Source organism: Azospirillum sp. P4_B5 (genome assembly GCF_056402275.1).
On the sequence record NZ_JBFUHT010000013.1, the window covers coordinates 1 to 100,700 of the forward strand.

Genomic DNA, 100,700 nt, shown 5'->3' on the forward strand with positions numbered 1-100,700 from the left:
TGGTACCGGGCCGACGACAGCAACGGCACCAACGCCGCCTCGATCAGCGGGGCGACCAGCGCCAGCTACACGCTGACCACCTCGGACGCCCACAAGTACCTGCGTGTCGTGGTGACCGCCAACGACGGCCGCGGCGGCACGCCGACGGCAACCTCCGCCTACACGGCGATCCTCAACAGCGCGCCGGTGCTGAGCACGGACGCGCGCAGCCTGACCGCCATCGACGAGGACGCCACCGGCAACAACGGCGACAGCGTGGCGGCCATCCTGGCCTCCGCCGGTTCGGCCACCGACGCCGATGGCAACGTGCTTGGCATCGCGATCACCGCGATCGACAGCAGCAACGGCACTTGGGAGTACAAGACCGGGGCCGGAACCTGGACCACCATAACCGGCGTCTCTGGTGCGTCGGCCCTGCTGCTCGCCAGCACCGACCGTGTGCGCTTCGTGCCGAACGCCGATTACAACGGGCCGGTCGCCAACGGCATCACCTTCAAGGCGTGGGATCAGACCACCGGCACGGCGGGCACCACGGTCGGCAACGACACCACCGCGAACGGTGGACAGGGGGCCGGCGGACAGTTCAGCGTTGCCAGCGCGACAGCGGGGATCGCCGTGACCGCGGTGAACGATGCCCCGGTGCTGACCGACACCGTCCTCACACTGCCCAGCGTCGCCCAGGCCGCAGGCGCGCCGAACGGTGCCGTCGGCGTTACCGTGTCGTCCCTGGTGGCGTTCGGCACGAACGTATCGGATGTGGACAGCGGCGCCGTCACGGGCATCGCACTGGTCGGCGTGGACACGTCGGAAGGCGGCACCTGGTTCTACAGCACCGACGGCGGCACCACCTGGAGCGCGGTCGGCACGGTGAACGACAGCGGAAACGCGCTGCTGCTGCGCACGACGGACCGGCTCTACTACCAGCCAACGGGCGCGAACGCGGGCATTCTCAACGCGGCGATCACGTTCCGTGCCTGGGACCAGACCAGCGGCACCGCCGGGAGCAAGATGGCGACCGCGGGCGGTGGCGGGGTCTCCGCCTTCTCCGCGGCGACGGACACGGCCAGCCTCTCGATCACCCCGGCTGCCCTGGGAAGCGCCGTGACCCTCGCGCCCGCGTCGGACACGGGCAACAGCAACTCGGACAACATCACCAAGGCGAGCAGCGTCACCTTCGACGGCAGCGGCGCCAACGCCAACGCCAACACGACGGTGCGGCTCTACGCCAACGGCTCGCTCGTGGCGACGACCACCGCCGACGCGTCGGGCGCCTTCAGCTTCAGCGGGGTCGACGTCTCCGGCCTCAGCGGTGCGGTCGACTTCACCGTCCGTCAGGTCATCGCCGGGATGGAAAGCGCCGATTCCGCGGTCCGGACCGTCACCTTCGACCGCGCGGCGCCGACCGTCGCCATCACCACGGTGAGCGGCGACAATGTGCTGAACGCGGCGGAAAGCGGCGTGCCCCAGACGGTGGCCGGCACCACCACGGGTGTCGAGGACGGCCAGACGGTCACCGTGACGCTGAACGGCAAGACCTACAGCGCGACGGTGACCAACAACGCCTGGAGCCTTGCCATCCCCTCCACCGACCTGCTGGGGCTGATGGACGGCGGCACCTATGCCATCACCGCCGACCTGGCGGACGTGGCGGGCAACGCCGCGGTCCAGGCAACGCGCAGCGTCTCGGTCGACCGCACCCCGCCGATCCTCGCCATCGCCACCGTGGCGGGCGACAATGTGCTGAACGCGTCGGACAGCGCCGTCGGGCAGACGGTGTCGGGCGTCACCAACGGTGTCGAGGACGGCCAGACGGTCACGGTGACGCTGAACGGCAAGACCTACAGCACCACGGTGACCAACAACCGCTGGAGCCTGACCGTCCCGTCCACCGACCTGCTGGCCCTGACCGACGGTGCCAACTACACCGTCACCGCCAGCCTCACCGACGCGGCGGGCAACCCGAACCAGGCGACGCGCAGCGTGTCGGTGGACCGCACGCCGCCGTCGGTGGTCAGCGTCACGCCTCCCGCGGCGCGGACCTATCTCCCCGGCGAGACGGTCAGCTTCTTCGTCCAACTCAGCGAGACGGTCGTCATCAACGGCGGCAATCCGGTTCTGGAACTGGCGGTGGGCAGCGACATCCGGAACGCCTCCTACAACGCGGCGGGCAGCACCGGCACGCTGCTGCGGTTCGACTATGTCGTTCCGGTCGGCGACCGGGCGCCGCAGGGCATTTCCGTCCTCGGGCTGGCGTTGAACGGTTCGGTCGTCACGGACCTCGCCCAGGGGCCGTTGGTGACCGCGCTGGCGGGCATCGGCGACACCAGCCAGGTGCGCATCGACACCCCGATTCCGGCGAAGCCGGTCGGGACCGCGCTGAGCGGCCTGTCCGACTCCGGCGCGTCGGCGACGGACCGGCTGACCAACGTGACGAGGCCGACGCTGTCCGGCACCGCCGAGGCGAACGCCACGGTGACCGTGCTGGTGGACGGCAAGGCGGTGGGAACCACCGTGGCCGACGAGAACGGCTTCTGGGTCCATCGCCTCCAGACGCCTCTGACCGACGGGACGCACAGCATCACGACCACGGCGACCAACCGGTTCGGCATCGTCAGCGACCCGTCGGACGCGCTGTCCGTGGTGATCGACACCGCGGTGCCGGTGGCGCCCGCTCCGTCGGTGACCAGCGCCACTGTCGCCGGCGCGGCGGGAGAACGGATTTCGGGCATTGCCGCGCCGTCCCTCGCCGGGACGACGGAAGCCGGCAGCACGGTGAACCTGCTGGTCGACGGCAAGATTGCCGGAACGGCACTCGCCGACGCCAACGGTGCCTGGACCTTCCAGTTCACGGCGGCGCTGGCCGACGGCACGCACAGCCTTCAGGTGCAGGCCACCGACAAGGCCGGCAACGTCAGCAGCCTGTCGGCGGTCACCACCCTGACCATCGACACCACGCCGCCGGTCGCCCCGACCGTGGCGCTGAACACCACCGCCGGCAGCACGCCGATCGTGCAGGGAATCGCCGAGGCGAACAGCTTGGTCAGCGTGACGGTCAACGGGCAGGCGGTCGGCACGGCGCGGGCCAGCGCGGCGGGCGTTTGGCAACTGGCCCTGGCCGCCGACCTGAGCGTCGGCAGCTACGTGATCGCGGCCAAGGCGAGCGATGCGGTGGGCAACACCGGCAACGCCGGCACGACCACCTACACGGTGGCTCCGCCACCGCCGCCGCCGGTCGTGGCGGCAGCGGCCTCCACTGGGAACACGACGACGGCGGCGTCCTCGTCCAACTCCGCGGTCGGGACGGCCGCCGGTACCGGGACGACGCAGACCGTCGGGCCGACGCTGGGCACAGCGCCGACCCTGCCCAGCCTGCAGATGAGCAGCGACGCGGGCCGCGTCATCACCAGTTCGTCGATCGGAAACGGGAACGGGAACGGGAACGGGAACAGCAGCACGGACGCCGGACGCTCGATCACCATCGGCAACCTCGGCAACTCGTCCAGCAGCGATGCCGGGCGCTCGATCACGATCTCCGCCATGGGCGGTGCCCCCTCCAGCGGCGGCACGGCGAGTTCGTCCAGCGGGGTTCTGGGGGGCGGCGCCGGCGGGTCCGGTGGATCCGGGTTGAGCGGCGTCGTCAGCGGCGGCAGCGGCTTGGCCGGTGGCGGGCTGGGCAGCGGTGGTCTGGGCAATGGTGGTCTGGGGGGGGGCATCGGTGGCGGTTCGTTCGGTGGAGCCCCGGCGGGCGCTGGACCGGGTGCGGGCCTCGGCACGGGAGGACCGGCGACAGGTGGTCCCGCGGCTGGGGGCACGACGACCGGCACCGGGACGGGCAATGGCGGCTTGAACGGCGGCGTTGGCGGCCCGGTCGGCACGCCCGGAACGACGTCCAGCGGCACGCCGGGCGGCGGCACGGCTCCCGGCGGCCCCGGCTCCGCTCCCGGCGGGCTCAGTGGCGCACCGGGCAACCGGCCCGGCGGCCAGTCGGGGCCCGGTTCCACGATCGAGAACGCGCCGGCCAACCGGCCCGCGGGCCAGGGTGGACCGCAGGGTCAGCCTCAGGGGCAAGGGCAGCCGCCGGCCGGCGATGCACCGGCGGGCGGCGATCCGGAAAATGCTCCGGCCGGCGCGGATGGTTCGGGGCAGGTTTCTGGACCGCGCGCCGACCTCGACGGATCTCCGCTGGCTCGCCCTGCCTTCTCCCGGCAGGTGGCTCAGATCCATGGCGCCGCTGACGCCCAGAGCGCGGCGTTGCTCGCCGCGCTCACCTCCCATGTCCCTCCGGGAAGCCGGGCGGCCTAGCGTCGCCCATGCCCCCGCAGCCTTCTTCCCCGCTTAAGCTTTTCTTTCCAAATGGATTGCCGACGAGAATGACCCGGTTCCCCTCCTCCCTCCGGCCGCGGGGCCACAAGGCCCGCGCGTCCTTCGCCCTGGTTGCTGCAGCCCTGCTTGCCAGCGGATGTTCCGTCAGCCCGAAACCTCTGAGCGATGATGAGAACGTGTCCCGCCTGCGTGAGGACATGTCGGTCATCATGGCACCGCAGGAGCCGATCAACGGCCCGGTGTCGATGCATGAGGCGATGGCGCGGGCCATCAAGTACAACCTCGACGAACGCGTGAAGCTGATGGAGATGGCGGTCGCCAACCAGCAGCTCGACCTGTCGCGGTTCGACATGCTGCCGCGCCTCGTGGCGGGGGCCGGCTACACCGGGCGCAACAACGAATCCGGGTCGGAAAGCCTCAACCTCGCCACCGGCCGTCGCACGGGTGAAAGCACCACGGCCACGGACCGGCACCGCCGGACCGCCGACCTGGGCTTCACCTGGAACATTCTCGATTTCGGTGTCAGCTACCTGCGCGCCCGCCAGAACTCCAACCTCGTCCTGATCGCCGACGAGCGCCGCCGCCGCGTCGTCCAGGGCATCCTGCAGGACGTGCGCACCTCCTATTGGCGCGCGGTCGCGGCGGAGCGGCTGCTGAAGCGGATTGAGCCGCTGGAAAAGCGCATCGAGGCGGCACGCAAGAACGCCAACGCCCTGGAGGCCCAGCGCGTCCAGGCCCCGCTGCAGACCCTGTCCTACCAGCGCGCGCTGGTCGACACCCTGCGCCAGCTCCAGACGCTGCGGCGCGAACTGGTGGCCGCCAAGTCGCAGCTCGGCGCGCTGATGGGGCTTCCGCCGGGTGAGAACTTCACCATCCAGATGCCGCCGGACGTCACCGGCAAGGACGTGCCGGCAATCACGGCGTCGGTCGAATCCCTGGAAACCTACGCGCTCCTGAACCGTCCGGAGCTGCTGGAGGAGTCCTACAACGCCCGCATCACCGCCGACGAGACGCACCGCGCCCTGCTGAAGCTGCTGCCGGGCATCGACCTGAACGCCGGCCTGCATTTCGACAGCAACAGCTTCCTGCTGAACCAGCGCTGGGCCGATTACGGGGCGCGGGTGTCGTGGAACATCCTGTCCCTGGCCTCGGCGCCGGACACCCACGCCTTCTCCAAGGCTCAGGAAGAGCTGGTCGCTTTCCGCCGTCAGGCGCTCAGTGTGGCGGTGCTGAGCCAGGTGCGGGTGGCGATGGTGCAGTTCCGCGAGCTGTCGCAGGAGTTCTCGCTCAACGCCGATCAGGCGTCGATCGACCGTCGCATCCGACAGCAGTACGTCAACAGCAGCACGGTCGGCCAGCAGGGCGACATGAGCGTCATCCAGGCCGAGGTATCGGAACTCGTCTCCGACCTGCGGCGCGATCTCGTCTACGCCGACCTGCAGAACGCCTACGCCCGCGTCATGGTGTCGGCGGGCGTCGATCCGATGCCGGAGGCCGTCCCGTCCCAGGATCTCGCGACCCTGCGTCAGGCCGTGTCCGACGGGCTGGGCGCTTGGCAGCAGAAGGCCGGCGGCACGGCGCGCCTCCAGGATCTTCTGGTTCCCGCCGCCACGACGTCGGAGAAGGCTCCAGGGGAGAATGCCCCGGTTGAAAAGGCGGCCGAGCCGAAGGATGAACCGAAGACCGTCCCGGTCGCCGCGCGCGGCGAGGAACCGGCGGAGCGCAAGGCCGCCGTGCCGGAGCGCGTGACGGTGGCCGAACTGCCGCAGCAACCGGCTTCCTCCATGACCGCTCCGATGACGGTGTCCTACAGCCCGTCCACCCGGGCGGAGCCGGCCAAGGTCTACTCGGTTCCGCTGAGCGCGCTGACCCCGATGGGGCGTGCCTCGGCGCGTTGATGCCGACGGGGCGGCGCAGCGGCGTTGCCCCCTTTCGGCTGTGCCGGTGCGCCGGTGCTGAAACAAATAAGCGTACAGGACCGCTCATAGATCCTGGATCGTTGCGCTTCCGGAGTAAAGGGTGCAGAAAATCTCTGCCATGATGTGCCGCTTTCGCCCCTCACGCTTCCTTGCAGCGCTGTCTATCGCGCTGCTTCCTCTGCCGCTTGCCGCCGCCGACCCGGCGCCGGCCCCCGAAGGCGGGGTGCGCGCGCTGATCGAGGCGCGGCAGCACGCCGTCCTGTCCAGCGAGATCGCCGGTCGCATCGGGCGGATCACCGTGGAGGCGGGCCAGTCCTTCAAGGCGGGGCAGACGCTCATCGCCTTCGATTGCAGCCATTATCAGGCGGCGGTCGATGCGGCCCGCGCCAACCTGCGCGCCGCCGACGTCACGGTGCGGCAGAGCCGCCGGCTGGAGCAGCTGAAGTCCATCGGCGGGGCCGAGGTCGAGATGGCCGAGGTCAAGGCCGAGGCCGCCCGCGCCGATCTGCGCAAGGCGGAGATTGAGGTCCGCCGCTGCGACGTGAAGGCGCCCTTCGACGGCAAGGTGGTGGAGCAGCGGATCCGCGAGCATGAGTCGGTGCCCGCCGGCACGGCTCTGCTGGAAGTCCTCTCCGACCGCGATCTGCGGGTGGAACTGATCGTCCCGTCCTCCTGGCTGGTTTGGCTGAAACCCGGCCAGCGGTTTGAGCTGCGCATCGACGAGACGGGCGAGGTTCTGGACGGGGAGGTGGCCCTGGTCGGTGCCCGCGTCGACCCGGTCAGCCAATCGTTGAAGGTGACGGGCAAGCTGCTCGCCGACAAGCAGGGCAACGCCCCGAACCTTGTCGCCGGCATGAGCGGAACCGCCCGCTTCGCCCCGTCGGAGGAGGCCAAAGGTGCCCGATGACGTCACATCCGTCCGGATGGAAGCGGCCAACCCGCTGAACAGCCTTCTGCTCCTCCTGAACCTGCAGCAGGAGGCCCGGCAGGCTCAGAACCCGGAAGCGCTGCGCTTCCTCATGGTGAACCAGACGCGGCGGATGATCGCCTACCAGCAGGCGGTCTTCCTGACCGTCGCGCCGTCGGGCAAGGCACGGCTGGAAGCCGTGTCCAACGTCGCCGTCCCCGAACGCGACGCTCCCTTCACCCGCTGGCTGGAGGGCGCGGCGTCGGCCATCGCCGCGGGGGCGGAGGCGCGCAACCTGCACGGCGTCGCCCCCACGGAGGTGCCGCCGCCGCTGGCCCGCGACTGGGGGCAGTGGGGACCGGCGCAGGCGCTGTGGGTGCCCTTGCCGGAGCCGGACGGCACCGTCACGGCGGTGTTGTGGCTCGCCCGTGACGACGCGTGGACGGATGGGGAGAAGGTGCTGCTCGCGCAACTCTCCGGCGGCTATGGGCACGCCTGGTGGGCGCTGACCCAGGCCGGACGCCGGTCGGGTGCTCGGGCGCGCAAGGGGGTGTGGGCGCTGGCGGTGGTGGCGGCCCTGGCGGCGGTCCTGGCCATCCCGGTGCCGCAATCGACGCTGGCCCCGGCGGAGGTGGCGCCGCGCGACCCGCTGATCGTCAGCGCGCCGCTGGAAGGCGTGATCGAACGCTTCCATGTTCAGCCGAACGAGCCGGTGACCACCGGCCAGCCGCTGTTCACCTTCGAAGCGACGGTTCTGAAAAGCCGCCTGGAGGTCGCGCGCAAGGCGCTTGCCTCGGCGGAGGCGGAGCTGCTGACCGCCTCCCAGGGGGCCTTTACCGATCCGCTGAGCAAGGCGCGCATCGCCCAGTTGAAGACCCAGGTGGAGTTGCGCCGGGCGGAGATGGATTTCGCCCGCGACCTGATGGACCGCGTCACCGTGAAGGCGGAGCGGACGGGCATCGCCGTCTTCACCGACGCCAACGACTGGCTGGGCAAGCCGGTGGCGGTGGGCGAGCGCATCCTGACGCTGGCCGATCCGCAGGTTGCGGAGGTGGATGTGCATGTGCCGGTCAACGACGCGATCGTGCTCCAGGAGGGAGCCGAGGTCAGCCTCTATTTGAACGTCGATCCGCTGCGTCCGCTGCGCGCCACGGTGTCCCACGCCAGTTATGAACCGGGGCTGACCCCGGGCGGCATCCTGGCCTACCGCGTCCGTGCCGATCTGGCGCCGGACCAGCCGACGCCGCGCATCGGGCTGCGCGGCACCGCCAAGATCCAGGGCGAGCGGGTGCCGCTGGCCTTCTACCTGTTCCGCCGCCCTTTGGCGGCGCTGCGCCAGACCGTAGGGCTCTGAGCCATGGGCGCCGCCGCCATCGGCATGACGACGGGGACGGCGGCGGCGACGGCGGCGGTCACGCCGGTGGATCCGCTGGACAGCGTGCGGCTGCCGCCGCTGCGCGAGGAGCTGCAACTGCTGCCGGCCCCGCCGGCGGTGGACGGGTCGCCCTGCTGGACGATCCACGATCCGGTGCGCAACCGCTATTTCCGCATCGGCCACGGCGCCTTCGAGGTGATCGCCCGCTGGCATCACGGATCGCCCCGCGCCATTGCCGGCGCGGTGGCCGCCGAAACGGTCCTGGAGCCGGAGGCGGAGGATGTCGTCGGCCTCTATAAGTTCCTGGCCGGCAGCAACCTGACCCAGGGCGCCGACGTCGATTTCCTGGCGAAGCAGACCGCGGCGCGGCGAACGTCCTGGTGGATGTGGCTGCTGCACAACTACCTGTTCTTCCGCATCCCGCTGGTCCGGCCCGACGCCTTCCTGAACGCCACGGTGCGTTACGTGGCGCCCTTCTACAGCCGGGGCTGGTTGTGGACGGTGATCGGCGCGGGGGTTTTGGGTCTCATCCTGGCGATGCGCCAATGGGACAGCTTCGCCCACACCTTCCTGCACTTCTTCACGCTGGAGGGCATGGCGCTCTACGGCCTGACCCTGCTGGTGACGAAGACTCTGCACGAGCTGGGGCACGCCTACACCGCGAAACGCTTCGGCTGCCGCGTGCCGACCATGGGGGCGGCCTTCCTGGTGATGTGGCCGGTGCTCTACACCGACACCAGCGACGCGTGGCGGCTCGTCTCCCGCCGCGCCCGGCTGCACATCGCCGCGGCGGGCATACTGACGGAGCTGGCTCTGGCCGCCTTCGCCACGCTGGCCTGGAGCTTCCTGCCCGACGGGCCGTTGCGCAGCGCCGCCTTCTTCGTGGCGACGGTGAGCTGGGTGACGACCCTGACCATCAACCTCAGCCCCTTCATGCGCTTCGACGGCTATTACCTGCTGGCCGACGCGCTGGACGTGCCGAACCTGCAGGACCGCGCCTTCGCCCTGGCCCGCTGGCGGCTGCGGGAATGGCTGTTCGGGCTGGGCGACGAGATGCCGGAGCGGTTCGATCCGTGGCTGCACCGGGTGATGCTGGCCTACGCCTTCGCCACCTGGGTCTACCGGCTGGTGCTGTTCATCGGCATCGCGGTGCTGGTCTATCACGTTTTCATCAAGGTGCTGGGAATTGTGCTGTTCGCGGTGGAAGTCGGCTGGTTCATCCTTCGCCCCCTGGTCAACGAAGTGAAGGAATGGTGGGAACGGCGGGGCAGCCTGCGGCCCAACCGGAACCTCCTGATGACCCTGGGCGGCTTGACCGCGCTGGTCTGGCTGGCTTTCGTGCCGGTCACCGGCACCATCGCCGTGCCGTCGGTGTGGCGGGCGGAGGGCTTCTCAACCCTGTTCGCCCCGGCTCCGTCGCGCATCGTCGAGGTGCTGGTCCAGCCCGGCCGGCGCGTGGCGGCGGGCGACCTGCTGTTCCGCCTGGAAGCGCCGGAACTGACGAGCAAGCTGGAGCAGTCGGAGCTGCGCATCGCGCTGGCCCAGGACCGCATCGACCGCATGCTGGCCGCGCGCGACGGGCTGGATCGGGTGCGCGTGATGGAGGAGGACTTGGCCGCCGGGCTGGCCGACCGGCAGGGCCTGCTCGACAGTCTGGCGCGGCTGGAGATTCGCGCGCCCATCGCCGGAACGGTGGTGGATGTGGCCGACGCGCTGCGTCCCGGCCGCTGGGTGGGGCCGTCTCTGGCGCTGGGCCAGATCGTGGCCGACGGCAGGGGGGAACTGGTCGGCTATGTGGCCGAGAACGACCTTACGCGCGTCATGGTGGGAGCCGGTGCGGTGTTCCACGCCGACGACCCGCTGCGCCCCCGCATGGAGGCGCGGGTGACGGCGGTGGACCGTGTCGGCGTGAAGGGGCTGGACGTTCCCGCCCTGGCCTCGATCCATGGCGGCCCGATCGCGGTGGAGAGCCAGACCGGACCGTCGATGGGGCGGACGAACGCCGAGGCCGCGCGTTCCAACCTGAAGCCGGTGGAGGCCGTCTATCGGGTGACCCTGGCGCCGCTGGACCGGACGCAGGCGGGACCCGCCCACCAGATGCGCGGCGTGGCCCGCGTGGACGGCGAGGCGCGCAGTCTGGCCGACCGCTTCTGGCGCACCGCGCTGGCCGTGCTGATCCGCGAAACCGGGTTCTGACGAGAAAGAATGCCCATCAGGGCGCGATCGCCCATCGCCCGTTGGCCATCTTGCAGAAGGTCAGCCTGTAGGGTTGGACGGTCCGCCGGATGAAATTGGCCTGAACGTCCCCGCAGGGGGCACCGTCGCGCTCGTGGACCTTCTCCACGACCACATCGCCGCGCACCCCGGTCTTCGGGTTGTTCCATTCGGTGCGTCGTCCCGCCTCCATAGGGGTCAGGGCGTCGGCGAGCGCCTTGCGGAACAGGTCCCAATCCTCGTCCGTCAGATCCACCCCGCCGCGCCCACCGAGAAACAGGCCGAACTGGGCCTGCGCGGGGGTCGCGATGGCCAGCGTCGCGATCAACGTGGCGGCGTGAAGCCCAAGGGGCGCGATGGATAACAGGCGCATGCGGCGGTTCCTTATGACCGTTGACTGAATGACCGTTGACTGAATCCGGGCATTTTAGGAACGATTGAGGAAGTCCGCTCGTGAAGGCAGGTCACGAACCGTCGTCTTACCGTAACATACGTCCTCTGCAACATACGCTGCACGCAAGAGAGAAGAGCCCCACGCGCTCCGGGCGCCGCTCGGCCCGGTAGGCAACCGTAACGTACTGGCCTCATGGCAGGGGGGAGGACGAGCGTCCAAAGCCATGGGCGTGGCCTTATCAACCCAATGGGCCGCCGCTCCGTCGCACTCCGGCTGGATGGCCCCAATGGAAGACGATCCGGGGAGGTGCCGCTCCCGTCTCCGTAGGACGGCCCTTCCGCTGCTCGCCACTTTGCTTCTCGCGGCCCTGCTGTTCGGTCTGCCGTCTGGAAGCGCATTGGGGCAGACACCGGATGTGCAAACCCCCACGGCAGGCGGAACGGCGACCGCGCTGGAAGTGTATGCGGCACGGCTTGAGGCGGTCGCCGCCACTTATCCGCAGCTTCCCTCCATCCTGTCGGACGCCTTCGCGCGTCCCAACGGGCGGGAGGCGGCGGTGCACCCGTTGCGCCTGCTCCGCGGCCTGCTGATCCTCTTCACGGCGGGAACGGTGGCGTTGCTGCTGACCAGGCGGGTCCTGGCGGAGCCGCTTCGGAAGCTGGAGTCGGAAGGCGGGGCGCCGCTGCTGACGGGCGCGCTGCGCTTCGTGCTCGGGCTGGTTCCGGTGGGTGCCTTCGCGGTCGGGGTACTGGTGGTCTATGCGATCGTGCGCCCGCCGCATCCCGCGGCTCCGGCGGTTCTGCTGGCGGTGCTCCAGGCGGCTATGACCGTGCTTCTAAGCGATCGGCTGATCCGATTCCTCTGCGCGCCGGGGCGCACGGCGCTGCGCCTGATCCCGCTGGAGGACGCGGACGCGCGCGCCCTGCACCACACGGGCGTGATCACCGTGACACTGGCCGCGACGGTGCTCGGGCTGGTCGATCTTCTGCTGGCGCTGGGGGTCGCCGGAAACGCCATCGTCGCCATCGGCCTGCCGCTGAGCACCGTGCCCTTCCTCTATCTGCTCTTCCGCGTGTGGCGCGGGCGCACGGCGGTGGCGCGGGCCGTCGCCCATCCGCTGGGCATCGAGGCGAAGGACCACCCCACGTTGGGGCTGTGGGCTGTGGCGGCCTCGGTCTATCTGGTCGCCTTGTGGCTGGTCGTCGCGGCGGCCGCGGTGCGGCTGGAACCGGCGACCGGGCCTCGGATGCTCGCCAGCTTGGTGGTTGCGCTGGCGGTGCCGACCATCGCCCTGATGGCCCAGCGCCCGCTCGCGCGCTTCTACCGGGGAGAGGAGACGGCGGCGGGGAAGGCCGCGGTGGCGCGGGTGATGCGGGCGCTGTGGTCGGCCCTGTTCGTCGTCGGGGTCTTCGCCACCGCGGCCATCTGGGGGTTCCGGGTGGAGCAGGCCTCCGGAGGGATCGGCATCGTCCTGCGGCTGCTGTTCAATGTGACGGTCGTGCTTCTGCTGGGCTACGTCGCTTGGACGATGGTGGTGCGGGCCATCGACCGCGCTCTGGAGGGCGCGCGGCACGATGGCGTTTCCTCCCGCGGGCAAAGGCTGGCGACCTTGCTGCCGCTGCTGCGGAAGTTCCTTCAGGTCGTCCTGGTCGTCATCCTGGTCATGATCGTGCTGTCCTCGCTGGGCATCGAGATCGGGCCGTTGCTGGCCGGGGCGGGGGTGGTCGGCATCGCCATCGGTCTCGGCGCGCAGTCGACCATCGCCGACATCCTGGCCGGCGTCTTCTTCCTGCTGGAGGACGCCTTCCACATGGGCGACTATGTGGAGGTCGGGCAGCTGCGTGGCACGGTGGAGGGCATCTCCCTGCGCTCGCTGAAGCTTCGCCATCACCGCGGCGCGGTGCACACGCTGCCCTTCGGCCAGATCAAGGCGCTGACCAACTACAGCCGCGATTGGGCGTTGATGCGGCTGGAGTTCCGCGTTCCGCCGGAAACCGACATGGGGTTGGTCAAGAAGCTGGTGAAGGAGGTCGGCAAGGAGCTGTCCGCCGACCCGGAGATGGGGCCGAGCTTCATCGAGCCGCTGAAGTCGCAGGGGGTGCGGCGGGTGGAGGACGACGCGGCCATCATCGGCGTCAAGTTCATCACCAAGCCCAACGAGCAGTTCGTCATTCGGCGCGAGGCCTATCACCGCCTGATCCGGGCCTTCCAGGCTCACGGCATCCACCTGGTCGGGCGCGGCGTGGTGGTGCGGGTGGACGATCCGGACGCCGCCAACCGGGTTATCGGGTTCGCCGCCGCCCAGGCCATGAACAGCTCCCGCAAGGAGAGCGGAGCGGCGGAGTGACGTCCGTCATGCCGCCGGTTTCACGGACAGCCACGCCGCGATGACGAAGGCGGGCAGGCGGACGAGCGCCGCGTCGTCCCGCCCGGACTCCTCCTGCCATGCCCGGTGGCGGTCCAGCGCGGTTCGCAGGGCAATCGAGCGCTCCGCCGCGGGGACGGCGGACAGGGCGGTGTCCAGGCTGGTCAGATAGGGCGGAAACTCCGCGTTGGGACCGGCGAGGCCGCGTTCCGTCCCCTCCGGGTCGAACCACGCCTCCGCGGCGGCAGTGTCGGCGCTGGGCGGGACGACCATGCCGCCGACATAGCCGGTGGGCTGGACCACCTTCCACCCCTTGCGGCTCGGCCCCGTGGTCCAGCCAAGCGCACGGGCGACCTCCATCGTCGCGGCGCGGGTCGGCGCCTGCCGGGTGATGCGGTCCAGAAGGTCAGTGAGGTCGGCGACGGGCATCGGTGCGCTCCTTCGATGAACCATTCGGTGATGAACCAACCGGATGGTCCTCAACGTACAACATCGGTGGCGGGCGGGGCGATGACAGCCTATCTGGGAAACGGCTCATCAGGCGAGAGGGAGCGGTGCGGAAAAGAATGTCGGCCAGCATCCTGGTAATTTTAATGACACTGGTCCTGCTGCTGGCCGGTCCGGCCTTCGTGATCGCGTCGGGAACGGCGACGCTGGGCGTGGACTGGAGCCGGGCGGACCGCAAGCCCGTCGGCCTCGCCCCCGAACCCGCCACGACACCGGAGGCGGTGGTGCAGGTCTACGCCGCCCGCGCCCTGTCCTGGCGCGGCGCCTTCGGCACGCACCCATGGTTCGCGGTGAAGCCGGCGGGGGCATCGGCCTACACCGTCTATGAAGTGGTCGGCTGGCGGGTCTACCGCGGCCTGCCGGCGGTGGCGGTCAGCAACCGCGACCCCGATGGGCGCTGGTTCGGCTCCGCCCCCGCGGTGCTGGCCGAACTGCGCGGCCCCGCCGCCGAGGCCGCCATCCCCAAGATCGCCGAGGCCGCCCGGAGCTACCCCTACGCCGGGGAATACCGCATCTGGCCCGGCCCCAACAGCAACACCTTCGCCGCCTGGGTGGGGCGGGCAGTGCCGGATCTGCGGCTCGACCTGCCCTCCACAGCGCTGGGCAAGGACTATCTGGGCACCGGCCTGATCGCGCGTGCGCCCAGCGGCACCGGTTGGCAGGTCAGCCTGTTCGGCCTCGCCGGCCTGCTCCTGGCCAAGGAGGAGGGGTTCGAGGTGAACCTGCTGGGAATGACCTTCGGGGTCGATCCCTTCGATCTCGCGGTCAAGATCCCAGGCGTCGGGCGGGTGGCGCTGAACGCCCCCGCCTCGACCGTTCCGGCCGCCGCCGACAGCCCGCCGCCGGGCTGAGCCTCAGTTCTCCTCATCGGCGGCTGACATGCCGGTGCCGGCGGGACCCAGCGGCGGGTTGCCGCGCTTGAGGCCGAGCCGGGTCATGCAGTCCCACGCCTCCTCCGCCGTGTCGGCGATGTCGAACAGTTCCAGATCGCCGGCGCTGATCATGCCATGGTCGGCCAGGGCGCGGAAGTTCACCACCTCGTTCCAGTAGTCGCGCCCGACGAAGACGATGGGCAGGCGGGAGGCCTTGTTGGTGTTGCGCAGGTTCAGGATCTCGAACGCCTCGTCGAAGGTGCCGAAACCGCCGGGGAAGATCGCCAGCCCGTTGGCGCGCATCGCCAGATGCATTTTCCGGATGGCGAAATAATGGAAGCGGAAGGTCAGCTCCGGCGTGCTGTAGGGGTTGGGGTGCGGTTCCTGCGGCAGGCTGATGTTGAAGCCGATGCTCGGCGCCCCGGCCTCCTGCGCGCCGCGGTTGGCGGCCTCCATCAGGCCGGGACCGCCGCCGGTGGCGATCACGTTGTCGCGCTGCCCGTCCTCGGTGGGCGCCAGGGCGCCGCCGCGCTCCGACACGATGCGCCCGAAGGTCCGCGCCTCCTCGTACCAAGCCGCCTGCTTGGCCCGCCGCTCGGCCAGTTGCCGCTCCTCCGAAGTCCGGGCGTCGCGGAGAAGCTGTTCCGCCCGCTCGGGCGAGGGCACCCGCGCGCTGCCATAGACCACGATGGTGGACCGGATGCCCCAGGCCTTCAGCTCCGCTTCCGGCTTGGCGTATTCGAGCATGAAGCGCACCCCGCGCATCGGCTCGCTCAACAGGAAATCGCGGTCCTCGAAAGCGATGCGGTAGGCGGCGGATTCGTGGTTCGGCCTGCTGTCCTTCATGCTGTGCTCCGATTGGGGGCGGGAGACGGATTCTGGTCATGTGGGGGCGCGGGAGGCACTTTGCCCGGACCCAAAGGGTTTGCGTTGAAAGGAATTGTGCCGTGGACCGAAGGGTGGCGGAAGGGAAACCGGCAGCGCGTCTTTCCATAGGCCTTGGCTCTGCCCACATGATGGTTACGGGCACGTTCGCGCCTGAACCGTCAGCGTCTTGTTCGCGTCTTGCTTCGACTCCTGTCTGTAAGGGGCCACGTTGACAAGCATCGAGCCGCCATGGCCATCGGATGAGCACGCCCGGCTCGACCGGCTGAAGGGCTACGGCGTGCTGGACACGCCGCCGGAAGCGGCCTTCGACCGGCTGGCCCGGCTGGGCGCCCGCCATTTCCGCATGCCCATCGTCATGGTCAACCTGGTGGACGAGACGCGGCAATGGTCCAAGGCCGGCTATGGCCTGGAAACGATGGTCGTCGAGCGGCGGCTGTCCTTCTGCGCCCACACCATTCTCGACGACGCGGTGCTGGTCGTGCACGACACGCAGGAGGACGACCGCTTTGCCGACAACGAATTGGTGGCCGGGCCGCCGCATTTGCGCTTCTACGCCGGCGCGCCGCTGATCGCGCCGGATGGGCTGCGGATCGGAACCTTCTCCCTGCTCGACCACCGGCCCCATCCGGAGTTCAGCGCGGAGGACGAGCGGGATCTGGAGGAGTTCGCCCGTCTCGCCATGCACGAGATGGAAACCCAGGCCGCCCACCGTGCCGCCCAGGCGGCGGAGACGCTGCTGCGGGACAAGAACGCCCTGCTGGAAAGCCTTCTGGAGAGCGTCACCGACCCGATCTTCGCCAAGGACCGCGAGCGCCGCTTCACCTTGGTCAACTCCGCGACCGCGCGCCTGTTCGGACGGACGCGGGAGGCGGTGGTCGGCCTGACCGACGAGGATCTGTTCCCGCCGGAAGAGGCCGAGCGGCTCGACGACCTGTGCGGGCGGGTGGTCGTCACCGGGCGGGAGGAGACGGTCGAGGAGGAACTGCCTTTCCCCATCGAGGATGGCAAGCGCGTCCTGATGATCAGCGTGATGCCCCTGCGCGACGCCTGGGGGGCGGCCATCGGCGTCGTCGGGGTCGCCCGCGACATCACCGCCCGCAAGCGGGCGGAGGAGGCGCTGCGGTCGAGCGAGGCGCGGTTCCGCACGCTGGTGGACAACACGCCGTTGCTGATGTGGATCAACCGTCCGGACGGCACTCCCGAATACTACAATGAGGAATTGCGAGCCTACACCGGCCAGGACGTGGAGGCCATGTCCGCCTGGAAGGGGTTCCATCCGGACGACCGCCCCGCCTATCTCGAGCTGAGGACGCGCTCGATCGCCGCCGGAACGCCTTACCAGAGCAACATCCGGATGCGGCGCGCCGACGGGGCGTGGCGCTGGCACCAGTGCCGCGTGGTGCCGGTGCGGGAAAGGGGCGCCATCGTCTCCTGGATCGGCACCGCCGTGGACATCCACGACATCCGGCGCGCCCAGCAGGCGGCGGAGGAGGCCGACCGCTCGAAAGGCCGCTTCCTGGCGGCGGCCAGCCACGACCTGCGCCAACCCATGCAGTCGATCCTGCTGTTCGCCGGGGCGTTGGCGCCGCATGTCGCCGGCGAGGCCGGGCAGCGGGCGCTGGACCGGCTTCAGCAGGGGCTGGACACGCTGAAGGATCTCCTGGATAGCCTGCTCGACGTGTCGCGCCTCGACGCCGGGGTGGTGGCGCCACAGATCGAGGAATTCCCCGTCGCCGACCTGCTCGGCCCGCTGTCCGCCGCCTATACTCCGCTGGCCGAAGCCAAGGGGCTGGACTGGCGGGTCGTTCCCTTCACCGGCACGGTGCGCAGCGACCGGGTTTTGTTGGGCCGGATGCTGCGCAATCTGGTCGACAACGCCATCCGCTACACCGACCGGGGCCGCGTCATGGTCGATTGCCGCCCCCAGGGAACGCGCCTGTGCGTGGAGGTGCACGACACCGGCCTGGGCATCCCGCCCGAACAGCGGGAGCGCATCTTTGAGGAGTTCCACCAGATCGGCAACCCGGAACGCGACCGCGACCAGGGCCTTGGCCTCGGGCTCGCCATCGTGCGCCGGCTGTCGCGGCTGCTCGACCATCCGGTGGATCTGGTGTCGCGGCCGGGGCGCGGTTCAATCTTCTCGGTCAGCGTCCCCTTGATCCGTCAGGACGCCCCGCGCCCTCCGGTGACCGCCATGCGAACGGGCCGGGCCGATGCCATGACCGCGACCGGGGACGGGCGGCTGGCGGTGGTCGTGGAGGACGACGCCATCGTTCTGTTGGGGCTGGCGGCGATGCTGGGCGAGTGGGGATTCGAGGTGCTGTCCGCCGGGAGCACCGGTGAAGCGCTGGAGCGTCTGCGCACCGGCGGGCGGCGGCCCGACGTCGTGCTGGCCGACTACCGGCTGCGCCAGGGGCGGGTCGGCACCGAGGCCATCCTGCGCATCCGCGACCTGTTCGGCGCCGACGTGCCGGGTCTCATCGTCACCGGGGAGATCGGGCCGGAGCCGCAGCGCGATGCCGCCCGGCACGGTCTCGGCCTGATGCACAAGCCGGTGACCCCGCGCCTTCTCGAAGCCGCGCTGGCCAGCCATCTTGGAGCCATCGGGCCGGCTTGAGCGTTGCTACCACCAGCGGTGCCGCCGGTGCCGCGCCGTGCGAGGGTTATGGAGGAGACAACAGAGTGCCATCCCTGTCGAAAGGCCTTGCCATGGTCGCCGTCGCGGCGGCGCTGGCCGGGTGCCAATTCCCTGGGTTTTCGCCGCCGCAGCAGACGGCCACCCTGCCGCCGCCGACCGTGCCGAAGCCGCCGCCCGAGGAGCGCGGGGTTTGGATCGTCGGCAGCCCGTCCATGCGGGGGGCGGTCAGCAGCGCGGCCAGCCGCTTCAACAGCACGCCCGACACCCAGCCGCGCCTCGTCGCCGAGGGCACCAACAGCGGATTCCGCAGCTTCTGCGCCGGGGTCGGGCTGGAGCACCCCGACATGGTGGTCTCCGACCGCCGCATCGGGGCCGAGGAGCAGAAGCGCTGCCGGGCCAAGGGCATCACCATGATGGAGTACGAGCTTGGCCCCAAGCAGTTCGTGTACGTCAAGGACGCCCACATGATGACCATCCCCGGCGTGCGCGACTTCACGGACAGCTGGGGCGTGAAGGGCAAGCCGGTGCGCGGGGCCTGATCAGCGAGCAACGCCAGCGTCGGCGGCGGCCTGCTTGCGGAAGAAATCCACCCCCATCTGGATGCTGCGCCCGATGTTGGCCGCGCGGTCCTCGAAGAAGGCGGCGGCCTCGGGCGTGCAGACCTCGGCCGTCGTCTCGCGGAACAGCTCCAGCCAGCGCTCGAAATGCGCCGGCCCGATGTCGAAGCGGACATGGGCGGGCAGGGGGCGCCCGTCGTAGCGGTGGGTCAGCAGGGCGACCGAGGACCAGAAGTCGATCATCTTCAGAAGATGGGGCTCCCAGTCGGTGATCGCCGCGCCGAAGACCGGGCCGAGCAGGGCGTCGTCGCGGATCTTGCCGTAGAAGGTGCGGACGAGGGCTTCGATCATCGCCTCGTCGATGCCGGTCTTGGCGACGCGTTCGGCGATGGTGGCGGACTGGGGGGTGGGAACGGCGGTCGGGTCCAAGGCGGTCGGGTCCTAAAAACTGAGGCGAACAAGACCCCGCACTATACCCGTCCCGGCGGCACTCCGCCACCCGTGCAGGGCTTTAAATTCCCTCTCCCCTCCGGGGAGAGGGTTAGGGTGAGGGGGTGGGCGTGGCGGAGCCTCCGGCAAATGCACATCCCCCTCACCGGCGCTCAGCGGATGCCTCTGGCATCCGCCTGCCGCCGTCAGTGCTGGCCTTCGGCCAGCGCGAGAGGCCCCTTCGGGCCACCCTCTCCCCAGGGGGGAGAGGGTTATGAACGTCAAACGCGCTCTCCGCGCCCTTACCGGACGATAACCACCACCAGCCGCTTCGGCCCGTGGACGCCGTAAGCCAGCGTCTGTTCGATGTCCGCCGTCTTCGACGGTCCGGAGATGAGCAGGGCGTTGGTCGGCATGCCGTCGGCCCAGCGGTTCTCGGTCATCGCCTGCCAGAAGGTGTCGTACAGCGCGTCGGCGCGCAGCAGCGCCAGATGCATGTGCGGCACCAGCGACATCAGCCGCGGCTCCTCCGGCGTCGGCCAGACGATCAGGCTGCCGGTGTCGGCGATGGCCCCCAACGTCGTGGTGATGCCGGCGTCGATGCCGTCGAACAGCCGCTCCTTGAAAGTCTCGACCCGGTCGGCGTAGGGGATCAGCTCCGGACCGCCTTCCGCCCATTCGGCCGACAGGCGCGCCCCGGCTTCGGTCGCCGGGCCGAACAGCAGGTTGCGGGTGCCCTGCGCCGTGAGGAATGCCTGGACGTCGGCGGGCCAGTCGGCCTCCGTCGTCTCCAGGAATTCTGTGTGCACGGCCTCCATCATGCGCTTGATGCGCTCCAGCCGTTCCGCGCCGTCCCAGCGCTTGTTGCGCAGGACGGCGAAGTCGGACTCTGGCGGGGTCAGCGGGTGGGCGTCGCGCCCGGCGCGCAGCTTGCCCAGGATCGCGTTTCTGGACTCAGACATCGGGAATCCCCTTCTCGCGGGCGAGGGCGTGGAGCGTGCGGTTGGCGAAGCGCGGCTTGGACCGCACGTTCGTCCACTCCTTCAGCAGCGGCAGGCTGGCGGGCGCGGCGTTGCCCAGCTTCGCCAGAAGCGCCGTCGCGAACTGGTAGGCGAGCGGCGAGGCGTAGGTCATCGACCAGCCCTTCCACACCATCGCCTCCGCCTTGCTGGCGTGCGAGCCGGCGCCCCGCACCGCGTCGCCGGGGTGCACGGCCTCGGACCGCAGGCGGCCCATGATCTCGACGATGGGGATCTTGACCGGGCAGATCTCGACGCAGGCGTTGCACATGGTGCAGGCGTGCGGCAGCTCGCCCCGCGTCTCCAGCCCTTCCACCTGCGGCATCAGGATCGAGCCGATCGGGCCGGGGTAGGGCGCCTGATAGGCGTGGCCGCCGACCTTGGTGTAGACCGGGCAATGGTTCATGCAGGCGCCGCAGCGGATGCAGCGCAGCGTATTGCGCAGCTCCTCGTCGGCGTAGATGCCCGACCGTCCGTTGTCGAGGATCACCAGATGGATCTCGTTCGGGCCGTCCTTCTCGCCCTCCTTGCGGGGGCTGGAAATCATGTTGACGTAGGTGGTGATCGGCTGGGCGGTGGCCGAGCGGGTCAGCAGGCTGATGACCGGCGGCACGTCCTCAAGCTTTTCCACGACCTTTTCCAGGCCCATGACGGCGATGTGGACGGGCGGCACCGTGGTGCTCATGCGCCCGTTGCCCTCGTTCTCCACCAGGCAGAGCGTGCCCGTCTCCGCCACCGCCATGTTGACGCCGGAGATGCCGACGTCGGCGGTCGCGAACTTCTTGCGCAGGACGCGGCGGGCGAGGTCGGTGAGCTGGGCCACGTCCTCGGTGTATTCCGCCTCCTTGATCTTCTGCTTGAACAGATGGGCGATCTGCTTGGTGTTCATGTGGATCGCCGGCATGATGATGTGCGAGGGCATCGCCTCATCAAGCTGCACGATGTATTCGCCGAGGTCGCTTTCCAGGCTCTCGATGCCGTGCTTTTCCAGGAAGGCGTTGAGGTGCATCTCCTCCGACACCATCGACTTTCCCTTGACCACCAGCTTGGCGTTCACGCGCTGCATGATGGAGAGGACGATGGCGTTGGCCTCGTCGGTGGTCGAGGCCCAATGGACCTGGATGCCGTTCTTCGTGCAGTTGGCTTCCAGCTTTTCCAGCAGTTCCGGCAGCTTGGACAGGGCGCGCAGGCGGACCGAGGCGCCGAGCGTCCGCACCCCGTTCCACTCGGCGGTGTCGGCGAACTGCACCGCGCGTTTGGACATCAGCCCGTCCATGGCGCGGCGGAAGTTGCCGCGAAGCTGCTGGTCCTGAAGGGCTGCGCTGGAGGCCTTGGCGAAATTGATGCTGGTCTCACCCATGGGTGCGCTCCTTCAGGAACTGGGCGATGTGGACGCCGCGGACCGGCTTCAGGCCAGCCTCCAGCGCGCCGGAGATGTTCATCAGGCAGCCGCAGTCGCCGGACACCACGGCCTTGGCCCCGGTGTTCTCGATGTCCGCCACCTTGTCGCCGACCATGGCGGCGGAAATCTCCGGATGGCGCACGGCGAAGGTGCCGCCGAAGCCGCAGCATTCCTTCTCCCGCTGCAACTCGACCAGTTCGACGTTGGCGAGCTGTCGCAGCAGGGACTTCGGCTCGTCAGTCACCCCCATTTCGCGCTGGGCGTGGCAGGAGGCGTGCCAGGTGATCTTCACCGGCGGCCCCTGGTCCTCGAACTTCACCTTCAGGACCTGGACGAGGAACTGGGTCAGCTCCCACACGCGGGACGCCACCTGACGGGCGCGGGCCTCGTCCGGCTCGCCCTTGAACAGGTCGGGCCAGTGCTTGCTCATCATGCCGGCGCAGGACCCCGACGGCACGACGATGGGCCAGTCGCCGGGGAAATAGTCGAGCTGCGCGCGGGCGACCTTCAACGCCTCCTCACGGTAGCCGGAGTTGTAGGCGGGCTGGCCGCAGCAGCTCTGCCCCTGCGGGAAGACGACGCGGACGCCCTGCGCCTTCAGCAGTTCCATGCCGGCCATGCCGGCTTCCGGGTAGAACAGGTCGACCAGACAGGTGCCGAAGAAATAAACGCTTTCCGGCCGCTCGATGTCGGGGCGGCTTATGGTGCCGTCGTGGCTCATGATTTTCCTCCCTCCCGCCTCAAAACGCGGGTTCCGACGCGCGCGTGGAAGCCGTGGCGGGAGCCTTCGGCGTCGAGCAGGCATCGACCAGATAGACAATGGAACGGTACGGCAAGCCGGAGTGGTCGGACAGGCCGATCTCGCAGGTCCGGCTGTTCGAATAGCCGGCCTTGGCCCCGGCGGGGATGTCCTTGGACAGGTGGCGCAGGGCGTGGGCATTCAGCTCCGGCGTGGTGAAACCCTTGTCGCCGGCGAAGCCGCAGCAGCCGACATCCTCCGGCACCACCACCTGGGTGGCGCAGGCGGCGGCCACCGCCTTCATCTTGGCATCCAACCCCATCCGCCGGGTGGAGCAGGTCAGGTGCAGCACCACCGGCTCCGTCTGCTTGGTGAAGGTCAGCCGATGCAACAGGTGGTCGTGGATGAACTCAACCAGATCCAGGACCTGGAGCCCGGCATCCTTCAGATGCTTCTTCAACCGGAAGGAACAAGGGCTGGTGTCGAGGACCACCGGGGCGGTGCCGTTGGTGCTGGCCGCCCAGATGGCGCGGACCATCTCCTCCGCCTTGGCGTCGGCCTGAGCCGCCAGCCCCTTGCTCTCCAACGGCATGCCGCAGCACAGCGAGGACAGCTGCTCCGGATAGGCGACGCGGTAGCCGGCCTTCTGGAACAGCGCTTCCACCTTCACCGGCAGCGGGGTCTTCTCCGGATCGTTGGCGGCGGGACCCATGCTGCGGCTGGTGCAGCTCGGCACATAGACGACGGTCGGTGCGTCGGCGGACGCCTTGGCCTGAGGCAGCGGCGTGAAGTTGGTCGGTGTGGGCAGCGAACGGGGGAGGTGCGGCAGGCGCTGGCCCGTCACGGTGCGCAGCTTCTCGAACAGCCCGTTCGCCGTGTCGTCGCCCAGCGTCCGCTTCGCCAGATCGGCCAGCTTCAGGCCGGTGCGGGCGATCGACAAGGCCCCGGCGGTGTGGCCAGCGACGTAGTTGCCGAAACCCTGGGCCATCGCCCCGCGACGGTCGCCCCGGATCGCCTTGATGAGCAGCCCCGTCTCGATCCCCACCGGGCAGGCGGTGGAGCAGAGGCCGCAAGCCGCGCAGGTGTCGATGCCCTGATAGTCGTAAGCCTCGTGCAGGGCGCCGAGCCGCGCCGCGTCCGCCCCCGTGGACTCAAGACGCGAAATCTCGCGCCAGCCGACGATGCGCTGCCGGGGGGACAGCGTCATCTTGTGCGACGGGCAGGTCGGCTCGCAGAAGCCGCACTCGATGCAGGTGTCCACCAGAGGATGGGCGGCGGGCATCGCTTTGAGATTCTTGAGATGCGCCTCCGGATCGTCGTTCAGGATGACGCCGGGGTTCAGCAGGCCCTGCGGGTCGAGCAGCGCCTTGATCTCCTTCATCAGGCCATAGGCCTGCGGACCCCACTCCATCTCCACGAAGGGCGCCATGTTGCGGCCCGTGCCGTGCTCCGCCTTCAGCGAGCCGTCGTACTTGCGCACCACCTGATCGCACACCGCGTCCATGAAGCGGCGGTAGCGGTCCACCTCCTCGTCGGTGTCGAAGGCCTGGGTGAAGACGAAGTGCAGGTTCCCTTCCAGCGCGTGGCCGAAGATGATCGCCTCGGTGTAGCCGAATTTCAGGAACATGGCCTGAAGCTCGACCGTCGCCTCGGCCAGCCGGTCGAGCGGGTAGGCCACGTCCTCGATGATGACCGTGGTGCCGACCTTGCGCATGGCGCCGACCGCCGGGAACAGGCCCTTGCGGATCTTCCAGTAGCTTTCGCCCAGCTTGGCGTCGGTGGTGAAGGTCGGCTCGAACAGGGTCTGGGTCTGGGCGATCACCGCGCTGACCGCGGCGATGTTGGCGTCCAGCGCCGCCGCATCCTCGCCGCGGATCTCCACGAGCAGGGCGGAGGCGTCCGGCCCCAGCCCGCCGATGAAGTCCGGCATGCCCGGCTTGCCCTCGACCGAGCGCAGCGAGGCGCGGTCCATCAGCTCCACCGCCGAGACCGGCGTCGGCTTCATCAGCGCGACGGCGCGGCAGGCCTCCCCAATGTCCGGGTACATCAGCAGGGCGTTCGCCTTGTGGGCGTGTTCCGGCACCGTGTTGTAGGTGATCTCGGACAGGAAGCCGAGCGTGCCCTCCGACCCGATCATCAGGTGCTGGAGGATCTCGACCGGCTCCTCGAAGTCCACCAGGGCGTTCAGGCTGTAGCCGGTGGTGTTCTTGATGCGGAACTTGTTGCGGATGCGCTCCGCCAGTTTCTCGTCGGCGCGGGTGCGGGCGGCCAGATCGGACAGGCCGGCCAGCAGGGCGCCGTGGCTGACGGCGAAGGCGGCGCGGCTGGCGGCGTCGCCGGTGTCGAGCAGCGTGCCGTCGGCCAGCACCAGCCGCATGGAGGCCAGCGTGCGGTAGCTGTTCTGCGCGGTGCCGCAGCACATGCCGCTGGCGTTGTTGGCCGCGATGCCGCCGATCTTGGCAGTGGCGATGGAGGCCGGGTCCGGACCGATCTTGCGCCCGAAGGGAGCCAGCTTGCGGTTCGCCTCCGCCCCGATGACGCCGGGCTGGAGGGTCACCGTCGCGGCACCCGGCGGAATGGTGCAGCCGCGCCAGCTGTCGCCCAGCAGGACCAGGACGGAATCGGTAACCGCCTGGCCCGACAGGCTGGTGCCGGCGGCGCGGAAGGTCACCGGGGTCTTCAACTCCCGGCAGAGGTTGAGCAGCCGCACCACCTCGCCCTCGGCCTCGACGATCGCGACGATCTTCGGGATCAGGCGGTAGAAGCTGCCGTCGGTCCCGTAGGCCAGCGTGCGCAGCGGGTCGGTGACGAGGCGTTCGTCCGGCATGAACTCCCGGAGGGCCGCGTGCAGGCGGTCATAGGGCGCGGGCAGCATCGGTTCTCGGGGCCTCCGGATCTGGGACCGCGCGACGACTCCTCCGTGATCGCCGGTCCGGGTTGCGGGTGCTGGGGCGACGTTTGTTTCCGCCCGTCGGACGGACGGCTTGTTGTGTGCCACAGTCAGTAGGTCGGATAATAGATTTGCTGGGGATAATCGATTTGCTGGGTGGCCGCAATGGTAAAATGAATTGACCAAACGCAGCGCTGTGATGCTGCAATGCGTAAGAAATAAGGCGCACAAAGAAAGCGGCGCCTCCCGACCGGATGGAAGGCCGAGCGGCGCCGTATGGAATAAAGCTCGGCAGTGGATGACGCCCCTTCTCCCCGAGGGGAGGAGAAGGGGGTTCGGACGTCGACGCTTACGGGATCATCCAGGGCAGGATGTAGGCCTGGATCATGGTGATGACGCCGATGATCGCGACGAAGAACAGGCTGTGCTTCACGGTGAAGCGGAACAGCTCGGACTCGCGGCCGACCAGACCCACCGCGGCGCAGGCCACGGCGATCGACTGCGGGGAGATCATCTTGCCGGTGACGCCGCCGGTCGTGTTGGCTGCGACCATCAGCACGTCGGACACGCCCACCTGCTGCGCCGTGGTGGCCTGCAGGCCGCAGAACAGCGCGTTGCTCGACGTGTCGGACCCGGTCAGGAACACGCCCAGCCAGCCCAGGATCGGCGAGAAGAACGGGAACAGGAAGCCCGTGCCGGCCAGCAGCAGCGCCAGGGTCGAGGACAGACCCGAGTAGTTGGCGATGAAGGCGAAGGCCAGGACCATGCCGATCGAGTAGATCGGGCGCTTCAGCTCGCTGACCGTCTCGACGAAGGTCTTGACGCCGTCGGCCGGACGCATCTTCAGCATGACCATCGTGATGATCGCGGAGATCAGGATGGCCGTGCCGGTGGCCGCCAGCAGATCGAGCTTGTAGACGGCGTCGATGGGCTTCGGCGAGGCGACGATCGGGGCGGCCTTCAGCACCAGCTTGTCCAGCCCGGCGATCGGGAAGTACAGCACCGTGTCGGCCAGCGCGCCGCCCTTGGCGAACAGCGCCTTGAAGGGCTTCAGGCTCCAGATCGTGACGATCACGGTCAGGATCAGGAAGGGCGACCAGGCCTTGGCGATCTCACCGGCGCTGTAACCGCGCTGGGCGTTGAACTCGCTCGACGCCATGGCGCCGACCGACTGCGGCACCGGACCCGACGCCAGCGGGGAATTGGCGAAGCGGAAGATCGCCTTCGGCTTCCAGAACTTCAGGAAGACGGTGATGCTGACGAGGCTGACCAGAGCGGAGGTGATGTCCGGCAGCTCAGGCCCGATGAAGTTGGCGGTGAAGTACTGGGTGACGGCGAAGGTGCCGCCGGCGACCAGGATGGCGGGCCAAGTCTCGCGCACGCCCTTCCAGCCGTCCATGATCATGATGATCCAGAAGGGCACGAAGACGGACAGCAGCGGAAGCTGGCGGCCGGCCATGGCGCCGATCTTGAACGGGTCGAGCGAGGTGACCTGACCGGCGACGATGATCGGAATGCCCATGGCGCCGAAGGCCACCGGGGCGGTGTTGGCGATCAGGCAGAGACCGGCGGCATAGAGCGGGTTGAACCCCAGCCCGACCAGCAGCGCCGCGGTGATGGCGACCGGCGCGCCGAAGCCCGCCGCCCCTTCCAGGAAGGCGCCGAAGGAGAAGCCGACCATCAGCATCTGAAGCCGCTGGTCCTCGGTGATCGACACCACCGACGAGCGGATGATCTCGAACTGGCCGGTCTTGACCGTGATCTTGTAGAGGAACACGGCGGCCACGATGATCCAGGCGATGGGCCACAGGCCGTAAAGGAAGCCGTATCCGGCGGACGCCAGCGCCATGCCGACCGGCATCTTGTAGAACAGGATGGCGACGGCCAGCGAAATGGCGACGGTGATGGTGCCCGCGATGTGGCCCTTCATGCGCAGAACGGTCAGCGCGATGAAGAAGAAAATGATCGGCAACGCGGCCACAAGTGCCGAAAGCCAAAGGTTACCCGCGGGATCGTAGACTTGTGTCCAGGGCTGCATGTTTCCTACCTATGCCGCAGATTCTCGGTTCTGCGCTTTGGCCTGCGACCGTGAATGGAGCCCGGACCCGCGCGTCTTATCCGGACGCGCGCCGCCTGTCATTCCATGGTCATTTGACCATGGAGATCAGTTTTTTCTTGGGTTGGGCTCCGGTCAAAAATTATGACCAAAGGCTCAGAACGGATACATTGGGTCGCAATGGTTGGCAATAGGGAAAATTCAATTTACCGTGAGCGTCGCGAGAGACTTTTTCTTGTCCATGGTATTACCACTGGACCCATTCGATGGCGGGGCGGCCGGGAAACGGTGTCATGGGTGCGGCAGGGCTGGACGAGCGACCGCCATGACGATATCTAACCTTCTGGATAAGGCGGGGTTTCTGCGGATGCAGGGCAAGGGGCAGGGCAAGGGAATGATAAAGCCGGCCAAATTGGCGGACGCCATCGCCGACCATCTGGAGGCGTTGATCCGGGAGGGCGTCCTGCGTCCGGGAGAGAAGCTGCTGCCGGAGAGGGATCTGGCGCTGAAGCTGGACGTCTCGCGCCCGTCGCTGCGCGATGCCCTGGAGAAGCTGGAGGAGCGCGGGCTGCTCGTCTCCGGGCGCAACGGCACGCACATCGCGCAGTTCCTGGCGCCCATCGCCGCCCCGCTGGCGGCGCTGCTGCAATCCGATCCGGACGCGCCCTTCCATTATCTCGAGTTCCGCAGCTCCATCGAGGCGGCCGCCGCCAAGCTGGCCGCGCAACGGGCGACCGATCTCGACCGCGAGGCGATCCGCGCTCTGGCCCAGCGCATGCGCGACGCCCATGGGAAGGACGACCCGTCGGAAGAGGCCGATGTGGATGCCCAGCTTCACCTTGCCTTCTACGAGGCGGCGCACAACACGGTGATGCTGCACATCATGGGCGCGCTGTCGGAGATGCTGCGCAACGACGTGTTCTACAACCGCGACCGGCTCTACACCCGGCCCGGCGTGCGCAACCTGCTGCTGGATCAGCATCTGGCCATCGCCGACGCGGTGCTGGCCGGCGACGCCGAGGCCGCCCATGCGGCCGCTGAGGCGCATGTGATGTTCACGCTGCACACGCTGCGCGAAATCCGCGAGGACGACACGCGGCTGGAGGCTTCGCTGCGCCGCATCGGGCGCACTGACCTGATCGAAACCGCCGAACGGGCCTGAGCTGCGTTCGGTCGTCATTCGGGAACCCAAGGGCCTTTCGCGGTTTTACACGGCTGTAGGCCAAGGGAGGTCCAGCCGTGCCCGCCGCAACGCCACTTGCCGAAACGCTGCCGTCCATCATTCCCTATTGCGGCGCCCCGCCAGTGCCGGAGGGGTTCTGGAGCGCCTGGAACGGCGATCCGGTCCTTCTGTCCGTCTTCGCCCTGGCCGCCGCGGGATACGCGATGGTGGTGCGGCGGCATGGGGCGGCCATGGCGCCACATCAGCCCTGGTGCTTCGCCGCCGGGTGGCTGGTGCTGTTCGCCGCTTTCGTGTCGCCGCTGTGCAACCTGACATCCGCCCTGTTCTCGGCGCGGGTGGTCCAGCATCTTTTGACCATCCAGGTGGCGGCGCCCCTGCTGGTCCTGTCCTGGCCGATGGGCGCGGTGCGCTGGCCCAACTGGATGCGGACCCTGGCGTCACCCCTGGCGGTACCGGAGATTGCCTGGGGTCTGTTCGGGCTGTTCCTCTGGGTGTGGCACCTGCCGGGACCCTACATGGCGGCGCTGCGCTTCGACGCGGTGTTGTGGGCCATGCACGCCAGCCTGCTCACCGGCGCGGTCGCGGCGTGGCGGACGGTGCTGGCCCCGGACGGGCCGGCGATGCGGGGGAGGGGGCTGCTGTCCGCCTTCGGCACCTCGGTCCATCTCGCCATCCTGGCGGCCCTGCTGATTTTCGCTCCGCAGCCGCTGTTCGTCTACCATCTGGAGACGACGGCGCACTGGGGCCTGTCCGCTCTGGCCGACCAGCAGCTCGGCGGCCTCATCATGGGGGTGGTCGGGGCGGCGGTCTATGTAGCGCTCAACCTCTACGCCCTGGCGCGCTGGCTGGTGGTGCCGGAGCGGCAGCGCTCGTAAGGAAAAACCCCGGCCCTTGCAGGCCGGGGTTTTTGTTACGCATCACGATCAGTGGACAGCCGCGCTGCGTCCACCGCCGCCGGTCAGGGCGAAGCCCAGCGGCGGGCGTTCCGGGGCCTTGAAGCCCGTGGCCCGGTCCTCCTCGACCGGCACCCCGTCCAGGGTCAGGCAGCCGTCCCGCGCCGACAGGTGCAGGGTCGAGCGCTCGTCCACCTCGCCGTCGAGCAGACGCTCGGCGATCGGGTCCTCCACTAGATTCTGCACCGCCCGCTTCAATGGACGGGCGCCGAAGGCCGGATCCCAGCCGAGGTCGGCGAGCCGGGCGCGGGCCGCGTCGTCGGCGGTCAGCGACAGGCCGCGCTCCGCCAGACGGTCGGCGACGCGGGCAAGCTGGATGTCCACGATGTGGGCCATCTGCTCGCGCCCCAGCCGGCGGAAGATCAGCACGTCGTCCAGCCGGTTCAGGAACTCCGGCCGGAAGGCGCGGCGCACCGCGTCCATCACCTCGACCCTGGCACCCTCCAGGCTGTCGTCCTCGCCGAGCGCCGTCAGGGCGTCCGCCCCAAGGTTCGACGTCATGATCAGGATCGCGTGGCGGAAGTCCGCCGTGCGGCCCTGCCCATCGGTCAGCCGCCCGTCGTCGAGCGCCTGGAGCAGCACGTTCAGCACGTCCGGATGGGCCTTCTCCACCTCGTCCAGCAGGACGACCTGATAGGGCCGGCGCCGGATCTTCTCGGCCAGCGTGCCGCCGTCGTCATACCCGACATAACCCGGAGGCGAGCCGATCATGCGGGCGACGGAGTGCTTCTCCATATATTCCGACATGTCGACGCGGGTGACCGCGGTCTCGTCATCGAACAGGAAGGCGGCCAGCGCCTTGGCCAGTTCCGTCTTGCCGACGCCGGTCGGGCCGAGGAACAGGAAGGAGCCGGTGGGACGGTTCGGGTCCTTCAACCCGGCCCGCGCCCGGCGCACCGCCTTGGACACGGCGCGCACCGCCTCCGCCTGACCGACGACGCGCTCGGCCAGCCGGTCCTCCATGCCCTTCAGCCGCTGCCGCTCGCTGTCCAGCATGCGGTCCACCGGGATGCCGGTCCAGCGGGTGACCACGGCGGCGATGTCCTTCGCCGTGACCTCCTCCCGCTCGGCGTTGGCGCGGGATTCGGCCTCGGCCAGACGCTTCTCCAGGTCGGGAACGACGCCGTAGGCCAGCTCGCCGGCCTTCGCCCAGTCGCCGTCGCGCTGCGCGTGCTCCAGCTTGGTGCGGGCCTGGTCCAGCTCCTCCTTCAGGCGGCGGCCCTCGGTGCGGCGGGACTGGCCGACGCGCCATTCCTCTTCCATGGCGGTCAGCTTCGCCTCGTCCACCGCGAGTTCGGACTCCAGCTTGTGCAGCCGTTCCTGGGACGCGGCGTCCGGCTCCGACTTCAGGGCCTCGCGCTCGATCTTCAGCTGGGCGACGCGGCGGCCGACGGCGTCCAGCGCCTCCGGCTTGCTGTCGATGGCCATGCGCAGGCGGCTGGCCGCCTCGTCGACGAGGTCGATGGCCTTATCGGGCAGGCGGCGGTCGGCGATGTAGCGGGCGGAGAGCTGCACCGCCGCGACCACCGCCGCGTCGGCGATGCGCACGCCGTGGTGCACCTCGTACTTTCCCTTGATGCCGCGCAGGATCGACACGGCGTCCTCGTCGGACGGTTCGTCGACGTTCACCGGCTGGAAGCGGCGGGCGAGCGCCGCGTCCTTCTCGATGTACTTGCGGTACTCGTCCGGCGTGGTGGCGCCGACGCAGCGCAGCTCACCGCGCGCCAGCGCAGGCTTCAGCATGTTCGCCGCGTCCATCGCGCCGTCGGTGCGGCCGGCGCCGATCAGCGAGTGCAGCTCGTCGATGAACAGGATGATGCGGCCCGCCGCCTGCTGCACCTCCGACAGAACGGCCTTCAGCCGCTCCTCGAAGTCGCCGCGGAACTTGGCGCCGGCCAGCAGGGCGGTGAGGTCGAGCGCGAGCACGCGCCGGTCCTTCAGCCCCTCCGGAACGTCGCCGGAGGCCAGCCGCTGGGCCAGACCCTCCACCACGGCGGTCTTGCCGACGCCGGGCTCGCCGATCAGGACGGGGTTGTTCTTGGTGCGCCGGGCCAGGACCTGGATGGTCCGCCGGATCTCGTCGTCGCGCCCGATCACCGGGTCGAGACGGCCCTGCCGCGCCTCTTCCGTCAGGTCGCGGGCGTACTTGGCGAGCGCCTCGCCCATCTGGGCATCCTCCTGCCGGTCGGCGGGGCGGTTCCTGCTCAGCGACTCGACGCCTTCGACCAGCACCGCGGGATCGACACCGGCGCGGTGGAACAGCGCGCGGGTGCTGCCGCCCTGGGCGGCCAGCGATTCGAGAAGCCGTTCAGGGGAGACGAACTTGTCGCCGGCACCGCGCGCCGTTTCGACGGCGTTCTGGAGCACGCCGGCGAGTGCCGGGGACATGAAGATCGGGTGCGGCCCTTCGCCATCCACACGGGTCTGGCGGTTCAGGGTTTCCTCGGCGGCGGTCTTCAGAAGCTCGGGGTCGCCGCCGGCATCGCGGATCAGCTTGGCGGGCACGCCGTCGGCGTCCTCGACCAGGGCCTTCACGAGATGTTCGGGGACGAGCTGTTGGTGGCGTCCGGCGAGAGCCGCCAGTTGCGCAGCCTGGATGACGCCGCGCGCACGGTCGGTGAACAGACCGAAGTCCATCAGGCACTCCGTATCGTTATGGTTCCCGCCCTTTGCGAAGGCGCGGGAAGACGGCCTGTGTGGCCCGCACCATGCGCGGCCCCGGTCGCCTCAAGGGAACAGATGGGCAGGGGTAACGCCGCGATCAAGACGATCGCTCCGGCGGCAGGGCAAGGCTGTTCTGCGCTTGCAATGTCTCACTATATGGACGATGATTTATTTATTTGACACACTCCGTACGCCTTCATAAAGTGGTGGAAACTGATATGCCAGATATCGAACAAGAACGCGGGAGGGGGAAATGGCCGGCATCGGAGCAAATCCGCTCGATGCACAAGCGTCGCCGGAGAAGCCGCAGGCGTCCGGAACCCAGACGCTGATGCGCGGCCTCGCCCTCCTGGAATGCGTGGCGGCGGGCATCGGTGACGTGAAGGGCATCGCCGCCCGGCTGGGCACGCCGCGCAGCACCACGCACCGGATGCTCAACAGCCTGACCCAGGACGGCTATCTGCACCACGTGCCCTACAAGGGCTATCTGCTGGGGCCGAAGCTGATCGCGCTCGGCATGCGCGCGCTGGAGCAGCGCCCGCTGGTCGCCATCGCCCGCCCGCACATCGAGGAGCTGGCCCGCCAGACCGGCGACACCGTCCATCTCGGCGTCGTCGAAGGGGCGGAGGTCTTCTACCTCGACAAGATTCCGAACACGCGCGGGCTGGAGATGCGGTCGCGCATCGGCCTGCGCATGCCGCTGGCCTCCACGGGGCTGGGCAAGGCGCTTCTCCTCGGCCTGCCGCGCGAGCGCTGGCCGGAGCTTTACGACCACGCGCTCCGCCTGACCGCGGCGGCGCCGGAACGGCCCCCGCTGGCGCCCTGGCCGGAGTTCGAATCCCGGCTGGCCGCCTATGTGGACCGCGGCTGGTCCTTCGACCTTGAAGAAAACGAAATCGGCATCCGCTGCGTCGGCGCGCCGATCCGTGACGTCCGCAATCAGGTCGTCGCCGCCATCAGCGTGGCGAGCGCCGTACCGTACATGCCGGATGAACGGATGGAGGAGCTTGGACCCGTGGTCCGGGCGGTCGCCGACGCGATTTCAAAGGATTTGGGATGGAAACGGGACGAACGGGCGTCGGGGCATCGCTGATCGCCCTCGATTGGGGAACGTCGAGCCTGCGCGGCTTCCTGATGGACCGCGACGGGCGGGTGCTGGACCAGCGCGCCAACGCGCACGGCATCCAGAACCTGCCGATGCCGGGCATCACCGGTTTCGAGCAGGCCTTCACCGACTTGTGCGGCGATTGGCTGGCCGCCTATCCGGGGCTGCCGGTGGTGGCCGGCGGCATGGTCGGCAGCGCCCAGGGCTGGCGTGAGGCCCCCTATGTCCGCTGCCCCGCCGACACGACCACCCTGGCCTCGCAGGCCATCCCGGTGGAAAGCGCGTCGGGCTCCCGCATCCTGATCGCGCCGGGCGTCCTCTATGACCCGCCGAGCGGCCCGCCCGACATCCTGCGCGGCGAGGAGATCCAGATCGCCGGCGTGCTGGCCGACCGTTCCGACTGGGGCCGCGACGCCTGCATGGTGCTGCCGGGCACCCATTCCAAATGGGTGGAGATCGTGGGCGGGCGCATGATCCGCTTCTCCACCTACATGACCGGCGAGACCTTCGCCGTGCTGTGCAAGCATTCGATCCTCGGCCGGCTGATGCCGGTGGACGCCGCCCCGGCGGAGGCCGAGTCCGACGCCGCCTTCGCAGAGGGCGTGCGGGCGGCGCAGGCCAGCGGGCCGGGCGATTTCACACACCAGATCTTCGCCGCGCGCACGCTGGGCATCACCCGCCGCATGACGGCGGAGCTTCTGAAGGATTACCTGTCCGGGCTGCTGATCGGTCACGAGCTGGTCTCCGGCCTCGGCCACATGCGCAATGAGCTGCATGAAGGCCGCCCGCTGCTGCTGATCGGCGAGGGCGCGCTCTGCCGCCGCTACGTGCGCGGCCTGGAGCTGCTGGGCGTCGAGCCCACCGACCGGCTTGAGAACACCGCCCCGCGTGGGCTTTTCCAGTTTGCCGTTGCCGCCGGCCTGATCGCGCCGGCGGGGGAGTAACGAACATGTCGGATGAATCCCTGAAGGCCCGCTTCGACGCCGCCTTTTCCGCCCTGCCGCTGGTCGCCATCCTGCGCGGGCTGACCCCCGCGGAGGCGGAGGGCGTCGCGCAAACGCTCTACGACAGCGGTTTCCGCATGATCGAGGTGCCGCTGAATTCGCCCGATCCGTTCGACAGCATCGCCGCCATCCGCCGGCTGCTGCCGCGCGACGCGCTGGTCGGCGCCGGCACGGTCCTGGCGGTGGAGCAGGTGGCCCGGCTCAAGGAGATCGGCGCCGATCTGGTCGTCATGCCGCACGCCGACACGGCGGTGATCCGCGCCGCCAAGGCCGCGGGGCTGGTCAGCCTGCCCGGAATCGCCACACCGACGGAAGCTTTCGCAGCGCTGTCAGCCGGGGCCGACGCCCTGAAGATCTTCCCGGCGGAGCTGGTCGGTCCGCGCATCATCAAGGCGATGCGCGCCATCCTGCCCGCCGGCACCCGCCTGCTGCCCGTGGGCGGCATCGCCCCGGACACCATGGCGCCGTTCCTGGAGGCCGGTGTGGCCGGCTTCGGGCTGGGTTCCGCGCTGTATGCGCCGGGCCTGCCCGCCGCCGAGGTCGGCGTCCGGGCGGACGCCTTCGTCGCCGCGTGGCGGCGCCTCAACCCGCGCTGATCGCCCCACGGCAACAACGTGTTCATTCCTTTTCTCTCCTCCTCACCACCACAAGCAATGTTCCAGGGAGAACGCTCATGAAAGGCTATCGTTTCGTCACCGGCGCCGTCGTCGGCGCGCTGACCTCCGCCACGATGATGGTGGCCGTGCAGGCCGCCGAGTATCCGACCAAGGCGATCGAGCTGATCGTTCCCTACGCGGCCGGCGGCGGCACCGATCTGGTGGCCCGCGCCTACGCGGACGCCGTGAACCGCCACCTGCCGCAGTCGGTCGGCGTGGTGAACAAGACCGGTGGCGGCGGCGCCGTCGGCCTGTCGGAGATCATGGCCGCCCGTCCGGACGGCTACCGCATTGGCATGGGCACCGTGGAGATCACCACCCTGCCGAACCTCGGCGTCGCCCGCTTCACGGCCGATGATTTCACGCCGATCGCCCGCCTGAACGCGGAGCCGAGCGCCATCACGGTCAACGCCGGCGCGCCGTGGAAGACCATCGAGGAGTTCCTGGCCTACGCCAAGGAGAATCCGGGCAAGGTCCGCATCGGCAACTCCGGCACCGGCGCCATCTGGCACCTCGCCGCCGAGGCCCTGGCGACCAAGTCCGGCCTGAAGTTCAGCCACATCCCCTATGACGGCGCCAACCCGGCGGTCACGGCACTTCTCGGCAACCACATCGAGGCTGTCAGCGTCAGCCCGGCCGAGGTGTCCAGCCACGTCGCCGCCGGCACGCTGCGCATCCTGGCCGTGATGGACGACCAGCGCTCCAAGGCGTTCCCGGACGCTCCGACGCTGAAGGAGAAGGGCATCGACGTGACGGTCGCCACCTGGCGCGGCATCGTCGTTCCGAAGAAGACCCCGGCCAACATCGTCGAGACTCTGCGCACGGCCTCCAAGAAGGCGGTCGAGGAGCAGGGCTTCCGCGACCAGCTCGCCAAGATGAACCTCAGCTACGCCTATCTCGACGGCCCGGAGTACAAGGTGGCCATGGAGAAGGACGCCGAGATGTTCAAGGTGCTGATGAAGCAGATCGGCCTGTCCAAGTAAGGCTTGCCGTTCACGCAAGCCGCATCCCCGGCGTGTCCCCGGCGGCCTTCGGGCCGCSGGGCGTCCGAAGGAGATTCACTCATGAGCAACGCTCCCGCTCCGGGCGGCAAGGTCGGCCTGCGCCCGCAGGACCGCCTTGCCACGCTGGTCATCGCCGTCCTGGTCATGGCCGTCGCTGTCGCCGCCATCATCGTCGCGGGTGACTTCCCGCCGACCATGCTGGAAACCGACGTCGGCCCCGCTCGTTTCCCGATCATCTTCGCCATGGCCCTGCTGGTGCTGTGCGCGATCCTGGTCTTCAACACGCTGCGGGCGCCCGCCGCCCCCCCGGACGATCCGGCGGAAGTCGGGCCGAAGGTCAGTTACGGCACCGTGGCCATCGGCATCGCCCTGACCGCGCTGTGCCTGTTCGCCATGGAGCATGTCGGCTACATGGTCGCGACGGTGCCCTACCTGTTCGCCCTGATGTGGCTGATGGGCCGGCGAAACCTGATCATGAACGCCGTTCTGGCCGTCGGGCTGACCGTCCTGATCGACGTCGCCTTCGTCTACGCGCTGAACGTGCCGCTGCCGACCGGGAGCCTGTTCGAATGATCCCGACCGTCCCGGCCCGCCGCAACACCCCGCCAGCGGAGGTGTGAGATGTACGAACTCGATATGCTTCTCAAGGGCGCGCAGACGCTGCTCGCCCAACCGATGGCCCTGCTGCTGGCGCTTGTGGGCGTCGCGCTCGGCATCGTGATCGGTGCGCTGCCCGGCCTCACCGCCACCATGGGCGTCGCCATCCTGCTGCCCTTTACCTTCGGCATGGACCCGCTGTCGGGCCTGCTGATGATCTCCGGCGTCTTCTTCGGCGGCATCTACGGCGGGTCGGTCACGGCCATCCTGCTCAAGATTCCCGGCACCCCGGCCGCCGCGGCGACCGCCATCGACGGGTACGAACTGACCAAGAAGGGCCAGGCCGGCATCGCGCTGGGCACCGCCACCTTCTCGTCCTTCCTGGGCGGCACGGCCAGCGTCTTCGTGCTGATCTTCCTCGCCCCGGTGCTGGCGCGCTTCGCGCTGGAATTCAGCGCGTCGGAGTCCTTCGCGCTCGCCGTCTTCGGCCTGTCGATCATCGCCAGCATCTCCGGCGTGTCGGTCATCAAGGGCCTGATCTCCGGTTTCCTCGGCCTGTTGCTGGCAACCGTCGGGCTCGACCCGATGGGCGGCTTCCCGCGCTACACCGGCGGCTACACCGAGCTGTTCAACGTGCCCTTCATCCCGGTGATGATCGGCCTGTTCGCCGCCGCCGAAGCCTTCAAGTCGCTGGAGGACCCGCAGGTCCGCGCCGGCATGGCCGCGGCGCTCGACCGCATCATTCCGCCCTGGCACATGTTCCGCCGCCAGCTGGGCACCATCGCGCGCTCTTCGGGCCTCGGCATCGTCATCGGCATGATCCCCGGAGCCGGCGCCGACATCGCCGCCTTCGTCGCCTACAACGAGGCCAAGCGCTTCAGCAAGACGCCGGAGAATTACGGCAAGGGCGAACTGGGCGCCGTCGCCGCCTGCGAATCCGGCGCCAACGGCTGCACGGGCGGCGCGCTGCTGACCATGCTGACGCTGGGCATTCCCGGCGACGCGGTGACCGCCGTGATGCTGGGCGCCCTGACCCTCCAGGGGCTGCAGCCCGGTCCGCTGCTGTTCAAGGACCACGCCGATCTGGTCTTCACGCTGTTCGCCGGCATGCTGGTCTGCTACGTCTTCATGCTGGTGGTCGGCCTCGGCTCGCTGCGCTTCATGGGGCGCATCCTGCAGATGCCGAAGTCGGTGCTGACGCCGTTCATCCTGGCGCTGTGCATCGTCGGCACCTACGCCATCAACAACAGCATGTTCGACATCTGGATCATGCTGGCCGCCGGCGTCGTCGGCTACTTCATGCAGAAGTGGGACTTCCCGGCCTCGCCCGTCGTGCTCGCCCTCATCATGGGACCGATGGCCGAGGCGAACTTCCGCCGCGCGCTGTCGCTGTCCGGCGGCAGCTACGACTTCCTCTACACCCGCCCGATCACCGCGGTTCTGCTGACCATCGCGATCCTGACGCTGATGCTCCCGCTGCTGCGCCGCCTGTGGGCGCAACGCTCGCCCGGTGGACCGACGACGATCAATCCGGCCGCTGGGAGCAGCCGCATGGGGACCCCGGAATGACGACCTCGACCAGCATCGGCCTGGAGGCCGTCTTCGATCCCGACCTGCGCAACGGCACCGGCGAGAATCCGGTCTGGGACGCCGAGCGGGGGCTGTGGACCTGGATCGACATCCCGGCGCGGACCATCCATCGGCTCGACCCCTCCAGCGGCGGCCACCGCCGCTGGACCCTGCCCGAGATGATCGGCAGCCTCGTGCTGCGTGCGGACGGTGGCGTGGTCTGCGCCTGCGAGACCGGCGTCTTCGACGTCGATCTGCCGGGCGAGGGCGGGGAGGCGGTGGTCACTGCCCTCGCCACCCACCGCTTCCCCAAGGAGGGCATGCGCTTCAACGACGGGCGCTGCGACCGGCAGGGGCGGTTCTGGTTGTCCAGCATGGTCATGGACATCAGCAAGGGCGACGCCTCCGGCCTGTGGCACCGCTTCACGCGGGCCGACGGGCTGACCGAGACGGGGACCGGCGGCTACATCATCCCCAACGGCTCGGCCTTCAGCCCGGACGGGCGCACGCTCTATGCGTCCGACAGCCACCGCGACGTGCGGATGGTCTGGGCCTGGGACTACGACACGGACACCGGCAGTGCCAGCAACCGCCGCCCCTTCGTCGACATGCGGGCGATGGTCGGGCGTCCCGACGGCGCCGCGGTGGACGTGGACGGCTGCTATTGGATCTGCTGCCTGGACGAGGGCTGCATCAAGCGCTTCACCCCGAACGGCGACCTCGACCGCCGCATCGAGGTGCCGATGCGCAAGCCGACCATGTGCGCCTTCGGCGGGCCGGACCTGCGGACGATGCTGGTCACCTCGCTCAGCCGCGGCCCGGCGGACCTCGCCGAGGACCCGCATGGCGGGCGCGTCCTGATGTTCGATCCCGGCGCCCAGGGCCTGCCGGAACCCCGCCTGGCCGATTGAGCCGGGCCAAAACGACACCAAGACACGAGAGGCAAGGAATGTTTGACGATCTGAAGGGCAAGCGCGTTCTGATCACCGGCTCCACGCAGGGCATCGGCCTGGCGGCGGTGGAGGCGTTCGCCCGCGCCGGCGCCAAGGTCGCCATGAACGGCCGCCGCATCCCGGCGGACCTGGAGGCCACGCTGGCCCGTCTGAACGGGCTGGGCGGCGAGGTCGTCTTCCTCCAGGCGGACGTGTCGGACAGCGCGGCGTGCGGCACGCTCGTCGAGGCCTTCGTGGAGCGCTTCGGCGGCATCGACGTGCTCATCAACAACGCGGGCGGTCTGGTCGCGCGCAAGCCGCTGCCGGAGATCGACGACGACTTCTTCGACGCGGTGACCGACCTGAACTCCCGCTCCGCGCTGATGGTGACCAAGCACGCCCTGCCGCACCTGAAGGCCGCGGCGGCGCAGAACGGCACCACCTCTTCGGTGATCTCGGTCGGTTCGGTCGCCGGCTACACCGGCGGCGGTCCGGGTGCCGGCCTGTATGGGGCGGCCAAGGCGTGGCTGCACAACATCCAGAAGAACTGGGTGGCCTTTCACACGAAGGACGGCATCCGCTTCAACATGGTGTCGCCGGGCACCTTCGACACGGCCTTCCACGCCGACAAGGACGAGGACACCAAAGCCCGCATCGGCTCCGGCTTCCCGATGGGCCGCTTCGGCCGTCCGGAGGAATGCGCGCCGACCTTCCTGTTCTTTGCGTCGCACGCCTGCAGCGGCTACATCACCGGGCAGGTTCTCGACGTCAACGGCGGCCAATACATGCCGTAAAGGGCACATGCCGTAACGATTGGTGGTTCCGTCCGCGTCCGCTTGGTCAGAGCGGGCGCGGCGGGATCGCGGCGGTGAAAGCCGCCGTTTTGGCGGCGATGGCCGGCAGGGTGGGGAAGGGCACGCCATCCTCGCACCGCAGCTGGCGGGCCACCGCGTGCAGGGTGCCATGATGGCGGCGGCAGAGGATGCCGTCGGCGTCACGGTCGTACAGCCGGACGAACTGGACGGGAGCCGCCCCGTCCTCGGCATGGACCTCCACCTCCACCAGATGGGTGCAGAAGGAGCAGGCGGTCAGCGGGTCCGTCGAATCGAAGGCCACGCCGGCCTCCAGACAGCGCCGGGCGAAGGCCTCCAGAAGCACCGACGCGCTGTCCACCGTTTCCAGCCCGCGCAGGGCGCGCACGACGTCGCGCATATGGCCGACCTCCGGCAGGATCAGCCCGGCGGCGGAATGGCGGTCGTGGATCACCAGCTTCATCATGATGCGCAGGCCGTCTTGAACCGGGCGTCCCGGTGGTTAACCGTCCGGTGGTTTGTCGGGCCGCTCGTGGCGTAGCCGGGCCGGTTCGACCACACCCGCTGGCGGATGCGGATCTGCGTCCGGCAGTCGGCCGAGCAGTAGAGCGGGGCGGGGCCGCGGCCGGATGCGCGGGTGAACGGACGCCCGCAGCAGGCGCAATGCAGCTTGGGCGTGGGAAGAGGTGGTGTCGTACGGGCGTGTGTCGGCGTCGGCATGGCTGGATTCACGAAGCATTTCCAAAGTTGGACGGACTATACGGGTGGTCTGTGACAGTTTGACGGGTGGGGGCGGGCTACCACTTTTTCGCGTCCCGGCCGCCGCTCGCGGACACGGAAACGCCATCGAGCACCGGCCGGTTCCCATGACAGGACGTGGCGTTTGGTAATTTCGGGCGATGCTTAAAATGCAGTTGTTTTTCCGGCAGAACATAATCTGAAACGGTCGTTGCTGGAGCGAATGGCACTGATAAATTGTCTTTGACGATAAAAAATCGCGTTGTAATGTCCCTTTGGCGGACGAGGGTGTTTCTGCGGACCGGTGATGCACTGGTTGTGGCCGGCGCCCCTGATCGGGGGCAGTGCCGGATCGTCCCTTTCCGCCGCAAGAGGAAGGGGCGGATATGGGAGCACCGACGAAGGCGACGATTCTCATCGTGGATGACACCGCCGACAACCTGTCGCTGCTGAGCAGCCACCTGAAATCTATTTATACGGTCAAGACCGTGAACAACGGCGATGCGGCGTTGCGCGTCGCCTTTTCCGACCATCCGCCGGATCTGATCCTGCTCGACGTCATGATGCCGAGCATGGATGGATACGAGGTGTGCCGCCGCCTGAAGGCCGATCCGCGGACCTGCGACGTTCCGGTGATCTTCCTCACCGCCAGAACGTCCGTCGAGGACGAAAAATTCGGGCTGGACCTGGGGGCGGTCGATTACATCAGCAAACCGATCAGCCCCCCGATCGTCCTGGCGCGGGTGAAAAACCACCTGTCATTGAAGGCCACCGCCGATTCGCTGCGGGCGACCGTGGAGGAGGTGCGCGCCGCCCACAGCCGGTTGGAGGAAACGCAGCAACATCTGATCCAGACGGAGAAGATGGCGGCGCTGGGCCTGCTGGTGTCCGGCGTCGCGCATGAGATCAACACGCCGATCGGCGTGGCCCTGACCGCGGTGTCCCATCTCTCCGGGCTCGTCGAATCGCTGGCCTCGCAGTTCCAGAGCGGGGCGATCCGCAAGTCCGACCTTGCCCGGTTTCTGGAGAACGCGCGGGAAGGGACGCTGCTGGTCACCACCAACATCGTGCGTACCGCCAATCTGATCCAGAGCTTCAAGCAGGTGGTGGTCGACCGCGCCGGCTCGGAACGGCGGGTGTTCGACCTCAAGGACTATCTGTCCGACGCGCTGTTCGGGCTGGACCCGCACCTGCGCGAGGCAGGGCACAGCCTCTCCATTTCCTGCCCCGCCGGGCTGACCATCGACAGCCATCCCGGCCCGCTGTCGGAGGTGCTGTCCATCCTGATCCGCAACGCTGTTGCCCATGCCTTTCGGCCGGGCCAGAGCGGACGCGTCACCCTGGCGGTCACGCCGCTGGAGGAGGATTGGGTGGAACTGCGCCTGTCCGACGACGGCAAGGGGATCGACCCGGACCACCTGTCCAAGCTGTTCGATCCTTTCTTCACCACCCGCCGGGGCATCGAATTTCCGGGGCTGGGGCTCTACATCGCCTTCAACCTCGTCCATCAGGTGCTTCAGGGGACCATCGATGTGGAAAGCCTGCCCGGCGGCGGAGCCAGCTTCGTCGTCCGCATGCCGCGGCGCGTCTCCGCCTTGGCCGAAGCGCCGGCCTGACGCCGGCGCGCAACGCCGCGCCTCGCATGGGAACCGGACGTCAGGATGCCGGAATGCGGGCGGCAACCCGCTGCAGCACTGCCGGAGGATCGACCGGCTTGGCGATGTAATCCACCGCCCCCATGGCGAAGCCGTGCTCCCGATCGGCCTCGTCGGCCCGTCCCGTCAGGAAGATCACCGGGATGTCGCGGGTTGCCGGCGCATTCTTCAGGGCGGCGCAGACCTCGTAGCCGTCCATCTCCGGCATCACCACGTCCAGCAGGATCAAATCGGGCGCCGGGATGGAGGCGGCAATCTCCAACGCCTTGCGCCCGTTGTTGGCGACCTTCACCCTGTAGCTCTCCTTCAGCAGTCCGCTCAGCAGCTTCAGGTTGTCCGGCGTGTCGTCCACGATGAGGATCATGGCTTTCGACTCAGCGGGAGCCGATGCGGGCGATGCAATGTCCATGGGATCGTTCCGATTTGGGGAGGCGGCAAGGCCGACGGCTGGTCAGGCTTGGACAGTCGCGCTGCGCTCGGTCAACGCTGAGTCCAGAGTGGTGGCGGCCTCGTCGAAGTCGAAATTGCGGATCTGGCCGGCGATGGCCTCGAACCGGTCGGGGAAGGCGGCTTGCAGAAGGTGGGCATTCGCCGTCAGCACCTCCTCGGCGTCCGGGTCGCTGTCGAGCAGAAGCTGGCGGAGCTGGCCGCACAGGGTGTGAAGCTCGTCCGCATCCACCGTGGCAGTCCGGGCTCCGGACGGTGCGGCGGTGCCCGCCGGTGTCAACGCCGCTTCAAGATGGGCGAGAAGAGCGCCCAACGGCGGTTCCAATTCGGCCAGCCGCGCGTCGATTTCCGGGCGGGGCCGGGAGTCGCGGATGACGGCCTCCAGACCGGCGGCGGCGTCCTGGACGGGGTGGGCGCCGATGTTGCCGGCGGTGCCCTTCAGCGTGTGGGCGAGGCGCTCCGCCGCGGCGAGGTCGCCCGCGTCCAGCGCCGTGCGGACGGCGGTCGCCACCCCGTGCTGTCCGGCGGTGAACTTGCGCAGCAGGTCGAGGTAGAGGCGCTTCTTGCCGAGCACCCGCGACAGCCCGGTGGCGGTGTCCAACCCTGGAACATCGACGGGTAGGTCACCCGCATCCTCTGCAACCGGGGCCAGGAGGGAAGCGGGCGCCTCGGCGCCCAGCCCCGGCCGGGGCGTCACCCAGTCCAGCAGGGTGGCCCACAGCGCGTCGGGGTCGATGGGCTTGGCCAGATAGTCGTTCATGCCCGCATCCAGGCAACGCTCGCGGTCGGTCTGCATGGCGTTGGCGGTCATCGCGACGATGGGCAAATCGGCAAATCCCAACCGGCGGATTTCCAGGGTCGCGGCGACGCCGTCCATGACCGGCATCTGCATGTCCATCAGCACGAGGTCGTAGTGGGCCGCCTGCACCATGTCCACGGCGATGGCGCCGTTCTCCGCGACCTCCACCACCAGTCCGGCGTCGCCCAGCAACTCGCAGGCCACCTGCTGGTTCAGGTCGTTGTCCTCAGCCAGCAGGATGCGGGCGCCGCGCAGGCGCGGCAGGTCGGCGGTGGACGCGGCGGCCGGCACCGGGAGGGCGTCCGCGGCCTCATCGTCGGCGCCCAGCACCCGCATGATGCCGTCGAACAGGGCGGACGGGTTGACTGGCTTGAACAGCACCTCTTCGATCGCCGTGTTCTCGGCGCCCCTCAGCACCTCTTCCCGGCCATAGGAGGTGACCATGATGTGGTGGGGCGCTTGGTCCAACTCCAGCGCGGCGAGGCCGGCGGAGGTTTCCAGCCCGTCCATGCCCGGCATCTGCCAGTCGAGCAGCACGACGCGGAAGGGACGGCCCTCGCGTGCCGCGAATCGCGCCGCCTGGATGGCCGCCGGACCGGAGTCCACAGCCTCGGCGGTGAAGGACATGGCCGACAGCATGTCGGTCAGCACGACGCGTGCGTTCTCGTTGTCATCCACCACCAGACAGCGCAGTCCGCGCAGGTCGGGTCGCGGCAGCAGCACGCGGCGCGGCTTGTCGCGGCCCAGCCGCGCGGTGAACCAGAAACAGGAACCGCGCCCCCGTTGGCTCTCCACCCCGACCGTGCCGCCCATCAGCTCGGCCAGCCGCTTGGAGATCGCCAACCCCAGGCCGGTGCCGCCGTACTTGCGGGTGGTCGAGGCGTCGGCCTGCTGAAAGCTCTGGAAAAGCTGGCCTTTCTGCTCATCGCACAGGCCGATTCCGGTGTCGCGCACCTCGAAGCGGACCAGCAGTTCGCTGCCGACCTCCTCCTCCAGCCGGACGATGATGGCGATTTCGCCGCGCTCGGTGAACTTGACCGCATTGTTGGCGTAGTTGACCAGGATCTGCCCGATGCGCAGCGGATCGCCGATCAGGTCGCTGGGCACGGTCTGGGCGACGTCGAAGATCAGCTCCAGGCCCTTGGCCGCAGCCTTCTCCGCGATCAGATCGGCCAGGGTGCCCAGCACCTTGTCCAGGTGGAAGCCGGTGCGCTCGACGCTCAGCTTTCCGGCCTCGATCTTGGAGAAATCCAGGATGTCGTTGATGATGCCCAGCAGATGCTGGCCGGACTGGCTGATCTTGAGGACGTAGTCGCGCTGGCGCGGCGTCAGGTCGGTCTTCAGCGCCAGATGCGACAGGCCGATCACCGCGTTCATCGGGGTGCGGATCTCGTGGCTCATGTTGGCCAGGAAGCTGGCCTTCGCCTGGGATGCCGCCTCCGCCCGGTCGCGGGTCAGGCGCAGTTCCTCGGCCTGGGTGCCCAACCGGACGACGGCGTTCAGGATGCTGTCCAGTTCCTGCGTGCGGGCGCCGGGCAGCCGGATGTCGCGCTCGCCCTCGCCGATGCGGCGCAGGCCGTCGGCCGCAAACAGCAGCGGCCGCACCACATGGCGGCGGATCAGAAGACCGGCGGCGATGAAGATCGCCAGCACCGCTACGAAAGCGAATTGAATGACCTGCGACACCAGACGGGTTCGCTCCTGGATCTGGCCCAGGCGGCCCGCCGTCAGTTCGGTCACGTCGACCAGCAGCCGGTCGCCGACCGTGTTCAGCTCCACAAGCGTCTGCGCCCATGTCTCGGCGAGGCGCTCCTCCTCGGCGGTCGGGGGGGTGTCGCCTGCGGGAGCGCCCTCCGACCGTCGGGCTTTCGCCGAGGAAATCCGCCGGATGACCGAATAGGCGTCCGTCACCTGCCGCTTCAGCGTGGGATCGAACTGGAAGGTCGGGTGGAAGGCCAGCGCCTGAGCGGCCAGCAGGGACTCGCGGCGGCGGCGGGGGTCCTCCGTGAAGAGGACGATCGCCCCCGACTGCTTCAGCCGCTCCAGATTCACGACGGCACGCTGACGTTCCAGGATCAGCGGCACCATGCGGTCCTGGCTGTCGGCGGCCAGCCGCTCCATCTTGCCCTGCTCCGCCACGATGCCGACGAAGAGCATGCCGATCAGCGCGAGCAGGATCGCGCCGCCGGTGAGAATTGCCGGCTGCAGCCGTACGCGGGGATGCCTGCGGTCACGGGCGGACGTCATGGCCGGTACCGGGTCAGTAGATGTCGAAGGGGAAGTAGCTGCGGTTGATCCGCTGGTAGGTGCCGTCGTTGCGCAAGGCCGTCAAAGCCCGGTCCACCGATGCCTTCAACTCGTGCTGGCCGGGCGGGAAGACGATGTGCACGGTCCCCCCCAGCCCGTCCTCGGACATCGGGGTGCCGATGGTCTCGAATCCGTCTCCTGAGTCGGACAGCAGGAAATGCACCACGTTCAGCGTCGGACCAATGGCCATGTCGCTCTGTCCGCTGCGCATGGCTTCCCACAGGTCGTCGAGCGTGGACACGGGGATCAGATTGGATTGCAGCGTCGGATCGGCGTCGGCCAGACGGACCAGAGCCGCGTGCTGCCGCGAACCGCGGATGGCGGCGATGCGCCGGCTGCGGACCGCCTCCTCCAGGCTCAGTTCCGGCATGCCCCGGTGCCCGACCAGGCTGGTGCTCGACCGCCAGTAGGGAATCGAGAACAGGAGCCGCTGCTCCCGGTCCGGCGTGCGCAGCACGTTGCCGAATCCGATGTCGAAACGGCCCGCGGCGACGTCGTCGATGATCTGCTTGAAGGGGGCCGCGTCAAAGCTGCACACGGCGCCCAGCGAGCGACACAGTTCCCGTCCGAAATCGACGTTGAAGCCAACCAAACCCCCTCCGGCGTCGCGGTCGCTGAAAGGCGGAGAATGGTCGATGACCACGACACGCAGGACCGGCCGGCCGGTCGGCGGAGGCGCATCAGCCTGGACCGGTTGCGGCAGCGCAAGGCCGGCCAGCAGGACCGCGACGGTCAGTACGGCGTATGCGGTGGGAAAGCGCATGCGTGAGCCCATCGGCGCCTCAGTACATCCGGAAGGGCAGGAAACGGGAGCTGATGGTGTCATACCGCCCATCCGCAAGGATCGCGCGCAGGGCCATGTTGACGCGGTCGCGCAGTTCCTCGCGCCCCAGCGGCAGGGCGATGGCGGATTCGCCGCCCAGCCCGCTCTCGGTCAGCGGATCGCCCACCACCTCCAGCGCCTCCCCTTCCGCGCTGGTCAGCAGGTGGACGGTGACGGCGGTCGGGGCCAGCGCCAGATCGACCCGTCCGTCCAGAACGGCGCGCAACGCCTCCGCCTGATCGTCGTAGATCACGACCGTGCCGCCGACGTTCTTCGCGGTCAGGTAGTCGTACTGCTTCGATCCGCGGGTAACGGAGATGCGCTTCCCCGCCAGATCCGGCGCCGCGCCCAAACTCCATTCGCCGGCCCGCCCGATGTAGCTGGAGCTGGACCGCTTGTGACGGTCGGTGAAAAGGTACTTCTTCATCCGCTCCGGAGTCTTCAGGATGCTGGCGACCGCGAAGTCGGCGGCGTTGCGGTCGAGCAGATCCAGGACTTCCGGAAACTGCAGGGCGGTGATCTCGCAGCGGATGCCCAACGTGTCGCAAAGCGCGCGGGCGATCTCCACCTCGAAGCCGGTCAACTTTCCCTGATCGTCCACCATCGCGTAGGGCGCCATCTTCCAGGTCAGCACCCGGTAGACCTCATCCGCCTGGGCGGACACCGCCGCCGAGGCGCAGAGCAGGACGGAAAGCCACAAGGTCACGACGGTGCGGAACGGCATCAGGCGGTGCATGGACTGACTCGATAAAGCGGGAAGATGGAGCGTTGCGCTCGCCCAGCGTTTCGGCGCCGTGCACACGCAGCCCACTGATTGAATTTCGGCGCTTGTTGCGGACCGCAGTCCGGCTCCCATGAGACAATATCATCGCGAACGGATCGGTCAAGACGATACGTAAACTTATAAGTTGTTTCAGTCCCGGAACATATCACCGCGGCGGTGTCGAACAGATCATGTTCCTTGCCAATCTCTATTTCCGGTTTCATCCGCCATGGCGAGCATCAGGCCGCCAGGGTGCGCGACGGCGCCTCGACCTTGCCGGTCGACTCCCCGACATCCTCAGTTGCGCGGGGGATGCCGGCCACGAAGTTGACAAGGAAACCGTCTCATGACAGTTTCCTAGGAAACTGAAGGAGGGCATTCTGGTCGAATCGAACATCAGCCCGCTCGATGCGCATCTCGGCTATTGGCTGCGCTTCGTGTCGAATCATGTGTCCCACGCCTTTGCCGCAAAACTGGCGGGGAGGGGGGTGACCGTCGCCGAATGGGTGGTTCTGCGCGACCTCCACGGTTGCGACGGCGCGGCCCCCAGCCTGCTGGCCGACCGGTTGGGCTTGACACGCGGGGCGATTTCGAAACTGGCCGACCGCCTCGCCGCCAAGGGGTTGCTCACCCAATCCGCCGACCCGGCCAATCGGCGTTGCCAGACGCTGATGCTCACCCCGGAAGGACGGGCTCTGGTGCCGGATCTGTCCGCCTTGGCCGACCTCAACGATCTCGACTTCTTCGGCCACCTGGATCCCGCCGAGCGGGCACGGATCGAGGAAACGCTGAAGGGCATCGTCCGCCGGATGGGGCTGCGCTCCATTCCCGTCGATTGACCGCACATCCGACTCTGCACGGAGGGACCCATGACCGCCGGAACCACAGCCATCCTGCTGGAGTGCAGCCGGGCTTCGGAAGAGGAGCGCATCACCTTCCCCGAGGTCGTCGCGGCGCTGGCCGCCGCGGGGGTGGAGCGCTACCACACGGATCTCGTGCGGGCGGAGACGACCTACTATTTCCCGGACGGGACGACGAAGCGGGTGGAGGCCCGGCCTTCCGCCTTGCCGCCGGCCATGGACTTCGCGGCCGACGGCGTGGAATCCGCCGTTCGCGCCATCCAGGCCGGAGCGATCCGCTACCGCGGTTTCTGTGAGCGGGTGCTTCGGGCCGGCTGCGCCGGTTGGACGGTCAGCATCCTGGGCCGGCGGGTCGTCTATTACGGCCGCAACGGCGACAGCCACACCGAGTGGTTCCCCGGCGCGCGCTGACGCCGCTCGGCCGTCACCGGTCCGGGGCCGTCACCACCCCAGGCGGCGGGACAGCACTGGGCCGAGGTCGCCACGCCACTCCTTCAATTCGGCCTCCGCCCGCTCGACCGCGCGCTGGTCGCGGTAGCGCTTGAGCGCGCGGTTCGCGTCGCCGCGCGCCTCCATGGCAGCCAGCCGCTTCGCCACCTCCGGCTCCGACGCCACGGCCTGGCGCCAACGCTCCAGCCGCACCTCCGCCACCGCGTCCACGATGGGTTGCAGCGCCGGCATGCGGCCCAGCTTCTTCACGCCGGGCGCCAAGCGGGCGGCGGCGGCGGCGGCGGCCTCCTTGGGGATGCGGGGGAAAGCCCGCTGCACCGCCTTGGTCAGCGCGTCCTTGATGTCGTCGCCGCGCTGCTTCGCCTCGGCACCCCGGCTCAGCCGCGCGACAGCGCGAGCCTGCTTCTTGGCGTGCCAGGACAGGATGCCGTCGGCGATCTCGCGCGCATCGGCGTCGAGCCAGACGACGCTCTCCGCCCCGTCCGCAAGCAGGACCTTCACATCCTCGGAAAGCTCCGGATCGACAGCGGAGGCCACGCTGGCGAGATGCAGCGCCTTCAGCGACCGCAGCGAGCGCGCCCGCCCGTCATCGCCGGCCAGCAGTGTGGCCTCCACCAGCGTTCCGCCATCCAGCAGGCTCTGCAGAAGGTCCAAGTCGCCGTGCGTCCAGCGGCGGGCGGCGGTCAGCCGCTCCACCCGCAGGCGCAGCAGGTCGCGCACGGCCGGACGTGGCGCGGCCGGCACACAGCGTTCCACACGCCACACGCCACCCTCGAACCGCGCCACCGCCCATTGAACACCGTTCTCGACGGGCCGGTCGGTGGGGAAGACGCCATCCAGATTCCAACGGTCGCTGGCCCGCAGGCAACCCTCCGGCGGCGTCTGCCACGGCGTTCCCGGCTTGGAATAGAAGCTGGGTGTCACCGGGCTGCGCAAAATGAAGCGCCAGCCTGCAACTTCCGCGGCGAGGCCATCGGGCATGGCGGCCGGGCGAGGCGCTTCACCCAGCTTCAATAGAGGTTCGGGGGCATCCTGGCTGGGCTGAGAGGCTTCGGACAACGGGTGTTCAGACGACATGACGGCTCCTTCCGGCGGCACTGTAGCACAGGGCGGGGCGGTGCTTTGCAACTTTAGCCGCCTGTCGGCGTGCCGTTTCGAAAAGCCGTATGGAAATTTCATGAAAACAGATCCGCAATACCTGTAGTCAATTCCTGAATTTTCTTCGGAACGCGATCGCGATCCGGCGTTTTGATGTCCTTTGACCGAAGTCAAGGAAAGGCGTCGCGACCCGCGTTTGAGTCGATGAATGCTATCCGTTTTTTTGAGGGTAAATCCATGCGATTATTGTCCATCAATGTCATTCTACCAGTAATTGTCGGTGGACTTGCTCTCCTGGGAAATTTCATGGCGGGCAACGCCGCGTTCGTGGCTTTTCGCGGCGTCGAAGCGGCTTCGGCCTACCGGAACGTCAATCAGGTGGCCGGCGGCTTGGTCGTCGCCGCCGGCGAGTTCGCTCTTGAGCGGGGCGCCACCAACGGTGCGTTGAACGGTGCGAGCCCGCTTTCCGCCGATCGGCTCGCCCGGTTGCGCCAGCGCCGGGACGCCGCCGACGCCGCCCTGCGCCCTGCGCTGGAGGACCTGCGTGCCATGCCCGAAATGATCCCGCACGGACTGCGCCTGGGCGCGGTGGAGGAATCGTCGGCCAGCTTCCGGGACTATCGGCGCGGGGTGGACGAGGCGTTGGCCCGCGACGCCGACGAGCGGTCGCCGGACGTGGTGTCGGGCTTCAGCGGCACGATCACCGCTCATATCGAACGGATCGGCGCCCTGCGCCTGCTTCTGGAGGCGGTCGCTCCCCCGCCGAAACCGGCGACGCTGCAACTTGTCCAGCTGCGCGGCTACGCGGCGGACATGGCCGAACACGCCGGGCGGGAGCGCGCGCTGTTCAGCGCCCTCGTCGCCGGCAGCCGGCCGGTCTCTCCCGGACAGGCCGAAGCCCTGGCGAAGTCCCGCGGGCGGCTGGAACAGGCGTGGGATGGCATCCGTGCGCTGCGCACCCGGCCGGACATCACGCCCGATCTGGCGCGGGCCATCGACGGGGTCGAGGTCGCGTACTTCCAAGCTTTCGCCGAGACCCGGCAGGCGGTGCTGAAGGGCGGTGCGGATGGCCGTTACCCGCTGACTCCCGACGACTGGATGAGCCAGGCGACGGCGGGCATCGATTCCATCCTCACGCTGGCCGGCACGGTGGGCGCGGCGATCGACGCCGCGGTCGCTGGGACCGCTGAGGAGGCGCGATCCGACCTGCTCGTCAGCCTCGCCGTCTTCACGCTCAGCCTGCTTCTGGGTTTGGGGGGCTCGCTGCTGGTGATCCGGCGGATCGTCCGGCCGCTGACGGCGATGACCGGGGCCATGCGACAACTGGCCGACGGCGATCTGGCGGTCGCCATTCCCGGCACCGGGCGCCGCGACGAGATCGGCGCCATGGCGCAGGCCGTCCAGGTCTTCCAGGAACATGCCGTCGCGCGCGAGCGGCTGGAGGCGGAGCAGCTGCGCGAGCGGAAAATCCGCGAACGCCGGGCGGCCACGCTGGAACAGCTGACCCGCGGCTTCGAAGCGAAGGTGAGCGGGCTGGTCGGCACTTTGTCATCCGCCGCGACGGACATGAAGGCGACCGCGGGGTCGATGTCCGCGGCGGCTCAGCAGACCAACCACCAATCCTTTGCCGTGGCGGCGGCATCGGAACAGGCGTCCACGAACGTGCAGACCGTAGCGGCGGCGACCGAACAGCTCACCGCGTCCATTCAGGAGATCGGCAACCGCGCCGCCCAATCGCAGGCCATCGCGACACGGGCCGTCCAGGACACGCGGCGGACCGATGAGACGGTGAGGCTGATGGCCGGCTGCGCCCAACGCATCGGCGAGGTGGTTGGGCTGATCCAGGCGATCTCCAGCCAGACCAATCTGCTGGCGCTCAACGCCACCATCGAGGCTGCCCGCGCCGGAGACGCCGGCAAGGGCTTCGCCGTCGTGGCTCACGAAGTGAAGATGCTGGCGAGCCAGACCGCCCAGGCGACCGACGACATCGCGGTCCAGATTGCCGAGATTCAGACCGTCACGCGCGACGCCGTCTCGGCGATCCGCGCCATCGGCTCCGTGATCGGCGAGGTGAACGAGATCGCCACCGCCATCGCCGCCGCGGTGGAGGAGCAGGGCGCGGCCACCCAGGAGATCACACGCAACGTCCAGCAAGCGGCCGTCGGCACGCAGGAGGTCGCCTCCAACATCGCCGGCGTGCGGCAGGCGGCCAACGACACCGGGGCGGCGGCCACCCATGTGCTGAGCGCGGCGCAGGAGCTATCGCAGCAGGCGGAGCGGCTGAGCGGCGAGGTCGATGACTTTCTCGGCGGCATCCGCAGTGCCTGACCGCCGCAGTGCCTTGACCGCGCCGGGAGATCGGCCCGCGCTCAGTGTTGGGCGGGCTCCTCCCCGGCGCCGTCCTGGCCGAAACTGTGCAGGATGCGGGCGAAGCTGGTGGCTCCGGCGCTGCGCATGGGAACGAAGGGCTTGCCCATGCGGCGGCACAGCCCCTTCACCCGCAGGCAGGCGTCGTGGCTGACGCAATCGACGGGACAGACCACCACGTCGGCGCGTTCCACCAGCCCTTCCAGACAGCGGGTTGTCTGCTCGAACCCGCCGTCATGGTGAAGCAGACAGCCGTTGCGCGTCTCCACCGCCGCCCGCAGGTGGGGCAGGCTCTTGGTCCGCCCCCCCACATAGAGGATGGCCCGCCCGCCCAGGTCGGTCGGGGCCGCCGCGTCTTCCGCGGACCGACGGCGGGTTTGCGCGACCGGGGCGTCGAGCAGGCGGCGCAGCCGCTCCACCTCGGCCTCCGCATGGCGCGCGCGCATGCGCTCACTGGCGACGCGACGGTGCAGGGCGTCCATGGTGCGCAGCAGCCGCGCGTGGCCCGGCGCCCGGCCTGACGCGGCTTTCGGGGGAGTGGACGCCTTGGCGATTGGAGGAGCGGCCCGCTGTGCGGCGAGTTGCGCTTCCAATTCCCGGATGCGGGCGTCCTTCTCGGCGACGCGTTCGGCGGCGGCGCGTTCCTGCTTCGCCAGCCGGGCGGTCATCTCGTCGCAGCGCCGGACCAGATCGCGGTTCTCGCGCAGTTGGCGGCGGTTCTCGCCCCCCATCAGGTGGGAGAGCATGTGCACGTCGGCGAAGGCGCGCACCCGCACCGCGTCGGGCATGGCGCCGTGGCTCAGCACGCCCCAGTAGGCGGCGGCCACCTCGCCCGAGGCCACCGCGGCGGTCCACAGCGTCATCCAGCCCTCTTCGGTCGTCTCGCGCGCGAATCGCTTCACCGCGGCGGCGAAGGCCTCGTCCAACCGCTTGTGCATCAGCCGGGCTTCCGGACCGTCCTCCGCCGCCTTCTCCACGAAATAACGATGGATGTCGTAGGGGCGGGCGTCCGCCGTGGGGACCAGCTTCAGCCGTCGGCACAGCCACGCCACGTCCTCCGACGACAGGCAGGTGCCCACGATCGAGCAGTGATACTCCGTGGGAATCGTCCACAGCTTCCGGCGCTTGGCCTGTCCCAGTACGCAGGATGGCACGGTCTTCCGACAACGCTCACACATCGTCTCCGCCCCCGATCGGCTTCGGCTGTTGGGTTTCCGGTTCCGTCCGGAGCCAGGTACGGCGGTGGAGCGGAACATGCTCCACTAATAGTGCGAATCATTCGCATTTGCAAATGAAGAGCGATGCTGGTCCGGTGCATCCTGAAGCGACGCGATCCGCTGCCGGGGACGCGCCCCAGCCGCGACAACGCGCTCGACCGTCAGCCGGCGCGTGGATTCGTTCGCATCTCTGCAGGCCTGTGCGTCCGTCCTCCGCCCACGTCGGAATCCTAATTCCGAATGGCCGTTTCGCATTGCCATATGACGGAACACCGTCCCGCGCAGACGCTCGGGCCACAAGGGTTGGGCGGCGTGGTCACCACTGGAAAGCGGCCACGGGTAGGGCGCGCCCGCCAAACTGACAACGCCCCAACAACGTCGCCGGCCCCCGGAAACGAGTCCTCACCGCGGCGAACCGGCCCGTCCGCCATAGTCCCCCAACGCCGCCGCCATGCGCGCAATGGCCGGGGCCCAGTCGCCGGGTGCCTCCTGGTGGAACAGACGGAGCGTCGGGTACCACGGGCTGTCGGTGCGCTTCGTCAGCCAACGCCAGCAGCCGGAGAAGCGCGACAGCATCCAGACCGGCAGCCCGAGCGCGCCCGCCAGATGGGCCACCGAGGTGTCGACGGCGATGACGAGGTCGAGACAGCGCGCGAGCGCGGCGGTGTCCGCGAAATCCGTCACCTCGTCCATGCAGTCGACGATGTCCATGCCCGCCGGCGGCTCTTGCGCCTGCGCCGCCGCCGCCCCCTTTTGCAGGCTGACGAAGACCACGCCCCGAACCGCGGCCAGCGGGGCCAGCGCCGCCAGGGTCAGGCTGCGCCGCCGGTCCACCGCGTTGGCCTTGGGGCTGTGCGGCCGCGGGTCGCCGGACCACACCAGCCCGACCTTGAGCCGCCCGTCCGCCGGCAGCCGGGCGCGCCAGCGCGCCACCGCCCGCGGATCGGCGGAAAGGTAGGGGACGGCCGCCGGAATGCTGTCGAGATCCGTGCGGAACGCCCGCGGCAGGCTGAGCAGCGGGCAGTGCAGGGCGGTCGCCGGCAGCGGGTCGTGCAGGTTGTGGACGGCCCGCAGACCGGGCAGCCCTTCCATCAGCCGCCGAAGGCCGCTGTGGACGGCCAGATGCACCTCGCCCCCCCGTTCGGCGACCAGCGGAGCGTAGCGCGCGAATTGCAGCACGTCGCCATGCCCCTGCTCGGCGTGCAGCAGGATGCTGCGGCCTTCCAGGGGCTCGCCGGTCCACAGCCGGCCCGGCGCCTTGGGCACGGGAAGCTCGCCGACCCGCCAGCGCTCCTCGTAATGCTCCCACCCTTCCCGGAGGCGCCCCCCCGTCAGCAAAACCAGCGACAGGTTGAAGTTGGCCTGCGGGTTCCGCGGGTCCCCTTCGAGAATCCGCCGGAACCCGGCCTCCGCCTCGTCCAGGCGCCGGAGATCCAGGCAAAGGACCGACAGCACGTTGATCGCGGCGGCATGCTCGGGCGCCAGCGCCAGGGCACGGCGGCACAGCATCTCCGCCGCCCGGTAGTCGGCCAGCGCCGCGGCCGACGCGCGGGTGACCTCGGCCAGATTGGAGTAGGCGACCGGGTGGGCCGGCGACAGGGCCACGGCGCGGCGGTAATGGGCCATGGCGGCAGCCGGATCGCCACCTTCCTGCAAGGCGTTGCCCGCGTTGTTCCAGGGGTCGGGATAGCCGGGGCGGAGCGTCATGGCCCGGTGATAGGGGGTTCGGGCCTCCGCGTGGCGCCGCTGCCCGAGCAGCGCTCCGCCGAGGTTGTTGAGGGCTTCGGGGAAGTCGGGGGCGAGGGCGACCGCCCGCCGCAGAAGGCATTCCGCCCCCGACGGATCGCCGCGCTTCAGGCGGTCGTCGGCCAAGGCGCGCCAAGCCTGCGCCGCGTCGGGCGTCTTGCGCAGCGCGCGCCGCAGCAGCGGCTCGGCCTCTTCCCGACGGCCCAGCAAACCGAGAGCCCCGGCAAGACGGCCCAGCCCTTCGCCGTCGGCCGGCACCAGCGCCAGCGCCCGCCGGCAAGCGGTCGCCGCAGCCTCGGGGTTGCCCTGCTCCGACGCCGCCTGGCCGATGGCGCGCCAGGCGTCGCACAGGGCGGGCGACAGGCGCGCCGCCCGTCGGGCGAGGCGCTTGCCCGCCTCCGGCTGTCCGGCCGCCATGGCCAGCTTGGCCAGGTTGACCAGCGGCTCGGCGTAGGCGGGGTCGAGGGCGACCGCCTGCCGGAACGCGATCCCCGCGGGTCCGGAGCGGTCGGCGGTGCGGAACCGCTCCCCCAGCGAGTTGCGGAAGGCCGCGCGGCGTCCCTCCACACGGACTGCGCGGCGGAGCCACGCTTCGGCCGCCGCCCCGACCTCCGGGACCGGATCGGCGATGGACAGCAGCGCCAGCCCCAGCAGATGCAGCGCGTCGTCCAGCGCCGGCTCCGCGGCCAGCGCCCGCCGGTAGCCGGCCGCGGCCGTCTCCAGCCGGCCCGCGCGGTGGGCGTCGAGCGCGGCGGCCAGCCCCGTCCTTGCTGGTTCGGGCGGCGGGACGGCGGCGGGGCGGCCGGCGGAGAGTTCGCCCAGCGCCGCCGCCAGCCGGGCGATCGGCGCCTCCCAGGCGCCCGGCTCGTCCTGGTGGAACAGGCGCATGGTCGGGTACCAGGGGCTGTCCTCGCGATGGCCGAGCCAGCGCCAGCAGGCGTCGAACCGCGACAGCACCCAGACCGGGACCCCCAGCCCGCCCGCCAGATGGCACACGGAGGTGTCCACGGTGACGACGAGGTCGAGCTGTTCGATGAAGGCCGCGGTGTCGGCGAAATCGCGGATGCCGCCGGTCCGGTCGATCAGCGTCATGCCGGGCGGCGGCGCCTTGGCCTGGGCGCCGGCCTCGCCGATCTGCAAACTGTAGAAGGCGATGCCGGGAACAGCGGCCAGGGGGGCGAGGGCGGCAAGCGTCAGGCTGCGCCGCCGGTCCACGGAGTTGGCCTTGACGTCGTCCTTGCGCGGCTCCCCCGCCCACACCAGCCCGACCTTCAGCCGTGGCCCACCTGCCGGTTGGTCGCCCGCCGGTTGGTCGCCGGCCAGTTGGGCGCGCCAGAACCGGCGATCCGCCTCTGCGGGGCGCAGGTAGGGGATGGTGGCCGGGATGGTCTCCAGCCGGGTGCCAAGCAGGCGGGGAAGGCTCAGCAGCGGCGCGCAGACGTCGCAGGCCGGCACCTCCTCGTCGAAGCCGTGGACGGCCGCAACGCCGGGGGTGTTGGCAAGCAGCCGTTTCAGCAGGGGCTGGACGAGCAGGACGACGCGGCCGCCGCGCTCGGCGAGCAGGGTGGCGTAGCGCACGAAATGCAGCGTGTCGCCATGCCCCTGCTCGGCGACCAGCAGGATGCTCCGGCCGTTCAGCGGGCTGCCGTCCCAGGCCGGGGCATGCTGGGGATAGGTGGAGCCCCACATCGCCCAGCGCGCCTCGTACAGCGCCCAGCCGTGGGCGAAATCGCCCTTCTGCAGCAGCGTCAGCGACAGGTTGAAGCGGGCGACCGGGCTTTTGGCATCAAGCCGCAGGGCCCGCTTGTTCCACCGGATGCTGTCGCGGGCGCCGCCGACGCTGTGGAAGGCCAGCGCCGCGTTGACCAGGGAGCCCGGATGGTCGGGCGCCAGGGTGAGGGCGCGTTTGACGAGGGCGGCGGCGCGCGCGAAGTCGCCGGTCATCATCCAGGACAGGGATTCCTGGGAATCGGCTTCCGGCGCCATCGGGTCGAGCCGGCGGATCCGTCGCGTCGCCCGCAGGGAACCCTCGGTGTCCGCGGCGTGCATCAGGCCGAAGGCGAGGTTGCCGTGGGCGGCGGGCCCGTCCGGGTCCAGCGCCACGGCCCGGCGCAGGACGGCCAGGGCGGGGCCGGTCTGCTTGGTTTCGCACAGCGCGAGGCCGTAGGCGGCCTGCATCGCGGCATCGCCGGGGGTGCACAGGGCGGCGCGGCGCAGCAGCCGGGCCACCGCATCCGGCTGGTTGGCCTCCTGAATCAGCGCCCCCAGGTTGCGCCACCCCGTGGCGAAGGCCGGATCGGCCACCAGGGCCCGCGCGACGAGGCGCCGGGCGGCGCGGCCCGAGCCGGACTCCTTCAGCACCAGGCCGTAGGCGGCCAGGGCCTTGGGATAGTCCGGGCGCAACCGCAAGGCACGGGTGAAGGCGATGGCGGCCTGCCGCTTGCGTCCGGCCAGCCGCATCGCCTCGGCAAGATTGTGCATGGCCTGGGCCCGGTGGGGGGCCAGAAGCATCAGGCGGGCGAAACAGCGCGCCGCCATGCGGTGGCGTCCGTCGCCCAGCGCGAGGCCGCCGAGCCGGAGCCAGGCCTCCTCGTTGGCGGAGTCGATGGACAGGAGGGCACGGAGGCGCGCTTCGGCGCCGGCCCCCGCACCGCCGCCTGCGCATCCCGCCGCCATGGCCTGTGCGGGCGTGGGAGCCGACGGGGAAGCGAGGCGGTGCGGGGGCGAAGGAATGGGCATGTCGGTCCGTCGCGTGGAAGGAGGTGTCGGCAGGCAGGCGGTCGTCCGGCTGGCGGCGCGGCGGCTATGCCGGCCGGGTCGGCCGGAAACAGCGCGACAGAAGGTCGCTCCGGTGCCGGGTCAAGGCAAGACTCCAATCGTAACGGCCGAGGACCTGAGGACGAAGGGCCTCCTCCTCCAAGGACAGGACGTCGACGACCGCCTCCGGAGGCTGGGTGAAGCGGCCGTATTGACGGTCGAACATGTTGCCGGGGATGCGGTGGAGCCTCACCGTCGGCCGGTCGGTCAGCAGGTGCTGGAAGGTCTCCGACAGAAGGCTGGCGCACAGCATGTCCTCGACGCGGAGTGTCAGCAAGTTCGGATCACGGCTGAAGCCGCCGATGAAGCGATGGCATTCCACGCGGACGCAGAGGGTGAGGACCAGCGTGTTGCGGATGGCGGGATAACAGTTCGGGTGCACCGGATCGGTCAAGACCACGCCGGTGCACCCGAGGCCGGCCTGCGGCGTCTGATCCAGGGCGGTGATGCGGAGCCCGACGTGATCGGGCAGGAACTCGTCGTCGTGGTCGAGGAAGAACAGATACTGCGACCGCCCCTGGCCCGCACCGGCGTTGCGGCCTGTCGATGCGCCCAGGTTTTTCGTGTGGCGGATGGAGACGATCTCCACCGGGCTGGTCGCGGCCATCCGCATGACTACGGAGCGCAAGCTGCAGATCGGCCTTTAAAAAATTTATCGTTGTTTTGCAGTGTGTTATAAGATTTCCGTAATAATACGGATATTTTGATCCGGGTTATTCCCCAGTAGAAAAGGCCGTCATATGCCTTAGGGGAAGTGAGCAGAACCTTCCAGGAAGGAGATGCGGCCAACCTTCGGTGCGCCTGACCGAAACCATGGGGAAAAGGAATGGACGATCTGCTTTCGGGGGCGCTGAGCCGCCTGGATGAAGCCGCCAAGCACGTCGAGGTGGATTCCGAGGTTCTTGAGAAGCTGAAATACGCCAAGGAGACTCTGAGCGTCCGCCTGTCCGTGCGCATGGACGACGGATCGCGGCGCTCCTTCCCGGCTTGGCGGTGCCGCTACGACGACACGCGCGGCCCGACCAAGGGCGGCATCCGCTTCCACCCGAGTTCCAACGTGGAGGAAGTGACCACGCTGGCCTTCTGGATGACTTTCAAGTGCGCGGTGATGAACCTGCCCTATGGCGGGGGCAAGGGCGCGGTGAAGGTCGATCCGCACAGCCTGTCCAAGTCGGAGCTGGAGCGTCTGTCGCGGGCCTATGTCCAGGCCTTCGCCGGCATGATCGGACCCGACCGCGACATCCCGGCGCCGGACGTCTACACCAACTCCATGATCATGGGGTGGATGGCCGACGAGTACAGCTCCATCGTCCGCCAGCCGAGCCCGGCGGTCATCACCGGCAAGCCGCTGCCGCTCGGTGGTTCGCTCGGGCGCGACGACGCGACCGCGCGCGGCGGCTATTACCTGATCAAGCATCTGGAAGAGGATCTGCGCCTGTCCGGATCGGCCCGCCGGGTGGTGATCCAGGGTTACGGCAACGCCGGCTTCCACATCGCCCGCCTGCTGCACGCAGACGGTTACCGCATCGTCGGCCTGTCCGATTCCCGCGGTGCCATCGTCTGCGCGGACGGGCTGGACCCGCAGGCCGTGCAGACGGCCAAGGAGCGGGGCGGCTCGGTGACCGCCTACATCGGGAACGGCGCCCGCGCGGTGACCGGCGACGAGATGCTCGGCACCGATTGCGAGATCCTGGTCCCCGCGGCGCTGGAGGATCAGATCCACAAGGGCAACGCCGGGCTCATCAAGGCGCGCGTCGTCCTGGAACTCGCCAACGGCCCGGTCACGCCGGACGCCGACCGCATCCTGAACGAGGCCGGCGTCATCGTCCTGCCCGACATCCTGGCGAACGCCGGCGGGGTAACGGTGTCCTACTTCGAGTGGGTGCAGAACCGCCAGGGTTACTATTGGGGCCTCGACGAGATTCATGAGCGCCTTCGCGTGATCATGGAGACCGAGGGCCGCCGGGTCTGGGACATGGGATCGGCCAAGGACATCCCGATGCGCACGGCGGCCTACGCGCACGCGCTGGAACGGCTGTCGAAGGCCATCGCCGCGCATGGAACGCAACCGTTCTTCGTCGGCTGATCCCGTGCGTCGCGAGGACGGGAGCCCGCCGGGCTCCCGCCCATCGCATAGGCGAACACGCCGGGTGGACGTATAGTCCATGCCTCGTCCACCCGTGCCGTTGCGCCCGTGCAGCCTGAAAGACCGTTTTGAGATGCCTTTTCCGCCCGCGAGCCGTGCGACGGGAGCGCCGGCCATCCTGACCGGCCGGGACATGGTCGTGCTGTCGCTCGCCTTCCTGGCGGCCTATCTGCCCATCGACTGGCTGACCTTCATCCACCCCCGCCCGAGCCTCAACATCACGCCGTGGAACCCACCGGCGGGGCTCTACATGGCCCTTCTGCTGTGGACCGGCGCGCGTGGCCTGCCGATGGTCTACGCCACGCTGATCCTCGCCGATCTAGTGGTGCGGGGGCATCCCGCCTCGATCTCCTCGCTGCTGCTCTCAAATCTCGTCATCGTCGCCGGCTATGGGGCCGCCGCCCATGTCCTGCGCCACCGGGTGGCGATCGGCTTGGCGCTGAACCGGGTGCGCGACGTCGGCTGGCTGGTCGGCGTCACCTTCCTGAGCGCCGCCGTGGTGGCGCCCGTCTTCGTCGGCGTTTTCGTCCTGGACGGGGCCTTGCCCGCGGCCGACCTGCCGACGCTGGCGTTCCAATACTGGCTGGGCGACGCCATCGGCATCGCCGTGGTCACGCCCTTCGTCCTCCTGCTGCACCGGCCGGACGAGACGCCCGCCTGGAGCGTGCCGAAGACGCCCACCGCCGCCCAGACGGCGGCCATCGCCGCGGCCCTGCTGCTGGTCTTCCTGCCCATCGGCGACGGTCAGTTCAACCTGTTCTACGTGCTGTTCCTGCCCCTCGTCTGGGTGGCGGTGTCACACGGCCTGCCGGGCGCAGTGCTGGCGGCCCTGGCCATTCAGAGCGGCCTGATCGCCGGGCTGCAGGCGATCGGCCTTCCCCTGGGCGCGGTGGTCTATCACCAGACGCTGATGCTGGCCCTGGCCATCACGGCCCTGTTCCTCGGCGCCCTGGTCAGCGAGCGGCGCGAGATCGAGGTCCGGCTGCGCGAACACCAGACCGAGCTGGCCCATCTCTCCCGCCTCACGGTGACCGGGGAGATGGCGTCCGCCCTGGCCCACGAGCTGAATCAGCCGCTGCTGGCCGCCATCAGCTACGCGCGCGCCGCCCAGCGCCTTCTGGAAGGCGACGACACGCCGCCGCGCGCCCACGACCTCATCGACAAGGCGGTGATCCAGGCGGAGCGCGCAGGCGAGGTCATTCGCGGGCTGCGCACGTTCCTGAGCAAGGGATCGCTTCAGCTGGCGCCGGAATCGGCCAGCGAAATCCTGCGCGAGACGCTGACCCTGGTGCGCGGGGACGCGGCCTACAACCGGGTCCAGCTTCGGGTGGACATGGCGGAGCCGCTTCCCCTCGTGCTGTGCGACCGCATCCAGATCGAGCAGGTCCTCCTCAACCTCGTGCACAACAGCATCGAGGCCATCGCCGCGGCCGACAGCCCGGTGCGCGAGGTCGTCCTGCGTGTCCGGGCCGCGCCGCCGGACGGCCTGACTTTCGAGGTCGAGGACAGCGGCCCCGGCGTGTCGGCGGGCATGGTCGACCATCTGTACTCGCCCTTCGCCACCACGAAGCCGGCGGGCATGGGGCTCGGCTTGCCCATCTGCCGCTCGATCGTCGAAAGCCACGGCGGCAGGCTGTGGCTCGGGCGCACCGGTGCGACCGGTTCCGTGTTCCAGGTCTTCCTGCCCGCAGCCCGTCCAGACACCCGGCCGTCCCATGACCCAGACCGATAAATCCCTCACCGGCGATCCGACCGTTTTCATCATCGACGATGACGAGGCGGTCCGTGACGCGCTCTCCGTCCTCGTCGAAGTGGCCGGCCTGTCCGTGCGCACCTTCGCCAACGCATTGGAATTCCTGCACCGCTACAGCCCGGAGCAGCCGGGTTGCGTGGTGGCCGACCTCCGCATGCCCTTCATGGACGGGCTGGAGCTTCAGGAGGAACTGTCCCGGCGCGGCTGCGGCCTGCCGGTCATCATCATCACCGCCCATGGCGAGGTGAGTTCCGCCGTCACCGCCTTCCGGTCCGGAGCCGTCGATTTCCTGGAAAAGCCGTTCGACGACGGCGTCTTCCTGCGCCGCATCCACGAGGCCTTGCAGCGCGACGCCCACCAGCGCCGGGACCGCTCCGCCGCGGAGTCCGCCCTGGCGAAGCTGGCCCTTCTCAGCCCCCGCGAACGGGATGTCGCGGCGCTGATGGTCGAGGGCTGCGCCAACAAGGCCATCGCGATCCGCCTCGGGATCGGCGTCCGCACGGTGGAGACGCACCGGGCGAACATTCTCGGCAAACTCGACATTCGCACGGTTCCGGAACTCATGCGCCTGTGGATGCACACACCGTGATGCGCATCCACGTCACCGGCGTTTGACCGGTCAGCGCAGGAAATACTGCACCGGCACCACCAGCTCCATGCGGTCCTGCGCCACGTCCGGCGGCGGGGCCGGGAGCGGGGAGGCGCGTTCGACCAAGGCGATCGTCTCCTCGTCCAACGCCTCGAAGCCGGAGCCTTTGTGCAACCGCACCGCCAGCACGCGACCCTGCCGGTCGATGGTGATCTGGACCTGCGGAACGCCCTGCTGGCGCCGCATCTGAGCGATGCGGGGGTAGCGCTTGTAGCGTTCCAGGTGGCCGAGCACGGCGCCATGCCACGTGGGCAGCGCGTTGCTGTTGCGCGGCACCGGCGCCGCCTGGGCCGGGGCGCCCGAGGGCGGCGCAGCGGCAGGAGCGGCATTGGCCGGGGCTTCCGTCACCGGCTTGGCCGGCGTCTGCGGCTGTGGGCGCGGCTTCGGCGGTTCGGCCTTGGGCTTCGGCTTGGGCTCTTCCTTGGGCTTGGGCTTCGGCTTGGGCGGCGGTTCCGGCAGGGCGACCTCCGCCGGCACGGGCGGGGGCGGCTCCGGAGCGATCTCGGGGATGGGCTCCGGTTCCGGTTCCGGCTCGATCACCGGCTCGGGCGGCATCTCCGGCTCCGGAAGCATCGATTCCAGGGTCGGCGGCTCGGCGGCCGGTGTTTCCGGCATTGGCGGCAGGTCGAGCATCACCGCGGGCGGCATCGCCGGCGCCTCCTCCATCGCGACGTGCCAGGACAGCGCGCCGACCGCGACGAGGGCGTGGGCGCCCAGCACGACCAGCAGACTGCCGCCCCAGCGCGCCAGGGCGGGCGCCGTGCGCTCGCCATCCTCCGGGAGGTCGTTGGGATCGACGGTCGCCACGCTCATTTGGCGGCCGCGCCTTCCAGCCCGACCAGGGCGATCTTCAGATAGCCGGCGGCGCGCAGCGCGTTCATCACCTCGGTCAGCGCGCCGTAATCCACGCTGCGGTCGGCGCGCAGGAAGACGCGCGCGCCCTTGTCGCCGTTCGTCACCCCATCCAGCGCCGCCGCCAGGGACTCCCGCGCCACCAGCGTGTCGCCCACCGACAGGCTGTTGTCCGCCTGGATGGTCAGGAACAGGGGCTTGTCGGGCCGCGGCTGCGGCTGGGCGGTGGAGGCCGGCAGGTCCACCGGCACGTCCACCGTCGCCAGCGGGGCCGCCACCATGAAGATGATGAGCAGCACGAGCATCACGTCGATGAAGGGCGTGACGTTGATGTCGTGCGACTCGGTGAGATCGTCGCCGTCGTCCAGACGCGCCGCCATGGCCTTACTCCGCCGCCTTGGATACGGCGCGCGGCAGGGCGCGGCGGTCCATGTCGCGGCTCAGCAGCCGCAGCACCGCCGCGGAGGAGTCGCCGAGCTGGGCGCGGTAACCGCCGATGGAACGGGCGAAGCCGTTGTAGATGACCACCGCCGGGATGGCCGCGACGAGGCCGATGGCCGTCGCCAGCAGCGCCTCGGCGATGCCCGGCGCCACCACGGCGAGGTTGGTCGTCTGCGACTTGGCGATGCCGATGAAGCTGACCATGATGCCCCACACCGTGCCGAACAGCCCGACGAAGGGAGCCGTGGAGCCGATGCTGGCGAGGATGCCGGTGCCGCGCATCATGCGCCGCCCCTCCGCCGCCTCGATCCGCTCCAGACGGGAGGCCGCGCGCTCCTTCAGGCCGTCCTGCGAGGGGGCGTCGGCGGACTGGTGGGCCTCGGCGATCACGGCGCGCAGGAAGGCGGTCGCCGGGGTCTTCTCGAAGCCGATGCTCTCGGCCGCCTGGGTCAGCGAGCGCGCCTGCTCAAGTGCCGCCAAGGAGGCCCGCGCCTTGCGCTTGGCCTTCGACAGCTCCAGTGACTTGGCGAGGAAGATGGTCCAGGTCGCCACCGAGGCCAGCGCCAGCCCGATCATCACCGCCTGCACCACCGGGCTCGCCGCCATGAACATGCCCCAGGGGGACAGGTCGTGCGGCAGCGTCGCCGTCGCGGCGGTCATATGCTCCAGCCCGGCGGCCGCTCCAGCCGCGGCGTCCGGCGCCGCCAACGGGGCGGCCAGCGCGTCGGTGACGGGGGCCGCCATGGGAGCCGTCATGGGCGCTGCCGTGGAAGCCGGTGCCGCGGGAGCGCCGCCGTTGGTTGCGGGGGTGCCCTGCGCCCAGCCAAGTCCGCTCGACAGGAAGGTGCCGGCGGCGGCCATCGCAGCGATGGAACGGGTGTGAAGCGCTGTGAACATTGGCGGTTCGAACTTCTTTGCGGCTGACTTCCTTCCTGTATAGTGCGAACGACTCTCATTTGCACCCATAAAGTGCTATATTGCTGCTATGCGACAAACGGGCAGCGCACCGGTTGTTCACGGCGTGACCTGTGAACCGCAAGGGGAGATTGCGATGCCCAACGTCCGGACCGTATCGGAACATGGCAGCTTCCGGCTCGTCGAGCGCGACGGCCGCTACGCCGTGATCGAGGCGCGCGACGGTAAAATCTACGGTCTCCACGGGGAGGCGGGCGACCGTCCCAGCGCGCCGGATCGGCCGGACGCCGCCGAAGCCGTCGTCCCCCCCGGCGGCTGGAACGCCGAGGACGAGGCCCGCCGCCGCTTCGAGGAACTGACCGCCCGCGGCGAAGAGCTGGCCCGCAAAATCTGGTGATCCGCATCGGGTGACCCGCTCGGTTCAGAACGCCTGGATCGCCTGCGACGAGACCGTCCGCCACCGGGCGTCGGCGTCCTTCAGCATGGTCTGGATGTGGCCGATGTGCACCTGTCCGTAGAGGATCAGGATGTTGCGGTCCGGTTCGGCCTTGATGGCCGCCACCACCTTGTCCTCGCGCAGGGTGGTCAGCGCGGGCGGCAGGGCGTCACGCACCATGGAGCCCGACGCGGTGGTCGCCAGCATGATTCGGATGGCGGACTGGACGCGCCGCTGCACCCAGCCCGGCAGCGTGTCGTACTCGTCCCGGAGCTGCGCCAGATCGATGGTCTCCGGATCGGCGTGGTTCGGATCGGTGTCGTCCGGATCGTCGGGGGGCAGGGCGGCCAGCAGTTGCGACAGGGTGACGTCGACGTTGCGAGCGTCCGGTCCCGGCGGGCCGATCAGGGTGCGGTTGTCCTGAAGCACCAGCCCGTCGCCGAGCAGGCTCGCCATCATCTCGTAGGGATGCTGCTTGCTGTCCGGGTTCCAGTCCGCCCCCAGCCGGCGCAGCACGTCGGCCACCCCGGCGGGGTTGGAGGAATCGTCGGGACGGACCTCCTCGTAGAAGATTAGCCAGCCTTCCTGGCGCCGCTGCGCGATGTGCTTGGCGATTCCGCTGTAGAAGTCGGGCTTGGCGACATGGACCATGCCCTGCATTTCCACCTGCCGCCGCCCGTCACTCATCACGACTCGCGACAGTTCCAGGGGGATGTGGTCGGCGATCACCGGCAGGGCGGCCACCACCCCCACGGTCAGGGTGACGAGGCCGCCGGCCAGGATGCCGACGGCGATCAGGACGGTTCGGAGCGCGCGCTTCATGCCCCGACGCTGGCACGAAACGGGGGGCGGGGGCAACCGCTCCGAACTCAAAGGCCAAACCTCAGACCCCAGACCTCAGACGCCGACCTCCACCGCGGCGTTGACGATGTAGATCATCTCGTTGCGGTCGTTCTTGTCGGCCAGGAAGATGCCGCTGGGCGCCAGCATGCCGCCGGACACCACGTTGAAGGACACCTGCCCATAGGGGAAGACGGCCCGGACGGCCTCCAGGTCCAGACGGTCGGCGTCCGCCGGAACGGCGAGATGGACGCGGACCTGCATCCGGCTGGTGTCGCCATCGACCAGCGCGCGCATGCCGGGCATGGAGTTGCGCTCGATGGCGTTGCGCACGGCGCGCACCGCGGCCTTGGTTACGTCCTGACCGTGCAGATCGGCGCCCATGCCGAGTTCGACGAACATCACCTGCTTCATGGTCGTGGGTCCCTCCTCGTTCCTTGCTCGACGATTCCGCTGAGGATGCGGCAGGATCGGCGCGGCGCGGCAGTCGGTCCGGTCCTTTTTTCGAACTGCGGAAAGCGGTCAGCCGATCCGGAAGGCGAGATAGCCGTCGGTCCCGACCTGTCCGGGCATCGCGAGCAGGCCGCCGGGCGTGTGCCCGCTGAAGGTCAGGCTGAGGTCGGTGGCGCCGTTGCCGTCAAGATCGATTTGCGCGGTAGCCCCCTGATAGCCGGACGCCCCCGCCAGATCCCCCCAGGTCAACCGGGAGACGGCGTCCGTCCAGCCCCAGGCGATGGCCCATTCCTCCAAGTGCAGGTCGGTGACGGTTGACCATGTGACGCCCTCGCTCCGCCCATCGATGTAGAAGGTGTCCGTGCCGGCGCCGCCGGTCAGGAAGTTGGAGCCCTCGCCGCCGTCCAGAACATCGTCTCCGCTTCCGCCCTGCGCGGCGTCGTTGCCACCGAGCAGATTCATGAAATCGCTTTGTTCGCTGCCGATGACCGCCTCCCCGGAGGACGTCCCCAGGAACTGGTTCCTCAGGCCGGCGACCGGGCCGGAATAGGGGGGCATCCGTACCTCGTAGCTTCGGGTGCCATCCTGAACGAGGGCGCGCTGATCGGGCTCGGCACGGGGCAGGGCGGCGGCGGCCTCCTGAAGGGTGATGCTGCGGTCGGTGAAGACCAGCCGTTCGATGCCACGCAGTCGGTCGGTGCCGCCGGCCCCGATGACGGTCAGGTCCGCACCGCTTCCCGATGGAGCGCCGGTCACGAAAGCGTTGGCGGAGGGGAAGTCGAAAAAGGCCGTGTCAGTGCCGGTTCCACCGTCGAGAAGATCGTCGCCCGCTCCGCCGGCCAGCGTGTCGTCCCCCGCAGCGCCCACCAGCGTGTCGGCGACGGCCGAGCCGGACAACCGGTCGCCGGCCGACCCCCCGATGACGGTCTCGATGCGGGTGCCATAGCCGACGAAGAACTGGTTCCGGGCCAGGATCGAGAAGTCTTGTGCCGAGAACCATCCCCAGCCGCCCGTCAGGTCGATGGTGACGGGAACGCTCGCTCCCGCCGCGGACAAGGTATCGTTGCCACCGCCATCCCAGAGGTAGCGCCCCGGCGCCCCCGGTGTCAGGAGATACAGATCGTCGCCCGCACGCACGGTGGGGTTGGGACCGTAGAGGCGCTGGATCGCGGCAATGTCGTAGACGCCCAGTCCGCCGGGCCAGACGCCGGAATAGGACATGATCGTGTTCGTCCGGTTGTCCTCGGACGGAGGCAGGAAGGGCGGGGTGCCGCTGCCGGTGCCGTTGTAATCGCCGGGATGCTTCAGCCCGAGCGCGTGCCCGATCTCATGGATGTAGGTCCGGTAACCGGCCGATTCGGGATCGAGGTAGATGTGGGAGCCCGCGGCGTTGGGGTAGTAGGCCATGCCGGAGGCGCGGAAGACGTCCAGTTGGCTCATGTGGAACTGAAGGTTGGCGGTCATCGGCGCCGACGTTTCCACGAAGGCGAGGTTGGCGACCGCGCTCCATTCCCCCATCGCCTGCAACGCCATGGCCCGTTGGCTGTCGTTGAGCGGCCGGAAGCCCGGCACGTAGCGCAGACCGGCGTCCACAACCCAGCCGTAGGTGAGGATGTAGGGCGCCGTCATGGCGCCGTCCGGCGGTGCGCCCCAGCGGCGCCCGCTGTCGAAGGCGCGGAGGAACAGCGGATCGTTAGCCCCGTCCGTCGTCCGTCCGGCCGTCGCCGGGCCTGGAACGCCGTCATAGGTTGATCGATCATCGCCGATTCCGTCTCCGTTCTCGCCAAGGCCGGGAATCCGAGACTCACTCATCTCCGCAAGCTCCGTCGGGGGTGGGCCGGTGTTTCGTTAAATTCGTTCCGAATTTCAACGATGTTTGGCGAAAACGGTTGGCGTTCGTCTTTCAATCGCACAGTACTTATGACAAGACGTCCAGGGGCATTCAATGGATCAGACGGGACCTTCAACATTGGCGGAGGAAAATTTTTCAGCAGATTTTCAGTGTCTTGCGGACATTCCGGGAAATTCCTTCCACGCACTCGCGGAGCGGTGAGGGGGCCGGATTCAGCGTTGGGGACGACTGGCTGAATTTTCCGGATGGCATTGAAAACAGTATCTAAAAATAAAACTCTCTGCCATCCGCCTCCGCCTAAAGACAAGATCAAAATAAAATCGTTAAAGAATATTAAGACGCAATCCTGTCACAGCATCAGCGTGGATTCGCGGATTGACAGGATGGAGAGATTCCGCAACCGTTGCCGCAGAACAACAACGGGGGAGAAAAAGAGTGCGGTATGGCTGTGTTGCGCTCGCCATTTGTGCTGTTTCTGTTGGGGCATGCTCGTCCACGGCACAGATCGCCACCGTCCCGCCAATGCCGCAGGACATCGCGTTTGAGGACACATCGGCACCGGTCGTTCCGGAGATCGAACCGGTCTATGTTCATAAGGGGAAGGCGTCCTATTACGCCGATTTCTTCCATGGCCGGACCACGGCGTCGGGGGAGCGTTTCAGCCAGAACCGGCTGACCGCCGCGTCCCGCCGGCTTCCCCTGGGCAGCCGGGTGACGGTCACCAACGCCGACAACGGGCGCAGCGTCGAGGTCGTGATCAACGACCGCGGCCCCTACGTGAAGGGGCGGGTGATCGACCTGTCCCGCAAGGCTGCCGACGAACTGGGCATGATCGAGGACGGCGTGGTGAACGTCCGCGTCGAAGCCCGCCCCTCCGATCAGCCGAACCGCTCGCTGCGGCACCGGCTGGAGCAGATGGTCGCCGCGCTTTACCCCGACCGCAAACCCACCTCCGAGCCACCCGTGACGGTCGCCGAGCGCCCCGAATCGGATGTTGCCGACACCGATCTGGGCGCCGCCGAATAGAGGGACCGCGCCCCGCCCGACGCTTTCCGCCCGAACGCACGACACATGCAAGGCTTCCGCCCAACGGGCGCCGCGCCGCGAAGGCCGCCGATGCGCGCCCGCGGGTGACGGAGCCGTGCGCACACAGGAGGTTTCAATCCATGCTGAAGCTCGTGATCCGCGACACGCACCACGCCGCCGGCCTGTTCCTGGAGCAGGTGGACAACGTCCGCCAACTCATCGCCGAGTTGAAGGCGCTGAAGCGCGCTCCGTCCGCCTCGCTCTATCTGGAAGGGCTCGCCGAGCGCTGCCTGCGGCGCGGCTGGACGGTGATCCCCGCCGATCCGCTGGTCCGTGGCTGCGCGTCGCGCACCCACATCGTCGAGGTGCATCTCGACCCCAACCAGCCGGGCGCTCCCTTCGTCGGCATCTACGAGCCGGGGGAGGACGGCACCCCCTGCCGGCGCCTGCACGATTCCCTGGAGGGGCTGGCGAGCCGCCTGCGCCTGCCGCCCGCCAACTCCGGCACCATGCCTGCATCGGTGCAGCAGGCCCCCGCGCTGGCCGCATAGAGCCATCGCAATGGTCCGGGGACTCCGGCCGCATCCATTGATTGGAATCATACCGCGGCATGGTGGGCGGGGGTAGCCTGCGGGCCGGCAATCCCGCCGTCCGCCACCCGCCGTCCGCCCCCATGACCGTCGAGCATCTCAGCCTCGTCTTCCTGCTGCTCCAGCAGATGTGCGTGTATCTGGTCATCGCCTATATGCTGAGCCGGACGCCGCTGTTCCTGCCGGTGATGCACCTCACCGTGCGTTGGCCGCACAAGCTGGCCTGCTACGTCATCTTCTCCATGTTCTGCGTCATGGGGACCTATTTCGGGTTGCAGATCGACGACTCCATCGCCAACACCCGCGCCATCGGGGCCGTGCTGAGCGGCATCCTGGGCGGGCCGTCGGTGGGGCTGGCGGTCGGCTTCACGGGCGGGCTGCACCGCTACTCGCTGGGCGGCATGTCGGCGGTGGCCTGCGCCGTCTCCACGGTGACGGAGGGGCTGATCGGCGGTCTGGTGCACCGCCACTTCGTCCGCCAGGGCCGGATCGAGCCGCTGTTCGACCCGCTGCGCGTCGGCGCCGTCACCTTCGTGGCGGAGATCGCCCAGATGCTGATCATCCTGCTGGTGGCCAAGCCCTTCCCGGCGGCGGTCCATCTGGTCGAGGTGGTGGCTCTGCCGATGATCGTCGCCAACACGCTGGGGGCGGGGCTGTTCATGCGCATCCTGATGGACCGCCGCGCCCTGATCGATAAGCAGTCGAGCGCCTTCTCCGCCAAGGCGCTGAAGATCGCCGCGCGGGCCGACGGCGTGCTGCGCCAGGGCTTCAACGAAGAGAACAGCATGCGGGTCGCCCGCATCATCTACGAGGAGACCGGCGTCGGCGCGGTCGCCATCACCGACCGGGACAAGCTCATGGCCTTCATCGGTGTTGGCGACGACCACCATCTCCCGGGCACGCCGATCACCTCGCCCCAGACCTACCAGGCGATCGCCAACAACCAAGTGCTCTACGCCGACGGCAATCTGGTCTCCTACAAATGCTCGATCCATCCGAACTGCCGGCTGGGCGCCTCGCTGGTGATCCCGCTGGTCGGGGAGGACGACCGGGTGATCGGCACCGTGAAGCTGTACGAGCCGAAGACCAAGCTGTTCTCCACCATCAACCGCACGCTGGGGGAGGGCATCGCCCGGCTGCTGTCCAGCCAGATCCTCGCCGGGCGCTACGAACAGCAGAAGGCGCTGCTCGCCCAGTCGGAGATCAAGCTGCTGCACGCGCAGGTGAATCCGCATTTCCTGTTCAACGCGCTGAACACCATCTCCGCGGTCATCCGCAACGATCCGGAGCGGGCGCGCCAGCTGGTGCAGAGCCTGTCCGTCTTCTTCCGCAAGAACCTGAAGCGCCCCAGCCAGGAGGCCACAGTGGCCGACGAGGTGGAGCATGTCAGCGCCTATCTCCAGATCGAGCTGGCGCGTTTCACCGGACGTCTGTCGGTGGAGATCGACGTGCCCGACGAGCTGCGCCACGCCCGGCTCCCGGCCTTCCTGCTCCAGCCGCTGGTCGAGAACGCCATCAAGCACGGCACCTCGCAGCTTCTCGGCCCCGGCCATGTCCGCATCGCGGCGCGGCGGGAGGACGGTGACCTGCTGCTCTCGGTGGAGGACAACGCCGGCCTCTACGAGGAGCGGCCGGGCGGCGACGGGCTGGGCATGTCGATTGTGGACCGCCGCGTTCGCAACCGCTTCGGCGATGGATACGGGGTGGACGTCGCCTGCGAAGCCGACATCTTCACCCGCATCTCACTGCGCCTGCCCTTGGACACTCCCGTTGTTGCGGAGGCCGCGCCATGATGACCCTCCTGATCGTGGACGACGAGCCGCTGGCCCGCGAGGAGCTGCGGCGCCTTCTGGAGGAGTTCCACGACCTCAAGGTCGTCGGGGAGTGCGCCAACGCCATCGAGGCCATCGGCGCCATCAACCGCCAGCCGCCGGACGTGGTCTTCCTCGACATCCAGATGCCGCGGGTCAGCGGGCTTGAGATGCTGAGCATGCTCGACCCGGAGCGGATGCCCCGCATCGTCTTCCTGACCGCCCACGACGAATACGCCGTCCAGGCCTTCGAGGAGCACGCCTTCGACTATCTGCTGAAGCCGGCGGACCCGGCCCGGCTGGCCAAGACGCTGCAACGGCTGCGCCGCGATCGGGCGCCGCAGGACCTTGCCGTACTGAAGGACGCAGCGCCGCTGCGCCTGATCCCCTGCACGGGCCACAACCGCATCTCCCTGCTCAAGCTGGACGAGGTGGAATGCGTGGCCTCCAAGGCGAGTGGGGTGTTCGTTGTCGGCGCCGACGGCGAGGAACGCTTCACCGAGCTGACCCTGCTGACCTTGCAGGAGCGCACCCCTCTGGTGCGCTGCCACCGGCAGTATCTGGTGAACCCCGACCGCATCCGGGAAATCCGTCTGATCGACAACGGGCTGGCCGAAATCCAGACGCTGGGTGGCCAGAGCATCCCGGTCAGCCGCCGCTTCCTCGGCCCGCTGAAGGAGCGGCTGGGCATCGGGTGAATTTCCCTCCACCGCCGGGCGGGGTGGCTTGCGGCAATCGGGGAGACATGGCTCTCCGTTAAACGACACCCTCCGGCACCAGCACCTTCCCGCAGAGGTCCCGCGCCTTCTCGAACCGGTCGGGGGCCGCGGAGCGGGCGAGCAGCCCCTCCCCGAAGATGAACGAGTAGAACAGATACGCCCGCGCGAAGGCGTCGTCGGGGTCCAGCCCCATGCTGGCGAATAGGTCCGACACGCAGCGCAGACGTTCGCGGTCGACCTCCGCCACGATCTCGGACGCGCGGGGGTCGCGGCGTGCCCAATCGCGCATCGCCAGCTCGATGGCGATGCCGCGCGGGTTGCTGCTGCCGCCGTAGAGCGACAGCACGTAGCGCAGGCCCTCGGCGGGCGTGCGGCCGTCCAGCCGGGTCTGCGCCTTGATCGCCTCGATGCGGCCGGTCTTCCAGCCCTCCAGCATCGCCTCCACCAGCTCCATCCGATCGCGGAAGTGCCAGTAGAAGCTGCCTTTGGTCACCTTCAGCCGCTTGGCCAGAAGCTCGACCCGCACCTGCTCGACGCCGCCCTCCGCCAGGGCGGAGAAGGCGGCGGACAGCCAGGATTCGCGGTTCAGCGTCTTCGCTTCCATCGGTAACACTCCGGAGACCATACGGCAGCGTATCGAGTCGCCGATGGCCTGTCCACAACCCGCCTGGTGGAAAAAGCGCCGAACCTTATACGGATTTGACCGGAGAGGGAAAGCCGCGCGCGCCTCAGCGCGCCTTCGCCGCGGTGAAGAGGTCCTTGTGGGCGTCGCGCAGCAGGTTCTTCTGCACCTTCCCCATGGCATTGCGCGGCAGCTCGTCCATGAAGAAGACGCGCTTGGGCACCTTGAAGTTGGCGAGCTGCTCCTTGCAGACGGCGATCACCGCGGCCTCGTCCGGGGTGGCGGCGCCGGGCTTGCGCAGGACGACGGCGGTCACCGCCTCGCCGAAGTCGGGGTGCGGCACGCCGACCACCGCCGATTCGACCACGCCGTCGATGCCGTCGATGACCGTTTCGACCTCCTTCGGGTAGACGTTGAAGCCGCCGGAGATGATGAGGTCCTTGGCCCGCCCGACGATGTGCACATAGCCGCGCCCGTCCACCTTGCCGACATCGCCGGTGATGAAGAAGCCGTCCGGCTTGATCTCCTGCTTCGTCTTCTCGGGCATCCGCCAATAGCCGGAGAAGACGTTCGGCCCGGCCACTTCGATGATGCCGATCGCGTCGGTGCCGAGGCTCGCGCCCGTCTCCGGATCGACGACGCGCACGGACACCTCGGGCAGCGGGAAGCCGACCGTGCCGGGGATGCGGTCGCCGTCCAGCGGGTTGGAGGTCAGCATGCCGGTCTCGGTCATGCCGTAGCGCTCCAGGATCGCGTGGCCGGTGCGGGCCGAGAAGTCCTTGTGCGTGTCGGCGAGCAGCGGCGCCGAGCCGGAGACGAACAGCCGCATGTGCGCCGTCGCCTCGCGCGTCAGGCCGGGGTGGGCGAGCAGGCGGGTGTAGAAGGTCGGCACACCCATCATCACCGTGGCGCGCGGCAGCAGCCCCATCACCTGCTCGGCGTCGAACTTCGGCAGGAACAGCATGGAGGAGCCGTTCAGCAGCACGCAGTTGGTCGCCACGAACAGGCCGTGCGTGTGGAAGATCGGCAGCGCATGCAGCAGCACGTCGTCCGGCTGGAAGCCCCAGTATTTGTGCAGCGTCAGCGCGTTTGAGCCGAGGTTGCGGTGGCTCATCATCGCGCCCTTCGACCGCCCGGTGGTGCCCGAGGTGTAGAGGATCGCGGCGAGATCGTCGGCCTCGGCCGGGACGGTCGCGAAGTCCGTGCCCTTGCCGGCGGCCTGCTCCGGCAGCGTGCCCTCGCCGTGGGTGCCGAGAGTCAGCAGATGGGCGACCTTGGCCTTGTCGGCGACTTCGCGCAACGCGTCGGCGGATTCGGGACGGGCGACGAAGACATGCGGCTCCGCGTCGGTCAGGAAATACTCGACCTCCGCCTTCGTGTAGGCCGGGTTCAGCGGCAGGAAGACACCGCCCGCGCGCACGGTGGCGAGGTAGAGGATGATGTTCTCGACCGACTTCTCCACCTGCACGGCGACCCGGTCGCCCTTCTTCAGGCCGAGGTCGGCGAGCAGGTTGGCGTAGCGGCCGGTCAGGGCTTCGAGATCGCCGTAAGTGACGGTGCGGGCGTTGTCCGTGCCGGGCTCGGTCTCGGCGAAGGGGCGGCTGCGGTCCGCCGGAAAGCGGGAACGGAACAGCTCGAACAGATTGCCACCCACGTCGGACATCGTGATTCCCTCCATGCACCCGGTGATCCGGTGTCCAGGGTTTAGCACAAGCGCATGCCGTCGGCCACAGCTTTGTATACGGAAGAACGGTCTATTGTATTTCGTTTCCGCCCATGATGGACACGAACTCGGTGAAGATGTCGATCTGGATGGTCACGTGCCGCCGCATGGCGGCGTAGGCGGCCTCCGGGTCGCCGGCCAGAATCGCCTCCACCACGTCGTCATGCTCCGTGAAGCTGTCCTTGACGCGGTAGGGGTGGTTGAGCTGGTAGCGGCGGTAGGGAGCCAGCCGGGCGAACAGGCCCCGCGCGATCTCCTGCAGCGGCTCGTTGTGGCTGCCCGCCTGCACGGCTTCGTGGAAGGAGCGGTTGACCGCGTAGTAGGCGTCCAGCTCCCGCGCCTCCATATGCGCCTTCGAGGTGTCGTGGAGGTGTTTCAGGGCCTGCTTCTCCTCCTCCGACATGCGGCGGGCGGCGAAGCGGGCGCACAGCCCCTCGATTTCCGACATCACCTCGAACATCTGCACCATGCGGTGCAGCTTCAGCGGGGCGACCACCGCCCCCTGTCGCGGCTGCTTCTCCACCAACCCGGCGTGGACGAGCTGGAGGATCGCCTCGCGGATCGGGGTGCGGGAGATGTTGAAGCGCTGGGCGAGGCTTTCCTCGTCCAGCCGTGTTCCGGGGCGCAGGCGGCCCAGGAAGATGTCCTCTTCGATGGCGAGCCGCACCTCGTCGGCGCGGGTGGCACCCTTATCGGCGGTCTTGCTGGCGGCAATCCGGTCGCTCATCCCGAGCGTGTCCCCTTCCTCGTCCGCGGCCTTCCGCCGCCCCCGTCTCTGTATACAAGAGATGGACAGCGCGTATCCAGCATGATAGTCCTTCCCCCCAACAATGAGAACCGGAGATCCGTCTTGGACTCCGGGCCACTGCGGTTCTGGGGAGGATGCGCATGGATTTTGCGCTTTCGGAGGAGCAGCAGGCGTTCCGCGACACGGCGCGCGACTTCGCGCAGCAGGAAATGGCGCCGAACGCCGCGCACTGGGATGAGAACAGCGTCTTTCCCATCGACACCCTGCGGCAGGCCGCGGCGCTCGGCTTCGCCGGCATCTATGTGGGGGAGGAGTTCGGCGGCTCCGGACTCGGGCGGCTCGACGCGGCGGTGATCTTCGAGGAGCTGTCGGCGGCCTGCCCGTCCACGGCGGCCTACATTTCCATCCACAACATGGCCTCCTGGATGATCGACCGCTTCGGCAACGCGGAGCAGCGTGAGCGCTTCCTGCCCAAGCTGACGACCATGGAGCATTTCGCCAGCTACTGCCTGACCGAGCCGGGGGCGGGATCCGACGCGGCCTCGCTGCGGACGCGGGCGGAGCGGGACGGCGACCATTACGTGCTGAACGGCTCGAAGGCCTTCATTTCCGGCGGCGGCACGTCGGACGTCTATGTCTGCATGGTCCGCACCGGCGAGCCCGGCCCCAAGGGCATCTCCTGCATCGTCGTGGAGAAGGGCACGCCCGGCCTGTCCTTCGGCAAGCAGGAGCACAAGCTGGGCTGGAAGAGCCAGCCGACCTCGGCGGTCATCTTCGAGAACTGCCGCGTCCCCGTCGCCAACCGCATCGGCGAGGAGGGGGAGGGCTTCCGCATCGCCATGAAGGGGCTGGACGGCGGGCGTCTGAACATCGCCGCCTGCTCGGTCGGCGGGGCGCGCTTCTGCCTGGAGCAGGCCATCGCCTACACCACGGAGCGCAAGCAGTTCGGCAAGCCGCTGAACGCCTTCCAAGCCTTGCAGTTCAAGCTGGCCGACATGGCCACGGAGTTGGACGCCGCCCGGCTGATGCTGCACCGCGCCGCCGCCAGCCTCGACGCTGGATCGCCGGAGGCGACCGCCCATTGCGCCATGGCCAAGCGCTTCGCCACCGACACGGGGTTCCAGGTGGTGAACGAGGCGCTGCAGCTTCACGGCGGCTACGGCTACATCAAGGAGTACCCGATCGAGCGGATTTTCCGCGACCTGCGGGTTCACCAGATTCTCGAAGGCACCAACGAGATCATGCGCGTCATCATCGCCCGCCATCTGACCGGCGGCTGACGGCAGCACAACAAACAGCGTCATAATAAGACGAGGGGAAACGCTATGGCGACGATCGCCTTTATCGGGCTGGGCAACATGGGGGCGCCGATGATGCGCAACCTGCTGAAGGCCGGCCACACCGTCTTGGCCTTCGACCTGTCGGAAGCCGCCTGCACCGCTGCGCGCGATGCCGGCGCCACCATCGCCACCGGCCCCGGCGCCGCGGCGGGGGAGGCCGAGGTGGTCGTGACCATGCTGCCCGCCGGCAAGCATGTGCGCGAGGTCTACACGGCGCCGGACGGCATCATCGCCAAGGCCAAGCCGGGCAGCCTGTTCATCGACAGCTCCACCGTGGACGTGGACAGCGCCCGCGCCGTCGCCGAGGCGGCGGAGGCGGCGGGCCACGCCATGGTCGACGCGCCGGTGTCCGGCGGCGTCGGCGGGGCCGAGGCGGCGACACTGACTTTCATGGTCGGCGGCAGCGACACCGCCTTCCGCCGCGCCGAGCCGATCCTGTCGGCGATGGGCAAGGCCATCGTGCACACCGGCGGGCCGGGCAACGGCCAGGCGGCGAAGATCTGCAACAACATGATCCTCGGCATCTCGATGATCGGCGTGTCGGAAGCCTTCGCGCTCGCCGAGAAGCTGGGGCTGGAGTCGCAGAAGCTGTTCGACGTGGCGTCCAAGTCATCGGGCCAGTGCTGGTCGCTGACCAGCTATTGCCCGGTGCCGGGTCCGGTCCCGACCTCGCCGGCCAACCGCGACTACCAGCCGGGCTTCGCCGCGGCGCTGATGCTGAAGGACCTGAAGCTGGCGGTCGAGGCCGGGCAGAGCACCGGCAGCCCGCTGCCGCTCGGCGGCGAGGCGGCGCAGATGTACGCGCTGTTCTGCAACGCCGGCTTCGGCGGCAAGGACTTCTCCGGCATCGTCAATCTGCTGCGCGGGAAGCCGTAAGGGCGGTCACGGGGCCCCCTCCCTAACCCTCCCCCGCTGCGCAGGGGAGGGGACGATCTTCTCCCTTCCCCTGCGCAGCGAGGGAGGGCCGGGGAGGGGGCAAGCGCCTCCCCCTCAATCCGCCTGCTGCATGACGATGGCGTCGGACGCCCGGCCGCGGAAATGGATGTTGCCGTCGCCGTCCAGGAACGCCCAGTCGCCGGTCAGATAATAGCGGCGGCCGTGGCGAAAACGGGCGGCGGTGCGTCCCGGATCGTTGGCGTAGGCGTCGAACCAGAAGAGCGGCGAGGACTCCACGTCGATGGCGATCTCGCCCGCGCCGCCGACCGGCGCCTCGCGCCCCTGCGGATCGAGGATGACCACGCGGAAGCCCGGCAGGGGCCGTCCCAGCGAGGAATCGGCGGTGCGGTCGGCGTGGCCGGGGTCGTAGCGGTTCATCATGAAGATGCCGGTCTCGCGCTGCCCGTACTGGTCGAGCAGGGGGACGCTGACCACCCGGTTTGCCCAGCCGATCAGCTCCGGCGGCAGCGGCTCGCCGACCACCGACAGGATGCGCAGCGCCAGCTTGTGCGGGCCGCCCTCCGGGTCGGCGCTGTGCCAGGCGCGGATCTGGGACGGCGCACAGGTCAGGTTGGTGACGCCGAACTTCGTCAGCATCCGGTAGCCCTGCCGCACGTCGTAGGGGCCGTCGCAGAAGATCGTGGTGCGCCCGAGCAGCAGCGGCCCGACCAGCCCGTAATAGGCGCCGTAGGCCCAGCCGGGGTCGGCCATGTTCCAATAGATGTCGTCGTCGCGCAGGTCGAGGCCGATTCGCATGTACTGCTCGATCCCGGCCAGCGCCATGACGGGCAGCGAGACGCCGAGCGGCTTCGGCTCCGCCTCGGAGGTGTAGATCAGTGCGAAGGCGTCGCGGTCGGCGTAGCGGGCGATGTCGGGCAAGGGGGCGGATTCATGAAGGGCCGACCAGAAGGGAACCGCGTCGGCGCCGGGACCGAAGGCCTCGTCCCCCTCCACCATCACCACGGGGCGGCTGTTGTCGCGCGGAATCTTGCGGCGCAGGAAACCGGTGGTGACGATCGCCCGCGCCTCGCTGTCGGCCAGACGGTAGGCGACCGCGGCGGCGGAGTAGGTGGTGAAGAGCGGCATGTAGACTCCGCCGAGCCGCCAGATCGCCAGCGCGGCGATCAGGAGTTCCGCCCCTTTGGGCAGCAGCACGGCCACCCGGTCGCCGCGCCCGACGCCGAGGCCGCGCAGCACCGCGGCGAAGCGCGCCGAATCGCGGGCCAGCCGGGCGAAGCTCAATTCCGTCGTCTGGCCGGCCACGCTCTCGTGCAGCAAGGCGGCGCGGGCGCCGTCGGCGCGGGCGTGACGGTCGCACAGCAGGTCGGCCAGCGGAATCGCCTCTCCTTGGTAGTCGGGGCGGAGGAAAGCGGTGGGCTGAACGGTGGCGGGGCCAGGCACCGGGGCGTCGCTTTCGCCTTCTCCTTCGGGGCGGTGACGAGCGGCGGCGATTCGGCCCAGGGAGTCCAATTCCGGCCCCAGATGATAGCGGCGGCTGCGCGGATCCTGGTCGATGAAGCGTTCCCGCGCCAGCGCGGTCAGCAGGCGGTGCGCCGTCGCCTTGGACAGGGCGGTGTCCCCCATCAGATCGGCCAGACGCGCGCCGTCGGCCCCGTGGGAGGCGACGGCGCGCAGCAGGGCCAGCGCGCGCTCCAGGCTTTGCGTGCCGCCGGACGCTCCGGCGGGGGCGGCTTCGGTGTCGGAATCGGGCCGGGTCATGATGGGGTCCATATTATGGACCTTCCGGCCGGATGTCGCTCCAAAAAACATGCATACACGGAATGTCCGTGTTGAAAACCGTGCGCATCACGGGTTATAGTTCGGTCGTTGCATAAAGGACGGTCCACAATATGGACCAGTTCGCCACTCAAACAGTCCGGCGAACGATAAAAAGGCAGTTCCACAGCAACGGAGGAGGAAATGTCAGGCGCGCCCGTCGCATCGCCACGCGGTTACGCCCATCCGGCCGACGCCACCCGCGCGGCCTCCCCATCGGACACCATCTTCGAAGCCCGGGGCGTGTCCTTGCGCTTTGGCGGCGTGCAGGCGCTGACCGACGTCGGTTTCAGCATCCGCAAGGGGGAGCTGTTCTCCATCATCGGCCCGAACGGTGCGGGCAAGACCTCGATGGTCAACTGCATCTCCGGCCGCTACCGGCCCACCGACGGAAAGGTCTATTTCAAGGGCCAGGACATCACGGGCATGACGCCCAACCACCGCGCCTCGCTCGGCATCGGGCGCACCTTCCAGAATCTGGCGCTGTTCGGCCACATGACGGTGCTCGACAACATCATGGTCGGGCGGCACCACCTGCTGAAGAACAACTTCTTCACAGGCTCGCTCTACTGGCTGACCGGCGCGCGCAAGGAGGAGCTGGCCCACCGCCGCGAGGTCGAGGAGATCATCGACTTCCTGGAAATCCAGCATGTCCGCAAGGCCACCGCCGGCACGCTCTCCTATGGCCTGCGCAAGCGGGTGGAACTGGCCCGCGCCATCGCGCTGAAGCCCGACCTGATCCTCCTGGACGAGCCCATGGCGGGCATGAACCTGGAGGAGAAGGAGGACATGGCCCGCTACATCGTCGACCTGAACGAGGAGTTCGGCATGACGGTGGTGATGATCGAGCACGACATGGGCGTCGTGATGGACATCTCCCACCGCGTGATCGTCCTGGAGTTCGGCAAGAAGATCGCCGAGGGCACGCCCGAGGAGGTTCTGGCCGACCCGCGCGTCAAGCGCGCCTATCTCGGCGAGGACGACGAGGAGGACGAGGCCGTGGCCCCGCCGCCCAAGCAGGAGGTCGCGTGATGTCCCTTCCCGATATCAAGATCAACGACACGCTGCCGAAGCTGCTGACGCTGCACGCCCGCGAGCATGGCGGCGACGTCGCCATGCGCGAGAAGGATTTCGGCATCTGGCGCGAGTTCACCTGGGCGGACATGCACGCCCGCGTGCGCGCCTTCACGCTCGGCCTCATCAAGCTCGGCGTGGAGCGCGGCCATGTGGTGGCGCTGCTCGGTGACAACCGGCCCGACTGGGTGATGGGGGAAATCGCCGCCCACGCCATGGGCGCCATGAGCCTGGGCATCTACCGCGACGCCATGGACGAGGAGGTCGCCTACCTCATCACCTACGCCGATGTGCACATCATCTTCGCGGAGGACGAGGAGCAGGTCGACAAGCTGCTGAACCTCGGCGAGCGTCTGCCGACGCTGAAGCACATAATCTATTCCGACCCCCGCGGCATGCGCAAATACAGCGACCCGCGCCTGATGGAGGCGGCGGAACTGGTCAAGCTGGGCAACGCGCTGCACGCCGAGAAGCCGAACCTCTACGAGGAGCTGGTCGGCGCGACGCGCGGCGACGACGTGGCGGTGCTCTGCACCACGTCGGGCACCACCTCGAACCCGAAGCTGGCGATGCTGCCGGCGGGGCGGCTGATCCGCCACGTCGCCAGCTACCTGTCGGTGGACCCCAAGGGGCCGACCGACGAGTATGTGTCGGTGCTGCCGCTGTCCTGGATCATGGAGCAGATCTACGCCGTCGGCATGGGCATGGTGTCGCGGATGCGCGTGAACTTCGTCGAGGAAGCCGAGACGATGATGAACGACTTCCGCGAGATCGGGCCGAGCTTCGTGCTGTTCGCCCCCCGCCTGTGGGAGCAGATCGCCGCCGACGTGCGCGCCCGCATGATGGACGCCTCGCCCTTCAAGCAGAAGATGTACGATTACGGCATGAAGCTGGGGCTGGAGGCGCTCGCCAACGGAACCCGCTCCGCCGTCGCCGACCGCATTCTCTTCGCAGCGCTGCGAGACCGCCTGGGCTTCACCAACCTGAAGTCGGCGGCGACCGGCGGCGCGGCGCTCGGCCCCGACACCTTCAAGTTCTTCCAGGCTCTGGGCGTGCCGCTGCGCCAGATCTACGGCCAGACCGAGACGATGGGCGCCTACACGGTGCACCGCTCGAACGACGTGGATTTCGACACGGTGGGCGTGCCCTTCGACGACGGCGTGAAGGTCAAGGTAATCGAGCCCGACCAGAACGGCATCGGCGAGATCGTCGTCAGCCATCCCAACATGTTCGCCGGCTACTACCGCAACGAGGCCTCGACCACGGCGGATCTGCGCGACGGCTGGATGCACACGGGCGATGCCGGCTTCTTCGACAAGAAGGGCCATCTGGTCATCATCGACCGCATCAAGGACATCGCCACCACCAGCAACAACGACCGCTTCAGCCCGCAATACATCGAGAACAAGCTGAAGTTCAGCCCCTATGTGGCCGAGGCGGTGATCCTGGGGAACAAGCGGCCCTACCTGTCGGCGATCATCTGTATCCGCTTCCCCATCGTGTCGAAGTGGGCGGAGAAGAACCGCATCACCTTCACCACCTATTCCGATCTGGCGTCCAAGCCGGAGGTCTACGAGCTGCTGCGCCAGGAGGTGGAGCGGGTGAACGGGACGCTTCCGGAGTTTCAGCGCATCACCAAGTTCCTGCTGCTCTACAAGGAGCTGGACGCCGACGACGGCGAGCTGACCCGCACCCGCAAGGTGCGGCGCGGCGTGATCGCCGAGAAGTACGGCGAGATCATCGACTCCATCTACGCGGGCCAGCCGGCCATCGACGTGGACACCACCATCACCTTCCAGGACGGCACCAAGCAGCGCATCCGCACTGTGCTGAAGGTGGTCGACCTGCTGCCCACGCCGGCCAAGAAGCCGGCGCAGGCCGCGGCGTGAGGGGGGCGGTGATGAGGCGTCAAACTCCTCTCCCCTCCGGGGAGAGGTTGGGTGAGGGGGCCGGCGCCGGATGGCGCCGCGAGGGGGCAACCAGGCCCCTCGCAACCCCCGGCCAAGGGCGTTGCCCTTGGAACCCATTCCCCCTCACCCTGACCCTCTCCCCAGGGGGGAGAGGGAAGCATTTAGGGGCCACGCCATGACCCTGTTCTTCCAGCTTCTCGTCAACGGACTGATCGTCGGCGCGCTGTACGGCGTCGTGGCGATGTCCTTCGTGCTGATCTACAAGGCCAGCCGCATCGTGAACTTCGCCCAGGGCGAGTTCCTGCTGATCGGCGCCTGGACCTGCTGGTGGCTGCTGACCTCCTGGCAATTGCCCTTCTGGATCGGGTTCCCGATCACGCTGGCCTTCATGCTGGTCTTCGGCATCGTGCTTCAGGTCGTCGTGCTGCGGCCGATGATCGGCGAGCCGATCATCTCCGTCATCATGGTCACCATCGGCCTGTCGATCTTCTTCCAGGCGATGATGAAGTGGATGTTCGGCGTCTTCGCCAAGCCGTTCCCGACTATCTTCGCCAGCCCGACCGTGAACATCCTCGGACTCGACGTGCAGACCGTCTATGTGATGAGTCTGGTCATCTCGATCCTGATCATGGCGGGCTTCGGCTGGTTCTTCAAATACTCGCGCATGGGTCTGGCGATGCGGGCGACCGCCTTCGACCAGCAGGTGGCGCAGTCGCTGGGCATCTCGGTCCGCCACATGTTCGCGATGAGCTGGGCCATCTCCGCCATGGTGTCGGCGGTGGCCGGCGTCACGGTCGGCGTCGTCAACGGCGTGTCGTCCGCGCTCTCCTTCTTCGGCATCAAGGTCTTCCCGGCGGTCATCCTCGGCGGGCTGGACAGCGTGGCCGGAGCGGTGCTGGGCGGCCTGATCGTCGGCGTGCTGGAGAATCTCGCGCACTACCTGGACAGCCAGTGGCTGAACTGGGGCAACATGTACGAGATCGCCCCCTTCTACGTCCTGATCGTCATCCTGATGATCAAGCCCTACGGCCTCTTCGGCACCAAGGACATCGAGCGCGTGTAAGGAGCGGCCGCAACCATGGCGAACATCAGTCTCATCCCCTGCGGCGACTTCAAGACCCGGTACGCCGCCGACACGACCATCTTCCCAACCAGGACCAGCCGCAACTTCGCGATCCTGGGCGTGGCGCTGCTGCTGCTCTGCCCGGCCTTCATGGACCGCTACTGGCTGAACCTGTGCATCCAGATCGGCTATCTCGGCATCGCGGCGCTGGGGCTGAACATCCTGGTCGGCTTCACCGGCCAGATCTCCATCGGGCACGCCGCCTTCTTCGGCTTCGGCGCCTTCTCGTCAGCGTGGCTGTCGAACAGCTTCGGCATCCCGGTGGCGCTCGCCATCCCGCTGGCCGGCGTGATGACCACCGGGGTCGGCATGCTGTTCGGCATCCCGGCGGCGCGGCTGAAGGGCCTCTACCTCGCCATCGCCACGCTGGCGGCGCAGTACATCCTCCAGGACTTCTTCTCGCGGGCGGACTGGTTCACGGGGGGAACCGCCGGCACCATCGCGGAGCCGTTCACCCTGTTCGGCTACGCCTTCGACACCGACGAGAGCTTCTTCTACGTCGTGCTGGTCTATGTGGTCGTCATGTACATCCTGGCGACCAACCTGATGCGGTCGCGCGACGGGCGGGCGCTGGTGGCGGTGCGTGACCATTATCTCTCCGCGGAGATCATGGGCATCAACCTGACCAAGTACCGCACGATGTCCTTCGGCATCTCGTCCTTCTACGCCGGCATCGGCGGCGCGCTCTACGCCCACTATCTGCAGTTCGTGTCGGTGGAGGGCTTCACGATCCTCTTCTCGATCCAGTTCCTCGGCATGATCATCATCGGGGGTCTGGGCTCGATCATGGGGTCGCTGATGGGCACCGCCTTCATGGTGCTGCTGCCGGAGGTGATGCAGGCCATCACCACGGCGCTGTCCGGCACCGCCATCGACGCCGCGCTGAACCTGAGGGAGGCCATCGCCTTCCTGCGCGAAATGGCCATCGGTCTGGTCATCATCCTGTTCCTGGTCTTCGAGCCGGACGGGCTGGCCCACCGCTGGAAGCAGATCAAGGCCTACTGGAAGCTCTACCCGTTCTCGCACTAGGGCCTTTCTCGCACCAAGGCTTCTGAAAAACATAACGACTGGGAGAAAACGCACCATGACCATGAAGACCGTCCTGCTGGCGTCCGCCGCCGTCGTCCTGCTCGGCACCGGGGCCGCCAACGCCCAGAAGATCCCGGTCGGCCACCTCGCCGACCAGTCCGGCGCCACCTCGGACGTGGGCGTGCCCTTCGGCCAGGGCGTCGCCGACGCGCTCGCCTACATCAACAAGAACGGCGGCGTCGCGGGCACGACGATGGACGTCGAGACGGTGGACTACGGCTATCAGGCACCGCGCGCCATCAGCCAGTACAAGAAGTGGTCGTCGGGCAGCGGCAAGGTCGCGGCCATCCAGGGCTGGGGCACCGCCGACACCGAGGCGCTGACCGGCTTCGTCGGCAAGGACGAAATCCCTTACTATTCCGGCTCCTACTCGGGCCACCTGACCGACCCGACCGGCAAGGGCCCGCACGGCTCCAAGCCGGCCCCGTACAACTTCTTCTACGGCCCGTCCTACTCCGACGGTCTGCGCGCCATGCTGATGTGGGCGGCCGACGACTGGAAGAAGAAGGGCGGCTCGGGCAAGCCCAAGTACGTCCACATGGGCGCCAACCACCCCTACCCGAACGCACCGAAGGAAGCGGGTGAGGCGCTCGCCAAGGAGCTCGGCTTCGACGTCCTGCCGGCGGTCCAGTTCGCGCTGACGCCGGGCGACTACACCGCCCAGTGCCTGACGCTGAAGGAGGCCGGCGCCAACTACGCCTATCTCGGCAATACGGCGGGCTCCAACATCTCCGTGCTGAAGGCCTGCCAGACGGTCGGCGCCCAGGTGCAGTTCATGGGCAACGTCTGGGGCATGGACGAGAACGCCGCCAAGGCCGCCGGCTCCGCCGCCAACGGCGTGATCTTCCCGGTGCGCACCGCGGCGATCTGGGGCGGCGACGCGCCGGGCATGAAGATCGTCAAGGAGATCTCCAAGATCTCCGACGCCGCCGGCACCGCCTACCGTCCGGTTCACTACGTGTCGGGCATCTGCTCCGCCTTCTACATGAAGGAAGCCATGGACTGGGCGAAGCAGAACGGCGGCGTGACCGGTCCGAACATCCGCAAGGGCATGTACCAGAAGAAGGATTGGGTGCCGGCGGGCCTCGAGGGCGTCTGCGTGCCGTCGACCTGGACCGAGACCGACCACCGCGGCATGGACAAGGTCAACCTGTACCGCGCCAACGTGACCGGCGACACCGGCGGTTCGGTGGACGAGTTGGTGAAGGCCGGCACGATCAAGCTGGAGAAGATCGCCACCGTCGACGTCCCGCGCAAGCCGGAGTGGCTGGGCTGGTAAGCCGGACCGCCCCCGCCGCCGCTTGAAMGGGGGGSGGCGGGGGCACCCGTCCCGTCTCACTGCATCAGGTGCCGCATCATGAACGCCGCCACCGCGACCGCCGCGGTCAATCCCGCCAGCGCTCCGGCGCCGGTTCCCGGCACGGCCAAGGCGCCGCTGCTGTCCGTCAACAACATCGAGGTCGTCTACAACGACGTCATCCTGGTGCTCCGCGGTCTCAGCCTGGAAGTGCCGGAAGGGGAGATCGTCGCCCTGCTCGGCGCCAACGGCGCCGGCAAATCGACGACGCTGAAGGCCATCTCCGGGCTGCTGAAGACCGAGGACGGCGAGGTCACGCGCGGCGACATCTCCTTCGCGGGCGAGCGCATCAACGGCATCGACCCCGACAAGATCGTCCGGCGCGGCATTTTCCAGGTGATGGAGGGCCGCCGCATCATCGGTGACATGACTTGCCAGGAGAATCTGCGCCTCGGCGCCTTCACCCGCCGCGACGGCGGCGTGAAGGACGACATCGAGATGGTCTATCACTACTTTCCCCGCCTGAAGGAGCGCACCGGCCTCGCCGGCTACCTGTCGGGCGGCGAGCAGCAGATGCTGGCCATCGGGCGCGCGATGATGGCACGGCCGAAGCTGATCCTGATGGACGAGCCGTCCATGGGCCTGTCGCCGCTGATGGTGAAGGAGGTCTTCAGCATCATCCGGCAGATCAACAAGGACCTGGGCGTCACCATCCTGCTGGTCGAGCAGAACGCCCGCATGGCGCTCCAGGCCGCGACGCGCGGCTACATCATGGAGAACGGCAAGGTCGTCCTGGACGGCACCGCCGAAGAGCTGCGCAACAACGAGGACGTGAAGGAATTCTACCTCGGCGGCGGCAACGAAGAGCGCAAGAGCTTCAAGAATCTCAAGAGCTTCAAGCGCCGGAAGCGCTGGATTTGACGTGAGAGGAGTGGTCGTCAAAGGCCCCCCTCCCAACCTCCCCCCGCTGTGCAGGGGGAGGAGTTAAGCCCTCCCCTGCGCAGCGGGGGAGGGTTGGGTGGGGGCCCACCACGACACCCCAAGAAAAACAGCCGGGAGGCATCGGTGTCCGACACTTACGATCAACTCGAAACCCGCTCCCCCGACCGGCGCGAGGCGGAGCTGTTCGCGGCGCTGCCGGCGCAGATCGTCCACGCCAAGGCGAATGCGCCCTATTTCACCCGCCTGCTGGCCGATGTGGACCCCGCCGCCGTCCGCGACCGCGCGTCGCTCGCCACCTTGCCGGTCACCCGCAAGTCGGACCTGATCGCGTTGCAGAGGGAGGCGCCGCCCTTCGGCGGGATGACCACCGTCGCCATCGGACGGCTGGCCCGCGTCTTCGCCTCGCCCGGCCCGATCCACGATCCGGAGGCGCACGGCGCGGACCCCTGGCGCACCGCGCGGGCGCTCTACGCCTCGGGCATCCGCGGCGGCGACCTCGTGCAGAACTGCTTCGCCTACCACCTGACCCCCGCCGGCTCGATGTTCGAGACGGGGGCGCACGCGCTGGGCTGCGCGGTCATCCCCGCCGGGGTCGGCAACACGGAGATGCAGGCCCAGGTGGCCGCCCATCTCAAACCGCGGGCCTACATCGGCACGCCCGACTTCCTGAAGATCATCCTGGAGAAGGGCGACGAGCTGGGGCTGGACCTGTCGTCCATCGCGGTCGGCCATGTCACGGGCGGCCCATTCCTGCCCGACGCCCGCGCCTATTACGAGGGGCGCGGCATCGCCGCCTACCAGAGCTACGGCACCGCCGACCTCGGCCTCGTCGCCTACGAGACGACGGCCCGTGCCGGGCTGGTGGTGGAGGAGGGGGTGATCGTCGAGATCGTCCGCCCCGGCACCGGCGATCCCGTGCCGGTGGGCGAGGTCGGGGAGGTGGTCGTCACCACCTTCAACCAGGCCTATCCGCTGGTCCGCTTCGCCACCGGCGACCTCTCCGCCGTGCTGCCCGGCGAAAGCCCCTGCGGGCGCACCAACATGCGGCTGAAGGGCTGGATGGGCCGCGCCGACCAGACCACCAAGGTCAAGGGCATGTTCGTCCACCCGCAGCAGATCGCCGAGGTGCTGCGCCGCCACCCGCAGATCGGCAAGGCCCGCCTCGTCGTCGGGCGGGAGGACGCCAACGACACCATGACCCTGCGCTGCGAGTCGCCCGAGTCCGGCGAGGCTTTGGCGGCTTCGGTGCGTGAAACTCTGGCCGCCGTCACCAAATTGAAGGGAGTCGTGGAGTTCGCGGCCCCCGGCAGCCTGCCCAACGACGGCAAGGTCATCGAAGACGCCCGCGCCTGAGAACCACCGGCCGCTGAAAAAAACGACAGCCGAAAACAACGATAACCGACCCGATACACACGAGGACCTTTTCGACATGAGCGTCAGCACCGACCTCCAGCTCGACCCCTTCGCGCTCGCCAGGGAGCTGTCGGGCAAGCATTTCTTCGGCGGCGCGTTCCGCCCGGCCTCCTCCGGCAAGGGCTTCCCCGTCGTGAACCCGGCGACCGGCGAGACGGTGGCCGAAGCCGCCTTCGGCGAGGTGGCGGACGTCGACGCCGCGGTGGCCGCCGCGGTGGCCGCGCAGAAGGAATGGGCCAAGCGCCCGGTGCGGGAGCGCGGCAAGCTGGTCGCCGAATGCGGGCGCGTGCTCGACGCCCACAAGGAGGAAATCGCCAAGCTGATCGCGCTGGAGACCGGCAAGGCCCTGCGCACTGAATCGCGCGTCGAGGCCGGCGTCCTGTCCGACGCGTTCGTCTTCTTCGGCGGCTTGGCGCCGGAGCTGAAGGGCGAAACCATCCCCTTCAACCCGTCCATGCTGACCATGACCGTGCGCGAGCCGGTGGGCGTGGTCGGGGCGATCATCCCGTGGAACGTGCCGCTCCTGCTGATGGCGCTGAAGATCGCCCCGGCGATGGTGGCGGGCAACGCCGTGGTGGTGAAGTCGGCGGAGGAGGCGCCGCTCGCCGTGCTGCGCGTCGTGCAGCTCATCAACACGGTGATCCCGGCGGGGGTGGTGAACATCCTCTCGGGCTATGGCCCGGAATGCGGCGCCCCGCTGGTGGCGCACAAGGACGTGAAGAAGGTGACCTTCACCGGCTCGGTCGAGACCGGCAAGATCGTCTACAAGACCGCCGCCGAGAAGTTGATCCCGGTGACGCTGGAGCTGGGCGGCAAGAGCCCGATGATCGTCTGCGGCGACGCCGACCTCGACCAGGCCATCGCGGGCGCCATCGCCGGCATGCGCTTCACCCGCCAGGGCCAGAGCTGCACGGCGTCGTCGCGCATCTTCGTCCATGACAGCATCCACGACGCCTTCGTGGAGAAGCTGAAGGAGAAGGTGAACGCGATGAAAATGGGCGACCCGCTGGACGAGTCGACCGACATCGGCACCATCGTCTCGCCGCAGCAACTCGACCGGGTGCAGAGCTACATCGCCATCGGCAAGGAGGGCGGGGCGACGCCGCATGTCTGCTCGGCGATGCCGTCCGATCCGAAACTGACCAAGGGCCTGTACGTGCAGCCGCACATCTTCACCGGCGTGAAGAACAGCGACCGCATCGCGCAGGAGGAGATTTTCGGTCCGGTCTGCTGCGTCATCCGCTGGACCGATTACGAAGAGGTGATCGCCCAGGCCAACGACACCGAATACGGCCTTGCCGCCACCATCTGGACCCGTGACCTGAAGGTGGCGATGGACGCGGTGCACCGGCTGGAGGCCGGATTCGTGCAGGTGAACCAGAACTTGGTCGTGCAGCCAAACCTGTCCTACGGCGGCGTGAAGTCGTCGGGGCTGGGCAAGGAGGCCTCGCTGGAAGCGATGCTGGAGCACTTCACCCACAAGAAGACGATCATCATCAACATGAAGTGACGGCGGGGTGGGGGKGGTCGCGTCGGGCCCCCCTCCCGACCTCCCCCCGCTGCGCAGGGGGAGGAGAAAAGCCCTCCCCTGCGAAAGCGGGGGAGGGTTGGGTGGGGGCTCGTGACCACCACTTCCCACAACCCCTTGCCACGCCCATTTCCATACGCTACCGTACGGCTCCATACGTCGCCGTATGGCGGGAACGAAGAACAGACCTCCGGGGGGAGCGCCAACACCATGCTGTCGAACCAGTATCCGACCCTGAACTTCGACCTCGGCGAATCCGCGGACATGCTGCGCGACACCGTGCGCAGCTTCGCCGCCGACGAGATTGCGCCCCGCGCTGCCGAGATCGACCGGACCAACGAGTTCCCGAACGAGCTGTGGCGGAAGTTCGGCGACCTCGGCGTGCTCGGCATCACGGCGGAGGAGGAGTATGGCGGCGCCGGCATGGGCTATCTGGAGCATGTCGTGGCGATGGAGGAGATCTCCCGCGCCTCGGCCTCGGTCGGCCTCAGCTACGGCGCGCATTCCAACCTCTGCGTCAATCAGATCCGCAAGAACGGCACCGCGGAGCAGAAGACCCGCTACCTGCCCAAGCTGATCTCCGGCGAGCACATCGGCGCCCTCGCCATGTCGGAGCCGAACGCCGGGTCCGACGTGGTGTCGATGAAGCTGCGCGCCGAGAAGAAGGGCGACCGCTACGTGCTGAACGGCACGAAGATGTGGATCACCAACGGGCCGGACGCCGACACGCTGGTGGTCTACGCCAAGACCGACGTCAACGCCGGCCCGCGCGGCATCACCGCCTTCCTGATCGAGAAATCCTTCAAGGGCTTCTCCGTCGCGCAGAAGCTCGACAAGCTGGGCATGCGCGGCTCCAACACCGGCGAGTTGGTGTTCGAGGACTGCGAGGTGCCGGAGGAGAACATCCTGGGCGGCGTCGGGCGCGGCGTGAACGTGCTGATGTCCGGCCTCGACTACGAGCGCGCGGTGCTGGCCGGCGGGCCGCTCGGCATCATGCAGGCCTGCATGGACGTGGTGGTTCCCTACCTGCATGACCGCAAGCAGTTCGGCCAGCCGATCGGCGAATTCCAGCTCATGCAGGGCAAGCTGGCCGACATGTACACGATCATGAACGCCGCCAAGGCCTATGTGTACGCCGTCGCCAAGGCCTGCGACCGCGGCGAGACGGCCCGCAAGGACGCCGCCGGGGCGATCCTCTTCGCCGCCGAAAAGGCGACCTGGATGGCGCTGGAGGCCATTCAGACTCTGGGCGGCAATGGCTACATCAACGAATACCCGACGGGCCGCCTGCTGCGCGACGCCAAGCTCTACGAGATCGGCGCCGGCACCAGCGAGATCCGCCGCATGCTGATCGGGCGCGAGCTGTTCAAGGAAACGGCCTGAGGGAAACGGCATAAAGCCGGAGGGAAGGGAAGAACCATGACCGATACCGTTGTGATCGCGGGCGCCGCCCGCACCCCGATGGGTGGATTCCAGGGCGACTTGCAGGGCCTGACCGCGCCGCAGCTCGGCTCTGCCGCCATCAAGGCCGCGCTGGAGCGCGCCGGGGTGAAGCCGGAGATGGTGGACGAGGTGTTCATGGGCAACGTCCTGCCCGCCGGTCTGGGGCAAGCGCCGGCGCGTCAGGCGTCGCTCGGCGCCGGCATCCCGGAGGCCGCGGGCTGCACCACCATCTCCAAGGTCTGCGGATCGGGCATGAAGGCGGTGATGCTCGCCACCGACCTGATCAAGGCCGGCTCGGCGGAGATCATGGTGGCCGGCGGCATGGAAAGCATGTCCAACGCCCCCTACCTGCTCGACCGCGCGCGCGGTGGCTACCGCATGGGCCATGGCCGCGTGCTCGACCATATGTTCCTCGACGGGCTGGAGGACGCCTACGATCGCGGGCGCCTGATGGGCACCTTCGCGGAGGAATGCGCCACCCACTACCAGTTCACCCGCGAGGCGCAGGACAACTACGCCATCGAAAGCCTGAACCGCGCCCGCCGCGCGACCGAGGACGGCAGCTTCGTCAAGGAGATCACCGCGGTCACCGTCAAGGGCCGCAAGGGCGACACGGTGGTGGAGAAGGACGAGCAGCCGCTGAAGGCCGATCCGGGCAAGATCCCGACGCTGAAGCCCGCCTTCGCCAAGGACGGTACGGTGACGGCGGCCAACGCCTCGTCCATCTCCGATGGTGCGGCGGCGCTGGTGCTGACCACCCGCTCCAACGCCGAAAAGCTGGGTCTGCCGATCCTGGCGGAGATCAAGGCCCACGCCAACCACGCGCAGGCCCCGGCCTGGTTCACCACCGCACCCGTGGGCGCGATCAACAAGGTGCTGGAGCGCGCCGGCTGGTCGGCCAAGGACGTGGACCTCTACGAGCTGAACGAGGCCTTCGCGGTGGTCGCCATGGCGGCGATGAGGGAACTCGACATTCCGCACGACAAGATCAACGTGCATGGCGGCGCCTGCGCGCTCGGCCACCCGATCGGCGCGTCGGGGGCGCGCATCCTCGTCACGCTGCTGGCGGCGCTGGAGAAGAACGGGCTGAAGCGCGGCGTCGCCTCGCTGTGCATCGGCGGCGGCGAGGCCACGGCTGTGGCGGTGGAGTTGGTCTGACGGGGAGTATTGCCCCCACCCTAACCCTCCCCCGCTAACGCAGGGGAGGGGACTAACTCCCTCCCCCGCCCAGCGGGGGAGGGCCGGGGKGGGGGCGATACGCATTCGGGAGGGAAAGCAATGCGGCTGACGGAAGAGCAGCGGATGGTGCGCGACATGGCGCGGGACTTCGCGGCGGAGCGGCTGGCGCCCACCGCCGCCGAGCGCGACCGCACCGGCGCCTTTCCCAAGGAGGAACTGGCCGAGATGGGCCGGCTCGGCCTGATGGGCATGCTGGTGCCGGAGGAGTTCGACGGCGCCGGTACCGACCACATCGCCTACGCGCTTGCCATCGAGGAGATCGCGGCGGGCGACGGCGCCATTTCCACCATCATGAGCGTGCACAACTCCGTCGGCTGCATGCCGATCCTGAAATTCGGCAGCGCCGAGCAGAAGGAGCGCTTCCTGAAGCCGATGGCCCGCGGCGAACAGCTCGGCTGCTTCTGCCTGACCGAGCCGCAGGCGGGCTCCGACGCCGCCGCCATCAAAACCCGCGCGCGGCGCGACGGCAACCACTGGGTCCTGAACGGCACCAAGCAATTCATCACGTCCGGCAAGAACGCCGACGTCGCCATCGTCTTCGCGGTCAGCGACCCCGACGCCGGCAAGAAGGGCATCACTGCCTTCATCGTGCCGACCGACACCCCCGGCTTCCAGGTCGCCCGGGTCGAGGAGAAGCTCGGCCAGAGCTGTTCCGACACCTGCCAGATCGTCCTTGAGGACTGCCGCATCCCCGCCGACCTGATGCTGGGCGCGGAGGGCGGCGGCTACCGGGTGGCGCTCGCCAACCTGGAGGGCGGGCGCATCGGCATCGCCTCGCAGTCGGTGGGCATGGCCCGCTCCGCGCTTGACCACGCCACCCGCTACGCCCAGGAGCGGCAGAGCATGGGCGTGCCGATCATCCAGCATCAGGCGGTGGCCTTCCGGCTGGCCGACATGGCAACGAAGGTGGAGGCCGCGCGCCAGCTCGTCCTGCACGCGGCCAGCTTGCGCGACGCCGGCGAGCCCTGCCTGAAGGAGGCCGCGATGGCGAAGCTGTTCGCCTCGGAGATCGCCGAGCGCGTCTGCTCCGACGCCATCCAGATCCATGGCGGCTACGGTTACCTGAACGATTTCCCGGTGGAGCGCATTTATAGAGACGTGCGCGTCTGCCAGATCTATGAGGGCACGAGCGACATCCAGCGGCTGGTCATCAGCCGCGCCCTGATGCAGTAGAACAAGAAGAGACGGGAGGACGACGGCCATGACCGTCCTGAAGAGCGCCCTGAACCCGCGCTCCGCCGAGTTCCAGACGAACGCCGACGCCATGTCCGCCCTGGTCGCCGACCTGCGCGAGAAGGTGGGCGCCATCAAGCAGGGCGGCGGCGCCAAGGCCCGCGACAAGCACCTGTCCCGCGGCAAGCTGCTGCCACGGGAGCGCATCCGCCAGCTCCTCGACGTGGGTTCGCCCTTCCTGGAGCTGTCGCAGATGGCCGCCTACAAGGTCTATGACGACGACATCCCGGCGGCGGGCATCATCACCGGCATCGGCAGCGTGGCCGGACAGGAATGCATGGTGGTCGTCAACGACGCCACCGTGAAGGGCGGCACCTACTTCCCCCTGACCGTCAAGAAGCACATGCGCGCCCAGGAAGTCGCCCAGCAGAACAACCTGCCCTGCATCTATCTGGTCGATTCGGGCGGCGCCAACCTGCCGAACCAGGACGAGGTGTTCCCCGACCGCGACCATTTCGGGCGCATCTTCTTCAACCAGGCCAACATGTCGGCGCAGGGCATCCCGCAGATCGCGGTGGTGATGGGAAGCTGCACGGCGGGCGGCGCCTATGTCCCGGCGATGTCGGACGAGGCGATCATCGTGCGCAACCAGGGCACCATCTTCCTCGGCGGCCCGCCGCTGGTGAAGGCGGCGACCGGCGAAGTGGTGTCGGCGGAGGATCTCGGTGGGGCCGACGTGCATTCCCGCACCTCCGGCGTGACCGACCATTACGCGATGAACGACGCCCACGCGCTCGCCATGGCGCGCAAGGTCGTGTCCAACCTGAACCGCAGCAAGCGCATCGACATGGACCTGCGCGAGCCGCAGGAGCCGGCCTACGACCCCCGCGAACTCTACGGCGTCATCCCCAGCGACCCGCGCAAGCCCTTCGACGTGCGCGAGGTCATCGCCCGCGTCGTCGACGGCTCGGTGCTGGACGAGTTCAAGCCGCTCTACGGCACGACGCTGGTCTGCGGCTTCGCCCACATCTTCGGCTATCCCGTCGGCATCATCGCCAACAACGGCATCCTGTTCAGCGAATCCGCCCTGAAGGGCGCGCATTTCGTCGAGCTGTGCTGCCAGCGCGGCATCCCGCTGGTCTTCCTGCAGAACATCACCGGCTTCATGGTCGGGCGGAAGTACGAGGCGGGCGGCATCGCCAAGGACGGCGCGAAGCTGGTCACCGCCGTCGCCTGCGCCAAGGTGCCGAAATTCACCGTCATCATCGGCGGCAGCTATGGTGCGGGCAACTATGGCATGTGCGGGCGCGCCTATTCCCCGCGCTTCCTCTGGATGTGGCCGAACTCGCGCATCTCCGTGATGGGCGGGGAGCAGGCGGCGGGCGTGCTCGCCCAGGTCCGGCGCGACGCCATGGAATCCCAGGGCAAAAGCTGGGCGCCGGAGGAGGAGGAGGCGTTCAAGGCCCCGATCCGCCAGCAGTACGAAGACCAGGGCCATCCCTACTACGCCTCCGCCCGGCTGTGGGACGACGGCATCATCGACCCTGCGGACACCCGCATGGTGCTCGGCCTCGGCCTGTCGGCGTCGCTGAACGCCCCGGTCGAGAAGACGACCTTCGGCGTGTTCCGGATGTGAGCGGGGGGACGACGAGCATGAGCGACATTCTGATCGACATCGCCGGCAGCGGCTCCCTGGGAGGCGTGGCGACCGTTACGATGAACCGGGCGGACGTTCACAACGCCTTCAACGAGCGGGTCATCGCCGATCTGACCGACGCCTTCCTGAGCCTGGGATCGAACCCGGACGTCCGCGCCATCCTGCTGCGCGGCGCGGGCAAGAGCTTCTCCGCCGGCGCCGACCTCGGCTGGATGAAGAAGATGGCGGGCTACAGCCATGGCGAGAACGTCCAGGACGCCATGGGCCTCGCCACCATGCTGCGCACGCTGGACGAATGCCCGAAGCCGAGCATCGCCGTGGTGCAGGGTCCGGCCTTCGGCGGCGGGGTGGGGCTGGTCGCCGCCTGCGACATCGCCATATCCGCCGAGACCGCCAGCTTCGCCCTGACCGAGGTGCGGCTGGGCCTGATCCCCGCGGTCATCAGCCCCTATGTGGTGGCCGCGATGGGCGAGCGTGCCTGCCGCCGCTACTTCCTGACGGCGGAGCGCTTCTCCGCCGCCGAGGCGCTGCGGCTCGGCCTGCTGCACCAGACCGTTCCGGCGGCGGAGCTGGACGCCGCGGTCGAGGTCATGGTGCGCAACCTGCTGCAATGCGGCCCGGCTTCCCAGACCGCTGCGAAGGAACTGATCCGCGCCGTGGCGCGCCGCCCGCTGGACGACGCGCTGCTCCGCGACACGGCGGAGCGCATCGCCCGCCAGCGCGCGAGCGACGAGGGGAGGGAGGGCGTCGGCGCCTTCCTGGAGAAACGCGAACCCGCGTGGCGGAGCTGAGGCCCATGGTTGAGACCGACATGTTCGACAAGATTCTAATCGCGAACCGTGGCGAGATCGCCTGCCGCGTCATCCGCACCGCCCGCCGCATGGGCATCCGCACCGTCGCCGTCCATTCGGAGGCCGACGCCCGCGCCATGCATGTGGAGATGGCCGACGAGGCCGTCTGCATCGGCCCGCCGCCGGTCGGCGAGAGCTACCTGCGCGGCGACGCGATCCTTGAGGTCGCAAAGCGCACCGGCGCCCAGGCCATCCATCCCGGCTACGGCTTCCTGTCGGAGAACGCCGGCTTCGCGGCGGCCTGCGCCGAGGCCGGCGTGGTCTTCATCGGTCCGCCGATCGAGGCCATCCGCGTCATGGGCTCCAAGGCGGAATCCAAGCGCGTGATGTCCCAGGCCGACGTGCCGCTGGTCCCCGGCTTCCACGGCGAGGCCCAGGACCTGGAGACGCTGAGCGCCGAGGCCGAGCGCATCGGCTACCCGGTGCTGGTCAAGGCCTCGGCGGGCGGCGGCGGCAAGGGCATGCGCGTGGTCCGCGCCGCCGGCGAGTTCGCCGACGCGGTGGCCGGCGCCAAGCGCGAGGCCCTGGGCGCCTTCGGCGACGACAGCGTGCTTCTGGAAAAGTATCTGGGCCGCCCGCGCCATGTGGAGATCCAGGTCTTCTGCGACACCCACGGCAACGGCGTCTATCTGTTCGAGCGCGACTGCTCGATCCAGCGCCGCCATCAGAAGGTGATCGAGGAGGCCCCGGCCCCGGCGCTGCCCGACGACCTGCGCCGCCGCATGGGCGAGGCCGCGGTGGCCGCCGCCAAGGCGGTGAACTATGTCGGCGCCGGCACGGTGGAATTCCTCTACGAGGACGGCGGCTTCTACTTCATCGAGATGAACACCCGCCTCCAGGTGGAGCATCCGGTGACCGAGAAGATCACCGGCCAGGACCTCGTGGAGTGGCAGCTGCGCGTCGCCGCTGGCGGCACCCTGCCGTTGATGCAGGACCAGCTCACCCGCCGCGGCCACGCCTTCGAGGCGCGCCTCTACGCGGAGGACCCGCAGCGCGAGTTCCTGCCGGCCATCGGCAAGCTGGTCCGTCTGCGCCCGCCCGCCGAGAACGACCATGTCCGCGTCGACACCGGCGTCCGCGAGGGCGACGAGGTCACCATGTTCTATGACCCGATGATCGCCAAGCTGATCGTCTGGGACGAGGACCGCGACGCCGCACTCCGCCGTCTGCGCGTGGCGCTCGCCGCCTACGAGGTGGTCGGGGTGACCACCAACGTCGCCTTCCTCGGCGCCATCGCCGGGCACCCGGCCTTCCGCGCGGTGGAGATCGACACCGGCTTCATCGAGCGGCACCGCGCCGACCTGCTGCCCCCCCCGGCTCCGGTGCCGGACCGCGGGCTGGCCATCGCGGCGCTCAGCGTGCTGCTCCGCCGAAACGCGGATGCCCGCAAGGCCCGCCGCGCCGCGTCGGACCCCTGGTCGCCCTGGCTGTCGGCCAGCGGCTGGCGCCTCAACGATGACAACCACCACGACCTGAGCCTGCTCGACGGCGACACGCCGCGCGCCCTGACCCTGCATTTCCGCCCCGAAGGCTACGAGATCGAGGTGGAGGGCCGCCCGGCCATCCGGGCGGAACGGGTGACGCTGGACGGCGAGACGCTGACCGCCACCATCGACGCGGTGCGCACCCGCGCCACGGTGGTCTGCCAGGGTCTGGACCTGACCATCCTCTCGGACGGATCGGTGTGGCGCCTGCATCTGGACGACCCGACCGCCCGCGCCGCGGAGCAGGAGGGCGGCTCCGGCCGCCTGACCGCTCCGATGCCGGGCACCGTCGTCCGCGTGCTGGTCGAGCCCGGCCAGACGGTGGAGGCCGGCGCGCCGCTGATGCTGCTGGAAGCGATGAAGATGGAGCACACCATCAAGGCCCCCGCCGCCGGCACGGTCAGCGCCGTCAACTTCGCGGCGGGCGATCAGGTGTCCGAAGGCGTGGACCTGCTGGTCCTCGACGTGGCGGAGGGATGAGCATGCGCCTGCCCAAGAGCGTCCGCATGGTGGAGGTCGGCCCGCGCGACGGTCTCCAGAACGAGAAGCAGATCGTCCCGACGGTGGTGAAGATCGGTCTGGTCGACCGGCTGACCGACGCCGGGCTGACCGCCATCGAGGCCGGCAGCTTCGTGTCGCCCAAATGGGTGCCGCAGATGGCGGACACGCCGGACGTCTTCGCCGGCATCCGGCGCAAGGAGGGGGTGCGCTACGCAGCACTCACCCCGAACGCCAAGGGGCTGGAGGGCGCGCTCGCCGCCCGCGCCGACGAGGTGGCGGTTTTCGCCGCCGCGTCGGAGAGCTTCAGCCAGAAGAACATCAACTGCTCCATCGCCGAAAGCCTCGACCGCTTCGTCCCGGTGTTGGATCGGGCGAAGGCGCAGGGGCTGCCGGTGCGCGGCTACGTCTCCTGCGTGCTCGGCTGCCCCTACGAGGGGGAGATCGCCCCGGCGGCGGTGGCCGAGGTTGCCGGCCGGCTGCTCGACATGGGCTGCTACGAGGTCTCGCTCGGCGACACCATCGGCACCGGCACGCCGGCCAAGGCCCAGGCGATGATATCCGCGGTGGCGGAGCGCGTGCCGATGGAGCGCTTGGCGGTGCATTTCCACGACACCTACGGCCAGGCGCTCGCCAACATTCTGGCGACGCTGGAGATGGGCGTGGCGGTGGTGGACAGCTCCGTGGCCGGACTGGGCGGCTGTCCCTACGCCAAGGGGGCGTCGGGCAACGTGGCGAGCGAGGACGTGCTCTACATGCTGAACGGGCTGGGCGTCGAAACGGGGGTGGATCTGGACCGGCTGGTGGTGGCTGGCGCTTATATCAGCGATGCCATCGGCCGTCCGACCGCCTCCAAGGTCGCCCGCGCGCGGGGATGTGCGTAAAACACGGGGAAGAGGGAAGGGAAGGGCGCCATGAGCTTCACGAACCTGCTGGTGCATGTGGACGACAGCGACCGCTGCGGGGAGCGGCTGACCGTCGCCCTGACCCTGGCGCAGAAGCATGGCGCCGCGCTGACCGGCCTGTTCGCGCAGAGCGACAGCTCCGGCGCCGGCATCGTCACGCGCAAGGCCGGCCCGGTACTGATCCAGGCGGCGCAGCGCGCGCGTGACCTGTTCGAGGAGAAGGCCCGCGAGGCCGGCGTGACGACCCGCTGGTGGCAGCTCAGCCATGGCGAGTATGGCCATGTCATCGCCGAGACGGTGATCTGCTCGCGCTACGCGGACCTCGTCATCTTCGGCCAGCACGACCCGGAGGACAGCCGCGTCCCGGCGGACCTGATCGAGGAGGTGGTGCTGAACGCCGGGCGCCCGATCCTGGTCGTGCCGCACACTGGCAGCTATCCGCAGCTCGCCGACCGCCCGGTGATCGCCTGGAACGGCAGCCGCGAGGCCGCCCGCGCCGTCAACGACGCGCTGCCGCTGCTGAAGCAGGCGAGTTCCGTGCTCTTGCTCGCCTTCCACACCCAGCCGCGGGCAGAGGGGGGCGGCAACGTCCCGCAGGTCGACATATTGGAGCATCTGGCGAGCCATGGCGTGACGGCCACGCAGGAACGCATGACCATCGCCAGCATGACCCCCATGGACGCCGTGCTGTCGCGCGCCTCGGACCATGGCGCCGATCTTCTGGTGATGGGCGGTTTCGGCGGCTATGGCGGTTCGCTGTTCCCGCTGTTCGGGCGGGGCAGCAACACCCGCCAGATCCTGCGCCAGATGACCCTTCCCGTTCTGTTGTCGCACTGACCGACGTTGTTCGCACGAAACAAGGAAAGAAGAAGAAATGGCTGACGAGATGGCTCGCGATCCGCGCGAGGTGATGGAGTACGACGTCCTTGTCGTCGGAGCCGGCCCGTCGGGCTTGAGCGCGGCCATCCGCCTGAAACAGCTCGCCAACGAGGCGGGGCAGGAACTGTCGGTCTGCGTCGTCGAGAAGGGTTCGGAGGTCGGCGCCCACCTGCTCTCCGGCGCGGTGTTCGAGCCGCACGCGCTCGACGAGCTGATCCCCGACTGGAAGGAGAAGGGCGCGCCGCTCACCACCCCGGCCCGCGAGGACCATTTCCTCTTCCTCACCGAGACCAAGGCCTACAAGTCGCCCTTCGCCCCGCCGCAGATGCACAATCACGGCAACTGGATCATCAGCCTCGGCAACCTCGCCCGCTGGATGGCCGGGCAGGCCGAGGAGCTGGGTGTGGAGATCTACCCCGGCTTCGCCGCGGCGGAGGTGCTCTACGACGACAGCGGTGCGGTCAAGGGGGTCGCCACCGGCGACATGGGCATCGGCAAGGACGGCGA

78 protein-coding genes and 1 pseudogene are annotated in these 100,700 nt (G+C 68.8%); 50 read left to right on the top strand and 29 right to left on the bottom strand.

Going from position 1 to position 100,700, the window contains the following annotated elements; all coding sequences use genetic code 11:
* From AC1DVI_RS12830 to AC1DVI_RS12850, 5 genes are all read left to right on the top strand, one after another.
* Positions 1–4,302: beta strand repeat-containing protein (locus tag AC1DVI_RS12830; protein WP_476958290.1), on the top strand; the 4,302-nt coding region annotated here is incomplete at its 5' end.
* 197 nt (positions 4,303–4,499) lie between these two features.
* Complete coding sequence (locus AC1DVI_RS12835) at positions 4,500–6,221, top strand: TolC family protein (RefSeq protein WP_476958291.1); 1,722 nt, start codon at positions 4,500–4,502, stop codon at positions 6,219–6,221.
* A gap of 139 nt (positions 6,222–6,360) precedes the next feature.
* Complete coding sequence (locus tag AC1DVI_RS12840) at positions 6,361–7,149, top strand: efflux RND transporter periplasmic adaptor subunit (protein WP_476958292.1); 789 nt, start codon at positions 6,361–6,363, stop codon at positions 7,147–7,149.
* Entirely contained in the window at positions 7,139–8,503 is a 1,365-nt protein-coding gene (locus tag AC1DVI_RS12845) for an efflux RND transporter periplasmic adaptor subunit (protein ID WP_476958293.1), read from the top strand. Before AC1DVI_RS12840 ends, AC1DVI_RS12845 begins: the two co-directional genes overlap by 11 nt.
* A gap of 3 nt (positions 8,504–8,506) precedes the next feature.
* Complete coding sequence (locus AC1DVI_RS12850) at positions 8,507–10,720, top strand: site-2 protease family protein (RefSeq protein ID WP_476958294.1); 2,214 nt, start codon at positions 8,507–8,509, stop codon at positions 10,718–10,720.
* Between the two features lie 16 nt (positions 10,721–10,736).
* Here AC1DVI_RS12850 and AC1DVI_RS12855 read toward each other — a convergent pair whose 3' ends face one another.
* A complete protein-coding gene (locus tag AC1DVI_RS12855; RefSeq protein ID WP_476958295.1) occupies positions 10,737–11,111 on the bottom strand; it encodes an RT0821/Lpp0805 family surface protein in 375 nt (124 codons plus the stop codon).
* A gap of 436 nt (positions 11,112–11,547) precedes the next feature.
* On the opposite strand from AC1DVI_RS12855, the gene AC1DVI_RS12860 reads away from it, so the two are divergent.
* Positions 11,548–13,479, top strand: a complete 1,932-nt coding sequence (locus AC1DVI_RS12860) for a mechanosensitive ion channel family protein (RefSeq protein ID WP_476958296.1) — start codon at positions 11,548–11,550, stop codon at positions 13,477–13,479.
* A 6-nt stretch (positions 13,480–13,485) separates the two neighbouring features.
* On the opposite strand, the gene AC1DVI_RS12865 is transcribed toward AC1DVI_RS12860, so the two are convergent.
* Positions 13,486–13,926: a hypothetical protein gene (locus tag AC1DVI_RS12865; RefSeq protein ID WP_476958297.1), complete on the bottom strand. Its 441-nt coding sequence runs from the start codon at positions 13,924–13,926 to the stop codon at positions 13,486–13,488.
* A gap of 137 nt (positions 13,927–14,063) precedes the next feature.
* On the opposite strand from AC1DVI_RS12865, the gene AC1DVI_RS12870 reads away from it, so the two are divergent.
* Positions 14,064–14,855 (top strand): DUF3750 domain-containing protein, encoded by a 792-nt coding sequence (locus tag AC1DVI_RS12870; RefSeq protein WP_476958298.1) that lies wholly within the window; start codon positions 14,064–14,066, stop codon positions 14,853–14,855.
* A gap of 3 nt (positions 14,856–14,858) precedes the next feature.
* Here the strand turns inward: AC1DVI_RS12870 and AC1DVI_RS12875 are convergent, their stop codons facing one another.
* Positions 14,859–15,722, bottom strand: a complete 864-nt coding sequence (locus tag AC1DVI_RS12875; protein WP_476958299.1) for an LOG family protein — start codon at positions 15,720–15,722, stop codon at positions 14,859–14,861.
* A gap of 250 nt (positions 15,723–15,972) precedes the next feature.
* On the opposite strand from AC1DVI_RS12875, the gene AC1DVI_RS12880 reads away from it, so the two are divergent.
* Together AC1DVI_RS12880 and AC1DVI_RS12885 are read left to right on the top strand one after the other, a co-directional pair.
* Positions 15,973–18,381, top strand: coding sequence for a hybrid sensor histidine kinase/response regulator (locus AC1DVI_RS12880; protein WP_476958300.1), 2,409 nt, complete (start codon positions 15,973–15,975; stop codon positions 18,379–18,381).
* A 65-nt stretch (positions 18,382–18,446) separates the two neighbouring features.
* Positions 18,447–18,941 carry a substrate-binding domain-containing protein gene (locus tag AC1DVI_RS12885; RefSeq protein ID WP_476958301.1) on the top strand — a complete coding sequence of 165 codons (495 nt, stop codon included), beginning with the start codon at positions 18,447–18,449 and terminating at the stop codon, positions 18,939–18,941.
* Here the strand turns inward: AC1DVI_RS12885 and AC1DVI_RS12890 are convergent, their stop codons facing one another.
* From AC1DVI_RS12890 to lldP, 6 genes are all read right to left on the bottom strand, one after another.
* Positions 18,942–19,388, bottom strand: coding sequence for a group III truncated hemoglobin (locus AC1DVI_RS12890; protein ID WP_476958302.1), 447 nt, complete (start codon positions 19,386–19,388; stop codon positions 18,942–18,944).
* A gap of 302 nt (positions 19,389–19,690) precedes the next feature.
* Entirely contained in the window at positions 19,691–20,350 is a 660-nt protein-coding gene (locus AC1DVI_RS12895) for a LutC/YkgG family protein (protein ID WP_476958303.1), read from the bottom strand.
* Positions 20,343–21,767, bottom strand: coding sequence for a LutB/LldF family L-lactate oxidation iron-sulfur protein (locus AC1DVI_RS12900; protein ID WP_174443347.1), 1,425 nt, complete (start codon positions 21,765–21,767; stop codon positions 20,343–20,345). Before AC1DVI_RS12900 ends, AC1DVI_RS12895 begins: the two co-directional genes overlap by 8 nt.
* A complete protein-coding gene (locus AC1DVI_RS12905) occupies positions 21,760–22,530 on the bottom strand; it encodes a (Fe-S)-binding protein (RefSeq protein WP_476958304.1) in 771 nt (256 codons plus the stop codon). The genes AC1DVI_RS12900 and AC1DVI_RS12905 overlap by 8 nt, the downstream gene beginning before the upstream one ends.
* Before the next feature lie 19 nt (positions 22,531–22,549).
* On the bottom strand, positions 22,550–25,423 hold the full coding sequence (locus AC1DVI_RS12910; RefSeq protein WP_476958305.1) for an FAD-binding and (Fe-S)-binding domain-containing protein: 2,874 nt from the start codon (positions 25,421–25,423) through the stop codon (positions 22,550–22,552).
* Between the two features lie 364 nt (positions 25,424–25,787).
* Positions 25,788–27,476, bottom strand: coding sequence for an L-lactate permease (gene lldP, locus AC1DVI_RS12915; RefSeq protein ID WP_149163699.1), 1,689 nt, complete (start codon positions 27,474–27,476; stop codon positions 25,788–25,790).
* Between the two features lie 385 nt (positions 27,477–27,861).
* On the opposite strand from lldP, the gene AC1DVI_RS12920 reads away from it, so the two are divergent.
* Entirely contained in the window at positions 27,862–28,656 is a 795-nt protein-coding gene (locus AC1DVI_RS12920) for an FCD domain-containing protein (RefSeq protein ID WP_476958353.1), read from the top strand.
* 77 nt (positions 28,657–28,733) lie between these two features.
* On the top strand, positions 28,734–29,552 hold the full coding sequence (locus tag AC1DVI_RS12925; protein WP_476958306.1) for a cytochrome c oxidase assembly protein: 819 nt from the start codon (positions 28,734–28,736) through the stop codon (positions 29,550–29,552).
* Positions 29,553–29,600: 48 nt separating this feature from the next.
* Here AC1DVI_RS12925 and clpB read toward each other — a convergent pair whose 3' ends face one another.
* Positions 29,601–32,267, bottom strand: coding sequence for an ATP-dependent chaperone ClpB (gene clpB, locus AC1DVI_RS12930; protein ID WP_476958307.1), 2,667 nt, complete (start codon positions 32,265–32,267; stop codon positions 29,601–29,603).
* A 280-nt stretch (positions 32,268–32,547) separates the two neighbouring features.
* On the opposite strand from clpB, the gene AC1DVI_RS12935 reads away from it, so the two are divergent.
* From AC1DVI_RS12935 to AC1DVI_RS12970, 8 genes are all read left to right on the top strand, one after another.
* Positions 32,548–33,387, top strand: coding sequence for an IclR family transcriptional regulator (locus tag AC1DVI_RS12935; protein WP_094304475.1), 840 nt, complete (start codon positions 32,548–32,550; stop codon positions 33,385–33,387).
* Positions 33,351–34,343: a 2-dehydro-3-deoxygalactonokinase gene (locus tag AC1DVI_RS12940; RefSeq protein ID WP_476958308.1), complete on the top strand. Its 993-nt coding sequence runs from the start codon at positions 33,351–33,353 to the stop codon at positions 34,341–34,343. Before AC1DVI_RS12935 ends, AC1DVI_RS12940 begins: the two co-directional genes overlap by 37 nt.
* A 5-nt stretch (positions 34,344–34,348) precedes the next feature.
* Complete coding sequence (locus AC1DVI_RS12945; RefSeq protein WP_476958309.1) at positions 34,349–34,999, top strand: 2-dehydro-3-deoxy-6-phosphogalactonate aldolase; 651 nt, start codon at positions 34,349–34,351, stop codon at positions 34,997–34,999.
* A gap of 77 nt (positions 35,000–35,076) precedes the next feature.
* On the top strand, positions 35,077–36,042 hold the full coding sequence (locus AC1DVI_RS12950; RefSeq protein ID WP_145624488.1) for a Bug family tripartite tricarboxylate transporter substrate binding protein: 966 nt from the start codon (positions 35,077–35,079) through the stop codon (positions 36,040–36,042).
* Between the two features lie 81 nt (positions 36,043–36,123).
* A complete protein-coding gene (locus AC1DVI_RS12955; RefSeq protein ID WP_476958310.1) occupies positions 36,124–36,636 on the top strand; it encodes a tripartite tricarboxylate transporter TctB family protein in 513 nt (170 codons plus the stop codon).
* Positions 36,637–36,684: 48 nt separating this feature from the next.
* Complete coding sequence (locus tag AC1DVI_RS12960) at positions 36,685–38,229, top strand: tripartite tricarboxylate transporter permease (protein ID WP_476958311.1); 1,545 nt, start codon at positions 36,685–36,687, stop codon at positions 38,227–38,229.
* On the top strand, positions 38,226–39,140 hold the full coding sequence (locus tag AC1DVI_RS12965) for an SMP-30/gluconolactonase/LRE family protein (RefSeq protein WP_476958312.1): 915 nt from the start codon (positions 38,226–38,228) through the stop codon (positions 39,138–39,140). The genes AC1DVI_RS12960 and AC1DVI_RS12965 overlap by 4 nt, the downstream gene beginning before the upstream one ends.
* Positions 39,141–39,178: 38 nt before the next feature.
* Entirely contained in the window at positions 39,179–39,955 is a 777-nt protein-coding gene (locus tag AC1DVI_RS12970; protein WP_476958313.1) for an SDR family NAD(P)-dependent oxidoreductase, read from the top strand.
* A gap of 46 nt (positions 39,956–40,001) precedes the next feature.
* Here AC1DVI_RS12970 and AC1DVI_RS12975 read toward each other — a convergent pair whose 3' ends face one another.
* On the bottom strand, positions 40,002–40,439 hold the full coding sequence (locus tag AC1DVI_RS12975; protein WP_109469006.1) for a hypothetical protein: 438 nt from the start codon (positions 40,437–40,439) through the stop codon (positions 40,002–40,004).
* A gap of 658 nt (positions 40,440–41,097) precedes the next feature.
* Between AC1DVI_RS12975 and AC1DVI_RS12980 the strand changes: the two genes are divergently transcribed.
* A complete protein-coding gene (locus AC1DVI_RS12980; protein ID WP_476958314.1) occupies positions 41,098–42,327 on the top strand; it encodes a sensor histidine kinase in 1,230 nt (409 codons plus the stop codon).
* 40 nt (positions 42,328–42,367) lie between these two features.
* Here AC1DVI_RS12980 and AC1DVI_RS12985 read toward each other — a convergent pair whose 3' ends face one another.
* From AC1DVI_RS12985 to AC1DVI_RS13000, 4 genes are all read right to left on the bottom strand, one after another.
* Entirely contained in the window at positions 42,368–42,730 is a 363-nt protein-coding gene (locus tag AC1DVI_RS12985) for a response regulator (RefSeq protein ID WP_476958315.1), read from the bottom strand.
* 87 nt (positions 42,731–42,817) lie between these two features.
* Positions 42,818–45,859: a response regulator gene (locus AC1DVI_RS12990; RefSeq protein WP_476958316.1), complete on the bottom strand. Its 3,042-nt coding sequence runs from the start codon at positions 45,857–45,859 to the stop codon at positions 42,818–42,820.
* Positions 45,860–45,872: 13 nt separating this feature from the next.
* Entirely contained in the window at positions 45,873–46,682 is an 810-nt protein-coding gene (locus AC1DVI_RS12995) for a substrate-binding periplasmic protein (protein ID WP_476958317.1), read from the bottom strand.
* Between the two features lie 19 nt (positions 46,683–46,701).
* A complete protein-coding gene (locus AC1DVI_RS13000) occupies positions 46,702–47,478 on the bottom strand; it encodes a substrate-binding periplasmic protein (RefSeq protein WP_476958318.1) in 777 nt (258 codons plus the stop codon).
* A 515-nt stretch (positions 47,479–47,993) separates the two neighbouring features.
* Between AC1DVI_RS13000 and AC1DVI_RS13005 the strand changes: the two genes are divergently transcribed.
* Together AC1DVI_RS13005 and AC1DVI_RS13010 are read left to right on the top strand one after the other, a co-directional pair.
* Positions 47,994–48,344, top strand: a complete 351-nt coding sequence (locus AC1DVI_RS13005) for a MarR family winged helix-turn-helix transcriptional regulator (protein ID WP_476958319.1) — start codon at positions 47,994–47,996, stop codon at positions 48,342–48,344.
* A 30-nt stretch (positions 48,345–48,374) separates the two neighbouring features.
* The gene (locus tag AC1DVI_RS13010; protein ID WP_476958320.1) at positions 48,375–48,776 is read left to right on the top strand and encodes a DUF1398 domain-containing protein; all 402 of its coding nucleotides are present in this window, start codon (positions 48,375–48,377) and stop codon (positions 48,774–48,776) included.
* Between the two features lie 30 nt (positions 48,777–48,806).
* Here AC1DVI_RS13010 and AC1DVI_RS13015 read toward each other — a convergent pair whose 3' ends face one another.
* Positions 48,807–49,892 (bottom strand): hypothetical protein, encoded by a 1,086-nt coding sequence (locus AC1DVI_RS13015; RefSeq protein ID WP_476958321.1) that lies wholly within the window; start codon positions 49,890–49,892, stop codon positions 48,807–48,809.
* A 327-nt stretch (positions 49,893–50,219) separates the two neighbouring features.
* Here AC1DVI_RS13015 and AC1DVI_RS13020 point away from each other — a divergent pair, with 327 nt between their 5' ends.
* Positions 50,220–52,241 (top strand): methyl-accepting chemotaxis protein, encoded by a 2,022-nt coding sequence (locus AC1DVI_RS13020; RefSeq protein ID WP_476958322.1) that lies wholly within the window; start codon positions 50,220–50,222, stop codon positions 52,239–52,241.
* A gap of 41 nt (positions 52,242–52,282) precedes the next feature.
* On the opposite strand, the gene AC1DVI_RS13025 is transcribed toward AC1DVI_RS13020, so the two are convergent.
* The 3 genes from AC1DVI_RS13025 to AC1DVI_RS13035 form a co-directional block, all read right to left on the bottom strand.
* A complete protein-coding gene (locus AC1DVI_RS13025; protein WP_476958323.1) occupies positions 52,283–53,434 on the bottom strand; it encodes a DUF2325 domain-containing protein in 1,152 nt (383 codons plus the stop codon).
* A 465-nt stretch (positions 53,435–53,899) separates the two neighbouring features.
* Positions 53,900–57,982, bottom strand: coding sequence for a tetratricopeptide repeat protein (locus AC1DVI_RS13030; RefSeq protein ID WP_476958324.1), 4,083 nt, complete (start codon positions 57,980–57,982; stop codon positions 53,900–53,902).
* Between the two features lie 64 nt (positions 57,983–58,046).
* Positions 58,047–58,667 carry a glycosyltransferase family A protein gene (locus AC1DVI_RS13035; RefSeq protein WP_476958325.1) on the bottom strand — a complete coding sequence of 207 codons (621 nt, stop codon included), beginning with the start codon at positions 58,665–58,667 and terminating at the stop codon, positions 58,047–58,049.
* A 219-nt stretch (positions 58,668–58,886) separates the two neighbouring features.
* Here AC1DVI_RS13035 and AC1DVI_RS13040 point away from each other — a divergent pair, with 219 nt between their 5' ends.
* The 3 genes from AC1DVI_RS13040 to AC1DVI_RS13050 all read left to right on the top strand — a co-directional run bounded on the left by AC1DVI_RS13040 (position 58,887) and on the right by AC1DVI_RS13050 (position 62,548).
* Positions 58,887–60,146 (top strand): Glu/Leu/Phe/Val family dehydrogenase, encoded by a 1,260-nt coding sequence (locus AC1DVI_RS13040; protein ID WP_476958326.1) that lies wholly within the window; start codon positions 58,887–58,889, stop codon positions 60,144–60,146.
* A 133-nt stretch (positions 60,147–60,279) separates the two neighbouring features.
* Positions 60,280–61,938 (top strand): ATP-binding protein, encoded by a 1,659-nt coding sequence (locus tag AC1DVI_RS13045; RefSeq protein ID WP_476958327.1) that lies wholly within the window; start codon positions 60,280–60,282, stop codon positions 61,936–61,938.
* Positions 61,922–62,548, top strand: a complete 627-nt coding sequence (locus AC1DVI_RS13050; protein ID WP_476958328.1) for a response regulator transcription factor — start codon at positions 61,922–61,924, stop codon at positions 62,546–62,548. Before AC1DVI_RS13045 ends, AC1DVI_RS13050 begins: the two co-directional genes overlap by 17 nt.
* A gap of 30 nt (positions 62,549–62,578) precedes the next feature.
* Here the strand turns inward: AC1DVI_RS13050 and AC1DVI_RS13055 are convergent, their stop codons facing one another.
* Genes AC1DVI_RS13055 through exbB form a run of 3 tightly spaced genes read right to left on the bottom strand, consistent with a single transcriptional unit; the run spans position 62,579 to position 64,798 of the window.
* A complete protein-coding gene (locus tag AC1DVI_RS13055) occupies positions 62,579–63,421 on the bottom strand; it encodes an energy transducer TonB (protein WP_476958329.1) in 843 nt (280 codons plus the stop codon).
* Positions 63,418–63,840 (bottom strand): TonB system transport protein ExbD, encoded by a 423-nt coding sequence (exbD, locus tag AC1DVI_RS13060; RefSeq protein ID WP_476958330.1) that lies wholly within the window; start codon positions 63,838–63,840, stop codon positions 63,418–63,420. Before exbD ends, AC1DVI_RS13055 begins: the two co-directional genes overlap by 4 nt.
* Before the next feature lie 4 nt (positions 63,841–63,844).
* Positions 63,845–64,798: a tonB-system energizer ExbB gene (gene exbB, locus AC1DVI_RS13065; RefSeq protein ID WP_476958331.1), complete on the bottom strand. Its 954-nt coding sequence runs from the start codon at positions 64,796–64,798 to the stop codon at positions 63,845–63,847.
* 154 nt (positions 64,799–64,952) lie between these two features.
* Here exbB and AC1DVI_RS13070 point away from each other — a divergent pair, with 154 nt between their 5' ends.
* On the top strand, positions 64,953–65,213 hold the full coding sequence (locus AC1DVI_RS13070; RefSeq protein WP_476958332.1) for a hypothetical protein: 261 nt from the start codon (positions 64,953–64,955) through the stop codon (positions 65,211–65,213).
* Between the two features lie 24 nt (positions 65,214–65,237).
* On the opposite strand, the gene AC1DVI_RS13075 is transcribed toward AC1DVI_RS13070, so the two are convergent.
* From AC1DVI_RS13075 to AC1DVI_RS13085, 3 genes are all read right to left on the bottom strand, one after another.
* Complete coding sequence (locus AC1DVI_RS13075) at positions 65,238–66,074, bottom strand: hypothetical protein (protein WP_476958333.1); 837 nt, start codon at positions 66,072–66,074, stop codon at positions 65,238–65,240.
* A gap of 75 nt (positions 66,075–66,149) precedes the next feature.
* Complete coding sequence (locus AC1DVI_RS13080) at positions 66,150–66,506, bottom strand: Lin0512 family protein (protein WP_014241764.1); 357 nt, start codon at positions 66,504–66,506, stop codon at positions 66,150–66,152.
* Positions 66,507–66,614: 108 nt separating this feature from the next.
* Positions 66,615–68,357 carry a reprolysin-like metallopeptidase gene (locus AC1DVI_RS13085; RefSeq protein ID WP_476958334.1) on the bottom strand — a complete coding sequence of 581 codons (1,743 nt, stop codon included), beginning with the start codon at positions 68,355–68,357 and terminating at the stop codon, positions 66,615–66,617.
* Positions 68,358–68,919: 562 nt separating this feature from the next.
* Between AC1DVI_RS13085 and AC1DVI_RS13090 the strand changes: the two genes are divergently transcribed.
* The 4 genes from AC1DVI_RS13090 to btsR all read left to right on the top strand — a co-directional run bounded on the left by AC1DVI_RS13090 (position 68,920) and on the right by btsR (position 72,522).
* On the top strand, positions 68,920–69,423 hold the full coding sequence (locus AC1DVI_RS13090) for a septal ring lytic transglycosylase RlpA family protein (RefSeq protein ID WP_476958335.1): 504 nt from the start codon (positions 68,920–68,922) through the stop codon (positions 69,421–69,423).
* A 140-nt stretch (positions 69,424–69,563) separates the two neighbouring features.
* The gene (locus tag AC1DVI_RS13095) at positions 69,564–69,974 is read left to right on the top strand and encodes a hypothetical protein (RefSeq protein WP_476958336.1); all 411 of its coding nucleotides are present in this window, start codon (positions 69,564–69,566) and stop codon (positions 69,972–69,974) included.
* A gap of 122 nt (positions 69,975–70,096) precedes the next feature.
* Entirely contained in the window at positions 70,097–71,806 is a 1,710-nt protein-coding gene (locus AC1DVI_RS13100; protein WP_476958354.1) for a LytS/YhcK type 5TM receptor domain-containing protein, read from the top strand.
* Positions 71,803–72,522 carry a two-component system response regulator BtsR gene (gene btsR / locus AC1DVI_RS13105; protein WP_476958337.1) on the top strand — a complete coding sequence of 240 codons (720 nt, stop codon included), beginning with the start codon at positions 71,803–71,805 and terminating at the stop codon, positions 72,520–72,522. Before AC1DVI_RS13100 ends, btsR begins: the two co-directional genes overlap by 4 nt.
* 58 nt (positions 72,523–72,580) lie before the next feature.
* On the opposite strand, the gene AC1DVI_RS13110 is transcribed toward btsR, so the two are convergent.
* From AC1DVI_RS13110 to AC1DVI_RS13120, 3 genes are all read right to left on the bottom strand, one after another.
* Positions 72,581–73,147: a TetR/AcrR family transcriptional regulator gene (locus AC1DVI_RS13110; protein ID WP_476958338.1), complete on the bottom strand. Its 567-nt coding sequence runs from the start codon at positions 73,145–73,147 to the stop codon at positions 72,581–72,583.
* A 124-nt stretch (positions 73,148–73,271) separates the two neighbouring features.
* Entirely contained in the window at positions 73,272–74,828 is a 1,557-nt protein-coding gene (locus tag AC1DVI_RS13115; RefSeq protein WP_476958339.1) for a malonate--CoA ligase, read from the bottom strand.
* A gap of 91 nt (positions 74,829–74,919) precedes the next feature.
* Positions 74,920–75,615, bottom strand: coding sequence for a GntR family transcriptional regulator (locus AC1DVI_RS13120; protein WP_476958340.1), 696 nt, complete (start codon positions 75,613–75,615; stop codon positions 74,920–74,922).
* 161 nt (positions 75,616–75,776) lie between these two features.
* Here AC1DVI_RS13120 and AC1DVI_RS13125 point away from each other — a divergent pair, with 161 nt between their 5' ends.
* Together AC1DVI_RS13125 and mmsB are read left to right on the top strand one after the other, a co-directional pair.
* Entirely contained in the window at positions 75,777–76,916 is a 1,140-nt protein-coding gene (locus AC1DVI_RS13125) for an isobutyryl-CoA dehydrogenase (RefSeq protein ID WP_476958341.1), read from the top strand.
* Positions 76,917–76,943: 27 nt separating this feature from the next.
* A pseudogene (gene mmsB, locus AC1DVI_RS13130) lies at positions 76,944–77,852 on the top strand (3-hydroxyisobutyrate dehydrogenase); the annotation flags it as partial.
* Between the two features lie 114 nt (positions 77,853–77,966).
* Here mmsB and AC1DVI_RS13135 read toward each other — a convergent pair.
* Entirely contained in the window at positions 77,967–79,631 is a 1,665-nt protein-coding gene (locus tag AC1DVI_RS13135) for an acetate--CoA ligase (protein ID WP_476958342.1), read from the bottom strand.
* 201 nt (positions 79,632–79,832) lie between these two features.
* On the opposite strand from AC1DVI_RS13135, the gene AC1DVI_RS13140 reads away from it, so the two are divergent.
* From AC1DVI_RS13140 to AC1DVI_RS13220, 17 genes are all read left to right on the top strand, one after another.
* Entirely contained in the window at positions 79,833–80,720 is an 888-nt protein-coding gene (locus tag AC1DVI_RS13140) for an ABC transporter ATP-binding protein (protein ID WP_014241713.1), read from the top strand.
* Positions 80,720–82,651: an AMP-binding protein gene (locus AC1DVI_RS13145; protein ID WP_476958343.1), complete on the top strand. Its 1,932-nt coding sequence runs from the start codon at positions 80,720–80,722 to the stop codon at positions 82,649–82,651. The genes AC1DVI_RS13140 and AC1DVI_RS13145 overlap by 1 nt, the downstream gene beginning before the upstream one ends.
* A gap of 196 nt (positions 82,652–82,847) precedes the next feature.
* Positions 82,848–83,735 carry a branched-chain amino acid ABC transporter permease gene (locus tag AC1DVI_RS13150; protein WP_476958344.1) on the top strand — a complete coding sequence of 296 codons (888 nt, stop codon included), beginning with the start codon at positions 82,848–82,850 and terminating at the stop codon, positions 83,733–83,735.
* Positions 83,736–83,750: 15 nt separating this feature from the next.
* Entirely contained in the window at positions 83,751–84,824 is a 1,074-nt protein-coding gene (locus AC1DVI_RS13155; RefSeq protein ID WP_119510125.1) for a branched-chain amino acid ABC transporter permease, read from the top strand.
* Positions 84,825–84,879: 55 nt separating this feature from the next.
* The gene (locus AC1DVI_RS13160) at positions 84,880–86,163 is read left to right on the top strand and encodes an ABC transporter substrate-binding protein (RefSeq protein ID WP_476958345.1); all 1,284 of its coding nucleotides are present in this window, start codon (positions 84,880–84,882) and stop codon (positions 86,161–86,163) included.
* Positions 86,164–86,241: 78 nt separating this feature from the next.
* On the top strand, positions 86,242–87,102 hold the full coding sequence (locus AC1DVI_RS13165; protein ID WP_014241708.1) for an ABC transporter ATP-binding protein: 861 nt from the start codon (positions 86,242–86,244) through the stop codon (positions 87,100–87,102).
* 144 nt (positions 87,103–87,246) lie between these two features.
* Entirely contained in the window at positions 87,247–88,476 is a 1,230-nt protein-coding gene (locus AC1DVI_RS13170) for a phenylacetate--CoA ligase family protein (protein WP_476958346.1), read from the top strand.
* Positions 88,477–88,552: 76 nt separating this feature from the next.
* Positions 88,553–90,046, top strand: coding sequence for an aldehyde dehydrogenase family protein (locus tag AC1DVI_RS13175; protein ID WP_476958347.1), 1,494 nt, complete (start codon positions 88,553–88,555; stop codon positions 90,044–90,046).
* A 228-nt stretch (positions 90,047–90,274) separates the two neighbouring features.
* Positions 90,275–91,447, top strand: coding sequence for an isovaleryl-CoA dehydrogenase (locus AC1DVI_RS13180; RefSeq protein WP_149163742.1), 1,173 nt, complete (start codon positions 90,275–90,277; stop codon positions 91,445–91,447).
* 36 nt (positions 91,448–91,483) lie between these two features.
* The gene (locus tag AC1DVI_RS13185) at positions 91,484–92,665 is read left to right on the top strand and encodes an acetyl-CoA C-acyltransferase (RefSeq protein WP_476958348.1); all 1,182 of its coding nucleotides are present in this window, start codon (positions 91,484–91,486) and stop codon (positions 92,663–92,665) included.
* A gap of 120 nt (positions 92,666–92,785) precedes the next feature.
* The gene (locus AC1DVI_RS13190; protein ID WP_145687668.1) at positions 92,786–93,919 is read left to right on the top strand and encodes an acyl-CoA dehydrogenase; all 1,134 of its coding nucleotides are present in this window, start codon (positions 92,786–92,788) and stop codon (positions 93,917–93,919) included.
* Positions 93,920–93,947: 28 nt separating this feature from the next.
* Entirely contained in the window at positions 93,948–95,555 is a 1,608-nt protein-coding gene (locus AC1DVI_RS13195) for a carboxyl transferase domain-containing protein (RefSeq protein ID WP_476958349.1), read from the top strand.
* Between the two features lie 17 nt (positions 95,556–95,572).
* A complete protein-coding gene (locus tag AC1DVI_RS13200) occupies positions 95,573–96,367 on the top strand; it encodes an enoyl-CoA hydratase/isomerase family protein (protein ID WP_476958350.1) in 795 nt (264 codons plus the stop codon).
* Between the two features lie 20 nt (positions 96,368–96,387).
* A complete protein-coding gene (locus tag AC1DVI_RS13205) occupies positions 96,388–98,391 on the top strand; it encodes an acetyl/propionyl/methylcrotonyl-CoA carboxylase subunit alpha (RefSeq protein WP_476958355.1) in 2,004 nt (667 codons plus the stop codon).
* 2 nt (positions 98,392–98,393) lie between these two features.
* Positions 98,394–99,293 (top strand): hydroxymethylglutaryl-CoA lyase, encoded by a 900-nt coding sequence (locus AC1DVI_RS13210; protein ID WP_476958351.1) that lies wholly within the window; start codon positions 98,394–98,396, stop codon positions 99,291–99,293.
* 30 nt (positions 99,294–99,323) lie between these two features.
* Positions 99,324–100,151, top strand: a complete 828-nt coding sequence (locus AC1DVI_RS13215) for a universal stress protein (RefSeq protein WP_476958352.1) — start codon at positions 99,324–99,326, stop codon at positions 100,149–100,151.
* Between the two features lie 49 nt (positions 100,152–100,200).
* A partial coding sequence (locus tag AC1DVI_RS13220; RefSeq protein ID WP_476958356.1) for an NAD(P)/FAD-dependent oxidoreductase occupies positions 100,201–100,700 on the top strand: 500 nt, incomplete at its 3' end.

What these genes read in the sequence shown, in the direction of transcription:
- AC1DVI_RS12840 (WP_476958292.1), top strand. Translation starts at nt 6,361, where the DNA reads ATGATGTGCCGCTTTCGCCCCTCACGCTTCCTTGCAGCGCTGTCTATC.
- AC1DVI_RS12850 (WP_476958294.1), top strand. Translation starts at nt 8,507, where the DNA reads ATGGGCGCCGCCGCCATCGGCATGACGACGGGGACGGCGGCGGCGACG.
- AC1DVI_RS12855 (WP_476958295.1), bottom strand. Translation starts at nt 11,111, where the DNA reads ATGCGCCTGTTATCCATCGCGCCCCTTGGGCTTCACGCCGCCACGTTG.
- AC1DVI_RS12865 (WP_476958297.1), bottom strand. Translation starts at nt 13,926, where the DNA reads ATGCCCGTCGCCGACCTCACTGACCTTCTGGACCGCATCACCCGGCAG.
- AC1DVI_RS12870 (WP_476958298.1), top strand. Translation starts at nt 14,064, where the DNA reads ATGTCGGCCAGCATCCTGGTAATTTTAATGACACTGGTCCTGCTGCTG.
- AC1DVI_RS12875 (WP_476958299.1), bottom strand. Translation starts at nt 15,722, where the DNA reads ATGAAGGACAGCAGGCCGAACCACGAATCCGCCGCCTACCGCATCGCT.
- AC1DVI_RS12895 (WP_476958303.1), bottom strand. Translation starts at nt 20,350, where the DNA reads ATGTCTGAGTCCAGAAACGCGATCCTGGGCAAGCTGCGCGCCGGGCGC.
- AC1DVI_RS12900 (WP_174443347.1), bottom strand. Translation starts at nt 21,767, where the DNA reads ATGGGTGAGACCAGCATCAATTTCGCCAAGGCCTCCAGCGCAGCCCTT.
- AC1DVI_RS12905 (WP_476958304.1), bottom strand. Translation starts at nt 22,530, where the DNA reads ATGAGCCACGACGGCACCATAAGCCGCCCCGACATCGAGCGGCCGGAA.
- AC1DVI_RS12910 (WP_476958305.1), bottom strand. Translation starts at nt 25,423, where the DNA reads ATGCTGCCCGCGCCCTATGACCGCCTGCACGCGGCCCTCCGGGAGTTC.
- lldP (WP_149163699.1), bottom strand. Translation starts at nt 27,476, where the DNA reads ATGCAGCCCTGGACACAAGTCTACGATCCCGCGGGTAACCTTTGGCTT.
- AC1DVI_RS12920 (WP_476958353.1), top strand. Translation starts at nt 27,862, where the DNA reads ATGCAGGGCAAGGGGCAGGGCAAGGGAATGATAAAGCCGGCCAAATTG.
- clpB (WP_476958307.1), bottom strand. Translation starts at nt 32,267, where the DNA reads ATGGACTTCGGTCTGTTCACCGACCGTGCGCGCGGCGTCATCCAGGCT.
- AC1DVI_RS12935 (WP_094304475.1), top strand. Translation starts at nt 32,548, where the DNA reads ATGGCCGGCATCGGAGCAAATCCGCTCGATGCACAAGCGTCGCCGGAG.
- AC1DVI_RS12940 (WP_476958308.1), top strand. Translation starts at nt 33,351, where the DNA reads ATGGAAACGGGACGAACGGGCGTCGGGGCATCGCTGATCGCCCTCGAT.
- AC1DVI_RS12945 (WP_476958309.1), top strand. Translation starts at nt 34,349, where the DNA reads ATGTCGGATGAATCCCTGAAGGCCCGCTTCGACGCCGCCTTTTCCGCC.
- AC1DVI_RS12950 (WP_145624488.1), top strand. Translation starts at nt 35,077, where the DNA reads ATGAAAGGCTATCGTTTCGTCACCGGCGCCGTCGTCGGCGCGCTGACC.
- AC1DVI_RS12955 (WP_476958310.1), top strand. Translation starts at nt 36,124, where the DNA reads ATGAGCAACGCTCCCGCTCCGGGCGGCAAGGTCGGCCTGCGCCCGCAG.
- AC1DVI_RS12960 (WP_476958311.1), top strand. Translation starts at nt 36,685, where the DNA reads ATGTACGAACTCGATATGCTTCTCAAGGGCGCGCAGACGCTGCTCGCC.
- AC1DVI_RS12965 (WP_476958312.1), top strand. Translation starts at nt 38,226, where the DNA reads ATGACGACCTCGACCAGCATCGGCCTGGAGGCCGTCTTCGATCCCGAC.
- AC1DVI_RS12970 (WP_476958313.1), top strand. Translation starts at nt 39,179, where the DNA reads ATGTTTGACGATCTGAAGGGCAAGCGCGTTCTGATCACCGGCTCCACG.
- AC1DVI_RS12975 (WP_109469006.1), bottom strand. Translation starts at nt 40,439, where the DNA reads ATGATGAAGCTGGTGATCCACGACCGCCATTCCGCCGCCGGGCTGATC.
- AC1DVI_RS12980 (WP_476958314.1), top strand. Translation starts at nt 41,098, where the DNA reads ATGGGAGCACCGACGAAGGCGACGATTCTCATCGTGGATGACACCGCC.
- AC1DVI_RS12985 (WP_476958315.1), bottom strand. Translation starts at nt 42,730, where the DNA reads ATGATCCTCATCGTGGACGACACGCCGGACAACCTGAAGCTGCTGAGC.
- AC1DVI_RS12990 (WP_476958316.1), bottom strand. Translation starts at nt 45,859, where the DNA reads ATGACGTCCGCCCGTGACCGCAGGCATCCCCGCGTACGGCTGCAGCCG.
- AC1DVI_RS12995 (WP_476958317.1), bottom strand. Translation starts at nt 46,682, where the DNA reads ATGCGCTTTCCCACCGCATACGCCGTACTGACCGTCGCGGTCCTGCTG.
- AC1DVI_RS13000 (WP_476958318.1), bottom strand. Translation starts at nt 47,478, where the DNA reads ATGCACCGCCTGATGCCGTTCCGCACCGTCGTGACCTTGTGGCTTTCC.
- AC1DVI_RS13010 (WP_476958320.1), top strand. Translation starts at nt 48,375, where the DNA reads ATGACCGCCGGAACCACAGCCATCCTGCTGGAGTGCAGCCGGGCTTCG.
- AC1DVI_RS13015 (WP_476958321.1), bottom strand. Translation starts at nt 49,892, where the DNA reads ATGTCGTCTGAACACCCGTTGTCCGAAGCCTCTCAGCCCAGCCAGGAT.
- AC1DVI_RS13020 (WP_476958322.1), top strand. Translation starts at nt 50,220, where the DNA reads ATGGCGGGCAACGCCGCGTTCGTGGCTTTTCGCGGCGTCGAAGCGGCT.
- AC1DVI_RS13030 (WP_476958324.1), bottom strand. Translation starts at nt 57,982, where the DNA reads ATGCCCATTCCTTCGCCCCCGCACCGCCTCGCTTCCCCGTCGGCTCCC.
- AC1DVI_RS13035 (WP_476958325.1), bottom strand. Translation starts at nt 58,667, where the DNA reads ATGGCCGCGACCAGCCCGGTGGAGATCGTCTCCATCCGCCACACGAAA.
- AC1DVI_RS13040 (WP_476958326.1), top strand. Translation starts at nt 58,887, where the DNA reads ATGGACGATCTGCTTTCGGGGGCGCTGAGCCGCCTGGATGAAGCCGCC.
- AC1DVI_RS13045 (WP_476958327.1), top strand. Translation starts at nt 60,280, where the DNA reads ATGCCTTTTCCGCCCGCGAGCCGTGCGACGGGAGCGCCGGCCATCCTG.
- AC1DVI_RS13050 (WP_476958328.1), top strand. Translation starts at nt 61,922, where the DNA reads ATGACCCAGACCGATAAATCCCTCACCGGCGATCCGACCGTTTTCATC.
- AC1DVI_RS13055 (WP_476958329.1), bottom strand. Translation starts at nt 63,421, where the DNA reads ATGAGCGTGGCGACCGTCGATCCCAACGACCTCCCGGAGGATGGCGAG.
- exbD (WP_476958330.1), bottom strand. Translation starts at nt 63,840, where the DNA reads ATGGCGGCGCGTCTGGACGACGGCGACGATCTCACCGAGTCGCACGAC.
- exbB (WP_476958331.1), bottom strand. Translation starts at nt 64,798, where the DNA reads ATGTTCACAGCGCTTCACACCCGTTCCATCGCTGCGATGGCCGCCGCC.
- AC1DVI_RS13070 (WP_476958332.1), top strand. Translation starts at nt 64,953, where the DNA reads ATGCCCAACGTCCGGACCGTATCGGAACATGGCAGCTTCCGGCTCGTC.
- AC1DVI_RS13075 (WP_476958333.1), bottom strand. Translation starts at nt 66,074, where the DNA reads ATGAAGCGCGCGCTCCGAACCGTCCTGATCGCCGTCGGCATCCTGGCC.
- AC1DVI_RS13080 (WP_014241764.1), bottom strand. Translation starts at nt 66,506, where the DNA reads ATGAAGCAGGTGATGTTCGTCGAACTCGGCATGGGCGCCGATCTGCAC.
- AC1DVI_RS13085 (WP_476958334.1), bottom strand. Translation starts at nt 68,357, where the DNA reads ATGAGTGAGTCTCGGATTCCCGGCCTTGGCGAGAACGGAGACGGAATC.
- AC1DVI_RS13090 (WP_476958335.1), top strand. Translation starts at nt 68,920, where the DNA reads ATGCCGCAGGACATCGCGTTTGAGGACACATCGGCACCGGTCGTTCCG.
- AC1DVI_RS13095 (WP_476958336.1), top strand. Translation starts at nt 69,564, where the DNA reads ATGCTGAAGCTCGTGATCCGCGACACGCACCACGCCGCCGGCCTGTTC.
- AC1DVI_RS13100 (WP_476958354.1), top strand. Translation starts at nt 70,097, where the DNA reads ATGACCGTCGAGCATCTCAGCCTCGTCTTCCTGCTGCTCCAGCAGATG.
- btsR (WP_476958337.1), top strand. Translation starts at nt 71,803, where the DNA reads ATGATGACCCTCCTGATCGTGGACGACGAGCCGCTGGCCCGCGAGGAG.
- AC1DVI_RS13110 (WP_476958338.1), bottom strand. Translation starts at nt 73,147, where the DNA reads ATGGAAGCGAAGACGCTGAACCGCGAATCCTGGCTGTCCGCCGCCTTC.
- AC1DVI_RS13115 (WP_476958339.1), bottom strand. Translation starts at nt 74,828, where the DNA reads ATGTCCGACGTGGGTGGCAATCTGTTCGAGCTGTTCCGTTCCCGCTTT.
- AC1DVI_RS13120 (WP_476958340.1), bottom strand. Translation starts at nt 75,615, where the DNA reads ATGAGCGACCGGATTGCCGCCAGCAAGACCGCCGATAAGGGTGCCACC.
- AC1DVI_RS13125 (WP_476958341.1), top strand. Translation starts at nt 75,777, where the DNA reads ATGGATTTTGCGCTTTCGGAGGAGCAGCAGGCGTTCCGCGACACGGCG.
- AC1DVI_RS13135 (WP_476958342.1), bottom strand. Translation starts at nt 79,631, where the DNA reads ATGACCCGGCCCGATTCCGACACCGAAGCCGCCCCCGCCGGAGCGTCC.
- AC1DVI_RS13140 (WP_014241713.1), top strand. Translation starts at nt 79,833, where the DNA reads ATGTCAGGCGCGCCCGTCGCATCGCCACGCGGTTACGCCCATCCGGCC.
- AC1DVI_RS13145 (WP_476958343.1), top strand. Translation starts at nt 80,720, where the DNA reads ATGTCCCTTCCCGATATCAAGATCAACGACACGCTGCCGAAGCTGCTG.
- AC1DVI_RS13150 (WP_476958344.1), top strand. Translation starts at nt 82,848, where the DNA reads ATGACCCTGTTCTTCCAGCTTCTCGTCAACGGACTGATCGTCGGCGCG.
- AC1DVI_RS13155 (WP_119510125.1), top strand. Translation starts at nt 83,751, where the DNA reads ATGGCGAACATCAGTCTCATCCCCTGCGGCGACTTCAAGACCCGGTAC.
- AC1DVI_RS13160 (WP_476958345.1), top strand. Translation starts at nt 84,880, where the DNA reads ATGACCATGAAGACCGTCCTGCTGGCGTCCGCCGCCGTCGTCCTGCTC.
- AC1DVI_RS13165 (WP_014241708.1), top strand. Translation starts at nt 86,242, where the DNA reads ATGAACGCCGCCACCGCGACCGCCGCGGTCAATCCCGCCAGCGCTCCG.
- AC1DVI_RS13175 (WP_476958347.1), top strand. Translation starts at nt 88,553, where the DNA reads ATGAGCGTCAGCACCGACCTCCAGCTCGACCCCTTCGCGCTCGCCAGG.
- AC1DVI_RS13180 (WP_149163742.1), top strand. Translation starts at nt 90,275, where the DNA reads ATGCTGTCGAACCAGTATCCGACCCTGAACTTCGACCTCGGCGAATCC.
- AC1DVI_RS13185 (WP_476958348.1), top strand. Translation starts at nt 91,484, where the DNA reads ATGACCGATACCGTTGTGATCGCGGGCGCCGCCCGCACCCCGATGGGT.
- AC1DVI_RS13190 (WP_145687668.1), top strand. Translation starts at nt 92,786, where the DNA reads ATGCGGCTGACGGAAGAGCAGCGGATGGTGCGCGACATGGCGCGGGAC.
- AC1DVI_RS13195 (WP_476958349.1), top strand. Translation starts at nt 93,948, where the DNA reads ATGACCGTCCTGAAGAGCGCCCTGAACCCGCGCTCCGCCGAGTTCCAG.
- AC1DVI_RS13200 (WP_476958350.1), top strand. Translation starts at nt 95,573, where the DNA reads ATGAGCGACATTCTGATCGACATCGCCGGCAGCGGCTCCCTGGGAGGC.
- AC1DVI_RS13205 (WP_476958355.1), top strand. Translation starts at nt 96,388, where the DNA reads ATGTTCGACAAGATTCTAATCGCGAACCGTGGCGAGATCGCCTGCCGC.
- AC1DVI_RS13210 (WP_476958351.1), top strand. Translation starts at nt 98,394, where the DNA reads ATGCGCCTGCCCAAGAGCGTCCGCATGGTGGAGGTCGGCCCGCGCGAC.
- AC1DVI_RS13215 (WP_476958352.1), top strand. Translation starts at nt 99,324, where the DNA reads ATGAGCTTCACGAACCTGCTGGTGCATGTGGACGACAGCGACCGCTGC.